115 protein-coding genes, 1 pseudogene and 1 riboswitch (2 of these 117 running past the window's edge) are annotated in these 110,412 nt (G+C 71.0%); of the genes and pseudogenes, 59 read left to right on the forward strand and 57 right to left on the reverse strand.

What is annotated here, in order from left to right:
* Positions 1–562 carry the end of an FHA domain-containing protein gene (locus O5O46_RS21915; protein WP_269857227.1) on the forward strand. The gene continues 1,778 nt to the left of window position 1, outside the view, so the window shows 562 of its 2,340 coding nt (coding positions 1,779–2,340); the start codon falls outside the window, past its left edge; the stop codon is at positions 560–562.
* 330 nt (positions 563–892) lie between these two features.
* Here O5O46_RS21915 and O5O46_RS21920 read toward each other — a convergent pair whose 3' ends face one another.
* The 3 genes from O5O46_RS21920 to O5O46_RS21930 form a co-directional block, all read right to left on the reverse strand.
* Positions 893–2,368 carry a glutamate decarboxylase gene (locus O5O46_RS21920; protein WP_443072592.1) on the reverse strand — a complete coding sequence of 492 codons (1,476 nt, stop codon included), beginning with the start codon at positions 2,366–2,368 and terminating at the stop codon, positions 893–895.
* A gap of 246 nt (positions 2,369–2,614) precedes the next feature.
* Positions 2,615–4,012, reverse strand: coding sequence for an MFS transporter (locus O5O46_RS21925; protein WP_269857229.1), 1,398 nt, complete (start codon positions 4,010–4,012; stop codon positions 2,615–2,617).
* Positions 4,013–4,321: 309 nt separating this feature from the next.
* The gene (locus O5O46_RS21930; protein WP_269857230.1) at positions 4,322–4,870 is read right to left on the reverse strand and encodes a hypothetical protein; all 549 of its coding nucleotides are present in this window, start codon (positions 4,868–4,870) and stop codon (positions 4,322–4,324) included.
* Positions 4,871–5,046: 176 nt separating this feature from the next.
* Between O5O46_RS21930 and O5O46_RS21935 the strand changes: the two genes are divergently transcribed.
* The 3 genes from O5O46_RS21935 (at position 5,047) to efeB (ending at position 8,682) form a co-directional block, all read left to right on the forward strand.
* Positions 5,047–5,925, forward strand: coding sequence for an alkaline phosphatase family protein (locus O5O46_RS21935; RefSeq protein WP_269857231.1), 879 nt, complete (start codon positions 5,047–5,049; stop codon positions 5,923–5,925).
* An 84-nt stretch (positions 5,926–6,009) separates the two neighbouring features.
* A complete protein-coding gene (locus O5O46_RS21940) occupies positions 6,010–7,221 on the forward strand; it encodes an EfeM/EfeO family lipoprotein (protein WP_269857232.1) in 1,212 nt (403 codons plus the stop codon).
* Between the two features lie 168 nt (positions 7,222–7,389).
* The gene (efeB, locus tag O5O46_RS21945) at positions 7,390–8,682 is read left to right on the forward strand and encodes an iron uptake transporter deferrochelatase/peroxidase subunit (protein WP_269857233.1); all 1,293 of its coding nucleotides are present in this window, start codon (positions 7,390–7,392) and stop codon (positions 8,680–8,682) included.
* A gap of 288 nt (positions 8,683–8,970) precedes the next feature.
* Here the strand turns inward: efeB and O5O46_RS35625 are convergent, their stop codons facing one another.
* From O5O46_RS35625 to O5O46_RS21955, 3 genes are all read right to left on the reverse strand, one after another.
* The gene (locus O5O46_RS35625) at positions 8,971–9,135 is read right to left on the reverse strand and encodes a DUF317 domain-containing protein (protein ID WP_443072593.1); all 165 of its coding nucleotides are present in this window, start codon (positions 9,133–9,135) and stop codon (positions 8,971–8,973) included.
* Positions 9,136–9,240: 105 nt separating this feature from the next.
* The gene (locus O5O46_RS21950; protein WP_269857234.1) at positions 9,241–9,489 is read right to left on the reverse strand and encodes a DUF3761 domain-containing protein; all 249 of its coding nucleotides are present in this window, start codon (positions 9,487–9,489) and stop codon (positions 9,241–9,243) included.
* A 348-nt stretch (positions 9,490–9,837) separates the two neighbouring features.
* Positions 9,838–10,923, reverse strand: a complete 1,086-nt coding sequence (locus O5O46_RS21955; RefSeq protein WP_269857235.1) for a sulfite oxidase — start codon at positions 10,921–10,923, stop codon at positions 9,838–9,840.
* Positions 10,924–11,687: 764 nt separating this feature from the next.
* On the opposite strand from O5O46_RS21955, the gene O5O46_RS21960 reads away from it, so the two are divergent.
* From O5O46_RS21960 to O5O46_RS21990, 7 genes are all read left to right on the forward strand, one after another.
* Positions 11,688–12,392 carry a response regulator transcription factor gene (locus O5O46_RS21960; protein ID WP_269857236.1) on the forward strand — a complete coding sequence of 235 codons (705 nt, stop codon included), beginning with the start codon at positions 11,688–11,690 and terminating at the stop codon, positions 12,390–12,392.
* Positions 12,389–13,780 carry a sensor histidine kinase gene (locus O5O46_RS21965; protein WP_269857237.1) on the forward strand — a complete coding sequence of 464 codons (1,392 nt, stop codon included), beginning with the start codon at positions 12,389–12,391 and terminating at the stop codon, positions 13,778–13,780. Before O5O46_RS21960 ends, O5O46_RS21965 begins: the two co-directional genes overlap by 4 nt.
* Positions 13,781–14,399: 619 nt before the next feature.
* Positions 14,400–15,344 carry an FAD:protein FMN transferase gene (locus O5O46_RS21970; protein ID WP_269857238.1) on the forward strand — a complete coding sequence of 315 codons (945 nt, stop codon included), beginning with the start codon at positions 14,400–14,402 and terminating at the stop codon, positions 15,342–15,344.
* On the forward strand, positions 15,341–16,072 hold the full coding sequence (locus O5O46_RS21975) for a ferric reductase-like transmembrane domain-containing protein (RefSeq protein WP_269857239.1): 732 nt from the start codon (positions 15,341–15,343) through the stop codon (positions 16,070–16,072). The genes O5O46_RS21970 and O5O46_RS21975 overlap by 4 nt, the downstream gene beginning before the upstream one ends.
* Positions 16,069–17,415 carry an NADH-ubiquinone oxidoreductase-F iron-sulfur binding region domain-containing protein gene (locus O5O46_RS21980; RefSeq protein WP_269857240.1) on the forward strand — a complete coding sequence of 449 codons (1,347 nt, stop codon included), beginning with the start codon at positions 16,069–16,071 and terminating at the stop codon, positions 17,413–17,415. The genes O5O46_RS21975 and O5O46_RS21980 overlap by 4 nt, the downstream gene beginning before the upstream one ends.
* Before the next feature lie 5 nt (positions 17,416–17,420).
* Positions 17,421–17,648, forward strand: coding sequence for a ferredoxin (locus tag O5O46_RS21985; protein ID WP_269857241.1), 228 nt, complete (start codon positions 17,421–17,423; stop codon positions 17,646–17,648).
* Between the two features lie 106 nt (positions 17,649–17,754).
* A complete protein-coding gene (locus O5O46_RS21990; protein ID WP_269857242.1) occupies positions 17,755–18,393 on the forward strand; it encodes a hypothetical protein in 639 nt (212 codons plus the stop codon).
* 102 nt (positions 18,394–18,495) lie between these two features.
* Here the strand turns inward: O5O46_RS21990 and O5O46_RS21995 are convergent, their stop codons facing one another.
* Complete coding sequence (locus O5O46_RS21995; protein ID WP_269857243.1) at positions 18,496–19,938, reverse strand: DUF7405 family protein; 1,443 nt, start codon at positions 19,936–19,938, stop codon at positions 18,496–18,498.
* A gap of 683 nt (positions 19,939–20,621) precedes the next feature.
* Between O5O46_RS21995 and O5O46_RS22000 the strand changes: the two genes are divergently transcribed.
* Both O5O46_RS22000 and O5O46_RS22005 read left to right on the forward strand, forming a co-directional pair.
* Positions 20,622–21,236: a flavin reductase family protein gene (locus tag O5O46_RS22000; protein WP_269857244.1), complete on the forward strand. Its 615-nt coding sequence runs from the start codon at positions 20,622–20,624 to the stop codon at positions 21,234–21,236.
* Positions 21,237–21,270: 34 nt separating this feature from the next.
* Positions 21,271–22,122, forward strand: coding sequence for a spermidine synthase (locus O5O46_RS22005; RefSeq protein ID WP_269857245.1), 852 nt, complete (start codon positions 21,271–21,273; stop codon positions 22,120–22,122).
* Positions 22,123–22,131: 9 nt separating this feature from the next.
* On the opposite strand, the gene O5O46_RS22010 is transcribed toward O5O46_RS22005, so the two are convergent.
* Positions 22,132–23,211 (reverse strand): hypothetical protein, encoded by a 1,080-nt coding sequence (locus tag O5O46_RS22010; protein WP_269857246.1) that lies wholly within the window; start codon positions 23,209–23,211, stop codon positions 22,132–22,134.
* 320 nt (positions 23,212–23,531) lie between these two features.
* Here O5O46_RS22010 and O5O46_RS22015 point away from each other — a divergent pair, with 320 nt between their 5' ends.
* From O5O46_RS22015 to O5O46_RS22025, 3 genes are all read left to right on the forward strand, one after another.
* Positions 23,532–23,984 carry a DUF4442 domain-containing protein gene (locus O5O46_RS22015; RefSeq protein ID WP_269857247.1) on the forward strand — a complete coding sequence of 151 codons (453 nt, stop codon included), beginning with the start codon at positions 23,532–23,534 and terminating at the stop codon, positions 23,982–23,984.
* Positions 23,985–24,708: 724 nt separating this feature from the next.
* Positions 24,709–25,086 carry a WD40 repeat domain-containing protein gene (locus tag O5O46_RS22020; protein WP_269857248.1) on the forward strand — a complete coding sequence of 126 codons (378 nt, stop codon included), beginning with the start codon at positions 24,709–24,711 and terminating at the stop codon, positions 25,084–25,086.
* A gap of 241 nt (positions 25,087–25,327) precedes the next feature.
* Positions 25,328–25,510, forward strand: a complete 183-nt coding sequence (locus O5O46_RS22025) for a hypothetical protein (RefSeq protein ID WP_269857249.1) — start codon at positions 25,328–25,330, stop codon at positions 25,508–25,510.
* A gap of 135 nt (positions 25,511–25,645) precedes the next feature.
* On the opposite strand, the gene O5O46_RS22030 is transcribed toward O5O46_RS22025, so the two are convergent.
* Positions 25,646–25,936 carry a hypothetical protein gene (locus O5O46_RS22030; protein WP_269857250.1) on the reverse strand — a complete coding sequence of 97 codons (291 nt, stop codon included), beginning with the start codon at positions 25,934–25,936 and terminating at the stop codon, positions 25,646–25,648.
* Between the two features lie 218 nt (positions 25,937–26,154).
* Between O5O46_RS22030 and O5O46_RS22035 the strand changes: the two genes are divergently transcribed.
* The gene (locus O5O46_RS22035) at positions 26,155–27,699 is read left to right on the forward strand and encodes a serine/threonine-protein kinase (protein WP_269857251.1); all 1,545 of its coding nucleotides are present in this window, start codon (positions 26,155–26,157) and stop codon (positions 27,697–27,699) included.
* Positions 27,700–27,704: 5 nt separating this feature from the next.
* Here the strand turns inward: O5O46_RS22035 and O5O46_RS22040 are convergent, their stop codons facing one another.
* On the reverse strand, positions 27,705–29,108 hold the full coding sequence (locus O5O46_RS22040) for an MFS transporter (protein WP_269857252.1): 1,404 nt from the start codon (positions 29,106–29,108) through the stop codon (positions 27,705–27,707).
* Between the two features lie 107 nt (positions 29,109–29,215).
* Here O5O46_RS22040 and O5O46_RS22045 point away from each other — a divergent pair, with 107 nt between their 5' ends.
* Both O5O46_RS22045 and O5O46_RS22050 read left to right on the forward strand, forming a co-directional pair.
* Complete coding sequence (locus tag O5O46_RS22045) at positions 29,216–29,998, forward strand: ArsR/SmtB family transcription factor (RefSeq protein WP_269857253.1); 783 nt, start codon at positions 29,216–29,218, stop codon at positions 29,996–29,998.
* A 113-nt stretch (positions 29,999–30,111) separates the two neighbouring features.
* Positions 30,112–30,762, forward strand: a complete 651-nt coding sequence (locus tag O5O46_RS22050; protein WP_269857254.1) for a DedA family protein — start codon at positions 30,112–30,114, stop codon at positions 30,760–30,762.
* 10 nt (positions 30,763–30,772) lie between these two features.
* On the opposite strand, the gene O5O46_RS22055 is transcribed toward O5O46_RS22050, so the two are convergent.
* On the reverse strand, positions 30,773–31,306 hold the full coding sequence (locus O5O46_RS22055; RefSeq protein ID WP_269857255.1) for a gamma carbonic anhydrase family protein: 534 nt from the start codon (positions 31,304–31,306) through the stop codon (positions 30,773–30,775).
* A gap of 62 nt (positions 31,307–31,368) precedes the next feature.
* Here O5O46_RS22055 and O5O46_RS22060 point away from each other — a divergent pair, with 62 nt between their 5' ends.
* A complete protein-coding gene (locus O5O46_RS22060) occupies positions 31,369–32,130 on the forward strand; it encodes an acyltransferase (protein ID WP_269857256.1) in 762 nt (253 codons plus the stop codon).
* 13 nt (positions 32,131–32,143) lie between these two features.
* Here the strand turns inward: O5O46_RS22060 and O5O46_RS22065 are convergent, their stop codons facing one another.
* Positions 32,144–33,007 (reverse strand): EamA family transporter, encoded by an 864-nt coding sequence (locus O5O46_RS22065; protein ID WP_269857257.1) that lies wholly within the window; start codon positions 33,005–33,007, stop codon positions 32,144–32,146.
* A gap of 145 nt (positions 33,008–33,152) precedes the next feature.
* Between O5O46_RS22065 and O5O46_RS22070 the strand changes: the two genes are divergently transcribed.
* Together O5O46_RS22070 and O5O46_RS22075 are read left to right on the forward strand one after the other, a co-directional pair.
* The gene (locus O5O46_RS22070) at positions 33,153–33,725 is read left to right on the forward strand and encodes a helix-turn-helix domain-containing protein (RefSeq protein ID WP_269857258.1); all 573 of its coding nucleotides are present in this window, start codon (positions 33,153–33,155) and stop codon (positions 33,723–33,725) included.
* Positions 33,726–33,753: 28 nt separating this feature from the next.
* Positions 33,754–34,314: a YbaK/EbsC family protein gene (locus O5O46_RS22075; RefSeq protein WP_269857259.1), complete on the forward strand. Its 561-nt coding sequence runs from the start codon at positions 33,754–33,756 to the stop codon at positions 34,312–34,314.
* A 9-nt stretch (positions 34,315–34,323) separates the two neighbouring features.
* Here O5O46_RS22075 and O5O46_RS22080 read toward each other — a convergent pair whose 3' ends face one another.
* Together O5O46_RS22080 and O5O46_RS22085 are read right to left on the reverse strand one after the other, a co-directional pair.
* Positions 34,324–34,800, reverse strand: coding sequence for a GNAT family N-acetyltransferase (locus O5O46_RS22080; protein ID WP_269857260.1), 477 nt, complete (start codon positions 34,798–34,800; stop codon positions 34,324–34,326).
* 103 nt (positions 34,801–34,903) lie between these two features.
* Positions 34,904–35,311 carry a CoA-binding protein gene (locus O5O46_RS22085; protein WP_269857261.1) on the reverse strand — a complete coding sequence of 136 codons (408 nt, stop codon included), beginning with the start codon at positions 35,309–35,311 and terminating at the stop codon, positions 34,904–34,906.
* Between the two features lie 113 nt (positions 35,312–35,424).
* Here O5O46_RS22085 and O5O46_RS22090 point away from each other — a divergent pair, with 113 nt between their 5' ends.
* Together O5O46_RS22090 and O5O46_RS22095 are read left to right on the forward strand one after the other, a co-directional pair.
* On the forward strand, positions 35,425–35,952 hold the full coding sequence (locus O5O46_RS22090; RefSeq protein ID WP_269857262.1) for a hypothetical protein: 528 nt from the start codon (positions 35,425–35,427) through the stop codon (positions 35,950–35,952).
* Positions 35,953–35,962: 10 nt separating this feature from the next.
* The gene (locus O5O46_RS22095) at positions 35,963–36,886 is read left to right on the forward strand and encodes a phosphorothioated DNA-binding restriction endonuclease (protein ID WP_269857263.1); all 924 of its coding nucleotides are present in this window, start codon (positions 35,963–35,965) and stop codon (positions 36,884–36,886) included.
* A gap of 110 nt (positions 36,887–36,996) precedes the next feature.
* Here the strand turns inward: O5O46_RS22095 and O5O46_RS22100 are convergent, their stop codons facing one another.
* Positions 36,997–37,419 (reverse strand): DUF6542 domain-containing protein, encoded by a 423-nt coding sequence (locus O5O46_RS22100; RefSeq protein ID WP_269857264.1) that lies wholly within the window; start codon positions 37,417–37,419, stop codon positions 36,997–36,999.
* Positions 37,420–37,557: 138 nt separating this feature from the next.
* On the opposite strand from O5O46_RS22100, the gene O5O46_RS22105 reads away from it, so the two are divergent.
* Both O5O46_RS22105 and O5O46_RS22110 read left to right on the forward strand, forming a co-directional pair.
* Entirely contained in the window at positions 37,558–38,184 is a 627-nt protein-coding gene (locus O5O46_RS22105; protein ID WP_269857265.1) for a YigZ family protein, read from the forward strand.
* 250 nt (positions 38,185–38,434) lie between these two features.
* On the forward strand, positions 38,435–38,569 hold the full coding sequence (locus tag O5O46_RS22110; RefSeq protein WP_269857266.1) for a hypothetical protein: 135 nt from the start codon (positions 38,435–38,437) through the stop codon (positions 38,567–38,569).
* Positions 38,570–38,710: 141 nt separating this feature from the next.
* Here O5O46_RS22110 and O5O46_RS22115 read toward each other — a convergent pair whose 3' ends face one another.
* The 3 genes from O5O46_RS22115 to O5O46_RS22125 all read right to left on the reverse strand — a co-directional run bounded on the left by O5O46_RS22115 (position 38,711) and on the right by O5O46_RS22125 (position 40,508).
* Positions 38,711–39,211 (reverse strand): nucleoside deaminase, encoded by a 501-nt coding sequence (locus O5O46_RS22115; protein WP_269857267.1) that lies wholly within the window; start codon positions 39,209–39,211, stop codon positions 38,711–38,713.
* Between the two features lie 137 nt (positions 39,212–39,348).
* The gene (gene cynS / locus O5O46_RS22120) at positions 39,349–39,819 is read right to left on the reverse strand and encodes a cyanase (RefSeq protein WP_269857268.1); all 471 of its coding nucleotides are present in this window, start codon (positions 39,817–39,819) and stop codon (positions 39,349–39,351) included.
* A 98-nt stretch (positions 39,820–39,917) separates the two neighbouring features.
* Entirely contained in the window at positions 39,918–40,508 is a 591-nt protein-coding gene (locus O5O46_RS22125) for a carbonic anhydrase (protein ID WP_269857269.1), read from the reverse strand.
* A 124-nt stretch (positions 40,509–40,632) separates the two neighbouring features.
* On the opposite strand from O5O46_RS22125, the gene cynR reads away from it, so the two are divergent.
* From cynR to O5O46_RS22140, 3 genes are all read left to right on the forward strand, one after another.
* A complete protein-coding gene (cynR, locus tag O5O46_RS22130; protein ID WP_269857270.1) occupies positions 40,633–41,541 on the forward strand; it encodes a transcriptional regulator CynR in 909 nt (302 codons plus the stop codon).
* Between the two features lie 507 nt (positions 41,542–42,048).
* Positions 42,049–43,209 (forward strand): exonuclease SbcCD subunit D, encoded by a 1,161-nt coding sequence (locus O5O46_RS22135; RefSeq protein ID WP_269857271.1) that lies wholly within the window; start codon positions 42,049–42,051, stop codon positions 43,207–43,209.
* Positions 43,209–46,217, forward strand: a complete 3,009-nt coding sequence (locus O5O46_RS22140) for an AAA family ATPase (RefSeq protein WP_269857272.1) — start codon at positions 43,209–43,211, stop codon at positions 46,215–46,217. The genes O5O46_RS22135 and O5O46_RS22140 overlap by 1 nt, the downstream gene beginning before the upstream one ends.
* A 20-nt stretch (positions 46,218–46,237) precedes the next feature.
* Here O5O46_RS22140 and O5O46_RS22145 read toward each other — a convergent pair whose 3' ends face one another.
* From O5O46_RS22145 to O5O46_RS22170, 6 genes are all read right to left on the reverse strand, one after another.
* Entirely contained in the window at positions 46,238–46,768 is a 531-nt protein-coding gene (locus O5O46_RS22145; protein WP_269857273.1) for a GNAT family N-acetyltransferase, read from the reverse strand.
* Positions 46,769–46,859: 91 nt separating this feature from the next.
* Complete coding sequence (locus O5O46_RS22150; protein ID WP_269857274.1) at positions 46,860–48,581, reverse strand: DUF885 domain-containing protein; 1,722 nt, start codon at positions 48,579–48,581, stop codon at positions 46,860–46,862.
* 135 nt (positions 48,582–48,716) lie between these two features.
* Positions 48,717–50,087: a GNAT family N-acetyltransferase gene (locus O5O46_RS22155; RefSeq protein ID WP_269857275.1), complete on the reverse strand. Its 1,371-nt coding sequence runs from the start codon at positions 50,085–50,087 to the stop codon at positions 48,717–48,719.
* 77 nt (positions 50,088–50,164) lie between these two features.
* On the reverse strand, positions 50,165–50,761 hold the full coding sequence (locus O5O46_RS22160) for a DUF1990 family protein (protein WP_269857276.1): 597 nt from the start codon (positions 50,759–50,761) through the stop codon (positions 50,165–50,167).
* A gap of 91 nt (positions 50,762–50,852) precedes the next feature.
* Positions 50,853–51,698, reverse strand: coding sequence for an alpha/beta fold hydrolase (locus O5O46_RS22165; protein WP_269857277.1), 846 nt, complete (start codon positions 51,696–51,698; stop codon positions 50,853–50,855).
* 340 nt (positions 51,699–52,038) lie between these two features.
* Positions 52,039–52,785 (reverse strand): SDR family oxidoreductase, encoded by a 747-nt coding sequence (locus O5O46_RS22170; RefSeq protein ID WP_269857278.1) that lies wholly within the window; start codon positions 52,783–52,785, stop codon positions 52,039–52,041.
* Positions 52,786–53,129: 344 nt separating this feature from the next.
* Between O5O46_RS22170 and O5O46_RS22175 the strand changes: the two genes are divergently transcribed.
* On the forward strand, positions 53,130–53,909 hold the full coding sequence (locus O5O46_RS22175; protein WP_269857279.1) for a GntR family transcriptional regulator: 780 nt from the start codon (positions 53,130–53,132) through the stop codon (positions 53,907–53,909).
* 33 nt (positions 53,910–53,942) lie between these two features.
* Here the strand turns inward: O5O46_RS22175 and O5O46_RS22180 are convergent, their stop codons facing one another.
* The 9 genes and pseudogenes from O5O46_RS22180 to O5O46_RS22220 all read right to left on the reverse strand — a co-directional run bounded on the left by O5O46_RS22180 (position 53,943) and on the right by O5O46_RS22220 (position 62,258).
* Complete coding sequence (locus tag O5O46_RS22180; RefSeq protein ID WP_269857280.1) at positions 53,943–55,100, reverse strand: ROK family transcriptional regulator; 1,158 nt, start codon at positions 55,098–55,100, stop codon at positions 53,943–53,945.
* Between the two features lie 217 nt (positions 55,101–55,317).
* A complete protein-coding gene (mug, locus tag O5O46_RS22185; protein ID WP_269857353.1) occupies positions 55,318–55,857 on the reverse strand; it encodes a G/U mismatch-specific DNA glycosylase in 540 nt (179 codons plus the stop codon).
* A complete protein-coding gene (purB, locus tag O5O46_RS22190) occupies positions 55,854–57,287 on the reverse strand; it encodes an adenylosuccinate lyase (RefSeq protein WP_269857281.1) in 1,434 nt (477 codons plus the stop codon). The genes mug and purB overlap by 4 nt, the downstream gene beginning before the upstream one ends.
* 119 nt (positions 57,288–57,406) lie before the next feature.
* Positions 57,407–58,177, reverse strand: a complete 771-nt coding sequence (locus tag O5O46_RS22195) for an SGNH/GDSL hydrolase family protein (RefSeq protein ID WP_269857282.1) — start codon at positions 58,175–58,177, stop codon at positions 57,407–57,409.
* Positions 58,178–58,221: 44 nt separating this feature from the next.
* Complete coding sequence (locus O5O46_RS22200; protein ID WP_269857283.1) at positions 58,222–58,800, reverse strand: methyltransferase family protein; 579 nt, start codon at positions 58,798–58,800, stop codon at positions 58,222–58,224.
* A gap of 190 nt (positions 58,801–58,990) precedes the next feature.
* A complete protein-coding gene (locus O5O46_RS22205) occupies positions 58,991–60,031 on the reverse strand; it encodes a hemolysin family protein (RefSeq protein ID WP_269857284.1) in 1,041 nt (346 codons plus the stop codon).
* Positions 60,028–61,374, reverse strand: coding sequence for a hemolysin family protein (locus O5O46_RS22210; RefSeq protein WP_269857285.1), 1,347 nt, complete (start codon positions 61,372–61,374; stop codon positions 60,028–60,030). Before O5O46_RS22210 ends, O5O46_RS22205 begins: the two co-directional genes overlap by 4 nt.
* Before the next feature lie 211 nt (positions 61,375–61,585).
* Positions 61,586–61,808, reverse strand: a pseudogene (locus tag O5O46_RS22215) (GNAT family N-acetyltransferase); the annotation flags it as partial.
* A 30-nt stretch (positions 61,809–61,838) separates the two neighbouring features.
* Entirely contained in the window at positions 61,839–62,258 is a 420-nt protein-coding gene (locus O5O46_RS22220) for a GNAT family N-acetyltransferase (RefSeq protein WP_269857286.1), read from the reverse strand.
* 810 nt (positions 62,259–63,068) lie between these two features.
* Here O5O46_RS22220 and O5O46_RS35630 point away from each other — a divergent pair.
* A complete protein-coding gene (locus tag O5O46_RS35630; protein WP_443072594.1) occupies positions 63,069–63,356 on the forward strand; it encodes a DUF6328 family protein in 288 nt (95 codons plus the stop codon).
* Here O5O46_RS35630 and O5O46_RS22230 read toward each other — a convergent pair.
* On the reverse strand, positions 63,308–63,784 hold the full coding sequence (locus tag O5O46_RS22230; protein ID WP_269857287.1) for a hypothetical protein: 477 nt from the start codon (positions 63,782–63,784) through the stop codon (positions 63,308–63,310). The genes O5O46_RS35630 and O5O46_RS22230 overlap by 49 nt on opposite strands.
* Before the next feature lie 528 nt (positions 63,785–64,312).
* Between O5O46_RS22230 and O5O46_RS22235 the strand changes: the two genes are divergently transcribed.
* From O5O46_RS22235 to O5O46_RS22245, 3 genes are read left to right on the forward strand one after another with little or no spacing between them, the layout of a single operon-like run.
* A complete protein-coding gene (locus tag O5O46_RS22235) occupies positions 64,313–65,236 on the forward strand; it encodes an aminoglycoside phosphotransferase family protein (protein WP_269857288.1) in 924 nt (307 codons plus the stop codon).
* Between the two features lie 16 nt (positions 65,237–65,252).
* Positions 65,253–65,543 (forward strand): hypothetical protein, encoded by a 291-nt coding sequence (locus O5O46_RS22240; RefSeq protein ID WP_269857289.1) that lies wholly within the window; start codon positions 65,253–65,255, stop codon positions 65,541–65,543.
* A complete protein-coding gene (locus O5O46_RS22245; protein ID WP_269857290.1) occupies positions 65,540–65,923 on the forward strand; it encodes a fic family toxin-antitoxin system, toxin component in 384 nt (127 codons plus the stop codon). The genes O5O46_RS22240 and O5O46_RS22245 overlap by 4 nt, the downstream gene beginning before the upstream one ends.
* A 1-nt stretch (position 65,924) precedes the next feature.
* Here the strand turns inward: O5O46_RS22245 and O5O46_RS22250 are convergent, their stop codons facing one another.
* From O5O46_RS22250 to bioB, 4 genes are read right to left on the reverse strand one after another with little or no spacing between them, the layout of a single operon-like run.
* The gene (locus O5O46_RS22250; protein ID WP_269857291.1) at positions 65,925–66,587 is read right to left on the reverse strand and encodes a class I SAM-dependent methyltransferase; all 663 of its coding nucleotides are present in this window, start codon (positions 66,585–66,587) and stop codon (positions 65,925–65,927) included.
* Positions 66,588–66,636: 49 nt separating this feature from the next.
* Entirely contained in the window at positions 66,637–67,356 is a 720-nt protein-coding gene (gene bioD / locus O5O46_RS22255; RefSeq protein WP_269857292.1) for a dethiobiotin synthase, read from the reverse strand.
* A 9-nt stretch (positions 67,357–67,365) separates the two neighbouring features.
* On the reverse strand, positions 67,366–68,670 hold the full coding sequence (locus tag O5O46_RS22260) for an adenosylmethionine--8-amino-7-oxononanoate transaminase (RefSeq protein ID WP_269857293.1): 1,305 nt from the start codon (positions 68,668–68,670) through the stop codon (positions 67,366–67,368).
* Positions 68,663–69,838 (reverse strand): biotin synthase BioB, encoded by a 1,176-nt coding sequence (bioB, locus tag O5O46_RS22265; RefSeq protein ID WP_269857294.1) that lies wholly within the window; start codon positions 69,836–69,838, stop codon positions 68,663–68,665. The genes O5O46_RS22260 and bioB overlap by 8 nt, the downstream gene beginning before the upstream one ends.
* Positions 69,839–70,011: 173 nt before the next feature.
* Here bioB and O5O46_RS22270 point away from each other — a divergent pair, with 173 nt between their 5' ends.
* Together O5O46_RS22270 and O5O46_RS22275 are read left to right on the forward strand one after the other, a co-directional pair.
* A complete protein-coding gene (locus tag O5O46_RS22270) occupies positions 70,012–71,160 on the forward strand; it encodes an 8-amino-7-oxononanoate synthase (protein ID WP_269857295.1) in 1,149 nt (382 codons plus the stop codon).
* A 222-nt stretch (positions 71,161–71,382) separates the two neighbouring features.
* Entirely contained in the window at positions 71,383–71,853 is a 471-nt protein-coding gene (locus O5O46_RS22275; RefSeq protein WP_269857296.1) for an ATP-binding protein, read from the forward strand.
* 126 nt (positions 71,854–71,979) lie between these two features.
* Here the strand turns inward: O5O46_RS22275 and O5O46_RS22280 are convergent, their stop codons facing one another.
* From O5O46_RS22280 to O5O46_RS22290, 3 genes are all read right to left on the reverse strand, one after another.
* Positions 71,980–72,453, reverse strand: coding sequence for a C40 family peptidase (locus O5O46_RS22280; RefSeq protein ID WP_269857297.1), 474 nt, complete (start codon positions 72,451–72,453; stop codon positions 71,980–71,982).
* A gap of 4 nt (positions 72,454–72,457) precedes the next feature.
* Positions 72,458–72,627: riboswitch (cyclic di-AMP (ydaO/yuaA leader) on the reverse strand.
* Positions 72,628–72,813: 186 nt separating this feature from the next.
* Positions 72,814–73,116: a hypothetical protein gene (locus tag O5O46_RS22285; RefSeq protein WP_269857298.1), complete on the reverse strand. Its 303-nt coding sequence runs from the start codon at positions 73,114–73,116 to the stop codon at positions 72,814–72,816.
* A 6-nt stretch (positions 73,117–73,122) separates the two neighbouring features.
* The gene (locus O5O46_RS22290; RefSeq protein WP_269857299.1) at positions 73,123–73,755 is read right to left on the reverse strand and encodes an ATP-dependent Clp protease proteolytic subunit; all 633 of its coding nucleotides are present in this window, start codon (positions 73,753–73,755) and stop codon (positions 73,123–73,125) included.
* 112 nt (positions 73,756–73,867) lie between these two features.
* Here O5O46_RS22290 and O5O46_RS22295 point away from each other — a divergent pair, with 112 nt between their 5' ends.
* The 9 genes from O5O46_RS22295 (at position 73,868) to O5O46_RS22335 (ending at position 81,619) form a co-directional block, all read left to right on the forward strand.
* Entirely contained in the window at positions 73,868–74,161 is a 294-nt protein-coding gene (locus O5O46_RS22295; RefSeq protein ID WP_269857300.1) for a type II toxin-antitoxin system Phd/YefM family antitoxin, read from the forward strand.
* 201 nt (positions 74,162–74,362) lie between these two features.
* A complete protein-coding gene (locus tag O5O46_RS22300) occupies positions 74,363–74,665 on the forward strand; it encodes an urease subunit gamma (protein WP_269857301.1) in 303 nt (100 codons plus the stop codon).
* A 25-nt stretch (positions 74,666–74,690) separates the two neighbouring features.
* Positions 74,691–75,002 carry an urease subunit beta gene (locus O5O46_RS22305; RefSeq protein ID WP_269857302.1) on the forward strand — a complete coding sequence of 104 codons (312 nt, stop codon included), beginning with the start codon at positions 74,691–74,693 and terminating at the stop codon, positions 75,000–75,002.
* Positions 74,995–76,737, forward strand: coding sequence for an urease subunit alpha (locus tag O5O46_RS22310; protein ID WP_269857303.1), 1,743 nt, complete (start codon positions 74,995–74,997; stop codon positions 76,735–76,737). Before O5O46_RS22305 ends, O5O46_RS22310 begins: the two co-directional genes overlap by 8 nt.
* Positions 76,738–76,753: 16 nt before the next feature.
* Positions 76,754–77,443, forward strand: coding sequence for an urease accessory protein UreF (locus O5O46_RS22315; protein WP_269857304.1), 690 nt, complete (start codon positions 76,754–76,756; stop codon positions 77,441–77,443).
* A gap of 31 nt (positions 77,444–77,474) precedes the next feature.
* Positions 77,475–78,218, forward strand: coding sequence for an urease accessory protein UreG (ureG, locus tag O5O46_RS22320; protein WP_269857305.1), 744 nt, complete (start codon positions 77,475–77,477; stop codon positions 78,216–78,218).
* Positions 78,215–79,024, forward strand: a complete 810-nt coding sequence (locus O5O46_RS22325) for an urease accessory protein UreD (protein WP_269857306.1) — start codon at positions 78,215–78,217, stop codon at positions 79,022–79,024. Before ureG ends, O5O46_RS22325 begins: the two co-directional genes overlap by 4 nt.
* 198 nt (positions 79,025–79,222) lie before the next feature.
* Positions 79,223–80,806, forward strand: a complete 1,584-nt coding sequence (locus O5O46_RS22330; RefSeq protein WP_269857307.1) for an alpha/beta hydrolase — start codon at positions 79,223–79,225, stop codon at positions 80,804–80,806.
* 180 nt (positions 80,807–80,986) lie between these two features.
* Complete coding sequence (locus O5O46_RS22335; RefSeq protein WP_269857308.1) at positions 80,987–81,619, forward strand: DUF1707 SHOCT-like domain-containing protein; 633 nt, start codon at positions 80,987–80,989, stop codon at positions 81,617–81,619.
* Positions 81,620–81,623: 4 nt separating this feature from the next.
* Here O5O46_RS22335 and O5O46_RS22340 read toward each other — a convergent pair whose 3' ends face one another.
* The 7 genes from O5O46_RS22340 to O5O46_RS22370 all read right to left on the reverse strand — a co-directional run bounded on the left by O5O46_RS22340 (position 81,624) and on the right by O5O46_RS22370 (position 87,204).
* Entirely contained in the window at positions 81,624–81,845 is a 222-nt protein-coding gene (locus O5O46_RS22340) for a hypothetical protein (protein ID WP_269857355.1), read from the reverse strand.
* Between the two features lie 96 nt (positions 81,846–81,941).
* A complete protein-coding gene (locus O5O46_RS22345) occupies positions 81,942–82,655 on the reverse strand; it encodes a lysophospholipid acyltransferase family protein (protein ID WP_269857309.1) in 714 nt (237 codons plus the stop codon).
* Between the two features lie 13 nt (positions 82,656–82,668).
* Positions 82,669–82,827 (reverse strand): hypothetical protein, encoded by a 159-nt coding sequence (locus O5O46_RS22350; RefSeq protein WP_269857310.1) that lies wholly within the window; start codon positions 82,825–82,827, stop codon positions 82,669–82,671.
* Between the two features lie 81 nt (positions 82,828–82,908).
* The gene (locus O5O46_RS22355; RefSeq protein ID WP_269857311.1) at positions 82,909–83,883 is read right to left on the reverse strand and encodes a cytochrome c oxidase assembly protein; all 975 of its coding nucleotides are present in this window, start codon (positions 83,881–83,883) and stop codon (positions 82,909–82,911) included.
* Positions 83,884–84,022: 139 nt separating this feature from the next.
* Positions 84,023–85,048, reverse strand: coding sequence for a 6-phosphofructokinase (locus tag O5O46_RS22360; protein ID WP_269857312.1), 1,026 nt, complete (start codon positions 85,046–85,048; stop codon positions 84,023–84,025).
* A gap of 149 nt (positions 85,049–85,197) precedes the next feature.
* Entirely contained in the window at positions 85,198–85,929 is a 732-nt protein-coding gene (locus O5O46_RS22365) for a type 1 glutamine amidotransferase (RefSeq protein WP_269857313.1), read from the reverse strand.
* 36 nt (positions 85,930–85,965) lie between these two features.
* A complete protein-coding gene (locus tag O5O46_RS22370; RefSeq protein WP_269857314.1) occupies positions 85,966–87,204 on the reverse strand; it encodes a Mur ligase family protein in 1,239 nt (412 codons plus the stop codon).
* Positions 87,205–87,661: 457 nt separating this feature from the next.
* Here O5O46_RS22370 and def point away from each other — a divergent pair, with 457 nt between their 5' ends.
* A complete protein-coding gene (gene def, locus O5O46_RS22375; protein WP_269857315.1) occupies positions 87,662–88,237 on the forward strand; it encodes a peptide deformylase in 576 nt (191 codons plus the stop codon).
* 6 nt (positions 88,238–88,243) lie between these two features.
* Here def and O5O46_RS22380 read toward each other — a convergent pair whose 3' ends face one another.
* Positions 88,244–88,885: a TetR family transcriptional regulator gene (locus O5O46_RS22380; protein WP_269857316.1), complete on the reverse strand. Its 642-nt coding sequence runs from the start codon at positions 88,883–88,885 to the stop codon at positions 88,244–88,246.
* 191 nt (positions 88,886–89,076) lie between these two features.
* Between O5O46_RS22380 and O5O46_RS22385 the strand changes: the two genes are divergently transcribed.
* Positions 89,077–90,303 (forward strand): acyl-CoA dehydrogenase family protein, encoded by a 1,227-nt coding sequence (locus O5O46_RS22385; protein WP_269857317.1) that lies wholly within the window; start codon positions 89,077–89,079, stop codon positions 90,301–90,303.
* A 399-nt stretch (positions 90,304–90,702) separates the two neighbouring features.
* A complete protein-coding gene (locus O5O46_RS22390) occupies positions 90,703–90,936 on the forward strand; it encodes a hypothetical protein (protein WP_269857318.1) in 234 nt (77 codons plus the stop codon).
* Here the strand turns inward: O5O46_RS22390 and O5O46_RS22395 are convergent.
* From O5O46_RS22395 to O5O46_RS22410, 3 genes are all read right to left on the reverse strand, one after another.
* Positions 90,933–91,124, reverse strand: a complete 192-nt coding sequence (locus O5O46_RS22395; protein WP_269857319.1) for a hypothetical protein — start codon at positions 91,122–91,124, stop codon at positions 90,933–90,935. The two genes, O5O46_RS22390 and O5O46_RS22395, sit on opposite strands and share 4 nt — an antisense overlap.
* A gap of 63 nt (positions 91,125–91,187) precedes the next feature.
* Positions 91,188–91,463, reverse strand: a complete 276-nt coding sequence (locus O5O46_RS22400) for a hypothetical protein (RefSeq protein ID WP_269857320.1) — start codon at positions 91,461–91,463, stop codon at positions 91,188–91,190.
* A 190-nt stretch (positions 91,464–91,653) separates the two neighbouring features.
* Entirely contained in the window at positions 91,654–93,762 is a 2,109-nt protein-coding gene (locus O5O46_RS22410; protein WP_269857321.1) for an FUSC family protein, read from the reverse strand.
* A 356-nt stretch (positions 93,763–94,118) separates the two neighbouring features.
* Here O5O46_RS22410 and O5O46_RS22415 point away from each other — a divergent pair, with 356 nt between their 5' ends.
* The 3 genes from O5O46_RS22415 (at position 94,119) to fahA (ending at position 96,377) form a co-directional block, all read left to right on the forward strand.
* Entirely contained in the window at positions 94,119–94,655 is a 537-nt protein-coding gene (locus O5O46_RS22415; RefSeq protein WP_269857322.1) for a winged helix-turn-helix domain-containing protein, read from the forward strand.
* A gap of 170 nt (positions 94,656–94,825) precedes the next feature.
* Complete coding sequence (locus tag O5O46_RS22420) at positions 94,826–94,963, forward strand: hypothetical protein (RefSeq protein ID WP_269857323.1); 138 nt, start codon at positions 94,826–94,828, stop codon at positions 94,961–94,963.
* A 187-nt stretch (positions 94,964–95,150) separates the two neighbouring features.
* On the forward strand, positions 95,151–96,377 hold the full coding sequence (gene fahA, locus O5O46_RS22425; RefSeq protein WP_269857324.1) for a fumarylacetoacetase: 1,227 nt from the start codon (positions 95,151–95,153) through the stop codon (positions 96,375–96,377).
* Positions 96,378–96,450: 73 nt separating this feature from the next.
* On the opposite strand, the gene O5O46_RS22430 is transcribed toward fahA, so the two are convergent.
* The gene (locus tag O5O46_RS22430) at positions 96,451–97,215 is read right to left on the reverse strand and encodes a G1 family glutamic endopeptidase (protein ID WP_269857325.1); all 765 of its coding nucleotides are present in this window, start codon (positions 97,213–97,215) and stop codon (positions 96,451–96,453) included.
* Between the two features lie 251 nt (positions 97,216–97,466).
* Between O5O46_RS22430 and O5O46_RS22435 the strand changes: the two genes are divergently transcribed.
* Together O5O46_RS22435 and O5O46_RS22440 are read left to right on the forward strand one after the other, a co-directional pair.
* A complete protein-coding gene (locus O5O46_RS22435) occupies positions 97,467–98,435 on the forward strand; it encodes a helix-turn-helix transcriptional regulator (RefSeq protein WP_269857326.1) in 969 nt (322 codons plus the stop codon).
* Between the two features lie 603 nt (positions 98,436–99,038).
* The gene (locus tag O5O46_RS22440) at positions 99,039–100,280 is read left to right on the forward strand and encodes a S53 family peptidase (RefSeq protein ID WP_443072595.1); all 1,242 of its coding nucleotides are present in this window, start codon (positions 99,039–99,041) and stop codon (positions 100,278–100,280) included.
* A 52-nt stretch (positions 100,281–100,332) separates the two neighbouring features.
* Here the strand turns inward: O5O46_RS22440 and O5O46_RS22445 are convergent, their stop codons facing one another.
* On the reverse strand, positions 100,333–100,842 hold the full coding sequence (locus tag O5O46_RS22445; protein WP_269857327.1) for a hypothetical protein: 510 nt from the start codon (positions 100,840–100,842) through the stop codon (positions 100,333–100,335).
* 434 nt (positions 100,843–101,276) lie between these two features.
* Here O5O46_RS22445 and O5O46_RS22450 point away from each other — a divergent pair, with 434 nt between their 5' ends.
* The gene (locus O5O46_RS22450) at positions 101,277–102,638 is read left to right on the forward strand and encodes a S53 family peptidase (RefSeq protein ID WP_269857328.1); all 1,362 of its coding nucleotides are present in this window, start codon (positions 101,277–101,279) and stop codon (positions 102,636–102,638) included.
* 100 nt (positions 102,639–102,738) lie between these two features.
* On the opposite strand, the gene O5O46_RS22455 is transcribed toward O5O46_RS22450, so the two are convergent.
* Positions 102,739–103,239: a MarR family winged helix-turn-helix transcriptional regulator gene (locus O5O46_RS22455; RefSeq protein WP_269857329.1), complete on the reverse strand. Its 501-nt coding sequence runs from the start codon at positions 103,237–103,239 to the stop codon at positions 102,739–102,741.
* A 188-nt stretch (positions 103,240–103,427) separates the two neighbouring features.
* Here O5O46_RS22455 and O5O46_RS22460 point away from each other — a divergent pair, with 188 nt between their 5' ends.
* Together O5O46_RS22460 and O5O46_RS22465 are read left to right on the forward strand one after the other, a co-directional pair.
* Positions 103,428–103,625, forward strand: a complete 198-nt coding sequence (locus O5O46_RS22460) for a ferredoxin (protein WP_269857330.1) — start codon at positions 103,428–103,430, stop codon at positions 103,623–103,625.
* 72 nt (positions 103,626–103,697) lie between these two features.
* On the forward strand, positions 103,698–104,897 hold the full coding sequence (locus O5O46_RS22465; RefSeq protein WP_269857331.1) for a cytochrome P450: 1,200 nt from the start codon (positions 103,698–103,700) through the stop codon (positions 104,895–104,897).
* 139 nt (positions 104,898–105,036) lie between these two features.
* Here O5O46_RS22465 and O5O46_RS22470 read toward each other — a convergent pair whose 3' ends face one another.
* A complete protein-coding gene (locus tag O5O46_RS22470; protein WP_269857332.1) occupies positions 105,037–105,762 on the reverse strand; it encodes a hypothetical protein in 726 nt (241 codons plus the stop codon).
* Positions 105,763–105,915: 153 nt separating this feature from the next.
* Positions 105,916–106,878, reverse strand: a complete 963-nt coding sequence (locus tag O5O46_RS22475) for a trypsin-like serine peptidase (protein WP_269857333.1) — start codon at positions 106,876–106,878, stop codon at positions 105,916–105,918.
* Positions 106,879–107,063: 185 nt separating this feature from the next.
* Here O5O46_RS22475 and O5O46_RS22480 point away from each other — a divergent pair, with 185 nt between their 5' ends.
* The 3 genes from O5O46_RS22480 to O5O46_RS22490 all read left to right on the forward strand — a co-directional run.
* Positions 107,064–109,094, forward strand: coding sequence for a glycoside hydrolase (locus O5O46_RS22480; protein WP_269857334.1), 2,031 nt, complete (start codon positions 107,064–107,066; stop codon positions 109,092–109,094).
* A gap of 134 nt (positions 109,095–109,228) precedes the next feature.
* Entirely contained in the window at positions 109,229–109,927 is a 699-nt protein-coding gene (locus O5O46_RS22485; RefSeq protein ID WP_269857335.1) for a class I SAM-dependent methyltransferase, read from the forward strand.
* 94 nt (positions 109,928–110,021) lie between these two features.
* Positions 110,022–110,412, forward strand: the 5' portion of a protein-coding gene (locus O5O46_RS22490) for a TIGR03086 family metal-binding protein (protein WP_269857336.1). 185 nt of this gene lie beyond the right edge of the window; 391 of the gene's 576 nt are visible here — the first part of the coding sequence; it begins with the start codon at positions 110,022–110,024; its stop codon lies off the right edge, out of view.

Genomic DNA, 110,412 nt, shown 5'->3' on the forward strand with positions numbered 1-110,412 from the left:
GGAGCGGGCAGTGGGGCTGTCTCGTGCTGCCTACCTGTTCTCCAAGATCGTGGTACTTGGCGCCATCACTGTGGGCCAGGCCGTGGTGCTCACTCTCGTCGGGCTTTCCGGAGTGGGTCTGGGGATCCATGGCCGGGGCGCGGTGTCTCTTCCGCCGCTCCTTGAGATCACCCTCGCCGTGGCGCTGCTCTCCTTCACTTCCATGATGCTGGGACTGCTCGTCTCCGCGCTGGTGCGGAAGGAGGAGGGCACCATGCCGCTGCTGGTCTTTGTCACCCTCGTCCAGGTTGTGTTCTGCGGCGCGCTGCTCAAGCTCAACGGAGTGCTCGGGCTGGAGCAGCTCTCCTGGCTGGTGGCGTCGCGCTGGGCGTTCGGTGCCGTCGCCGGGACGGTCGACCTGCATGCCATCGCGCCCTCGACCAACACCGCGGATCCGCTCTTCACGCACTCGCCGGGCGTTTGGGGGCTGAACATGGGCATGATGCTCGTGCTCTCGGTCATTGAGGGCATCCTCGTGTTGAGAATGCTGCGTCGGCACGAACCCGCCATCATGCGGAAGTAGTGGCACAGACTCGGCGCGGTTCTGGCGTGCGTCCCCATCCGCCCGACTCGGCTCGCCGCTTACCGTTGTCACCCTGTCATGCTTGGTGATGTTGGTTTTGAGTCGATGCCAGCGGACGCCGAGCCGGAGTCGATGGCGTACTGCAACGGCTGCGGTCCCCGGCTGCTGGCGGTGTCCGGCGGCACTCCATCACGCCGCTTCGTGGATGACCTGGACAGAGGCGAGCGTGGAGGAGCCACTCAGCAACCCCACAGGGAGCAGGCGAGCACTGGGCCTGCGGGAGCCCGCGGGCTATGAAGGGAGTCGACCGACGGGCCACCGCCACGCCGTTCAGCCAGCGGTGCCTTTGCCGCCGCTGATCATCGAGGGCGACGGTGCAGGCTTCTGGCTCCCCCCACGCAGTACGACGCGAGGGCCGTACTGTTTGGCCAGTTGGTCCGTGACGCGGCGCAGGTCGTCCAGGAACAGTTGGGCCAGCTCACCGCTGAACCCGTGCCGGACCACCACGCGCAGGACGGCCAGGTCCGCGCGGTTGCGCGGAAGGGTGTACGCGGGGACCTGCCAGCCTCGTTCGCGCAGGGTGCGGGAGACATCGAAGACGGTGAAGTTGCCGGCCTCCGGGGCCAGATGGAAAGCGAGCACCGGAAGTTGGGATCCGTCACTGAGCAGCCGGTAAGGGCCGATCGCGGCGATCTCCTCGGCCAGTGCCCGCGCGATGCTACGGCAGCGTCCTTGAATCCGGCGCAGCCCGCTGCGGCCGTAGCGCAGGAAGCTGTAGTACTGGGCCACCACCTGGGAGGCGGGACGTGAGAAGCTTAGCCCGAGGGTCGGCATATGGCCGCCGAGGTAGTTGACCTGGAAGATCAGCTCCTGCGGGACGGTCTCGGCGTCACGCCAGACCGCCCAGCCGATGCTGGGGTAGACCAGGCCGAACTTGTGGCCGGAGGCGTTGATGGACACCACGCGGTGCAACCGGAAGTCCCAGTCGAGGTCAGGATCCATGAAGGGGGCGACCATGGCCCCGGAGGCCCCGTCCACGTGGACGGGGATGTCGATGCCGGTCCGCTGCTGGAGGGCATCCAGCGCGGCGCAGATCCGGTCGACGGGTTCGTAGGAGCCGTCGAGGGTGGAACCCAGGACGGAGACGACACCGATGGTGTTCTGGTCGCAGTACTGGGCGAGGAGTTCCTGGGTGAGGTGGTAGCGGCCGTTCTCCAGCGGGACGAGTCGTGGCTCCACGTCGAAGTACCGGGCGAACTTCTTCCAGCAGACCTGGACGTTGGCGCCCATCACCAGGTTGGGGCGACCGGAATCGAGGCCACTTGCGCGGCGACGCTCCCGCCAGCGGTGTTTGAGTACCAGTCCGGCGAGCATCGCGGCCTCACTGGAGCCGGTGGTGGAGCAGCCGACACAGGCGTCCGGAAACGGCGCGTTCCACAACCGTGCGAGCATGCGCACGCACCGTTCCTCCATGGCCGCGGTCTGCGGGTACTCCTCGCGGTCGACGGCGTTCTTCGCCAACGACTCGTCCATCAGCGCCCGTGCCTGGGGCTCCATCCAACTGGTCGCGAAAGTGGCCAGGTTGAGCCGCGCGTTGCCGTCCAGCATCAGTTCGTCGTGGACCAACCGGTAGGCGGCCTCCGGCTCCATCTCCTCCTCAGGCAACTCCGTACGGGCAAGACGCAACGGCGCACCGGACGACACGTGATCATCACAGGTACAGCTTGGTGGGCAGGCAGCATGCTGCAATGCCACAACGGGCTCCTTCCAGGAAGTCGGAGGACCTCCCTCCGCAGGTACGGACATGGACGCTACGCCGTCGACCACACCGGTTCTTGACAGTTCTGTCCCGCTTTGCTGGCATATTGCCGAGACGAGAACGTGGCTTTCCGGCGATACGACAACTCGTGCGACATCCGCACGACAGGCCGCCGTAGGCGCCCGACCTCGGCAACTCGGCCACCATCCGTCGAATACGTGCCACCACGCTTACCCCCCACCGCCGAAGTAGAAGTCGCTGGGGCAGAAGGCTGGGCCGCGCCGGGGGGCCGTTCAGCGCGGGGGCTGTCGTTCGGCGTCGTCCACCGCTTGCCGGGCGGGACCGGGCAGGCGGCCGGTGCCCCAGGAGCCCGCCGCCTCCGGCCCGCCGCCGGCCTCCGAACCGGAGGTCGCCGGCAGGCCGGGCGAGATCATGGTGCCCTCCACCCCCGGGGCGCCGGTGCGGTCCGGCAGCTTCCGCATCCGGTACATGAGGGCCACGGCCGTCGCCGAGGAGAGGCCGAAACACGTGCAGCACACCCAGGGCAGCCAGGGCACGGCAAACCGTTTGGCGACGTCCATGGACCAGCCGACCATCGCGTTGCCGCCGGCCGCGGTCAGCCCGGCGAAGACGTAGAACAACCCGAAGTAGGTGCCGGCCAGGGACTCCCGTCCGAACCTGGGGATCATCTCCAGCACCGCGGGGTGGGCGACCATGGTGCCGCCGAACAGGAGCAGTGAGCCGATGCTCAAGATCACCATCCGTGGGACGATCTGCGCCAGGCCGGTGGGCGGTTGCCGATGGCAGATCAGCAGCGGTGGCAGGAAGGACAGTGCCATCACCACCAGGCCCGGGGCGACCCAGCGCGGGCCGCCGCCATGCCGTTCCAACGCCCTGGTGATGGGCAGTTGGAAGCAGTTGGCGACCGCGCCCAGGCCCAGCAGCACGCCGGCCGCGCCTTCCCAGCCGGAGGCGTTGCGGGCGCCTTCCGGTAGCAGCAGGCAGAGTTGGTTCTCCACGATGAACATGCCGGTGGTGGCGAAGGAGAACAGCAGGAACCTGCGGTTTCCGAAGACCTCCAGCCAGTCGCCGAGGACGCTGCCCCGGCTGGCGGCGACGGGCGGGCTGTTCGGCAGCACCATCGCCTGGCCCACGGTCAGCAGGGCGAAGACGCAGGCGCCGACCACCGCCCAGCCCCGGAAGTCGGTGCCGCACACCACGCTGCCAAGGACCAGTCCGATCAGTGAGCCGATGGTGGCGTAGACGTTGAGCAGGGCGAAGGCCTCCGCCTTGCGTACGCAGGGGGCCAGGGCGACATAGGCGCGGGTGGACGGATAGAACAGCCCGGCCGCCAGCCCGTTGAGCACCGAGGCAGCGCACACCACCGGCAGGGTGCTACCGAAGGCGAAGAGCGAGAAGCCCAGGGTGCGCAGGGCGCACCCGGCGATGATCACGGTGTGGGGCCCCAGCCGGTCGGTGGCCGAGCCGCCGAGCAGAAACAGCCCCTGCTGGCCCAGGTTGCGGATCCCCAGTACGAGACCGACAGAGGCGGCGGAGAGGCCGAGATCTCGCCGCAGATAAACCGCCAGAAGCGGCACCAGGATGTAGAACCCGATGTCGACCCCGAATTGGTTGATCAACAGCAACCGCAATGCGAGGGGGAACTCCCGAGTTGCACGAAAAGCTTTCATGCGCATCCCTGAATTCATGTCGATCGGGGGAAACGTCGCGCTTCGAGCAAGCGCGAAAGGCCCGGCAAAGGTGCGAAAAATGCACGAAGCGAGGGGAGCGTTACGGACTGACCTCGCATTTACCCTGATCACCCCATGATCAGGGAGCTGGACGGGTCGTCGTCCGGCTCATCGGTTCCCTCTTCCCGGGACAGGGGACAGCCAGCACTCAATGGCGTTGAGCGGGTGGCCGATCATATGCTTTTGCGGTGCATCCCCATCGACTCCCGACGGTGCTCGGAAGAATACGCAACAGACACGTTAGCAAAGCTAAGAGGTTTTCGATAGAGCGAGCTTCCTGGCAATTACATCCGGATCGCCGAGGCGGTACGGAATTTCACCGCTCTTTTCTTCGATCCGGGAACCCGCGTCCGGCGAACAGAGCTCCGAGGCCGCCATCGAAGGTACCGGCCTGGGTATGCCTGACCGGCTGCCCCGACTGATCAATGATCTGGCCTGGTATGTCCGCGTTTCCGTCTTACCTGACAGGGCGTCAGCAACTCGGCCGGTCTCGTTGGAGTGGTGTGCGTAGAGCGGGATCAGCCGCGCGAAGACCCGCGAGGCGATCAGGTGGAACATCCCGATGATCCTGTCATGGCTGACCGCGAGTGCGTCGTGCCAGGTCAGTCCGGCGAAGTCATCCTGAAGCCTGATCAGGATCGGCCGCGCGGCGTTACGGTGCCTGCTCGCCCGCCGCGGAACCACCTTGCGGCGCACCACTACCCGGCGGTGCGTCAGCGTCGCGGTGATCAGGGCTGCGGCCCCGGCTGATGGGCTGTCACCCATGAGTTCACGAAATTGACAGTTCATCGACAACATGGCGGTGCCTTCGCCGGGAATACTCCCCGACGGCACCGAAGCCGGGACGCGCGATGCCCGGCCCCGCCCCGAACCGGTTCGCGGCTCACACCACGGACCGGGGCCGCGGGTTTCAGCACCTCCCCTGTGGGCCGGCTACCGAACGCCGGCCGCTTCTCCTTGGAGTGTCAGTGTCCATGCGTTCGAGGTCGCGTCTTGCCGTGTTGTCCGCGGTCGCCCTGACGACCGCCGCCGCCACGTGCTTCGCCCTGTTCCCGCAGAGCCCGGCCGCCGCCCGCACCCAGCTGGCGTCGAGCACCGCCTCCGCTCCCTCGCACATCGTGGTCGTGATGGAGGAGAACCACTCCTACGACGACATCATCGGCGACACCAATGACGCCCCCTACATCAACTCCCTGGCGTCACAGGGCGCGTTGATGACCCAGTCGTTCGCCGTCACACACCCCAGCGAGCCGAACTACATGGCGCTGTTCGGCGGCAGTGACTTCGGGCTCACTTCCGACGCCTGTCCGACCAACGAGGGCGACACGCCCAACCTCGGCTCCGAACTGCTGGGCGCCGGCTACACGTTCAAGGGCTACTCGGAGGACCTGCCCAGAACCGGCTCGACCGTTTGCAGGAGCGGCAGTTACGCGCGCAAGCACTCGCCGTGGGTCAACTTCAGCAACGTACCGGGCGCCGACTCACTGCCGTTCAGCTCCTTCCCCACTGACTACAGCACACTGCCCACCGTGTCGTTCGTGATCCCGAACCTGGACGACGACATGCACGACGGAACCATCAACCAGGCGGACAGCTGGCTGCAGAGCAACATCTCCTCCTACGCGACCTGGGCGCAGCAGAACAACAGCCTGCTCGTCGTCACCTGGGACGAGGACGACTACACCGAGAGCAACCAGATCCCCACGATCATCGTCGGTGCCGGCGTGAAGCCCGGCCAGTACAGCGAGGCGATCAACCACTACAACGTGCTCGCCACTCTGGAGCGGTTCTACGGCCTGTCGCCGGTCGGCGAGAGCGCCAACGCCACGCCGATCACTGACATCTTCGGCTGACAGCCGTCCCTCGCATCCGTCCCCCGGACTCCCCGGGGGACGCCTCCTCCCGGCCCCGACGACCGAAGGGACCATCCCGCCGCCATGCCGGACCCTGTGCTGTCCGAACCCCGCAAATCACCCGCGCGTCAAGGACGTTGGCGTGGTGCCGGGCTGGCCGTCCTACTCTTGCTGGGGGCGGCCGCGCTGACCGGCTCCACGCAGGCGCCCGGCGAAGCCCTGCCCGGCGGATCGCTGCGGGTGGACGCCGCCGGTTGCGGCACGCCTCCCGCGCATCTGCCCGCCGGCCGGCTCTCCTTCGCCGTCACCAACGGCGACAAAGTCTTCGCCAGCATCTACGTGGTCTCGCCCGATGGCAGTCTGGCCTACGCGGAGATCCCCTGGCTCGGCCCGAACAAGACCTTGCCGCTGGCGACCACACTGACCGGCGGTGACTACGCCATCCGCTGCGTCTTCTCGAACGGGACGGTGAGAACCTCCCGCACGGTGCGGGTCTCCGGCACCGCCACCGGCGCGGTGGCCGGCTACCGTCCGCTGTCCGACCTGGAGATGACCGGACCGGTCAAGGCCTACCGCGCGTACGTCACTGCCGCGTTCCCCGGGCTGCTGGCGGCCACCCGTACCCTGGAAGCCGATCTCACCCGCGGCGACCTGGCCGCCGCCAAGACCGACTGGCTCACCGCGCACCTTGAGTATGAGCGCCTGGGTGCGGCCTACCACTCCTTCGGCGAGTACGACGACGCGATCAACGGGATGGCGAACGGTCTGCCGCAGGGCATGGACAGTCCGCAGTGGACCGGCTTCTTCGCCCTGGAGCACGGCCTCTGGCACGGTGCGCCCGTCAGCCGACTTCAACAGCTCGGCCGGCGGCTGGTAGCCGACATCGTCAACCTGCGGCAGGACTTCCCGAGCGAGGACACCGACCCGGGCGATCTGTCACTACGCGCGCACGAAATACTGGAGAACGCCCTGCAGTTCCAGTTGGGCGGCATCGCCGACTACGGCAGCGGCACCACGCTGGCCACCCTGAGCGCCAACATCCAAGGCACACAAGAGGATTTGAGCGTGCTGGCCCCGGTACTCAGCCCGCGCGACCCCGAGTTGCTCAGCCAGCTGAACCAGCAGTTGGCGGCATATTCGACTGAGGTGACGTCCCATCGGAGCGCCTCCGGCGTCTGGACGCCGGTGACCCGGCTCGACGCCTCCCAGCGTCGAAGGCTCGACGGCGACCTCGGCCACCTCCTGGAGGAACTGGCCGCCGTACCCAACCTGCTCACTCCAAGGAACCACGCATGACCTCCTCAGCCGGCCGGAAACGGAGTGACACAAGACAGGCAAGGCGCCTGCGTGCGGTCGATGGTGGACGGAGGTCCGAATGACGGTTGGACGCCTGTCCCCGACCCGCTCCGCACGAGTTCCGATTCCTTCTCCGGCCACAGCCGGGGGTCTCTTCGGAGGCAACAGATGAACGCCCCCCACACTCCCGCTCCCGGCGGCTGCCCGATGGCCGCAGGTCAGGCCGAACCGCTGCGCCGACGCTCCTTCCTGCGCGGCGCCACCTTGGGGGCCACCGTCGGCGCCGCGGTCGGCGCGGGGGCACTGGCCGGGGCGGTGACGGCGGCCGCCGAGCCCGGCCCGGGGCCGTCCGGTCGGCTGATCCCCTTCCACGGACCGCACCAGGCGGGCATCACCACCCCGCAGCAGGCCGCGGCGTCGTTCGTCGCCTTCACCGTCATCGGGCGCGACCGGGGCGGCCTGTTGGGGCTCTTCCAGACCCTGACCGACCGGATCCGCGCGCTGACCGCCGGTGGCCCGGTGCCCGCCACCGACCTCGCCTCCCCACCCAGTGACAGTGCCACACTCGGCCCGGTACTGCCCGCCGACGGCCTGACCGTCACGGTCGCCGTCGGCGCCTCGCTCTTCGACGGGCGTTACGGGTTGGCCACGCGCAAGCCCGCGAAGCTGGTGCCGATGCCGGTCTTTCCGGACGACGACCTGGTGGGTTCCAGGGAACTGCACGGTGACATCATGCTGCAGATCTGCGCTGATTCCCGGGACACCGTGATGCACGCACTGCGCGACATCACCAGGCACACCCGCGGTGCGATGCAGGCGAGTTGGAAGGTCGACGGATTCCACGCGGCACCGCGACCGAGCGGTACCCCACGCAACCAACTCGGCTTCAAGGACGGCATCGCCAACCCCGACGTCGGTGACGGCTCGGTAGCGGACGCGGTGCTGTGGACACACGGTGGCTCCTCCGGCGAACCCGCCTGGGTCGAGGGCGGCTCGTACCAGGTGGTGCGGATCATCCGGATGCTGGTCGAGTTCTGGGACCGGGTCTCGCTGCACGAGCAGGAGAACATGATCGGACGGCGGCGCGACAGCGGAGCGCCGCTGGACGGAACCCGGGAGTCCGACCCGCCCGACTACCACGCCGATCCCCTGGGGCTGCTGACCCCGATGAACGCCCACATCAGGCTCGCCAACCCGCGCACCCAGGCCACCGCGAACCAGCAGATCCTGCGCCGGGCCTACAACTACGAGCGCGGGCTCGACCTCGACGGCAACCTCGACGTCGGCCTGGTCTTCTGCTGCTACCAGCAGGACGTGGCCCGCCAGTTCCAGGCCGTCCAGCACCGCCTGGCCGGCGAGCCGCTGGTCGACTACATCTCCCCGACCGGTGGCGGCTACTTCTTCGCCCTGCCCGGCGTCACCGGACCTGACGACCACCTCGGCTCGGCCCTACTGGCCTGACGCCCCTGGACGCCGAGGGCGAGCGGCGTGAAGACGCAATCGCCCCGTTGGGCGTGAAGGGTGCAACCCTGGACGCACCGCTCGACCGGGGGCCCGCACTGCGGCCATCCGAAGTGGGCGACCTCGCTGCGGTACCGGCAGGCATGGGGGTGTGCCGGAGCGTCGGCAGTGGCTGGAGGGAATCGGTCAAGGCGGTGATGGTTTCGTTCCTGTTGGTGAAGTGGTGTGGCGGAAGACGAGCCGCCCGAGGCGGGAGGCGGCTCGGGCGGCTTGAGTTGGGGATCGGGGTCAGGATGTGGCGAGCAGGGCGGCGGTGAACGCCCGGATCGCGTCGGTCGGTACGGAGGGCGTGAAGCGGGCGCGCCAGGTCGGATCGGCCTCGCGAGCCTTGACCCCGAGCTGATCCGTCCGCAGGGGTACACCGCACCTGGCCGCCGGGTGCCCTTGGCTCAAGCGCTGGGCCGGGTCAGCAGTGCAGGCAACCGAACGCCCGCACCCTGCGGAGTGGTGCGCACGCGGCTGGTGGCTCAGCCGCGTCCCGCGCCTTCCGGGAGTGGCCTACTTGAACCAGTAGCGAACGCCCCGGTGGTGTGAGCAGGTGCCAGAGAAGTGGGCGGAGTAGCTGAACGTGCCGTCCTTGCACTGGGCGGTGGCTCCACGCGGATGCCTGACCCAGGGGGGCAGGTGCCCGTCGTGTGGTGTGCGCAGTGGGCGGTCGGGCGGGCCGTTGCCGCCTGTGCTTCGCCCACTGGGACAAGGAGGGCCGCGGCGACCATGACGGCCGCTGCGGCCCTCCGGAACTTCCACGTGCCAGGAGCGGCGCCAGTGGATATGGCACCGCGGTGCGGGGCTAGGGCGGACGATGTGGTGGTGCGGCTCATGGCCATCCCCCTTTGAACGGTCTGACGAATCACCAATCCTCGTGGCGTCAACAGGCCGGGGATGGCGAATACTTCAGCTGTGATGGTTCGGTGATGGCGCCGCGACCGTGCTGTGTTCCTGCGGCGGTGGAGCGCGGCGTCTCGCGCTCGGGCACCCTGTCGGCGCCGGGACCCGGTGTGGGAAATCGACTCGCCCCCCAGCGAAGCTGGCTGTACATGCTTGTGTTGCCCGCCGCCACCGCACCGTCCTTGAACCGCCTCCGCCGGAGCGGGGTTAGTGGCTGCATGTGACGCGCACGCGGGCCCAGGAGTTGTTGGAGTACCCCCGGGGGTTCCAGACGGTCGCCAGTGATTCGGGCTGCACGGCCGCGGTGGAGTCCCAGGCCCGGGCGAGCAGTTCCGTCGCCCCTGCAGGCAGGGCGAGCGTGATGCGCCAGTGCTGCCACGTCCACGGATTCTCCGGGGCGTCCAGATCCGCGTGCACCCAGCTGCTCCCACCGTCGGGGGATACGTCGACGCGTGCCACGGTCCGGTCGTCCCCAGCGAAGGCGAATCCGGTGATCTCAGTTGCCCCGGGATGCAGCCGTGCGCCCTCGCCGGGCCGCACGATGGTGCAGTGGATCGCTATCGGGCCGAGGGTGATGCCGTCGGTCGCCTCGGTCTGCTCAGGTTCGGCTTCGGCTGGCAGGACGCTGTATTCGGTCTGGAAGTAGTTCTCGGACGGTACGGTCTGCACGGTGATGCGCTGGACCCATTTGACGCTGCGGGCCCCGATCCAGCCAGGGACGACCACGCGCAGTGGTGCGCCGTGCGCGGCAGGCAGCGCCTGGTCGTTCATCGCCCAGGCTAGGAGCACCTCGCTGGAGGTCGCCTTCGCCGCCGGTATGGAGCCGCCGAAAGGCTGCGGCGGCTCGGCGCCCTGGGACACGTCGGTGCCGATGAAGGCTACGTGGGCGGCTTCCGCCTGCAGTCCGGCCTCAGCCAGCACGTCCGCCAGGCTCGCGCCGCTCCAGCGTGCCGTGGAGACGGCCCCCGGCCCCCACGGGACCTGGCCTGGTATGTCGCGGAACCGCATGAGCTCAGCACGGCGATTGCCCGCGCACTGCAGTGTCGCCACCACCGTTCGCTCGCGGAAGCGGCCCTGCAAGTCCTCCATCGAAAGCTCCAGTGGGCGATCGACCAGGCCGTCCACCCGCAGCCGCCAAAGCGCCGCGTCAATGTGAGGGATCGGCCCGTGATTGCGGCCGTAGAAGGTGTCGAGGGGCGTGACCTGGTGCATGAGCGCCTCACCAGGTGGTTCAGCGTTGTACGGCTCGCTCTGGTGAACGATCATGTCGTCCCGCTTGCCCCATAGGCCCATATAGCCACTATGGGCGAAAATTTCTTCGACGGCAGCATCGCTGCGACGAGCAGGGATCGGCTCGTCCGGAACCCGCTACTGCCCCACCCCCGCGGCGGCCGACCGCTGCTGCCTGGCACCGCCTCGCCAGCTACCACCGGCCACCATGTCGCTGCGCCCAGCCGCGCAGGGCGTCTCGAGTCCGCTTTGCGCTTGAAGTTCGTGAGGACCCGAGGCGCTCAAGGTGCAAGGACGTCGAATCCGGATGCCGCCACGCAACGTTCCACAGGGAGTGTCAGGAGGCGCCTGACGTGGTCTGTGGCGGTTGAGAAGTGGGCGTGGGGGCTTGGGCCGGTGGTTGCGGGCGGTCGGCGCGGGGCGAGTGTTGTGCGGTGCCGGTTGGCGTGTCCGCGGTTCCGGGGAGAGCTTGGGCGTAGCCGACGCCCAGTGTGAACGTCCCAGCCAGAGCGGCGGTGGCGGTCCAGCGGGTGGCGGTGCTCACCCGCCGTAGTCCGCGCTCGCGTCGTTGTACGGAGGCTGGGTCGGTGTGCGGCGTGGAGCTTGGCATGGCTGTCCCTCTTTCGTGTGAAAGCGATGACCTTTGGCGTGACGCGCTCCGGTTCGCTTGTCGCTGGGGGCCGTGTCTTTAGGATGCGCGGTGGCTCGTTGCCATCGCGTTCGGGAAATCTTCAGATGCGACAAAGGTGCTCGGGCGGTCCGCGTCCGCCGGGGTGCTCGCCGACCGGTGGTCAGGAGCGGCGTGGTGGCGGCCTAGGCTGAGTGCCATGGCGCAAGGCATCGGTTCCGGGTCGGGCACTGAGGTGCTCAAGGTGCTGGTCGTTGAGGACGACCCGGGCATCGCGGGGTCGTTGGTTCGGGGCCTAAATCGGGCGGGTTACGACGCGCGCAGCGTGGACACCGGTCGGGCGGCGCTGGTGTGCGACCCGGTGCCGGACGTGGTGCTGCTCGATCTGGGACTGCCAGATGTGGACGGTTTCGAGATCTGCCGTCTGCTGCGTCGCCGGTCCGACGTGGTGATCATCGTGGTGACCGCACGGGGTGAGGAGGGTGACCGGGTGGCCGCGCTCGACGAGGGGGCGGACGACTACCTGGTCAAGCCTTTCGGCCTGGCCGAGCTGCTCGCGCGGATCCGGGCGGTGCTCAGGCGCACCCGCCCGTCCGCACCCGAGGTTCTGGCCCACGGTCCGCTGGTTGTCGATCCGCGTACCCGCAAGGTCACGGTCAACGGGCAGGAGGTCAGCCTGACGCCCAAGGAGTTCGACATCCTGCACTGTCTGGCTGCCGACCCGGGCAGGGTGGTGACCCGGCAGGAGATCCTGGAGCGGGCCTGGGACGCCCACTGGTACGGCCCGACGAAGGTGCTGGATGTGCACATGGCGGCGCTGCGCCGCAAGTTGGGTGTGCAGGGGCTGGTAGAGACGGTCTACGGGCGCGGTTTCCGCCTTGCTGACGTTGGCCGGTCGACATGACCCGTCGCATCGCACTGTCCGTACTCGCGCTGATCACCGTGCTCCTGGTGCTGGCAGTGGTGCCGTTGGGCCTGTTGATGACAGAACGCGAACAGACTTCGTTCCGGGAGCAGTCGGCGGCGATGGCCCGGTCGATCGCCTCCGCCGCCGAGGAGCACCTGTCCGACCACAAGTCCGAGGCACCCGCGCGGCACCTGCTGGAAGAGGCCCGGCGCAGAGGGGACTGCGCCACCGTCTACGACTCCTTCGGCACAGCGATTCTGTCCACTCCGTGCACCACCGTCGCCGGGGGCGATGCCTCCCAACTGGTGAACTCGGCGCTGGCGCATCCACAGACGCGAACGATCGAGGACGGCCAGCGGCTGACCACCGTGGTGCCCATCGGTGACGACTCCGACGCCACGGGGGTGGCCGTCCTCAGTCGCTCCACCGATGCGCTGAACGACCACATCATGGTGCTGTGGGGCTGGTCCGCTCTGATCGGCGTCGGTGGTCTGGGTGCCGCAGTGGCGGTGTCGGTATGGCTGGCTCGGTGGGTGAGCCGTCCGTTGCGGGTGGTCGACGTGGCGGCCCGACGGCTTGGGGAGGGGGCGCTCGACGCGCGGGTTCCGGACGCGGGCGGGCCGCCGGAGGTGCGGCGGCTGGCGGCCACGTTCAACACCATGGCCGGTCGCACCGAAGCCCTGGTGCACGGTCACCGCGCTGTCGTCGCCGACGTGTCGCATCAGCTGCGTACCCCGCTCACCGCGCTGCGGTTGCGCCTCGACCTGCTCACCGCCGACGCGGATGACGAGATGGGAGCCGAACTGTCCAGCGCACAGGAGGAGATCGCCCGGCTGTCCCGGCTGGTGGACGGACTCCTCGCGGTGGCCCGGGCAGAGCACTCCATTCCGCAGCCGGTGGCCGTCCGGGTTGACGAAGTCGTGGCGGAGCGGGTGGCCGCCTGGGAACCGGTGGCCGACGAACGCCGCATTGAACTGATCGCCGACTGCCGACCGGGGCTCAGCGCCTTCGCCGGGGTGGGTGACTTGGAGCAGGTACTCGACAACCTCATCGCCAACGCGCTCGGCGCGGTCCCCGAAGGCAGTGAGGTACGAATCAATGGCACGACGCACGGCGACACGGTCCGGCTGGCCGTGGTCGACAACGGTCCCGGCATGAGCGCGACGGCCCGGGCGACCGCCTTCCGCCGCTTCGGCAACCCGGAAGGGCGCGGCACCGGCCTCGGCCTGGCCATCGTGCACCGGCTGGTCACCGCCAACGGCGGCACCGCCGAGCTGGCTGAGACGCCCGGCGGCGGCCTGACGGTGCTGCTGACCCTGCCAGCGGCCAGCCGCGGGCGCGATCGCGGCACGGACAGCGGCGGCACCCGCCCCGGCGAGCGCTGAGTCACCCCACTGCACGCCTCCGCACCCCTGCCTACCAGGGGATCCGCCGATCTTTGCCGGTTCTGAAGACTTCCTGAACCAGAACCCGACGCCTTTCTCCGCAATCTGGTGCATGGGCATCCACCTGGGATGCCCGCATCGTGACCGACACGTGCGGCACATGCCCCCAGTCAAGGGGCGAGGAGGAAACCATGTCCCACCCCGATCGCTTCCCGGACTCCGATCACGCCGCGGGCGCCGCCGTACGCCGACGAGACCGGGGCCTGCGGCGCGTCGGGACCACCACGCGCTGGGTGGCCGCTGCCGCCGCCGCGGGCTCCGTCGCCCTCGGCACCGGATACGCCCAAGCCCTCCCAGGGAAGTCCCCCGCACCTCCGGGCACCCCATCGCCCGGCGCGTCCACCCCCGCCGCCCAGCCACCCTCCGTGCCGGCCGCATCGCATTCGGCGCCACCCCCAAACCCGACCCGGACCTCCCACTGGCCTTCGGCGCCGACCCCTCACGCAACCGTCGCCCGGCCACACACCAACCCAGCCGAGCCGCCAGCGGCGAACCCGCCCACCCCGGCACCGCCCCCCGCGCCGACGCCGCACCCGTCGCACACCACTTCGGGGGCGTCATGACCGTCACCACGAGCGAACCAGTGAAGGTCTGCTTCCCGGCGCTGGGCACGACCGCGACATTGCTCGTCACGGATCCGAACGCGCTGGCAGCGGCCCGCGCCGTCCTCGACGAGGAACTGGCCGCCGTCGCCGCCGCGTGTAGTCGTTTCCGGCCCGACTCGGAGCTTTCCCGGGCCAACGCGGTCGCGGGATCCACTGTGCGAATTGGCGCCGTGTTCGCCGAAGCCCTCGAAGTGGCGCTGCGGGCAGCCGAGTTCACCGACGGTGCCGTCGATCCCACCGTGGGGGCCTCGGTGGTCGCGCTTGGCTACGACCGTACGTTCACTGCGCTGCGGCCACAGGACGTCGGCTCGGTGCGGCCCGTGCGGCCCGCCGCCGACTGGCGCGCTGTCCAGTGGGATGGCGAATCGCGGCTGCTGCGGGTGCCGCAGGGCACGGCCCTGGATCTGGGTGCGACGGCCAAGGCGTGGGTGGCCGACCGGGCGGCGCGGCGGGCGGCCGCGACGCTGGGCTGCGGTGTGCTGGTCAACCTCGGCGGGGACGTGGCCACAGGCGGTCAGGCGCCGCCGGGAGGTTGGCGGATCGCGATCGCCGACGATCACGCCGAGCCCGCCCCGGCGGGCCCGACGGTCAGCATCACCGGCGGTGGACTGGCCACTTCCGGTACCACAGCGCGCACCTGGCGCCGTGGCGGGCGGGTACTCCATCACATCGTCGACCCGGCGACCGGCGACCTGCCGACCGCGGTGTGGCGGACGGTGAGCGTCGCCGCCGGCACCTGTACCGACGCCAACACCGCCAGCACCGCGGCGATTGTCCTCGGCGAGCGCGCGGTCAGTTGGCTGCGCGGGACGGGGCTGCCCGCCCGGCTGGTGACCGTGGACGGCACCGTCGTCCACCTCGGCGGTTGGTCCGACGACGGTACGGGAGGTGACCGATGACCGGAATCGTCCAGCTCGCCGCGAGCGGCCCCAGCCCGCTGTGGTACGCCACCCGCGCCGGCGGCACCGTCGCCCTGCTGTTGCTCACCGCGACCGTCGCGCTCGGCATCGCCGTCGGCGGGCGATACGAGCCCAGGCGGGGAGCCCGGTTCGAGATCGGCGCGCTGCACCGCAATCTGTCGGTGCTGACCCTGGTCTTCCTGGCACTGCACATCGTGACCGCGATCGCCGACACCTTCGTCAACCTCGGTTGGTTGGTGGCGGTGGTGCCGTTCGCCGCCTCCTACCGGACGTTCTGGCTTGGTCTGGGGACCGTGGCGTTCGACCTGATGCTCGCCGTCGCGGCCACCAGCGCCGTGCGGCTGCGCCTGGGGCAGCGGCGGTGGAAGGCGGTGCACTGGCTGGGCTACGCCGCCTGGCCGGTGGCGCTCTTCCACGCCGCCGGGACGGGCACCGACACACGGCTGTCCGTGCAACTGGCCCTGTACGCCGGGTGCGTGGCGGTTGTCGTCGCCGCCGTGTGGTGGCGGCTGTACCGGGCCGGTCCTGGCCGTCTCGCCGCCCGCCTGTGGGCTGGCGTCGCCGCCGCGGTGGTTCCCGTGGTGCTGGCCATGTTCCTGAACTGGGGTCCCACACAGTCCGGTTGGGCGCAACGCGCCGACGGTACGGGTAGCGCGTCTGCGACATCGGCGGCTTCGACCTTCGACAACGGAAGGAGCGTCGCATGACCAGCTCCCCAACCACTCCGGCTTCTCACGTACTTGAACAACCGACCGGTCCTTACGGCACCCGGCTGTTGCAGGGCTGGTTCACCACCGGTGGCGCCGCGGACCTGGACGAGCACCTGAACCGGTACGGCCCCCCGCCGCTGTCGCGCGCTACGGGGCGCGGCTCAGTCGCCCCCGTGATCCGCGCGGTGGAGGACGCGGGGCTCACCGGCCGCGGCGGCGCCGCGTTCCCCACCGGCCGCAAGTTGCGCACCGTCGCCGAAGGCCGCGGCCCCGCCGTGGTCATCGCCAACGGCATGGAGAGTGAACCGGCCAGCCACAAGGACGAGACGCTGCTGGATCTCGCCCCGCACCTGGTGCTCGACGGCGCGGCGCTGGCCGCCGTCGCGGTCGGTGCCGAAGCCGTGCACCTGTGCCTGCCCCGCACCCGCCATCACCAGATACGCGCTCTCGGCGAGGCGGTCGAGCACCGCCGCCAACGCCGGCTCGATCCGGTGCCGGTGCACGTCCACGGTCTGCCGCACTACTACGTCTCGAGTGAGGAGACCTCGCTGGTGCGCTGGCTGAACGGCGGTGACGCCCGTCCGTCGGCCACCCCGCCGCGCCCCTTCGAGAAGGGCGTGGACCGGCGTCCCACCCTGGTGGACAACGTCGAAACGCTCGCCCACCTCGCCCTGATCGCCCGCTACGGCCCTGCATGGTTCCGCGGCGCCGGTCGCCCCGACGCACCGGGCACCACCCTGGTGACGCTCTCCGGCGCCGTCCGCACACCTGGCGTGTACGAGGTGCCTATGGGCCTGCCGCTGGGCGAGATGCTGGGTACCGCGGGTGGCTCGTCCCAGCCGCTCGGCGCGGTGCTGCTCGGCGGCTTCTTCGGCAGCTGGCTGCCGACGGACCAGGTGATGTCCGTGCCGTTCACCAAGAACGACCTGGCCGCGCTCGGCGCGGGCCCGGGAGCGGGCGTGCTCGTCGTCCTGCCCCGAAGCGCCTGTGGACTGGCGGAAACCGCACGGGTGTTGGCCTACCTCGCCGCGAACAGCGCCCGGCAGTGCGGCCCGTGCCGGTTCGGACTCCCCGCGGTCGCCGAGGACTTCGCGGCGCTGGCACGGGGCCAGGCCGACGCGGACCTGTCGCATCGCCTGGAGCGCCGGGTCGGCCTGCTTGCCGGGCGCGGCGCCTGCCGCCACCCGGACGGTGCGTCACGGCTGGCCGCCACCGCGCTGCGCGCCTTCGCCGACGACGTGCGCCACCACCTGTTGTCAGGACCGTGTGCGGCGGCTGGAGGCGAGCCCGTGCTCCCCGTGCCCGACGCGTCGGTGCCTCAAGACCACGAATGGCGGTGATCGGTGTGTCTGGCCACTCCCTGCGGATCGACCGCATCGAGTGTGGGGGCCACGGGGTGTGCGCTGAACTGCTCCCGGAGCTCATCGAACTCGACGAGTGGGGCTACCCCATCCTGCGCGACACGCATGTCACGGCCGAGCTCCTCGGCCATGCCCGACGCGCCGTCGCCGCCTGCCCCGTCCTCGCCATGCGACTGGACCGCGTGGTCCGGCAGAAGTCCGGCCGGACGTGAACCATTTCTTAACCATCGCTCCGGCACACTGCTGCGCACCCATGGCGGAACCCATGCGATCTGACGCTTCGACGCCTCGGAGCCGGACCACTGGAAGGACGGTCGAGTGACCTCGATCAGCAGCACGGCAACAGTCGATAGGCAGCCCCAACCACCAACGACACGGCATGGCGGTCCCGAAGGGAACGCGCGACTGACCGCAGCCGTCGGTGCGGTACTGCTGATCCTGTTCGCCGTCCAGGGCGTCACGATCCTCTCCCTGCACCAACTCCTCACCGTCCACTTCTTCGTCGGCCTGCTGCTGATAGGCCCGGTGGGACTGAAACTCGCGGCCACCGGCTACCGGTTCTTCCGCTACTACACCGGCTCCCCGGCCTACCGGCGCCAAGGCCCTCCCGCGCCGCTGCTGCGCGTGCTCGGCCCGCTGGTCGTCGCCACCACCGTCGCCGTCCTGACGACGGGTGTCCTGATGGCCCTGCTCGGCAGGCACGCCGGCCCCGTGCCCTTGCTCCTGCTCCACAAGGCCAGCTTCTTCTGCTGGCTGGCAGTGACCGGCCTCCACGTACTGGCCCACATCTGGCGGTTGCCCCGCCTCATCGGCGCCGACCTGCGCAACCGCCCCGCGCAGCACGGGGCTTCGGCTCCCGGACGGGGCCGCCGCTGGTCTCTTCTGGCTCTCGCCCTCGGCGCCGGGCTGGCCATCGCACTCGCCGGAACGCACCTGGCGTCGGGGTGGCGACGTTAGTGTCAGCCGACGCGCACCCGTGTTGTCGGCACCGCGGTCAACGAGACAGAAACCGGCCAACCGGGCCCTTGCCGCAGTACGGGCGCCTGCGCGCGGCTCGTGTCAGACAAGGAACTCGGCGAGCGGGAATGAGCGATGGCGACGTGGTGGAACCAGGTAGTTCTGCCGGTGGGTCGTATGCAGGACCGAGTTGATGCCAGCGTGGGGGCTGCGCGGTGCGATGGGTAGTGTCCTATCGGGATAGTAGCCGTCCATCGAGAGCCGAACGCGGTTGAAGATAGCAATCGTCGGCTGGAACTGAATGAAGTGCAACCCGGCCGCTGGCTTCTTGCTGTAGTGATCTGCCGTCGGATCAGATGTGTAGTGGAATGGGTTGTCCAGCGTGTCGAAATCGCCGCGCACGGGGATGGTCGTCCCAGTTGGGTAGGCCTTCCCGTAGTTGCTGGTTGTCGGCGATGTGGTGCTGTCCACCTCCGACATGCTCCCACTGTGGCCGTAGGCGTGGTACTTACGGACCCCTTGCGCCACTTGGGCCTCACTTTGGCCTGGCGGCTGGAGGGCGTACGTACCCGGTGCGGGCGCGGGTGAGAGACCGGGTTGGAGCATCGCCTGGACGCGATCCGCGTACTTGGGGTAGTTCTGTTCGTACCAGGTCACCAGATCTTGGAACAGGTGCGAGAGACCCATGGTGGTCCCCTGTTTGAAGTAACCGTGGGGCCACTGATCGGTGAGGCCGGGCAGGGTCTCCAGACTGCCGATGTTGCCAGGTCCCATGTTCGAATCCAGGGTGGTGGCGAAGCCGAGGAAGCCCTGCGCCTGTCGAGGAATCCACTGCGCACCGGGGATATTAGCTGCCAGCGCCAGCTTGCTCGGCAGGCCCTGTTGCCCGTAGAAACCGCCCCCGGAGAAGCCCTGGCGGATGCTCGTCACCTTGAACAGGCTGCCCCCCTGGTTGCTTCCAGACCCGAAGAGGGCGTTTTGGGCTGCCTTGATGTTGGCGATCGAGTCACTGCGGAGTAGCACGGCCATGTCGTTCTGCTCCAAGCGGACCGCACCGAAGCCAGGCGGGGGCTGGTCACTGGGAAACGTCCTGGCCTCCTGCAGTGCATATACGGTATGGCCCTCCGTCTTGGAGGTCTGCAAATCGACCGGCAGATACGCTGGGTAACGTGTTCCCGCCTTGAAGAAGTCCGAGGTTTTGCCCAGGGCCGGGATGTAGTGGTGGAAGTAGGGAAGTCCCCAGGCTACCGTGGTAGCCACTCCTGTGGGAGTGGGCGGAAATTGGCGTTCCAGATCCAGGAGGGCAGCCTCGAAATGGTGCTGCGCCTCCTGCAACGCTTTAGCATTCGCTGGCACATTCAGCCTTGCGGTAATGATGTGATCATGCAGGGCCGGCACTCGGACCGCAATCGATCCTTTGCTGCTCTTCACGCCTGTGCCATCCACCATGACCACCTGCTCGTTCTGCAGGATGTATTGTTCCTGGATGGGTGGGCTGTCGGCGGCAGCGGGCCGGTTCGGTGGTTTTGCCATGGTGTCGATCATCTTGTAGATGCCGGCGGATGCCAGAGCGGCACCGAGAGCGCCCCCCGTCCCCTGAAGAAGGCGTCGCCTACTCAAGCTTCCGAGGGCTCGTGCTGCACGCACATTTTCGTTGTTATCTGTCATGAAACTTATTCTCCGTTGTGGAGTGCATCGCCGCCGTCACCTGGCATCGATGGTCTGCCCTAGCGAATGACCGTGATTGACTAGCCGATGATGGCGGGTGTGCTGGCTAATTGCCATGGTCATCATCTTCACTGCCGCGAGATAACCACACGCGGCCCGGGTCGTTGAAGCCAACACGCGGCCTGAGTCATTGAGTAGTGTGCATCGCGAAAAATGCACGTCAGATGGTCAGATGTGCGTAGGCGTCGGAAAGCTCGGCCAGGACCGGGCGGTAGTCCAGCGACAAGATCACCGGTCAGCGGGCGACTTCCAGGTTTGTCAGCACCAGCAGGGCCCGCACCAGCGCGGTCGCCCACCTTGGATCCGCGCGGACCTTGCCCAGGACGCGCCAGTTCCTCAAGTGCGCGGAGCCGTGCTCTACCGGGGCGCGGAGGCCGGCCGCGCGGAGATGGGCGGTGAGTTCGTCGTGACGGCAGGCAACTCTCGGCGAATATCGCGACGAGGGGGCGGCCGTCGATCCGCGGCTATGGTGCGGGGCGTCGTCCTGGATACTGGGCGGTATGCGCATCGACTTCGACCCCGCCGAGCTGGACCGGAACACCTTCTACCGGCTGCTGACCGCCACTGTCGTGCCCAGGCCGATCGCCTGGGTGTCGACCATGTCGGCGGACGGAACGGCCAACCTCGCCCCGCACTCGTTCTACACGATCGCCAGTGTGCAGCCGCCCATCGTGCAGTTCACGTCGGTGGGGCGGAAGGACTCGCTGCGCAACGTCGAGGAGACGGGGGAGTTCGTGGTGAACTTCGCCCCGGAGCAGATGTTCGAGCAGATCAACGCGACCGCGACGGATTTTCCTCGTGGGGTCAGTGAGTTTGATGAGGTCGGTGTGGCACGTGAGCCCAGTGTGCGGGTGAAGCCGCCGCGGGTCGCCGCGTCTCCGGTGGCGCTGGAGTGCGAGCTGCACAGCACGCTGCGGTTCGGTGACTCCACCGTGGTGTTCGGACGCGTGGTGCACGCCGCGGTGTCGGAGGCGGTGCTCAGCGACAGGCACCCCGAGGTGCGGGAGATGCGGCCGCTCAGCCGGCTCGGCAAGGACGAGTGGGGGACGCTCGGCGACGTCCTGGAGATCTCGCGGATCCGCTACGCGGACTGGCCGGGCCGTATCGACGGCTGAGTAAGGGGGTCGCCGGACCGGCGACAATGGTGTGATGGACGAGGACGAGCGGGCACCGGTGTACCGGCAGGTGGACTTCGGCGCCGCCCGGCTGCTGCCGGATGTGGACCGGCCACGGGCGTGGCTGCTCACGGTGGACGGCGCACCGCAGTCGTATGTCGACCTGGACGACCCGGAGTACCTGGAGTTCGAGTACGTCCGGCGGCTCGGTCACGCGCTGGACGCCGCCGCGGCGCCGGGGCGTGCGCTGGATGTGGTGCATCTGGGCGGCGGCGCGTTGACGCTGCCGCGGTACGTGGCCGCGACCCGGCCGGGCTCCCGGCAACAGGTCGTGGAGGCCGACCACCGCCTCGTCCAACTCGTCGCGGACGTGCTGCCGTTGGCGGCGGATTCCGGTATCGAGGTGCACACCCGCGACGCCCGCGGCTGGCTGGAGCAGGCTCCGAGCGGGTCGGTGGACGTGCTGGTGGCCGATGTGTTCGGCGGCTCGCGGGTGCCGGCGCACCTGACGTCGGTGGAGTACGTACGCGCCGCGGCCCGGGTGCTGCGGCCGGACGGACTGTATCTGGCCAACCTCGCCGACGGGGCGCCGTTCGACTTCCTGCGGTCGCAGATCGCCACCGCGGCGGCGGTCTTCCCGCAGACATGCCTGGTGGCCGAACCCTCGGTGCTGCGTGGGCGGCGGTTCGGCAACGCCGTACTGGTGGCGGGCGCGCGGGATCTGCCGATCCCGTACCTCGCACGGCGGGTGGCCGCCGACGTCTTCCCCGCCAGGGTCGAACACGGTGCCGCGCTAAGGGAGTTGGCGGGCGACGCGCGTCCGGTGGGAGACACCGACGCGGTGCCCTCGCCGCGTCCACCGGACGGCGCCTTCAGCCTGGGGTGAGCCTCCGGCTCACGGGATCTGCCGGATGCTGCCTTCGATCGTCTTGATGGTCTGCGAAGGGACCTCTGAGGGCACACCGGTGCTGGTGTACAGCACGAACACCGTGAGCTGACTGTTGTGGCCGACCCAGGCGATGGCGTAGGCAGCGCCGTCGGTGGCGCACTGGTTGGTCTTGGGGACGTTGGTCTCCGTGGCGGAGGCCAGGTAGCCGTTGATGCCGTGCGAGTTGGAGAACGGTGTGGCAGAAGTGGACTTCAGGGTGCCCTTCTGCTTGCTCTTCATGTCGTTGAAGCCGTAGTACGCCCAGGCCTGGGCCTGGTTCTCGGCCGCGTCCTGCACGCTCTTGGCGCCCTCGGCTCCCTTGGTGCCCGCGGCGGCCGCGTTGGTGTTGCCGCCGCAGTAGTTCTCCTTGTAGATGGCGGGGGCGCCCATGCCGACCGCCGGATTGCCCTTCTCGTCCTCGAAGCCGATGAGCACGTCCTGCTGCTTCACCGTCCAGCCCTGCGGCACGTCGAAGGCGACCTTGCGGTCGGCGCGCACCACGGCCTGCCAACCCGGTACCACCGGCTGGACGTTGGAGCCGTCGCCGCGCGGTCCCGCCTCCGGCGGCGCGCTGGGCGCCGCGTTCGAGGGCGCTGCGCTGACTGCGGCGGACGGCGTGGGCGAGGCCGCGTTCGTCGTCGTATCGCCTCCGCCGTCGCGCAGCCCCATGGCGACGCCCACGCCCGCGGCGATCAGCACGACCGCGGCGGCGACCGCTATGCCGATCGTGGTGCGCCGCCGGTTGGGCGGCTGCGGCGGAAGGGTTGGCGGCCCGGGCTGCTGCCACTGCGGCGGCACCTGCCCGAAGCCGGGCGGCTGTTGCTCGTACCCGAACGCCTGCGGCGGAGGGTACGGAGGCTGGCCGGGCCCCGCGGCGGTGGGCTGGCCGAACGCCGGGGGCTGGCCGCCGGGCGGGGGTCCGAAGCCGCTCGGAGGCCCGAAGGCGCCCGCTTGCCCATGACCGGGCTGCTGCCCACCGGACCGGGCGTCGGCGGGTGCTCCCTGCGGATCCGGCTGTCCGCCGGGCTGTTGTTCTCCAGGCCACATGGCCAGCAACGATACGGGTCGGGTCGACCGTGGACCATGCCAGGCCCGGTTTCGCACCACCGTGCGCCGGGGGAGCGCGAATCGGGGGCGTTGGAGGCTGTGGCGCAGGGCACGGTCGGGCGGTGCTACCGGCTGGTAGCGTCCGGGCGCGTCTTAGGCATTGCCGAAGCGGCGACATGCTGAGCGTCGCCGTTCCCGTGCTCTGCACCCTTAACTTGGGGCTCGCGCCTCCCACGTTCGAGCTCGACGGCTCCATGGGGCTGGCCGCGTGCCGCGAACAGGTATGGCCAGTGATGCTACTGATGGGTAACATTGCGGCCATGACCGTTGAGAACACGTCGATTGGCGAGATGCTCGCCGCCACGGTGCCGATGGTGCGCACCCTGAACCTGGAGTTCCTGGAGGTCACTCCGGAACGTGCCGTGCTCCGGCTCCCCGACCAGCCGGAGTACCACAACCACATCGCTGGGCCGCATGCGGGCGCCATGTTCACGTTGGCTGAGTCCGCCAGCGGCGCCATCGTCCTCGCCGCCTTCGGAGACCAGCTCTCGCGCGCCGTTCCGCTGGCGGTGCGGGCCGAGATCGGCTACAAGAAGCTCGCCATGGGGCCGGTCACAGCCACGGCCACGCTGGGACGCCCGATCGCCGAGGTCATCGCGGAACTCGACGCGGGCCAGCGCCCGGAGTTCCCGGTGAGCATCGCCATCCAGCGCGAGGACGAGGCGGTCACGGGGGAGATGACGGTGGTGTGGACTCTCCGTCCCAACAGCTGAGTTGAGGTAGCGAAGCCGAGAGGATCGCGGGCTCCAGGCTTTCGGACGGCAACGGCGAGGGGCGTCCGAGCGTCGGATGCCCCGTCGCCCTAGGCGAAGGGGCCGATGCCGACGCTGCGCCTCAGATTCGCGAACTCACCACGCGCCCAGGCGCCTGGGTTGTGTGACGAGTGTGGCGCTGCCAACTTCGCGCATACGGCACTTGTGACCGCCGCAGGCAGCGGCAGCCGTAGCAGTGTGTGCGGTCGGTGCGTCGGGAGACGAACACTGCCAGGGCGGATGATGCACGTGTGCTGGCGCGGTCGGCTAACTCCCGTATCACCGCCCTGAGTTGTGAGGTCAAGCGGTGCGTGCGGCGCTCGCTCGTCTGGCAGTTTCAGCATCTGGGCCACATCACCCCGCGCACCCGGCGACCGAAGCCACAGCCGAGCCCTGCCCCGGTTTCCGCCCCCGTCGCAGCCGTTGCCCGGTAAGAACGCGCGCCCGCGCCGACGACGATCACGCTGCTGGCGCGGTGAGCAGTCGGTCGGGTGACAACACCCCCGCTCGCGGGCTGCTGTGGAGCCGCCTGCTCCGTATGTGACGGTTTCCGGGGAGGGAGCGAACCTCGGGTTCAATGGGACTGTTTCCTGCTGGAGGAGGTGGAGGACGCACCGGGGTTCGATGGGCCGGTGAAGGCCGGTCGGGTCGGTGACGCGGTACGGGAACTGCCCCGGACCTTGTGATGACCTGCGCACCGGAAATATCTCCGCCGCTCAGCGGCCAGGACAGTGCCACCGCCGTCTCACCCGACGGTCGGCTGTTCGCCACGGTGCACCAATCCGGCACCGGCTACCAGGTCAAGGTGTGGGACAGGTGCACCGGGTCCGAGCTGGGCGTCCCGCTCACGACGCCCGATCACGACACTTTCGACGAGATCCTCGCGCTCACGTTCAGCCCGGACGGCTCGACGTTGACCGGTGTGGACAAGGACGGCCGGTTCTTCACCTACACCATGGCACCTGCGCGGCTGATCCGAGAGCCTTGCACCGAGTCGGGCGGCCTGACAAAGCAGGAATGGCAGGCCCACATCCCGGACGGCCCCTACCTCAAAACATGCTGAGCGAGTATCACGCCCTTCGTACTCGCTCCGGAATCGGCATGGGCTTCGCCCTGAAGGCGGGCGCCACGCGGCCAGCTCACCCGCGAAGGCGGCGCCCCCACCGGCGAGGTGGCCGCACGGCGCCGTACCCGTAGTGCCCCGCACGCCGGGGCGGATGGGCGTGTTCCTGACAGGGATACGATCGTGTCGCCGGTGCGTCCTCAGGGATGTACGGCACCGTTTCACGATTCCGAGGAGCAACGTGTACCGCCTGAAGACCGCGCTGTCCGTCACCGTGCTGGCCGCCACGGCCCTGCTCGCGACCGGATGCGGTACCCACCACCGCACGGTCGTCCACCATGTCGTGGTGCACCAACCGGTCGTCCACCACACCGTCGTTCACCACACGGTGGTGCACCACACCACCGTGGTGCACCACCACTGAGTCCGGCGGTGGCAGCACGGCGAGGCCCCGCGCCCTCACCTGGGCGCGGGGCCTCGCCGTGCTGTTTCCGGTCACTCGGCCCCTGAGGGGCCGCTGCTGAGCCAGGGGTGGAACGTGGGCCGTGGCGGCCGGTCGTCAGGAGGCGGGGCCGTAGTAGTTGCCCGGCCCGGTCACGCCGTTGCCCAGCTCCGCACCGCCCTTCTTGTAGGCGTCGGCCACGTGCTCGTCGTCGACGTAGTCGAGGCCCTTGTTCCAGTACTTGGCGGCGTCGTGCAGGTAGGCCCCGTTGGACCAGGCGTGGTGGTGGTCGCCGTGCTGGTTGTCGTGGTCGTGCTGGTTGTGGGCGCTGGCGAGCCCGGCGGCGCCCAGCACGAGCATGGCGGCGGCGCCGACGGTGGCGGCGAGACGGGGCAGGGTTCGGGACACGAATGCCTCCAGAGCTGTGGACGTCCGCCACTTGCCAGTGGCGGTGAGTGTCGTACGCCCGTGTCTGTGACCACTACGGAGAAGGCATATGCCGGGATTCGTGCGCATTCATTCTGATGGCGGTCTTCGATTGGCCCGGTCGGAGTGCCGGACGTATGGTGCCCCTCCTCTAGGCTGTTGCCCGCCAGGGGACGGGTGAGCGAGGGGACGGTGGATCCGTGGCTACGGCGGGGGAGACGGGTGGTGACCTCACCGGCGCACTGCTGGGCGGTCGCTACCGGGTGACCGGCGAGATCGGCCGGGGCGGCATGGGCGTCGTCTGCCGTGCCAGGGACGAGGTCCTGGGCCGCGAGGTCGCGGTGAAGGTACTGCGGGCCTACACGGACGCCTCGGCACCGGAGTTGGACGATCTGCGGGTACGCATGCAGCGCGAGGCGCGGGCCGCCGCCCGCATCCGGCACTCAGGTGTGATCACCGTGCACGACGTGATCGAGCAGGACGGCCGCCCGGTCATCGTTATGGAACTGGTCGACGGACCGTCACTTGACGATGTGCTGGGCGAGCGCGGCCCGATGGACCCGCGGGAGGCGGCGGGCATCGGCGCCAAGGTGCTGGACGCGCTGGACGCGGCGCACCGGGCCGGGGTGCTGCACCGGGACGTCAAGCCCGGCAACGTGCTGCTGGAGCGCGGCGGCCGGGTGGTGCTCACCGACTTCGGCATCGCCAGCATGGAGGCGCCGGGCGACGAGGCGGCCACCAAGCTGACCCGCGGCGGCGAACTGGTCGGCTCGCTGGACTTCATGGCACCGGAGCGGGCCCAGGGGCAGCAGCCGGGGCCGGCGTCGGACATCTGGTCGCTGGGCATGACGTTGTACGCGGCCGTGGAGGGCGCGTCGCCGTTCCGCCGCTCATCCGTGTACTCGACGCTGACCGCCATCGTCACCGAGGAGTTGCCGGAGCCGCGCCGAGCCGGTCCGCTGGCCCCCGTGCTGCGGGCGCTGATGCACAAGGACCCGGCGGTCCGGCCCTCCGCCGCGCAGGCCCGGGAGATGCTCCAGGCCGTGGCGGCCGGAACCGAAACGCTGGTCACGCGGGCGCAACCGCCACTGACGCAGCAGCCGGAACCGCTGGTGAGCCCGCAGGGCGGCCGGCCCACGGAGCGGCGGCACGGACGGGCGCTGCTGGCCGCGGCAGCGGCCGTCGTCGTACTGGCCGCGGGCGGCGTCGCCTACGCGCTCACCTCCGGCGACAGCGGCAACGGCACCGCCGCCGCTCCCCAACAGGGCGCCGCCGCGCCCTCGTTGGACACCTCGACCGACGGCACGACGCGGCCGGGACAGGGCGGCCACCGAGTACGGGGCGAGGAGCCACCCGGCTCGTCCCACAAGCCGGGCCACGGCAAGCACGAGGGCGGCCGTCCGACCAACGGCACCGGGTCGGCCACGCCCCCGGGTTCGTACAAGGGCGACGGCCCGCCGCCCCCGCCGTGTACGCCCGCCGGTGCCGGCAGGTACAACTGCACGACCTGGCACGGCGCGGCGACGTACAACCAGGGCGGGGCGCGGGTGGGCACGCTGCACGCGGGCACCAACTCCTTCTACTGCCAGGCCGATCTGGGCCGCCGGGAGACCAGCGGCCGGTGGACGAACACATGGTGGGCGAGGACCGACGACGACAGCGGCAACACGAATGTGTACGTGAGCGACGTCTACCTCAAGGGCGGCGCCAACGACCAGCCGGTACCCGGACTGCCCACCTGCTGACGGCACTACGCGCGGCGGCCGGGCGCCGTCACCGCCGCCGTGGCCGCGGCCAGCACGAACCCGGTGGCGGCCAGCAGCGCCGACAGATGGATCCCCGGGATCAGGTGGGCCGCCGACAGGCTGCCGAAGAGGGCCACCCCGAGCGCGCTGCCGAGTTGCCGGGCGGCGTTGAGTAGCGCGGCGGCCGTACCGCCGCGTTCGCTGGGCGCCGACTCCATCACGGCGGTCGTGGCGGCGGGCATGGCGAAGGAGGTGCCCAGCCCCGCCAGGGCCATCGGCGCCACCAGCACCGGGTACGGGGTGTCCGGCGCGGCCAGCAGCCAACCGGCCAGGCCCACCGCGCCCGCCAGCAGACCCGCCACCATGGGGGCCCGCGGTCCGGTACGGGCGGCCAGCCGTCCGGAGGCGAACGACGACACGGTCATCACCACGAACATCGGCAGCAGCGCCAGCCCGGCGGTCAACGGGCCGTAGCCGCGCTGCCGTTGGAAGTAGAGCGTGGCGAGGAACAGCAGCCCGTAGAAGCCGAGGTTCAGCAGCAGGCCGACGGTCGCGCCACCGGCCAGACCCCGCCGCTGTGCCCGGCTCGACCGAACCGCGGCATCCACCGGGCGGCGCAGCAGCACCGTGCAGGCCGCGCCCGCCGCGACGGCACCGCCGAGGCAGCCGACGATCAGCGGATCGGCCCAACCCCGGGTGCCGCCCTCGTTCAGTGCCGTGGTCAGCGCGGCCAGCGCCGCGACGCCCAGCAGTTGTGCGGGCAGCCGCAGCCGCGCGCCCCGGTGCGGCCGCGGCGCCGGAACGCAGCGCACGGTGAGCGCGGTCGCCAGCAACCCGAAGGGGAGGTTGACCAGGAAGACCGCGCGCCAGTTGATCGCCCACACGGCCAGGCCGCCGATCACCGGGCCCGCCGCCGCGCCGAGGCCGGACACCGCGCCCCACACCCCGAACGCCCTTGCGCGGGCTGCCGGTTCGGGATACGCCGCCCGTAGCAGTGCCAGCGACGCCGGGACCATCAGCGCCGCGCCGGCGCCCTGGAGCAGGCGCGCCATGATCAGCTGTCCGCCGGTGGTCGCCGCGCCGCACGCTACCGAGGCCACCGTGAACACCGCGAGCCCGGCGAGGAAGGCACGGCGGTGGCCGAACCTGTCGCCCAGCGCACCGCACAGCAGCAGCAGGCAGGCGAACACCAGGGTGTAGCCGTCCACCACCCACTGCAGCGCCGAGGCACTGGTGTGCAGCGCGCCGCCGAGGACCGGGACGGCCACGGTGACCACGGTGACATCGAGGATGACCATGAAGAAGCCGAGGGACACCGCGAGCAGCGGCAGCCAGGAGCGCCCAGGTGCGGCCCGTGCGGCGCGGGCCGACTGGTCGGAGGCGGTGGTGAGTTGGTCGGTGGAGGCCATGTGTCCACCCTCGTGCCGAAACCCTTCGGCGGTCGGCGAAGCATGGACGCCCGGCTTCCCGGCACGCTTCGGTGCGGGGCGAAATGTGTGCCGCCTACGCTGGAGGCATGCAGATGGACACCGCCCCGCAGGAACACGAGGCTGATGTGGCCAGTGCGGCAGCCGTGTTCGGTGATGCTTCCCGGGTGCGGGTGCTGCTGGCGCTCGGTGACGGGCGGCGACTGCCCGCGAGCGTGCTGGCCGCGGAGGCCGGGATCAGTCCCTCGACCACCAGCGCCCACCTGGCCAGGCTGCTGGAGGCCGGACTGGTCACCGTCGAGTGCCACGGCCGCCATCGTTACTACCGGCTCAGCGGTCCCGAGGTCTCCGACGTACTGGAGGCGCTCGCCAGGGTCGCGCCGCCCAAGGCGGTGCGCTCGCTGCGCGAGGGCACCCGGGCCGCGCAGCTGCGGCGCTGCCGTACCTGTTACGACCACCTCGCCGGACGGCTCGGGGTGGCGTTGATGGACGCCCTGCTGGCCAACGGCGTCCTCGCGGGCGGCGACGGACGGTACCGGGAGGAGGCGGCGGACCACGACCGGCCCTCGGCGTACGGACGCGACATGGCGTACGAACTCACCGGCCACGGGCGGCGGGTCCTCACCGAGTTCGGGGTCGACCCGGACGAGTTGCCGCGCCGCAGGCCCGCGGTCCGCTACTGCGTGGACTGGAGCGAGCAGCGCCACCACCTGTCCGGCGCGCTCGGCGCGGCGCTGACCGGGCGGCTGTTCGCGCTGGGCTGGATCCGCCGGGGTGACGCCCGGCGTGTCGTGCGGATCACCGACGAGGGCCGGACGGGCATGGTGCGCACCTTCGGCATCCCGGAGGACTGGGACGCGCCCGCGGCCTGAGGTGTGCGCCCGGTAAAGGCGCTGTTTCCCCATCACACCTGCGTTCGCTTAGGCTTCCCGTCAACGGTTTCGGCCCGGCAGGCGGTCACGGGGGTCAACGGAGGGAAGCGGCGTTGCACGTATCGGAGTGGCTTCAGACCATCCCGCCCATCGCGGTCTATCTGATGGTCGCCGGGGTGATCGGGGTGGAGAGCCTGGGCGTTCCGCTGCCGGGTGAGGTCGTGCTGGTCAGTGCCGCGCTGCTCGCCTCGCACGGCACCGTCGACCCGCTGTTCGTCGGGGTGTTCGCGGTCACCGGCGCGGTGGTCGGCGACTCCATCGGCTACGCGATCGGGCGCAAGGGCGGCCGGGCGCTGTTCGAACGGCTGGGCCGGAAGTTCCCCAAGCACTTCGGCCCCGAGCATCTGGCCAACGCGGAGCGGTCCTTCCGTCGCTGGGGCATGTGGGCGGTGTTCTTCGGCCGGTTCGTCGCGCTGCTGCGCATCTTCGCCGGTCCGATCGCGGGCATGCTGCACATGCGGTACTGGAAGTTCCTCACCGCCAACCTGCTCGGCGGTATCGCCTGGGCCGGGGGCACCACGGCGGCGGTCTACTACGTCGGGGTCGTCGCCGAGGCGTGGCTGAAGAAGTTCTCGTACTTCGGGCTCGCGGCGGCGGTGCTGATCGGCATCGGTTCGTTCGTGGTGGTGCGGCGCCGGGCCAAGTCGCACGCGGCGCGACAGGAGACGGCGGCGGAGCCGGTGTCCGCCCCGGTCGGGGAGTGACCGGCGCGGCTCACCGCGGGGCGAACGCCTTGCGGTGGGCCGCCGCCAGCTGTACGTAGTGCGCCGCGTTGGCCCGCACCAACTCCCGTTCCTCATCGGTGAGTCGGCGCTTGACCCGGGCGGGGACACCGGCCACCAGCGAACCGGGCGGCACCTGTAGGCCCTGCGGCACCAGGGCGGCTGCCGCGACCAGCGAACCGGCGCCTATACGCGCCCCGTTGAGGACGGTGGCGCCCATGCCCACCAGTACGTCGTCCTCGATGACGCAGCCGTGGAGCACCGCGTTGTGCCCGACCGAGACCCGCTCACCGACGACCGCCGGGTAGCCCGGGTCGGCGTGCACGGTGCAGTTGTCCTGGATGTTGCTGTCGGCGCCGATCGTGATCCGTTCACAGTCGCCGCGCAGCACCGTGTGGTACCAGACGCTGGAGCCCGCAGCCAGTCGAACCTCGCCCAGTACCACGGCCGTTGGCGCGACGAACGCCTCGGCGGCCACCTCGGGTTCGCGTCCCGCCACGCCGGTGACCAACGCCCGCCGCTCCATGCAGACTCCTCCGTCCCTGTCCCGGTACCGCGATGATCGCACGTGGTCGCTACTGTGTGCGAGTGCCGAAGAACAGCAACGTGTTCTCATCCCTGCCGCCGCTGGCGGCTCTGACGGCCTGGCGCCGCCGCGTCGCCTCTGGCTTGATACACCGCGGTGCCCGCTGGATACGGGAGACCGCCGCGGTCAGTGCGGAGCGCCCCGGCCCGTTCCGTTTCGGCCGGATCGGCCCCGGCACGCGGCTGGCGTACCCACAGGGGACGATCTTCGGCGAGCGGTGGATCGAGTTGGGCGACTACTGCATCATCGGCGAGCAGGTCACCCTGACCGTTGGCATGGTGCCGGGCATGGAGTTCGGGCCGGATCCGGTGCTGCGGCTCGGAGACGGCGTCGTGCTGGGGCGCGGCAGCCATGTGGTGGCCTCCCAGCCGGTGGTCTTCGGACGGGAGGTGTACTGCGGCCCGTACGTGTACGTGACCAGTGACAACCACTCGTACGACGACCCCGGCCAGCCGATCGGCAAGCAGTGGCCGCGCACCGCGCCGGTCGAGATCGGCACCGGAAGCTGGCTGGGCGCGGGCGCGGTGGTCCTGCCGGGCGCCCGGCTCGGCCGCAACGTGGTGGTCGCGGCGGGCTCGGTGGTACGCGGCGAGGTGCCCGACCACTCGGTGGTGGCCGGGGCGCCCGCGCGGATCGTACGGCGTTGGGACGCCGAGCAGGGCTGGCAGCCGCCGTTGCGCACCCCCGCGCCGGTGCCGCTGCCGCCGGGGCTGACCCCTGAACAGGTGCTGGCCCTGGCGCGACTGGACCCGGAGGCGCAGTAGCGTTCGGCCGCCGCTACCCGGCGGCCAGCAGCACCGACCCGGCGAGCGCGAGCCCGGCGCCCGCGGCCTGCACCATGCGCAGCCGCTCCTTGAGCACGAACCGGGCGGCGAGCGCCGTGACCACCGGGTACAGCGAGGCGAGCACGGCGGCGACGGCCACCGAGCCATGCCGTGCCGCCAGCGCGTACGAGCCGTTGGCGGCCACATCGGCGAGTCCGACGAAGACCAGCGCTGGCAGACTGCGCCGCACCAGTGCCGCTCCGCCCTCCGGAAGCGCCGGGGCACCCCGGCGCACCGAGACCGCCAGCGCCGTGCCGCCGACCACGACGTTGCACAGGCGCTGGACGAACAGCGCGAGGAAAAGGCCGGTCACATTGACCGAGGCAGCGGCTATCAGTGCCATCACGGCGCCGAAACCCATCGCCGCGACCAGGGTCAGCATGATCGCCTGCCGCCGCACCGCCGCACCGCGGAACTCCGGGCCGCCGGCGAGCATCACCCCGACGACGGCCACCACGATGCCCGCGATCCGCAGCGGTCCCGGGCGCTCGCCGAGCGCCAGCCCGACGCCCACCGGCACCACCACGCCGATCGTGGCCAGCGGTGAGACCACGCCCATCGGGCCGAGCGCCAGCGCCCGGTAGAAGCACAGCATCGCGGCGGGGCCGACCACTCCCGCGGCCACCGCGAACCACAGCCGCGGCCCCGCTTCACTCCATCCGCCGGTGCCGACCACGATGCCGCCCAGCACCAGGGCGGCGGCGGTCTGCGACACCACGACCACGGTCAGGGCGGGGAACCGGCGGGTCAGCAGCCCGCCGCCGAAGTCGGCGAGCCCCCAGAGCAGACTGGTGGCCAGGGCGAAAACCGCTGTCACGGCACTACCTCGCAGTACAGTGGGATGGACGTTTTAGTGCAGTCCAGCGTAGTGCACTGTATTGCATTACGTCATTCAAAATACTTAACGGTGCGGTCGCCTCTGGTGCCGTGCCCGGACACACCACCAAGGGGGCGGTAGGTCGGTGCCGGATCTCGAACACGTCGCGCAGTCGCTGGCGCGCAACCTCAAACGCCTGCGCCAGGAGCGCGGCTACTCCCTCGACGCGCTGGCGGCACGCTCCGGAGTCAGCCGCGGCATGATCATCCAGATCGAGCAGGCCCGTACCAATCCCAGCATCGGCACGGTGGTCCGCCTCGGCGACGCGCTCGGGGTGAGCATCGCCGGACTGGTCGACCAGGCGGAGGGGCCCGCCGTCCGCATGGTCCCGCCGGAACAGGCGGTCAGGCTGTGGGAGACCCCGGCGGGCAGCCACGGCACGCTGCTGGTCGGCACCGAGGCACCCGGGCCACTGGAGCTGTGGTCCTGGCGGCTGATGCCGGGCGAGGGCCACGACTCCGACCCGCACCCGGTCGGCACCGCGGAGTTGATCAGGGTCGAGACGGGCCGGCTGACTCTCGTGCTGGACGGCGCGGAGTTCCACATCCCCGCCGGCGCGACCGCCAGCTTCGAGGCGGCGGCGCCGCACGGCTACCACAACTCCGGCCCGGAACCGGTGGAGATGACGCTGGCGATCTCCGTACCGCCGCCGCGCTGAGCCTCGTCGGCGCGCTAGCGTGCGGAGTATGCACGCTCCCATCGGAAACTTCGCGGAAGTACTCCAGGCCTCCGACCACCTCGACCTGCTGGCCCCACCGGTCGCCGAAGCGCTGCGCGCCTGGCGCGGACCGGTCCCGGTGGACCAGGTGCTCTACGTGGACTCCGACCCGGCCGACGCCGACACCGCCGTCTTCGGCGAGATCCACGGCATTCCGCCCGAGCGGTCGGCCAACTGCGTGGTCGTGGCGGGTAGGCGCGGGCAGGACGTCACGCTCGCCGGATGCGTGGTCCTGGCCCATACCCGGGCCGATGTCAACGGCCTGGTCCGCCGCCATCTCGGCGTCCGCAAGGCGTCGTTCGCGCCGATGGACACCGCGGTGGGGGAGAGCGGCATGGAGTACGGCGGCATCTCACCGATCGGACTGCCGCGCGAATGGCCGCTGTTGGTGGACGCGGCCGTGGCCGACACCCCGTATGTCGTCATCGGCAGCGGGCGGCGGCGCGGCAAGCTGCTGGTGCCCGGCAAGGCGCTGGCCGGTCTGCCGGACGCGGTGGTGCTCGAAGGGCTCGGCCGGGCCGCTGGGTGAGGCGGCGGCTCAGCCGTTGGGACGCGACAGGTCGAGGGAGAGCGCGGTGGAGTGTTCGGCGAAGCCGAAGTCGCGGTACATCTCCTCCGCTTCCGGGGTGGCGTGCAGATCAACCCGGGTCACCCCGTGCTCGGCGAACCAGCCGAGCAGCGCCTCGGTCGTCGCCCGCGCGTAGCCGCGACGGCGGTGGGCCGGGTCGGTGCACACGTTGAAGACGAACCCGAACCGGCCGGTGGGGTGCCCAGGAGCGGGCAGCCGCTGCTCTACCGTGCCCACGGCGCAGGCGGCGAGCCCGCCGTCCGGCGCGTCCACCACGAACGCGCCGAGCGTTCCGCCCGGGTCGGCCAACTGCCGTCGTATGAGCCTGCGCGCCGTCTCCTCCCAACCTCCTGGTTCGTCACGGCCGTTCATCGAACGGAACATCAGACGGCGCAGCCGCACCAGTTCGGCGGCGTCCTCGGGACCGGCGGCTCGTACGGTGATCACGCCAGGACGCTAGCGCAACCGGTGGGGCCTCGTTGAACCGTCCACGGAATTAGATCGTCCGCTTCTCGCCGGGGAGAGCGCTGTGCTTCCTCCACCGCCGCTGTCAGCGCAGCCTCGGCAGTTCGATCGCCGGGCAGCGGTCCATCACCATCTCCAGACCCGCCTCGCGCGCCCGGTGGTACGCCTCCTCGTCCACCACGCCGAGCTGGAACCACACCGCCTTGGCCCCGATCGCCACCGCCTCGTCCGCCACCGGGCCGGCCAGCTCGGAGTTGACGAACACGTCAACCACGTCAACCGGGAACGGGATCTCGGACAGCGAGGAATACCCCTTCTCCCCGTGCACCGTCTCGGCCCTCGGATGGACGGGCACGATCCGCTTGCCGTACCGCTGGAGCACCTGCGCGACGCCGTACGCGGCCCGCTGCTCGTTGGTGGACAGCCCCACCACGGCCCAGGTGTCACCAAGCCCAGTCAGGATCCTGCGGATCGATGCCGGGTCGCCGTACACGCCTGCCTCCTGCGGGTCGCGAAATGCGTTCTGCCTCGTAACGAGCGTCGTCGGCTGGGGATTCCCGGCGACCCGGGTTTGTTCCGTGATCCGCGTCGCCGAGACTGTGGGCTGTGACAAGAGAACAGACAGGCTGGTTGACAGGCGGCGCCTTCGGGCTCGCCTTCGTCGAGGTGAACGCCGGTGCCCTGCCGTCGCCGGTGGGCAGCAGCCTGCGGGTGCTCGCCGTCGCCGCGTTCCTCGGGCTGGTTGCCGTGCTGCGGCGGCGCGGCCGGGCCGCCGAGTCCAGCGGTGTGCGCTTCGGACGCCGGTACTGGCTCGTGGTGGGCCTTGAGGCGGTGGTCGGGGCGGCCGGGATCGTGGTCGTCAACGCCGTGCTGCACGCGCCCCAGGCGGCGGTGGCCTGGATCGCGCTCGTCGTCGGCGTGCACTTCTTCGGGCTCGCGGTCGTCTGGCGGCGGCCCCAACTGCACTGGCTCGCAGCGGCGATGACGGCCTGCGGCGCCGCGGGCCTCGCGCTGGCCGGCTACGGCGCTTCGGCGGCGGCCATCGCCACGACCGCCGGAGTCGTCCCGGGGGCGCTGCTGCTCGGATCGGTGTGGTGGGGCGCCAACGGGAAGGCGGACGCACGGCCTTCGTAAGGTTTGACACGTGACGCGTGAGGAACTGTTCGAGCGGCTCGCCCGGTTGAAGACCGCGCCGGTCGGTGGGCGGCGGGCGCCGCACAAACCCCTGTTGCTGCTCTGGCTGTTCGGGCGGTACGCGGAGACCGGAAGCACCGCCGTCACGTACGCCGACGCGGAGGAGCCGGTCAGCCGGCTGATCAACGACTTCGGCCCGTCCGTCGTCAGCGTCACGGCCCAACGGCAGCGCGCCGCCATGCCGTTCGTGCACCTTGAACGCACCCTGTGGCAGCTGCTCGACGGAAGCGAGCAGCCGATCGGTTCCGGCGCGCCGGAACGCGGCAACTGGCTGCGGTCCCATGGCGCGGTCGGCCGGCTGCGCCCCGAAGTGGAACTGCTGCTCTCGGATCCCGGCACGCTGGCCGCCGCCGTACGGGTCCTGCTCGACCGGCACTTCACCCCGGCGCTGGAACCGCTCGTCTGCGAAGGCGCCGGACTGGACCTGACCAGCCTTGAGGAGGCGGCCTACGCGCTGGCCCCCAGGACCCCGCGGCGGCGGACCCGACGCTCGGGCTTCGCCGAAGAGGCGCTGCGCGCCTACGCGTTCGCCTGCGCGATGTGCGGCTACGACGGGGCACTCGGCCGCAACCCCGTCGGCCTCCAGGCGGCGCACATACGGTGGCACAGCCAGGACGGCCCCGACGAGGTGCGCAACGCCCTGGCCCTGTGCGCCCTGCACCACGCCCTGCTCGACCTCGGGGTGCTCGGGCTGACGCTGGACATGCGGATACGGGTCTCCGGGCTGTACGTGGCCCGCAACGAGGCGGGCCGGGCGGTGGACGCGCTGGCCGGGCAGCTTCTGGCCGCGCCACGGCCGGGGAACCCGCCGGTCGACCCCGCGTTCATCACGTGGCACGACCGGCAGGTGTTCAAGCATCCCGCTGCCGCCTAGGGGACGCCCTGGGCCGCGGTTGCCGTGTGACTTCCGCTCCACGGTGTTGTGGCGGCCCACCGCCCTCGTCGCCCCCGCGGATCGCGAGGTCGCCCGCGGCCCGGCCCCGGCTACCCCCGCCTACGGCGCGCCCTGAGCGCCCGAACGGTCAGTACCGCGAGCACCGTGGCCTCCGCCGCCGCCATGGCGGGAAAGGCGTCAACCGCCCAGTGCGCGGCGGCGGTTGACAGGCTCTTGCCGTGGTGGCCCGTACCGCCGGACACCAGCTCGGCCGCCACGGTGACCACCGCGACCACCAGGGGTGGGGCCGGTACCACCCACCAGGCGCCCGCCCGGGAACAGCGCGCGGCGGACACCGCCGCGGCGAGCACCGCGCCGACCGTGAGGCCCCAGCCCGGTGCCGAGGTGGCCAGCTCGTCGGCGGCGGCACCGGCCACCGGCAGGCACCACGCCAGCCCTGCCCCGCTTGGTGCCGCTCGTCGGGCGGGCACGGCCGGATTCCGGACCGCCCGCTCCGCGCGCTGAACTGTCATTCACATTCCTTCGGTGGCGGCGAGCCGTATGCTCCCGATCACAGGACGTTCCACACCCGTCCCGGGTCGCCCTTCTTTCCCCACGCCGCACGCCGACCGCCCGCCGACGGCGGCGGGGCATGCGCATACGCTGGACGGATGCAGGAGCAGTACCGGACGATCGCCCGCGCGGGCGTGCACGAGACCGAGATCAACAAGTCCCGCTTCATCTGCTCGCTCGCGCCCGCCGCGACCGAGCAGGAGGCCCAGGACTTCATCCGTCGCGTCCGGGCCGAGCACCCGTCCGCCAACCACAACTGCTTCGCATACGTCATAGGTGCCGACGCCGCGCTGCAGAAGGCGAGCGATGACGGCGAGCCCGGCGGCACCGCGGGCGTGCCGATGCTGCAGATGCTGACGCGGCGCGACGTGCGCTACGCCGTGGCCGTGGTCACCCGCTACTTCGGCGGGGTCAAGCTGGGCGCAGGCGGGCTGATCCGGGCGTACGGCGGATCGGTCGGCGAGGCGCTGGACGCCCTGGGCACGGTGATCCGCCGCCGGTACCGGCTGGCCACCATCACCGTCGACCACCAGCGGGCCGGAAAGCTGGAGAACGACCTACGGTCCACCGGCCGCGCGGTGCGCGAGGTCCGGTACGGGACGGCGGTGAGCATCGAGGTCGGACTGCCGGAGGCCGAGCTGGGCGCCTTCCGTGACTGGCTGGCCGACGCCAGTGCGGGCAGCGCGGTACTGGAACTGGGTGGTGAGATGTACGGCACGCCCTGACCCGGCGAGCGCGCCGGTCGGTTGACGGACTTCGGCTGCTCGTCGGCGGTGCCGCTGCCGGTTCGGTGCTGACGTGGGTGGGCGCCGCCCGTCATCCCTGGCCGGCGGCATTCGATCGCCTCGACAGGCCGGTTGGTCATGGTGACCCTCGCCAACCGAACCCTTCGCCGCCGAATCGGCGGATCAGCCGCCCCCGGCCGAACGGCGGCCAGCCGGGGTCGCCGGCCCGGGCGAACGCGACCCACGCCGCGTGCATCTGGTCGGCCAGCGACGCGGGCGGTTCGGCCGTGCCCAGCAGGCCCCGCTGCCCGCGCAGCGCCGGAAGACCGAGGCGGTCGAACACGAAGGGGACACGCTCAGGCTGCTGCGCGAATACGCCTCCTGACGCCGTGACTCGTTGAACTCGGCGGTGGTCGCCACCGGTTGCTGTGGGATGGGGAACAAGGGGGTGGTGCACCGCCCGGCGTGCGGCCGGGGCGGTGCACCTGGGTGGCCGGCGCGGGCGGCGGGCGGTCGCGGCGCGGCGTCAGACGGTGGTCGGGGCCCCGGTCACCCGGCGCTCGCCGCCGTTGCGCTGCTGCCAGAACCGGTAGACGCCGACGGCCTCATCGCGCGCTTCGTAGCGCATGGGAAGGCGGCGCTCGGTGTAGTCCTTGGCGAACTCGTCGTAGAAGGTGGCGAGTTCGAAGTACTTGCGGTCGTCGACGTAGTGGGGTTCGTAGGCGTCGCGGGTGGTGAGGAAGACGACCTCGTCCGGCGAGCAGTAGTACAGCGATCCCAGGCACATCGGGCAGGGGTGGGCGAGGACGTGGATGGTGGTGCCGGTCAGGTGCTCGGTGCCCAGCTTGGTGCACGCTTCGCGGATGGCGAGGATCTCGGCGTGCGCGGTGGGGTCGTTGGTCTGGGCGACCTTGTTGGGGCTCTCGGCCAGGATTTCGCCGTCCTTGACGATGACGGTGGCGAACGGGCGGCCGCCCTCGGCGACGTTCTGGCGGGCGATGTCGATGGTGCGCTGGATGAAGTCCACGAAGGTCCTCCGGGCGGGACGAAGAAGGGGGCGGGCCGCCCCGCGGGGGCGGCGTTCGGGGGAGGGCCGGGGCGGGCCGGAAGGAAGGGTGTCCGGCCCGCCCCGGTCACCGATCGGGCGGTGACTCAGACCGTGGTTCAGAAGGGCTTGGTCGGCAGGTACTTGCCGTCCATGGTGATCACCGCGCGCTCGCCGCCGTCGGGGTCGGCGACCTTCTTCACGTCCAGCTTGAAGTTGATGGCGGAGATGATGCCGTCTCCGAACTGCTCGTGGACCAGGGCCTTGAGGGTGGTGCCGTAGACCTGGAGCATCTCGTAGAAGCGGTAGATGGTCGGGTCGGTGGGGACACCGCCGGGGATCGAGCCGCGGGTGGGGATGGTTCGCAGCAGCATCACCGCGTCCTCGTCGAGGCCGAGGAGCTCTGCGACGGCCCTGGCGGACTTGTCCGGCAGGGCGTGCTGGCCCAGCACGGCGGCGGTGGTGAACGCGACCGACAGTCCGGAGGCGTCGGCGATCTGCTGCCACGAGAGGTTCTTGCGGGTCTTGGCCTCGACCGCGGCGTTGGCCAGGGCCTGGCGGGCGGCGGGGTCGAACTGGGCGTGCACCATCAGATGGGTTCCTTTCGACGGGTACCGCTGAGCGCACAGTGCGCGAAGCGGTGGTTTCCGGGTGGTGGCCCCGGACCGGATAGGTCGCGAGGGCGGGGTCAGGCCGTGAGCGCGGCGGTGGCGACGGTGGCGTTGAGGTCGTCGACGCGGCCGGTGGCGATGTCGAAGACCCAGCCGTGCAGGGACACCCGCTGCCGCGCCAGGGCGCGGGCGACCGACGGATGGGTGGCCAGGTTCGTCAACTGGGCCAGTACGTTCTGCCGCACCAGGGCGTCCACTTCGCTGGTGGCGGCGCGGGCGACGGAGGCGTCCGCGTGCCGCAGCCAGTCGGCGACCGCCGGGGCGGCGCTCAGGTCGTGCTCCTGGGCGAGGGCGGTCATCGCGCCGCAGGCCGAGTGCCCGCACACCACGATGTCGGCCACCCCCAGCACGGCGACGGCGTACTCGATGCTCGCCGCCACCCCGTCGGCGCCGGGGGAGTAGCAGGGGACCAGGTTCCCGGCGGTACGGATGACGAACAGCTCGCCCGGCTCGCAACCGGTGATCAACTCGGGCACGACGCGGGCGTCGGAGCAGCTGATGAACAGCGTGTGCGGCGTGTGGTGGTCGGCCAGGTGGGCGAACAGGTCGGCCTTGACCGGGAACACCTCCCGCTGAAAACGCGCGACGCCCTCGGCGAGGTCTCGCATGGGTCACTCCCTTCGGTGGCTCCCGCCTGCGGCGGCTGGCGAAAACCACCCTGCATGACCTCGGTCTATAGTGTCCAAGACTTGCTAGCCCTAGAAGCTATTGGTTGCATCTATAGTTACGGACATGGCTCTGGAACTGCGCCACCTGCGCTATCTGCTCGCCGTGGCCGAGCACGGCAACTTCACCCGCGCCGCCGAGGACCTGCACATCTCCCAGCCCACGCTCTCCCAGCAGATCAAGCAGCTGGAACGCGCCCTCGACGTGCAGCTACTGGACCGCACCGGCCGTGCCGTACGGCTCACCGACGCCGGCCAGGCATACGCCCACCACGCCCGCCGCGCCCTGCGCGACCTGGCCGCCGCCGAACGCGCCGTCCATGACGTGCGGGACCTCTCCCGCGGTCACCTGCGGCTGGCGGTCACCCCCACCTTCACCGCCTACCTGGTCGGCCCGCTCGCCGCCGAACTCCACGCCCGGCACCCCGGCATCACCCTGACCGTTCAGGAGATGACCCAGGACCGCATCGAGACCAGCCTGCTCACCGACGACCTCGACCTCGGCATCGCCTTCACCGGCCACCACCTGCCGGGCATCACCGCCACCCCGCTGTTCATCGAAACCCTCAGCCTTGTCGCCGGCGCCAACCACGCCGACACCAGCCCAGGCGTGCCGCTGCCGGTGAGCACCCTGGCAGGGCGCCAACTCGCTCTGCTCACCGGGGACTTCGCCACCCGCGCGCACATCGACGCCTACTTCAACCAACACGCGGTCAGCCCACGCATCACCGTGGAGGCCAACTCGATCCAGGCCCTCACCGAGATCATCCAGCGCACCCCACTCGCCACGGTGCTTCCCGACGCCATCACCCACGACCACCCCCGACTGCGCCCTCTCCCACTCGACCCCGCCCTCCCCGCCCGCACCGTCACCCTCCTCCACCGCACCGACGCCTACCAAAGCGCCGCCGCCCGCGTCTTCACCCACCTCACCCACGAACACATCCGCACCCGCCCCTACGCCCCCGCCCCCTGAGCCACCGAGAGCGGGTCGGCGACGCGGGCCACCCCCTGCACGGCCGGGGCTTGTACGGAGTACCGCGCCGCGTTGTCCCCGCGGCCGGTGCCGCCTTCATGGGACGGAAGTTTTCGGGCATTTCGGCACAGCCGTTTGCTCGTCATCCTCCCAACCGCGCGAGGACGTCCCTGAGTTCGCGCACGAGAGGATGAGGTTCCGTCCTGATCGACGGTCCGGGCTCCATGCGCCCACGGCCCGGGCACCCACCCGGTTCCTGGTGCCGTCGGTCGCGCTGGTGTGGTTGCCACAGCGGGCGCTGGGGGGCCATGCGGCCTGCGCACACGTGCGCCGTTTCCGCGCACATCTACTGCCACCTCACGCCGGACGCCGGTGGCAGACTGAGGTCCGTGAGGGACCAGGTGCTGACAGGCGTTAGCGTGGTCGGTGCCGACAGCGAGGACCGTGCTGGTTCGGTGCCGGGCCCAGGGGCGGAGTAAGGGGAGACATGCAGGTCGGAGCGGCGTCTTGAGAATTCTGCACACTTCCGACTGGCACCTGGGACGGTCGTTCCACCGGGTCAACCTCCTGTCCGCCCAGGAGGCCTTCGTCGACCACCTGGTGGAGACGGTGCGTGCCGAGCGGGTCGACGCGGTCCTGGTCGCGGGCGACATATACGACCGTGCGGTGCCGCCGCTGCCCGCGGTCGAACTCTTCGACTCCGCGCTGCACCGGCTCGGCGAGCTCGGTGTTCCCACGGTGATGATCTCCGGCAACCATGACTCGGCGCGTCGCCTCGGCGTCGGCGCAGGGCTGATGTCCCGCGCCGGTATCCATCTGCGCACCGCGCCGGGGGAGTGCGGCACCCCCGTGCTGCTGGGCGACGAGCACGGCGAGGTGGCGATGTACGGGCTGCCGTACCTCGAACCCGCCCTGGTACGCGCCGAGTTCGCCGCCGAACGGGCCGATCACACCACCGTGCTCCGCGCCGCCATGAACCGGGTCCGCGCCGATCTCGCCGCCCGCCCGGCCGGTACTCGCTCGGTCGTCCTCGCCCATGCCTTCGTCGCGGGCGGCGTCGGCTGCCGCAGCGAACGCGACATCACCGCGGGCGGAGTCGCCGCGGTGCCCGCCGAGGTGTTCGACGGCGTCGACTATGTGGCCCTGGGACATCTGCACGGCGCGCAGACCATCACCGACCGGATCCGCTACTCCGGCTCCCCGCTGGCGTACTCCTTCTCAGAGCATCTGCACCGCAAGAGCATGTGGCTGGTCGACCTCGGCCCGGGCGGTGAGGTCTCGGCGGAGCGGGTGGACTGCCCGGTGCCGCGCCGACTGGCCCGGCTCCGGGGAACGCTGGCGGAGCTGCTGTCCGACCCGGCGCTGGAGGCCGACGAGGACGCCTGGGTGGAGGCAACGTTGACCGACGCCCAGCGCCCGTACGATCCGATGGCCCGGCTGGCCCGTCGCTTCCCCCATGTACTGGCGCTCGACTTCGACCCGCAGGGCGCCGAGGTGGATCCGCTGGTGTCGTACGCGAAGCGGTTGCGTGACCGCACCGACCAGCAGATCGCCGAGGACTTCGTGGCCCACGTACGCGGCCACGGCCCGGATCCGCGGGAGAGCGCGGTGCTGCGGGACGCGCTGGACGCGGCGCGGGTGCGCGCGGCGGTGGGGGAGTCGGTCTGATGCGGCTGCACCGTTTGAAGGTGACCGCCTTCGGGCCCTACCGCCGCACCGAGGAGATCGACTTCGACGAACTGTCCTCCGGCGGGATATTCCTGCTGCACGGCGCCACGGGCGCGGGCAAGACCTCGGTGCTCGACGCGGTGTGCTTCGCGCTGTACGGGGAGGTGCCGGGCGTTCGGCCGCGCAACCGGCTGCGCAGCGACCACGCGACCCCGGACCAGTTGACCGAGGTGGTTCTGGAACTCACCGTCGGCGGGCGCCGATTGGAGCTGACCCGGCGACCTGAACAGGAGCGTCCCAAGCGGCGCGGCACCGGAACCACCGTTGATAAGCACTTCAGCGCGCTGCGGGAACTGTCGCCCAGCACCGGCGAGTGGACCGCGCTCAGCCGCTCGCACCAGGAGATCGGCGAGGAGATCAGGCAACTGCTCGGCATGAGCAGGGAGCAGTTCTGCCAGGTGGTGCTGCTGCCGCAGGGCCAGTTCGCCACGTTCCTGCGGGCCGACGCCACCGAGCGCGGCAAGCTGCTGGGCAGGCTGTTCGGCACCGACCGGTTCGTCGGCGCGGAGCGCTGGCTGTTCGAGCGGCGCGGTGCCGTGGAGGACCGGGTGCGGGCCCAGGACCAGCGCCTGATCGCGCTGGCCCACCAGATGCGGCAGGCCGCGGGCCGGGCCGCCGCTGAACAGCCGCCGCCGGAAACGGCGCCGGGGGAGCCGGAGTTGGCCGAGCGGGTGCTGGGCTGGGCCGCCTTCGCGCGTACCGCCGCCAGGGAGCACGCCGACGTCGCGGAACTCGCCCTGAGCGCCGCGGAGTCGGCGCTGAAGGAAGCCGAGAGCGACCTGGAGGCGGCCCGCGAGACCGCCGAGCTCCAGCAGCGGTACACCGACGCACAGGCCCGCTCGGCGCAGCTGGCCGCCGAGCGCACACGGTACGAGGCGGACACCGAGCGCTGGGAGCGCGCCAGCGCCGCCCAACAGGTCACCCCCGCCCTCGACGCGCGTGACACCGCGCAGCGCGAACACGAGGCGGCCGAGTCCGCCAGGCAGCGCACCGCCGCCGCGCTTCCCGACGGCCCCGCCGACGCCGACCAACTGGCCCAGCGGGCGGGCCGACTACGCGAGGACCTCGGTCGGCTCGACGCGGCCCGCCGAGCCGAGAACCGGGTCAACGAACTGGTCGCGGCCCGCGACGGCCTCGACCGCGAGGCCGCCGCCGACGAACAGGCAGAACGTGACACCGCGGCATGGCTGGCCGACTGGGACCAGGTACGCGCCGCCCACCAGCGCCGTATCGACACCGCACACGAGGCAGGACAACGCGCGATACAACTCGCCGGCCAACTGGACGCCGCGCGCACGGCACTGGCGGCCGCGCGCCGTCGCGACGAGCTGATCGACCTGGAGCGCGCCGCGGACGAACGGCTGTTGCGCGCCCGTGAGACCGCGGCCGCCGCACGGGAGCGGTGGCTGGAGCTGAAGGAACGACGGCTGCGCGGCATAGCCGCCGAACTGGCCGGGGAGTTGGCCGACGGAGAGCCGTGCCCGGTGTGCGGCTCGGCGGCCCATCCCGCTCCGGCCGAACCCGGCACCGGGCATGTCGACCGGGACACTGAGGAGCGGGCCCAGGCCGACTCTCTGAGGGCCGACGAGACCCGCGGTGCGGCCGAGATCGAACTGCACACCGTACGGGAGCGCCTTGCCGCCGCCCGCGAGACCGTGGCCGACCGGCCGGTGGCCGAACTGGCCGCGCGACTTGCCGAGTTGGCGGACGCGCACGACCAGGCGGCCCGCGCGGCGGCCGATGTGCACCCCGCCCGTGAGGCATGGGAACTCGCCGAACGGGAGCACCAGCGGCGCGTCGACGCCCAGCAGCGGGCCAGCGCCCGCGCCGCCGACCTGCTCGCCCGCCGGGAGACCCTGGACGCCGAACTCGCCGCGCTCCGCGAGCAGTTGACGGGGCTGCTGGACGGCGAGGGCAGCGCCGCCGAGCACGCCTCGCGCCTGGAGCGGCTCGCGGCGGCGTACACCGCGGCCGCGGACGCCGCGAAGGCCGCGTCCGGTACGGCGGAGCGCCTGGCGCAGGCCGAGACCCGGCTCACGGCAGCCGCCCGTGGCGCGGGGTTCGACACCGTGTCACAGGCCGCCGACGCCCGCCTGGACGCGGCCGGGCTGCGCGCACTGAGGGAGCGGATCGAGGAGCACCAGACGCGGCAGGCCGCCGTCACCCGTGAACTGGCGGACCCCGAGGTGCTGGCCGCCGCGGCGCTACCGCCAGCCGACCCGCGACGGCGGCGAGACGAGTTCGACGCCGCCAGCGACCGGCTGCGCGACGCGTTCGCCGCACGGCAGGCGGCACGGTCCCGGTGCGCGGAACTCGACCGCCTCTCGGCCGAAGCGGAACGGCAGACCGCCGAACTCGCCCCGCTGCGCGAGGAGTACACCCGGCTCAGGCGGCTCGCGGAACTGGTGTCCGGCAGCTCGACGGAGAACCAGTACCGGATGCGCCTGGAGTCCTACGTCCTCGCGGCCCGACTGGAGCAGGTCGCCAACGCGGCCAGCCTGCGGCTGCGGCGGATGTCCTCCGGCCGCTACACCCTGGTGCACACCGACGCCAGGATCTCCGGTCGTGGCCGCTGGGGCCTGGGGCTACGGGTGGTCGACGCCTGGACCGGGACCGAGCGGGACACCACGACACTGTCCGGCGGCGAGACCTTCTTCGCATCGCTCGCCCTCGCGCTCGGCCTCGCCGATGTGGTGACCGAGGAGGCCGGAGGGGTGCGGCTGGACACGCTGTTCATCGACGAGGGCTTCGGCAGCCTGGACGAGCAGACGCTGGACGAGGTCCTCGATGTGCTGGACGGGCTGCGGGAACGCGACCGGGCGGTGGGCATCGTCAGCCATGTCGCCGATCTGCGCCAGCGAATCCCGGCCCAACTGGAGGTCGTCAAGGGCCGCTACGGCTCGGTGGTGCGGCAGCGGTCGAGTGCCGAGGCGCGGGTCGGCGGGTGAGGCGGCGCGTTCGGGCAGGGTCAGCGGGGCGTGCCCGGTTCGGTCAGTTCGTAGGCCCGAAGGCCCTCGCGGTCCTCGACCCGGCGGAAACCGACGCGTCCCAGCACCCGCTGGGACGCCCGGTTGTCCGGCTCGGTCGTGGCCAGCACGGTGCGCACCTCGGGCTGTCGCAGCGTCCAGCCGGTGAGCAGCCGTAGCGCGTCGGTGGCCCAGCCCGCGCCCCGGCCGGACACCGACAGGTCGTAGCCGACCTCCACCACGCCGTCCACCGGCGGCCCATGGAAGCCCATGCCGCCGACGGCCATGGCGTCCTCGGCGCGCAGGATCGCGAACAGGCCCCAGTGCGGCCGGTGCTGACCGGCTACGGCGGCATTCGCCACCATCCTGGCCGCCACCACCGTGCCCTCACCGGGGGCGCCGTCGATCCAGCGCAGGCCGTCGGGGGCGCCGTCGGCCATCCGCGCCGCCTCCTCGGGCGTGACCTCGCGCAGCGCGACCCGCCCGTCGCGCAACTCCAGCCGCGCGCTGTCGTGGGAAGCGTCCGGCGCCATCAGCGACTCCTAGCGGGTCCTTGCGGGTCTTAGCGGGTCCTTGCGGCGGCCGGGCCCGTCGACCCGGCCGCCGCCGTCGGCTCGGGCGGTGTCAGAGCTGGGACAGCTCGTCCACCAGGTCGTCCAGGCCCAGCGAACCCTGGGAGAGGGCCGCCATGTGCCAGGACTTGGCGTCGAAGTCGGCGCCGTGCGCCTGCCGGGCGGCCTCGCGGCCGGTCAACCAGGCGCGCTCGCCCAGCTTGTAGCCGATCGCCTGGCCCGGCATGCCCAGGTACCGAACGAGTTCACTGTCCAGGAACTTCGCCGGCCGCCCGCTGTGCAGTCCGAAGAACTCCCGGGCCAGCGCGGGTGTCCAGCGTTGGCCGTCGCCGTGCGACCAGCCGATCCGCCGGGCCGAGTCCGCGGGGATCGGCAGCTCCAGGTGCATTCCGATGTCGATGATCACCCGGACCGCGCGCATCATCTGCGCGTCCAGGTAGCCCAGTCGGCGGCCCGGATCCGTGAGGAAGCCCAACTCGTCCATCAGACGCTCCGCGTACAGCGCCCAGCCCTCGACGTTGGCGCTCACCAGGCCCACCGAGGCCTGGTAGCGGGAGAGCCGCGGCGCCACGTGCACCCACTGGGCCAGTTGCAGATGGTGGCCGGGCACGCCCTCGTGGTACCAGGTACTGACCAGGTCGTAGACCGGGAAGCGCTCGCGGCCCAGCGTCGGCAGCCAGGTCCGGCCCGGACGGGAGAAGTCCAGCGCCGGGCTGGTGTAGTACGGCGCCGCCGCGCTGCCCGGTGGGGCGATCATCGCCTCGACCTTGCGCACCGGCTCCGCGAGGTCGAAGTGCGTCCCGTCCAGCGCGGCGATCGCCTCGTCCATCAGCCCCTGGAGCCATTCGCGTACCGCTTCGACCCCCTCGACGGCCTCGCCCGCCGTCTCCAGATGGGCCAGCGCCTCGCGTGGCGTCGAGTCGGGCAGCACCTTCTCCGCCTCGGCGCGCATCTCGTCGTGGATGCGGTGGAACTCCTGCCAGCCCCAGGCGTACGCCTCGTCCAGGTCGAGGTCGGCGCCGGTCCACTCGCGTACCCACAGCGCGTAGCGGTCACGGCCCACTGGGTCGGCGGTGCCCTGGACCGCGGGGGCGTAGCTGTCGCGCAGCCAGTCGCGCAGTTCGGCGACGGCGGCGGTGGCCTTGGCGGCGGACGTGTCGAGTTCGCCGCGCAGTGCCTGCGGTCCGGTGGCGACGAGTTCGGCGAACCAGCTGCGCTCGTCACCGGTCCACTCGGTCAACTGCTCGATGACGGTGGCGACTTGGCGCGGCCCACCAGGCAGGCCCTGCGCCAGGCCCGCCTCCAGCGAGGCACGGTAACCGCTGAGTGCCTCGGGCACGTTGCGCAGCCGCCCGGCGACCGCGGTCCAGTCCGCTTCGGTCTTGGTCGGCATGAGCGTGAACGCCTCCCGCACCGAGTGCACGGGAGAGCTGAGGTTGCTGATCCACCGCAGCCGTTCCCCCGCGTCGTGCACGGCGAGCCCGGCAGTGAGCCGTTCGCGCAGCAGCCGTGCGCAGCGGCGTTCGGCCTCGTCCCGGGAGCCGCCCGCCTCCTCGGCGGCGTCCAGTTCGGCGAGGGTGCGCCGGGACAGGTCGGCAAGGGCGTCGAAGCCCGCCGGGGAGAAGTCGGGCAGCCGGTCGTCGCCCGGGTTCAGACCGAGGTAGAGGCCGGTCAGCGGGTCGAGTTCGGCCAGCGCGTCAACGTAGGCGTCGGCGATCGCCCGCGGGAGCCGATGGTCCGGTCGGCTCTTGGCAGCGTCAGGTGTATCGGACATGCGGCCATCCTGGTACGGGAGCCGGTCCCGCGTCGATCACTTTGCGCTTGTGCTCTGCGCGACGGCCGCCTCCCACCGCCCCGTGGCGGGGGCGACGGGAGGCGGCCACGGGACCACTCGGCGGCGGGCGGTCAGTCACAACTCCCTTGTGTGCTGGTGCCCGTGCGGCTGCCGTTGTACTCGGGGACTGTTCTCGGCGGAGTGGTTCAGGGTCGCGGTGATGACCAGGGTGGCGTCCTCCACCAGGTAGTCCAACGGCAGGCCGAGGTTGCGCATGGCCGCCACCATCGGGGTGTTCGCGGACTTGGTGACCGCGTACACCGCGCCGCAGCCCGCCTCCTGGGCGAGTGCGACCAGCCGCCGCAGCAGCTCCGCGCCGACGCCACGGCCCTGCCACTCGTCCTCCACCAGCAGCGCGACCTCGGTCTCGTCACCGTCCCAGAGCAGATGGCCGAGGGCGACCAGCCTGCCGGACGCCGTCTCGACCGCGAGGGTGCGACCGTGGCGCGGGCTGAGTAGATGGCCGAGGTAGCGGGTGGCGTCGCCTATCGGGCCGTGGTAGCGGCGGCTGAGCGTGGTGGGCGAGCAGCGGTCGTGCATCGCCTGGGCGGCCGGAAGGTCGGCGGGACCGGCGCGGCGCACGGTGATCTCGTTGCCCTCCGGCAACGTCAGCACATCGCGGCGATGCGGCACCCTGGTGCCCAGCTGGGCGTCCAGCTCGACCAGCGCCCGGGCCCGGGCGAACTCCGTCGGGGTGAACGGCAGATAGGGCCGCTCGATGACGAGCGTGCCGCCGGACGGGTCCCGCAGCCGCAGCGCGAACTCCTCCAGCACACCGTCCGCAGGCGGGAGTTCACCGCTCCCGGCGGGCAGTGACCGTATCCGGCAGCGGCCCAGCAACTGGCGCAGCGCGAGGGGGAGTTCCGCGGTGTCCAGGGCGGTGCGGGTGGCCAGGGTCAGGACCCGGGTGGGGGTGTCCACCAGGTCGTGGGTGTCGGCCCGCTCCAGCCAGGTGTCCCGGCCGCCCGCGGTGGACACCGTGCGGATCAGCTCCTGCGACTGCGCGGTGCTCGGCGCGCGGACCAGGAACTCGTCCACGGTGCCGTCGGAGAGCGGATGGGTTTGCAGGGTGAGGATGTCCACGCCCTCGGCGGCGAGCGCACCGCACAGCGCGGCAAGGCTGCCCGGTGTGTCACACACGGTGGTGCGCAGCCGCCACAGCACGGACTCACCGGCCACCGGGGACGTGGCGGTATCCGGCGCCGGTGGGCCGGGAGGTGAGTGACCGTGGCGGCGAGACCACCATGTGTGGAACCCGGTGACCGCCAACAGCAGTACGGCCGAGCCGGTGAGTAGTACGGGGCCGCCGGGACCGTGCGCCATCAGGTTCGCGGCCAGGTCGGCCGCGGCCACGGCGACGAAGACGGCCGCGAGTTCCACCGCCTCGCGGCGCCAGTGGTGATGGCTGCGGCGGGATACAGCTGGTGACTGTGACGATTGATTCATGGTTCCCACCCTGTCGAACGCGTGTTGCGTGATCACGAACGCTTCGTGACGGATGGGTAAAGGAGGCCCGGTGTGGGTTAGTTGTCCCCTTTACTACCGTCCACCCGGTATCCCGGGGAAGCGGGGGCGAGGCTGGCGCCGGATGCCGCGGATCGGGTCATGTCGGCTCGGGTCAAGCGGCGCAGCGTCACTCCGCACCACCGCGCGTAGGCGCGTTGCAGCGCACGTCCCAGCGGTCCCGCGGCGCGCATGTACCAGCTCGCCGCACGGCTGAACGCGGTGACGCTCAGCCAGACCGCTCCGTCGGCCTCCCGCTCCACGACGAACGACTCCTCGCCGCGCTCGGGGTGACCCGGAAGTGTGCCGTAGGCGAAACCGATCCGGTGCGGCTCGCGCACCGTCCACACCACCTCGCAGGGCGCGTGTATTCGGCAACGCCCGATGCCGAGGCCCACCACGACCCGCACCCCCGGCGCGGCCCGTTCGGCGGTGGCGTCCATCCGCACCCCCATCGCGCGGTGCATGCGCCAGCCGAGCACCGCCTCGCCGGCGGCGGACAGTACCGACGGCCCGTCACCGATCCGGGTGCGGACGCGGAAGAGGTGGTATCCGGGCGGCGGCAGTTCTTCGATCCGCCCTACCGCCCCCACCTCGTCATAGGTGAACCCGCCCACCGTTCCACCCCCTTGTCTTCGTGGTTCCCACACTAGACCGGGGCACTGACATCCGGGCCGGGCAGGGGCGGGGGGCCGGGGGAACGGTGGATCAGCGGCTGCCGTCCAGGATCACCCGGGCGACCAGCCGCGGGTCGTCGTTCATCGGCACATGGCCGCATCCCGGCAGCCGGACCAGCCGGGCGTGCGGCACCACCCGCTTGGCGCGTACGCCCTGGCGCCGCACCAGCACATGGTCGCGGGTCCCCCAGCCGATGGTCACCGGGACGTCCCGGGAGATGCCGCCCTCGAACAGCACGCCCCTTCGGCCCGCCGACAAGGTGGCCTCGAAGCCGGGCGCCTCGCGCAGCGCCCTGGTCTCGGCGGTCACCGCCTCCGGCGACCGCCGCCCGGGGCGGTTGTAGATGCTGCCGGTCAGCGCCGCCCGTCCGGCGGCGCTGCGGGCCATCTTCTCGACGGTGGCGGGCGGCAGCAGGCGTGCGCCGCGCCGCATGGTGCTGAGCACCGTGAAGGCGTAGATCCGCTCGGGTTCGGTCCAGAACCCGGCGGGGGACAGGGCGGTCACGCTGCGCACGTGACCGGCGCGCGCGAGGTGCAGGGCGATCAGCCCGCCCAGGGAGTTGCCGACGATGTGGGGGCGTTCGACGTCCAGTGCGCTGAACATTGCGGCGAACACCTCCACCGCGGAGTCCAGCGAGTACGGGATGGACGGCGGTTGCGCGGGCGACTCGCCGAACCCGGGCAGGTCGATGGCGATGACCTCGCGGTGGGCGGCCAGCGCGTCGGCGACCGGGTCCCATGCCTGGCGGTGGTGCCCGATGCCGTGCAGCAGGACGAGCGGCTCACCGATGCCGTGCCGCTCGTACGCCGCCGTCACCGTGGGCCGCCCGGCCGGGGCGACATGGACGAAGGAGGTCATAGCCGTGGTGGTGGTCATGTGTCGCTCCGGTCCCTACTCAGTGGTAACCCCTGGGTAACACTGTCCGGCCGACAGGTGGTCACGGCAAGGGTCTTGCCAGTCACAAAAGTGTTGAGGCCAACCAGCCCTCCGTACCTCGGTGTTGGTGCCCACCGCGCTGTCGCCACGACCAAGACACGTCCGGCGCGGTGGCCTGCGAAGTGTCGCCGCCGCGGTGACGCGCAGGGCCATTCTGAGCCGCCCCGAGCCCTTGCGCCCGGGCAGCCGCGCCGGATGGCGGTACGCCCGGCGCCGCCCACCCCGGCGGGAGCGGGCGGCGCCCATCCGGAACGCGTTCGGCCGTTCGGGTCAGGGCCGGTTACAGGCCGCCCGCCACCCGTAGGACGGCGCCGGTGGTGTACGAGGCGTCCGGCGACAGCAGCCACTCGACGGCCGCCGCGATCTCGTCCGGCTCGCCGGGCCGTCCCATCGGCACCCGCTCGGGGTTGCGCCAGGGCCGCTCCGGATCGCCCATCGCCGCGTGGATGTCGGTCACCGTCATGCCGGGCTGTACGGAGTTGACCCGCACCCCGTCCAGGGCCAGTTCCTTGGCGAGGCCGATGGTGAGCGCGTCGACCGCCGCCTTGCTCGCGGCGTAGTGCACGTACTCGCCCGGGCTGCCGAGCGTCGCGCCGCCGGAGGAGATGTTGACGATGGCGCCGCCGTCGCCGCCGTGCCGGGTGGACATCTCCAGCGCTGCCCGCCGGGCGCACGTCATCGCGCCCAGCACGTTGACGTCCACCACCCGGCGCATAACCTCGACCGGGGTCTCGGTGAACCTGCCCAACGGGCCGGTGATTCCCGCGTTGTTGACGAGTCCGGTGATCGGCCCGAGGCGCTCCTTGACGGCGTCGAACAGCGCGTCGACCCGCTCCTCGACGCTGGTGTCCACCTGGACCACGACACATTCGCCGCCCATGTCGCGAACGCGTTCGGCGACGTCGAGTGCGGCGTTGGCGGCGCGCTCGTACCCGATGCCGATGCGGTGCCCCTGCTTGGCCAGTCGTAGGACGACGGCCGCTCCGATTCCCCTGCTGCCGCCGGTGACCACCGTGACTGGACTCATCCGCTCCGCTCCCACTGTCGCGTCTTGTACGGCGAACGCGTTCGCCGGTGATCTAGAACGCTAGCGCACCACCGGTTCCGGCCCGCTGCCCCGTTTTCTCCCGATAGGGGAGTGGGAAACGGCGTGTGCGAACTTGGCGTGAACGCTGCGCGTAGTGTCGTGCGCACAGGGGGTAGGGAAGCGAGGATTGGTCTTGACCAAGGGGTGGCCCGGTCCTATGGTCGCGGTGAGAGTACTGAAACAACCCTTAATAAATAAGGGTGAGAAACCCCCGGGGTGGTCAACATCCGGGGCGCGCAAGCCCGTAGGGCACATGCCGACACACGCCGGATGCGGAGGACAGGGTGGGGACCACGCAGCTAGGGGCGCCGCAAGAACCGAAGTACTGGCATCTGAAGACCGTTCTGGGTGATGCGCTCGACTCCGAGTTCGCGGTGGGTGAAGTGCTGCCCAACGAGCGGGAGTTGGCGGCGCGCTTCGGTGTCGCCAGGGCCACGCTCCGCCAGGCCCTGGAGCAGTTGGAGCTGGAGGGGCGGTTGCAACGGCGCCGTGGCGTCGGCACCACCGTCGCGCCGCCGCGCATCGGCATCTCCGTCGGCCCGGCACAAGGCAGTTGGCCGGGTGAGGGCAACGACGCCTGGCGGTCCATCGGCTGCGCCGAGACCGCCGCACCCGCCAACGTGGCGCGACTGCTCGGGGCGTCGGCGCAGGGTGACCGCCCGGTGCACACCATCCGGCGGGTGCGGATGACGCACGCTCAGCCGGTCGCCACCGAGTTGCTGTACATACCCCCGGCTTCCGTTCCGGGACTGCCGGAAATGCTGACTCCGGGGGCGCACGCGCATGCCGTGCTGCGCGAGCTGCACCGGCTTGAACTGGAGGGCGAGGACCGTGCCGTGGAACTCGGCTCGGCTCGCGCGGAGGACGCCAAGCAGTTGGAGCGCCTGCCCGGCGCCCCGGTGCTGCTCGTCACCACCCGCTACTTCGCCGCCGGACGGGTCGCCGCGGCCTCCGTCGCGACATACCGGGCCGACACCTGCCGACTGACCTTCGGCGACGCCGGAACCATGCAGATCACCCACCACGGCCATGGCGGCAACCCGGAACGCAGGCAGGCTTCCTGACAGAGCGTCACGGAGTGCCCGGCGCAGGGTCTCTCAACGGCGTACCGAGGCGGCCCGGTCCACCGCGAACAGCTGCTCCTCGACATGGTCGAGTGCCAGTCGCAGCGCACCGGTGGCCACCGCCTCCTCGCCCAGCGAGGACAACGCCACCTTCGGCGGGCGCAGGCAGTAGCGGGCCAACTCGTCGCGCAGCGGCTCCAGTACGCCGTCGAGACCTGCCGCCCAGCCGCCCAGGACGACGAGTTCCGGATCGAGCGCGAGCACCAGCGCCGCCACATCGTGCACCAGCCGCCGTAGGAAGCGGTCCACCGCCTCACGGGCCAGTGGGTCGCCGTCCCGGGCGAGCGTGAAGACCCGAGCCACCGCGGGCTCGTCCAACGGGTCCAGCGGTGTGCCCGTGGTCGACAGCAAGCGTTCAGGGGTCGCCTCCCGGCCCAGCAGGTGCAGCGCGCCGATCTCACCGGCCGCGCCGCCGAAGCCGCGGTGCAGCCGCCCGCCGATCAGCGAACCGGCGCCCGGACTCAGCCCGGCCATCACGAAGACGATGTCCTCGCTGCCCTGCGCCGCGCCCGTCCAGTGCTCGGCGACGGCAGCCGCGTTGGCGTCGTTCTCCACCAGTACCGGGCAGCGGAACGAGCGGCGCAACCGGTCGCCCAGCGGCAGCCCGGTCCACCCCGGCATCGCCGTACCCAGCCGGACGGTGCCGTCCGCCTCCACGATGCCCGGACTGCCCACTCCCACCGCCCACAGAGTGCTGCGCGCCACCCCGGAGGTCCGCAGCGACTCGGCGACGGCGCCGCGTACCCGCTCCAGCCGCTCCTCGGCGGGGATCAGCTCGTCGAGGTCATGCCCCAGCCAGTTCAGCACCCGGCCGCTGAGGTCGGCGAGCACCACCCGCACCTGGTGCACTCCGATCTCGATGCCCAGCAGATGGCCCGCCTCGGCATGGAACCGGAACCGGCGCGCGGGACGCCCCTGCTTACGGGCGTCACCGGGGTCGGCGGCCGCCTCCACCACCAGGCCGGCCTGCGTCAGACCGTCGATCACACCCTCGACGGTCGGCCTGGACAGGCCGGTGGCGCGGACAAGTTCGGTGAGGGTGCGGGGTCGTTCACCACGCAGTGTGTGGAGTACCACCGCTGAATTGATTCTGCGCAGCAGGGACGGGTCCCCGCCGGTCAGCCGCCCCAACGTCCGCCTCCCTGACTGTACGCATGACCCCACCGCGAGCGCGCCGGCGTCTCCGTCCCGCCCGGCTGGATATCCGCCGGGTCGGGCACCTGGTGGTGATGCGTGTTTGCGGGATCGTACCCGGCCCGACCCAATGCGGCGAATAGTGCCAACTTGGTCCGGACCAGTACTGATCCGGCCTTGACCGGAACGTGTTCGCCGAATGCCCGCGCGGCCCTCAGGCCTGGTCCGCCGCCGCACGGAGCCGTGCGAACTCCTCGGCCATGGTGCGCGGTGTCCAATGGGCGTTCAGACCGCTGGGGTTGGGCAGCGCCCATATCCGGGTGCCGCCGATGACGCGTTCCTGCGGGCCGATCCTGGCCGTACGCTCGCCGAAGGCCGTGCGGTACGCGGTGATGCCCGCCACGGCCAGCCAGCGCGGCCGGTACCGCCGCACCTTGGCGACGAGCACCCGGCCGCCCTCGCGCAGTTCCTCGTCGCTCAGCTCATCGGCCTTGGCGGTCGCACGAGGAGCGACATTGGTGATGCCGAGGCCGTAGCCGAGCAGCTCCTCCTGCTCTGCCGGGGCGAGTTGGCGCGGCGTGAAACCGGAGGCGTGCAGCGCGGGCCAGAACCGGTTGCCGGGGCGGGCGAAGTGATGGCCGGTGTGGGCCGTCAGCAGTCCGGGGTTGATTCCACAGAACAGCACGCGCAGGCCGTCAGCGACCACATCCGGCACAATGCGGTCGCGGGCAGCAGCCAGTTCCTCGGGGGTCAGAGGATCGCCCCGGGGGTGTACGCGGCGGCCTGCGGGTAGCGCCCGGCGATCTCCTCGACGCGCCGTACGACCTCGGCGACCTGGTTGGCGGCGGCGCCGGTGAACGACAGCCGGTCGGCCATCAGCGCCTCAAGTCCGGCCCGATCCAGCGGAATTCGCTCGTCCGCGGCCAGCCGGTCCAGCAGTTCGTTGCGCTCGGCGCCCTTCTCCCGCATCGCCAGGGCGGTCGCCACCGCGTGCTCCTTGATCGCCTCGTGGGCGACCTCGCGGCCCACCCCGGCGCGTACCGCGGCCATCAGTACCTTGGTGGTGGCCAGGAACGGCAGGTAGCGGTCCAACTCGCGGGCGATGACCGCCGGGAAGGCTCCGAACTCGTCCAGCACCGTCAGGAACGTCTCCAGCAGGCCGTCGAAGGCGAAGAACGCGTCCGGCAACGCCACCCGGCGCACCACGGAACAGGACACATCGCCCTCGTTCCACTGGTCGCCCGCCAACTCGGCGGTCATCGAGGCATATCCGCGCAGGATCACCGCGAGCCCGTTGACCCGCTCGCAGGAGCGGGTGTTCATCTTGTGCGGCATCGCCGAGGAGCCCACCTGGCCCGGCTTGAAGCCCTCGGTCACCAGCTCGTGCCCGGCCATCAGCCGGATCGTCTTGGCCAGCGAGGACGGCGCGGCGGCCAGCTGCACCAGCGCGGAGACCACCTCGTAGTCCAGCGAGCGCGGGTAGACCTGGCCCACCGAGGTGAAGGCCCGGGAGAAGCCCAGGTGCTCGGCGATCCGGGTCTCCAGCTCGGCGAGCTTGGCGGCGTCTCCGCCCAGCAGGTCGAGCATGTCCTGGGCCGTACCGACCGGGCCCTTGATACCGCGCAGCGGGTAGCGGTCCAGCAGCTCCTCGACCCGCCCGAAGGCGACCAGCAACTCGTCGGCGGCGGTCGCGAAGCGCTTGCCGAGCGTGGTGGTCTGCGCCGCGACGTTGTGCGAACGGCCCGCCATCACCAGTTCGGCGTGCTCGGCGGCCAACCCGCCCAGCCGGGCGAGCACGGCGACGGTACGGTCGCGCACCAGCTCCAGAGACAGCCGGATCTGCAACTGCTCGACGTTCTCGGTCAGATCACGCGAGGTCATGCCCTTGTGCACATGCTCATGGCCGGCGAGGGCGTTGAACTCCTCGATGCGGGCCTTCACATCGTGCCGGGTGACCTTCTCCCGCTCCGCGATGGAGTCCAGGTCAACCTGCTCCAGCACCCGCTCGTAGTCCGCCAGTGCCTGCTCCGGCACCTCGATCCCGAGGTCACGCTGAGCCCGGAGCACGGCGAGCCACAGTCGGCGCTCAAGGATCACCTTCTGCTGCGGGGACCACAGGGTGGCCAGCTCCGCCGAGGCATAGCGGCTGGCCAGGACGTTCGGGATGCGCGGCTTAACGGTCACGTGACCAGAGTCTACTGGCGGTTTACGCAGGCCAGCGCGGTGGTCCGGTTTGTAGGTTGCTACCAGTACCGGCCGGGAGGCGGTACGGTGCCGCGGTTCGCGGTGTGCTCGCGTCGCGGTCAGCCCTCGTACGGCAGCAGTTCGGGGCGCTTGGCGGGCCGGCCGTCGCCCGAGGACCGGTTGGTCAGCCGCCTGCCTATCCAGGGGAGCAGATGCTCACGGGCGAACCGGAGGTCCGCCGTGCGGCGCGCCAGCCACCCTGGTGGCAGATACGCCGGCAGCGGCGCGTTCCACTCGGACTCCGCCTCGTGACCGAGCGCCTGCCACACCGCTTCGGCCACCCGCCGATGACCCTCGGCGTTCAGATGCAGCCGGTCATCCGCCCACATCCGGGGGTCGCCCAGCGTCTCCGAGGAGAACAGGTCCACCACCAGCGCGCCATGCCTGACCGCCAGCTCGTCGACGAAGTCGAACAGCTGCTCCATGCGCGGCCGCATCCGTTCCATCACCGGTCCGCGGCGGGCGGGGCTGCGCATCAGCACCAGTTGCCGACAGGTCGGGGCGAGGCTGGCCACCGCTTCTTCGAGGTGCGCGCAGACCGCTTCGACATCGCACTTGGGCCGCAGCACATCGTTGAGCCCGCCGACCAGCGTCACCAGGTCCGCGCCCATCGCCGCGGCGGGCCGGGTCTGCTCCGCCACGATCTGGCCGATGAGCTTTCCACGCACCGCCAGGTTCGCGTAGCGGAAGCCGGGCGAGCGGGCGGCCAGCCGAGCCGCCAGCAGATCCGCCCAACCGCGGTAGGCGCCGTTCGGAAGGCCGTCGGACATGCCCTCGGTGAAGGAGTCACCCACGGCGGCGAAACTGGTGTACCGGACATCGATCTCCATGGCGCCGGCGATCCTATCCGGTCGCCGCCGCGGCCCCGCGGGCGCTACCAGGCGCCGGGTATCAGCCTGCGGGTCCGGGCGGCGTACGACCGGTACTCCTCGCCGAGCGCGTCGAGAAGCATCCGCTCCTCCACCCGTATGCGATAGCCCAGGGCGACCAGGCAGCAGACGGTGAACACCAGCCAGGACGCCGCGTTGTCCATCAGCAGGGCCAGGTCCAGCGCCGCCAGCAGCATGCCGCTGTAGGCCGGGTGCCGTACGAAGCGGTAGGGACCGGTGGTGACGACCCGGTGGTCGTGCTGGATGTGCACCGTGCCGCGGAAGAAGCGGCCGAGGGCGATGATCGCCCACAACCTGACCACTATCCCGATCCAGGCCACCACCAGGATCACCATCCGCACCCCCAGGGCGTGCGGGGAGTACGACAGCGCGGGCACGGCGTGCCGGATCGGTCCCGCCAGCATGATGCCGCAGCTGATCAGCACAGGAATGAGCAGCAGGCTGAGCCACTCCGTCCGCTCGGTGGCGTCGCTGCGTAGTCGTTGCCGTATCTGGAGCACCCCCTCGGCTGCCACCCACACCCAGATGGTGAGGGTGAGCGCGACGTTCACAGCGTGATGCATGACGGGCACCTCCGACCGGTCCAGGATCCGCCCCCGCGACGGGATCTTTGACTTTCACGATCGCACCCGGGGTGGGTGGAGCGGCTCCACCCACGGGTGGACCCGTGGGTGGAGATCCGCGACCAGCCAGTCCCGCCGCCCCGCCGGGCGCGCGGGCCCGTTCGCCCCGCCGCCATGCCCCCACCCAGCGCTACGCCTCCGGCGCGGTCTGAAGACCGTGCGGCGCCTGTCCGACCAGTTCCCGCAGCACGTCCTCCATGGTCACCAGGCCGACGGTGCGCCCGGCGTCGTCCACCACCGCCGCCAGATGCGCCCGGCGGGCGCGCATCGCTGTCAGCGCGTCGTCCAACGGCGTGTTGGCCCGCACCCGGGTGATCGGGCGCAGCGCGGACACCGGGAACGGGGCGTCCCGGGGCTCGGCGTCCAGCGCGTCCTTGACGTGCAGATAGCCGAGCACCCGGCCGGAGTCGTCCGCGACCGGGAAGCGGGAGAAACCGGTCGAGGCGGCGAGCCGCTCCAGGTCCTCCGGGGTGGTGCGCGGCGGCGCGTGGACCACGCGCTCGGCCGGAAGCACCACCTCTCCCACCGGCCGGCGTCCCAGTTCCAGGGCGTCCTGGAGCCGCTCGGCCGCGCGCTGGTCCAGCAACCCGGCCTGACCGGCGTCGGTGACCATGCGCGCCAGTTCCGCGTCGGAGAAGGCCGCCGCCACCTCGTTCCTAGGCTCCACCCGCAGCAGCCGCAGCCCGGCGTTGGCCAGGGCGTTGACGCCGAGGACCACCGGGCGCAGCGCGTGGGTGAGGGCGACCAGCGGCGGACCCAGGGCGAGTGCCGCGCGGGCCGGGTCGGCGAGCGCGACGTTCTTCGGCACCATCTCACCGAGGAGCATGTGCAGATATGTCGCGGCGGCCAGCGCGATCACGAACGAGACGGGGTGCACCAGAGTCGTCGACACGTGCGCCGCGTGGAAGACGGGCTCCAGCAGGTGGGCGAAGGCTGGTTCGGCGACCGCGCCCAGCACCAGGGTGCAGACGGTGATGCCGAGTTGGGCCGTCGCCATCAGCGCGGAGACATGCTCAAGGCCCCACAGCACGCCGCGCGCACGGCGGTTGCCGCTCTCGGCGAGCGGCTCGATCTGGCTGCGGCGCACCGAGACCAGTGCGAACTCGGCGCCGACGAAGAACGCGTTCGCCACCAACGTCAGCGCGCCGAGCAGCAGTTGGAGCGCGGTCATCGCGTGGCCTCCCCGCTCTCGCCGGTGCCCTCGTCGGTGTCGGCCGGAGGCGCCGTCAGCCGCAACCGGGCGGCGCGGTGTCCGGCCGCCTCGGTGACCTCCAGCAGCCAGCCCGACTCCTCGACGGTGTCGCCCGCGCGCGGGATCCGACCGAGCCGATGGGCGACCAGGCCCGCCAGGGTCTCGTACGGGCCTTCCGGCGCGTTGAGCCCGATCTGCTGCAACTGGTCGATGCGGGTGGCGCCGTCGGCGTCGTACAGCGGGTGGCCTGAGGGATCCGCACCGACCAGAGCCAGGTCGGGGGTCTCGTGCGGATCGTGTTCGTCGCGGACCTCGCCCACCACCTCCTCGACGATGTCCTCCAGGGTCACGACGCCCGCGGTGCCGCCGTACTCGTCGATGACCACGGCCATGGTGTCCTCGCCGGAGAGCCGGTCCAGCAGCCGGTCGACCGGCAGCGACTCGGGGACCAGCAGCGGCTCCTTCATCAGCGCGGTCACCGGGTGCAGATGGCGCTGTTCGGCCGGGACCGCCAGCGCGTCCTTGATGTGCACCACGCCCACCACGGAGTCCAGGCTGTCCCGGTAGACCGGGAAGCGGGACAGTCCGGTGGCACGGGTGGCGTTGGCGACATCCGCAGCGGTGGCGCGGGCGTCGAGCGCGGTCACCTGTACCCGGGGCGTCATGACGTTCTCCGCGGTCAGGTCCGACAGGCCCAGAGTGCGGACGAACAGTTCGGCGGTGTCCGCCTCCAGGGCGCCCTGTTTGGCGGAGTGCTTGGCGAGCGCCTCGAGTTCCTGGCGACTGCGGGTGGAGACCAGTTCCTCCGCCGGTTCGATGCCGAAGCGCCGCAGTACGCGGTTGGCCGTGCTGTTCAGGTGCCGGATCAGCGGGCGGAAGGTGGCGCTGAAGGCGCGCTGCGGTGTGGCGACGGCCTTGGCCACCTGGAGCGGACGGGAGATCGCCCAGTTCTTGGGGATCAGCTCGCCCACCACCATCAGGACGACGGTGGACAGCGCGGTGCCCAGCACGAGGGCCACCGTGTCGGCCGCGCCGCCGAGGCCCGTCGACCGCAGCGGCCCGGCCAGCAGCCGGGCGACGGACGGCTCCGCGATCATGCCGATGACCAGCCCGGTGACCGTGATCCCGAGCTGCGCGCCGGACAGCTGGAACGTCAAGGCGCGGGCGGCCTTGCGAGCGCTCTCGGCGCCGCGCTCACCCCGTTCCACCGCCCGGTCCAACTCCGCGCGATCGACCGTGGTGAGTGAGAACTCGGCGGCCACGAAGACGCCGCAGGCCAGCACCAGGGCCAGGGCCAGGAACAGCAGGAGCACTTCGGTCATCGCGACACCTCCGTTCCATGATCGGTCCGTGCCGCGCGGAACGCGCGGTGTTGACCATGCGAGGGAAACTCAATGCGACGGCGGCGGGGCTCGCCCATGGGGGGCGTTCACACCTTTCGGTCGGGCCGCGGCGAGCTCGGGCGCTCCAGCGGCGTGCGGACCTTCATGGTAAAGGGAGGGCAAAGCGGGGTTATGGGGTGAGCGGCTGGGTTCAGCGACTCCTCTGGGGCTCCGGCACGTATCCCGTGGCCCGCCAGGCGTGCTGCCTGCGCTCGTTCGCGCTCGTTGCGGTCCAGCACCATGGTGTCCCCGCGCCGCCCGCCGAGTGCGGTGAAGCGGCACTCCGCCGCGTCGAGCAGCGCGCTGACGACGCCCTGGCGCCGGGCGTCCGGATGTACGGCTATGCGGTACAGATGGCATCGCCAGCCGTCGAATCTTCGCCCCTCACAACCGCGTGCCCGTGCCTACAGTGGCTTGACCCAGCGTCGCCAGTGGTCCTCGCGCTGGTAGCCGGTCGCGGTCCACGTGTGGTGTGCCCGCTCGTTGGCCTCCAGGACCATGGCGTCGACGCGTCGGCCACCCAGGGTGGCGAATCGTTGTTCCGCTGCTTGTAGTAGGGCGGTGGCGATGCCTTGGCGGCGGAAGTCCGGGTGTACGGCGAGTCGGTAGGCGGAGCACCGCCATCCATCGAAGCCGGCTATGACGGTTCCCGTGAGGGTGCCGTCCTGCTCTGCCAGAAGCAGGGCTTCGGGGTCTCGTGTAACAAGGCGTGCCACTCCGTCGTGGTCGTCGCTGATGCTCGTTCCTTCTGCGGCTTCGCGCCAGAACCGCAGGACGGTGTCGATGTCCGAGATGGTGGCGTGGCGGATGCGGAGATCGTTCATGGGATCGAGCCAAGCAGACTGTCAGAGCGTCCGGCGAACGGGTTTCCACGCCAAGGGGCCGGGGAGGGGGCTTCGTTCCCGGAGTCGCACAAGCGGCGAGCCCGTTGGTCGAATCTCGTGCTTCACGGGTGCAGGTGGTGATGACCGGGCGTCTGGCCGCGCGCCCCCGTGCTGTTTCCGATGACCCATCACGTGGAGTGCGTGGCGATCTTCACCGACCCCGCCGCCAGGGCTACGCGCAGTTGTGGAGGGTCCCTGCTGACTTCACCAGTTGTCCTGTTGGCGCGAGTGCCACCAAGAACGCCCGCAGCTACGACTCCCCGGGAACGGACAGTTCAGGGCACTGTTCACTGGAGCATTAGCCTCGGCGGTCAGGGCTTCGGGACTATCAGAAACGGTCTCGACGAACTCCGGGTCACCGCCCGGCTGTTGGCCCGCGCCAAACCGCCAAACGGCCTCTGTGTCGTCGTGGCTTGGACCTTGACGTGAAACGTGTCGGACACGGGCGCCCCCTCGGCGTTCTGTAGTGCGCCAGTACCTCCAGGGAACGCCGATGCCGGCCGTGGTGTCCACCCAGGTCGGCAGGCGGCTGCGCGGGCCGGACGGAGCCCAGCCATGGCCAGCCGGTCCGGCAGGCTCGTGGCCGATCGGGTGTCGAGACTGCCGGCCGGGGCAGCGCGGGGCGGCGGAGGGACGTGACCGCACCACGCGCGGTTCAACGCACGGGTGGGAGCGAGGTCACCCTCCGCCGAACCCACCCGCCTTGGCTGCCTGGAGGCCAAGTAATAGTCCGAACTCTTCCAGGGCGATATGCGCTGCACGTCAAGGGGGCGGCGACTGCTCGCCGGTGCGGCGGGCGCGGGCGTGCGAGCCGACCGCCATCTGGTGCAGTTCCTTCAGGAACTCCGTGTGGTGCAGACCGGTGTGCAGACCCTCTTTGCCTTCATGCGGGAGCCGGCCTTCACCGGCTGCTTCTGCGGCTGGACGGCTTCCAGTTGTGCACTTGTATATCTCTCCGAAGCCCTCGTGGGGGCAGGTGGCTGCCGATCTCAGCTGTGTTTCATTGCCAGACAGCGGATTCCGAATACGTCGCCGTAGCTGTTGAAGTAGGAGACCAGGCTGTATCCCTGGGTGACGAGCGTCGGGTTGAGCCAGCGGCAGGCGGCGTGCAAGTCGATGGCGTAGTGGACACCGTTGTATCCGACGCATCGCCATCCCGCGACATTGTGTACGTCGAGGGCCGGGGTGTTGTACCCGAGGGCCTTGCAGTAGCCGCCCAGCGGCATGTCGCTGGGGGATGAATAGTCGATCGCGTTGATCGCCCAACAGCGCCCGTTACCCACGTACCGGACGTTGAAGCCGACTCGCACCAGGTCGCTGAACTGCCAGTCGCAGGCGGCGAACAGGTTCAGCGGCGTCCAGTACGCGCCGTTGCCGTAGTAACAGACCCAGGGGTTGGAATTGCCATTGTCGATCGTCTCGGCGCCCTGGTAGTGCATCGCCTGGCAGTACTCATTGAGTTCCATGCCACCGAGGTCTCCCGTGGTGGCACTGGCCATGGGGGCCGCGGCGAAGAGGCACAGAACGGCGCCAAGCAGGGTAGCGAGTAATCGTCTACGAGTGCGGGACATGTGTCCTCTGTTGAGGTCGGGGCGGCTACTTTGGAAGAAAGCAGGTGTGCTCAGGCGCTCAATAGGCTCCCGCCCCGCATGCCACTTGTCAACGCCGTCAAATTGATCAGAAACTCAAAGGGTTCTATTCGACGGTGTAGCGGACGTGTGGGCCGCGGAAGTAGCCGCGGTTGATGTGCGGTTGACATTGAAGTCGGTGGAGGAAGCGGCGTGTTTCGTGGGCGAGGCCGTCCGTGGAGTGGGCAGTTGGTCGGCCGCGAGCGTGGCCAGGGCGGCGGTGCCGCGTCGATTCGGCAGCGAGGGCCAGGAGCGGTTGGGGCAAGGCGAGTCGCCCCGCGACCGGTGCCAACTCGCCCTCCGGCGGCTCTTGTCAGTGCCCTGCGGTACACAGGTGGGGCAGTGGCGATCCGAGGAGGGGGACCCATGGACATCGTGGTGCCGCGGGCGGCGCGTGAGGGGTTGGCGGTGCGGTTCGGGGCGGGGGCCGAAGCCTGGTGCGACGGGCTGCCCGCGCGGGTGACGGCGCTGGCGGAGCGCTGGACGCTGCGGCCCGTCCAGCAGATGGGCGGCGGCACCTCGCGCGTGATCGTCTGCGCCCGGCCGGACGGCAGCCGGGCGTACCTCAAGCTCACCCCGGATCCGACGGTCGCCGTGCAGGAGGCGGAGGCGCTGCGGCTCTGGCAGGACGGGGGCCGTACGCCACGGCTGCTCGCGGCGGCACCGGACGAGGGCGCCCTGCTGCTCGCGGCGGTCGAGTGTCCCGACGGCCGTCCCGCGCCGACGCTGCGGGCGGCGGCGGATTTCCGACTGGCCGAGGTGGCGGGGCTGTTGACGGCGATCCGCGGGTACCGTCCCGGTCCGGACAGCGCTCTGCCCACGCTCGCGGAGCGGGTCGAGTTCCTCTTCGACCTCACCCTCAGACGGCTGGCCGCCGCACCGTCGGAGCCCGCCGTCGGTCGCGGGCTGGTCGAGCGCTGCCGACGCGCCGCCCTCCGGCTGGCGGACGGCGGCCCGAACGCCGTCGTGCACGGTGATCTGCACCCGGGCAACGTCCTGGACGCCGGAGCGGGGCGCGCTCTGGTGGCGATCGATCCGCGCCCGGCGGTCGGCGATCCCGACTTCGACGCCGTCGACTGGGCGCTGTCCGGTGCCACCACGCCGGGCGTGGTCGAGGAGCGAACGCTGCGGCTCGCGGATCTGGTCCCGGGGCTCGCCGCGGACCGGGTGCGGCGCTGGTGCCAGGTTTCCGCCGTCCTCATGGCGGTACCGCGGGTGATACGCGGCCGTGACGATCCGTACACGCGGCTGCTGGTCGACATGGCGAGTCTTGCCGATGCTAGCGGATGAGCGCTAGCTTTGGATTATGGCCAAGACGCAGCTGAACGTGCGGGTCGACGAGACCACCGCGGAGACCGCCAAGACCCGCGCCTCGCAGCGCGGCATCAGCGTCAACCGCTACATCGAGGAACTGGTCCGCGCCGACCAGGCGGAGAACGGCCGGGCCTTCGTGGAGGCCGCCGCCGACTTCATGAAGCAGTACGAAGCAGTGTTCGCCGAGGAGTTCGGGCGGGATCGCGAAGGGAGCCGGGCCAACGCCCTGCCCGTGGACGACGAGTCGAACGGCGGCTCCGGCTCGGGGCGCACGCCGGCGTGACCCTGCGCATCGACCTTGCCTGGCTGTTGATGGTCGCCGAACGCAACACCCCCGGTGATCCACAGGTCACCGACTGGGGATCGCTGCTGGCCGCGGTCGCCCGCCACCAGGCGGAGATATTCGGCACGCCCGTCTACCCCGACCCACGGCAACGCGCCGCCGCGCTGCTCCAGTTGCTGGTGCACGTGCCCGCCCTGGAGCGGTCCAACGTGATGTTCGCCTGCGCCGTCGCCTACGCGTACCTGGTCGCCTGCGGCATGAAAGTGGTCACCTCGCCGGAGCAGGTACGTGATCTGGCACGGCTGGTGAAGGACGGTACGGCGGACCTGGAGCGCATCACCGACGAACTGCGGGGCTGGACCGGGGGCTCGGAGCACTGACTCAGGCGCGGCGCGCCACGCACAGGACATGTGGCGTGCTGGGGAACGGAATTGGGCCATCCGGCACCTTGAGGCGACGTACCGTGCCGAGTTCGAAGCCCGCGGCCGTCACCTGCGCCAGCGTGTCGCGGCCCGTGTGGCAGCCGCCGAACAGCAGCGGCCAGAACGTGTGGTCCACCGCCCACTGGGCGGCCGCCATGCCCCGGCCGGTGGACCGTACATGCTCCAGCAGCCGCAGCTCGCCGCCCGGTCTCACCACCCGTCTCAACTCCGCCAGCGCACGCCGCTGATCACGTACCGAGCACAGCACCAGGCAGGCCACCGCCGCGTCGAACGCCTCGCTCTTGACCGGCAGCGCCTCCGCCGCGGCGGGGACGACATCCACCGGCACCTCCACCCGCGATGCCGCGTCGGCCGCCGCGCGCCGCAGCAGCCGCTCCGGCTCGGTCGCCACCACCTCGCAGACCGCCGCCGGATAGTGCCGGAAGTTCGCCCCCGACCCGGCGCCGATCTCGATGACCCGGCCGGAGAGCCCGGCCAACAGCTCTCGGCGGTGCCGTGCCAACTCCAGCCGCTCTTCGGCGACCGCCGCCCAACGGACGTAGAACCGGGCGAAGACCGGGTGGTGTACCGCCTCCCGCGGAGCCCGCGTCAGTGCGCTCATGGCGTTGCCTCTCCTCGCGCGGGGCCGACGCCATCCAGTGTGCCGCCGGTCAGGCCTCCACGCGAGCGCGGAACGCGTTCGCATCCCAGTAACCGCCGAGGGCGGGCGCCAGCCAACCCGCCGCCGACCGGCGGAAGTCGGCGGGCGGCAGGGCTCCGGCCCCCTGCGGCACCGCACCCAGCAGCGGGACGTCCGCCACCCGGGGCAGATCGGCCAGATTGCACCGGGCGGCCAGATCCGGCTCCCGAGGCCAACTGCCCACCACCACACCGAGGCAGTCCAGCCCCCGGTGGCGCAGTTCCCGCGCGGTCAGCTCGGTCGTGTTCAGCGTGCCGAGGCCCGCCGCCGCGACCAAGAGCACCCCGGCGCCCAGCAGTTCGGCGGCGTGCGCCAGCGTCGTGCCCCGATCGTCGAAGCGCACCAGCAGCCCGCCCGCGCCCTCCACCAGTACCAGGTCGTGGTCGATGGCCAACTTGCGCGCCGCGTCCGCGATCTGCTCGGGATCCACCGTGGGCAGCCCGGCGCGCCGGGCCGCGGTGCCCGGCGCCAACGGCTCGGGGTAGCGGGCGAGTTCGGCGGTCGTCACCTCACCGGCCAGCCGCGCCACCTCGGCGACATCGCCGGCCTCGTGCGCCGCCACACCGGTCTGGGCCGGTTTCAGCACGGCGACGGTGCGGCCGAGCGCCACGGCGGTGGCGGCCACGGCCGCGGTCACCACCGTCTTGCCGATCTCCGTGCCCGTCCCCGTGACGACGATCACCGTACCCATATCGCTTCCTCAACCCTCCCGCGCCGCGGCCAGTACCGCCGCGCAGATCCGTGCCACGTCCTCGTCCCCGGTGACGTACGGCGGCATCGTGTACACCAGATCGCGGAACGGCCGCAACCATACGCCGCTGCCGACCGCGGCCCGGGTCGCCGCCGCGATGTCCACCTCGTGGTCGAGCTGCACCACACCGATCGCGCCGAGCACGCGTACGTCCCGTACTCCCGCGATCGCCGAGGCGTCCGCCAGGCCCTCGCGCAGACCCGCCTCGATCCGCTTGACCTCCAGCGCCCAGTCCTGGCCGAGGAGCAGGTCGATCGAGGCGCCTGCGACGGCCGCCGCCAGCGGATTGCCCATGAACGTGGGGCCGTGCGCGAGTACCGGCACCTTGCCCCGCGAGATCCCCTCGGCGACCCGCGAGGTGCACAGCGTCGCGGCCATCGTCAGATAGCCACCGGTCAACGCCTTGCCCAGGCACATCACATCGGGTGCGATCCCCGCGTGGTCGGCCGCGAACAACGCGCCGGTGCGCCCGAAGCCGGTGGCGATCTCGTCCAGCACCAGCAGCACGTCGTGCTCGTCGCACAACTCGCGCAGCACCCGCAGGTAGTCGGGGGAGTGGAAGCGCATCCCGCCCGCCCCCTGCACGACCGGTTCGACGATCACCGCGGCCAGCTCGTCGGCGTGCCGCGCGACCAACTCCCGCAGGTGCGCGGCGTACCGCGGGTCCGCCGGGTCGTCGAAGCCGCCCGGTGGCGGGTCGGCGAAGACCTGCCGGGACAGCACACCGGACCACAGGTGGTGCATGCCGCCGTCCGGATCGCACACCGACATCGGCTGCCAGGTGTCGCCGTGGTACCCGCCGCGCCAGGTCAACAGCCGCCGCTTGTCCGGCCGTCCGCGTGACCGCCAGTACTGCAGGCACATCTTGACCGCGACCTCGACCGACACCGAGCCGGAGTCGGCGAGGAAGACATGGCGCAGCGGCTCCGGGGTGATCTCCACCAGCCGGGCGGCCAGCCGGACGGCGGGCTCATGGGTGAGCCCGCCGAACATCACATGGCTCATCCGGTCCAGTTGGCTGCGCACCGCCTCGTTGAGTACCGGGTGGTTGTAGCCGTGGACGGCCGACCACCACGAGGACATCCCGTCCACCAGTTCGAAGGTGCCGCCCGCCGGATCGCTGACCCGTAGCCGTACCCCGCTGGCCGACTCGACCAGGAGCGGTTCCGCACGGCCGGGCATCGGCCCGTACGGGTGCCATACGTGTTCCCGGTCGAGGTCCAGCAGTGAGCGTACGGCGAGCGGCTCAGGCATTGGGCGGCAGGTCCGTGCCCGCGCCACGGCGGCGCACCGCGACAAGGTCGGTACGGGCCGCTGCGGGCGCCGCCACCGGCTCCGGCTCGGGTTCCGCACCGCACGGCCCGCAGGCGCTCTCGTGCGGACCGCAGCCGTCGTGCGGGCCGCAGACCGAGGCGCCGCGCCGGTGCTCGGGCAGCGTGGTGGTCTCCGAGCCCTCCACTTCGAAGCCCGCGTCCGCGATCATCTCCAGGTCGGCCTGGCCCGCCTGGCCCTCACTGGTCAGGTAGTCACCCAGGAAGATGGAGTTGACCAGGTGCAGCGCCAGCGGCTGGAGCGTGCGCAGATGGATCTCCCGGCCGCCCGCCAGCCGTACCTCCACGTCCGGGCAGACGAATCGGGCCATCGCCAGGATGCGCAGGCAGCGCTGCGGGGTCAGCGACCACTTCTCCGCCAGCGGAGTGCCCTCGAACGGGATGAGGAAGTTCACCGGCACCGAGTCCGGGTCCATTTCGCGCAGGGCGAAGACCACGTCCACCAGATCGGTGTCCGATTCGCCCATTCCGGCGATCAGTCCGGAGCACGCCGACAGGCCCGCCGCCTGCGCCTGGCGGACGGTGTCCACCCGGTCGGAGAAGTCGTGCGTGGTGCAGATGTCGCCGTACGTCGCCTCGGAGGTGTTGAGGTTGTGGTTGTAGGCGTCCGCTCCGGCCGCCCGCAGCCGCTCGGCCTGGCCCTCGGACAGCAGACCGAGGCAGGCGCACACCTCCACGCCCTCGTGCTCGCCCTTGATGGCCTCGATGGTCCTGGAGACCCGCTCCACGTCCCGGTCGGTCGGGCCGCGTCCGCTGGCCACCAGGCAGACCCGCTTGGCGCCGCCGGCGATCCCGGCGCCCGCCGCGTCCGCCGCCTCGTCCGGCTTCAGCCAGGTGTACTTCAGGATCTCGGCCTTGGAGCCGAGCCGCTGGGAGCAGTACGAGCAGTCCTCGGGACACAGCCCGGACTTCAGGTTGACCAGGTAGTTGAGCTTCACCCGGCGTCCGAACCAGTGGCGGCGGACCTTTCCGGCCGCGGCCACCACGTCGAGCAGTTCATCGTCGGAGGTGGCCAGTACGGCCAGCGCTTCCTCGCGGGTCGGCAGTTCTCGCCGCAGCCCCTTGTCCACCAGCGTGTTCAGCAGGTCCATGGCGATGATCCTGGCCCAGTAAGCCACCAAGGGCCAATGGCGAACCACACAACACCAACCGAACAACATGTGTGTATCGCCACACCCCGATCCGCGCCGTACGCCCGTTAGGTTGCAGGCAAACCCGGTGTGACCCCCTACGCCCGCCCGAGCATTTGGACGACTGGACGAACATGACCCGTGACCCGTTCGACTGGATCGACGCCCGCGCCGAGGCGCGCCGGCGCGCCGGGCTGGTCCGTACGCTGCGCCCCCGGCCCGCCGACTCGGAGCTGCTCGACCTGGCCAGCAACGACTATCTGGGGCTGGCCAGGCACCCCGAGGTCACGGATGCCGCGGCGCGGGCCGCGGTGCGGTGGGGCGCGGGCTCGACCGGGTCGCGGCTGGTCACCGGAACCACCGAGCTGCATGCCGAACTGGAGGCGGAGCTCGCCGCGTTCTGCGGTTTCGAGGCGGCCCTGGTCTTCGCCACCGGATACGCCGCCAACCTCGCCGCGGTCACCGCGCTCGCCCCGCCGGGGTCGCTGATCGTCTCCGACGCCGCCAACCACGCCTCGCTGATCGACGGCTGCCGTCTGGCCCGCGCCGAGACCGTCGTCGTACCGCACCGCGAGCCGGAGGGGTTCCGCAAGGCGCTCGACGGGTACGCGGGTTGCGCGCTGGCCATCACCGACTCGGTCTTCTCGGTCGACGGCGATGCCGCGCCGCTGCCCCAACTGGCCGCGCTCTGCGCCGAGTCGGGCGCGGCACTGCTGGTCGACGACGCGCACGGACTCGGGGTGCTGGGCGACGGCGGCCGGGGCACGGTGGCCGCGGCGGGACTTTCCGGCGCGCCCGGCGTGGTGTGCACGGTCACCCTCTCCAAGTCGCTGGGCAGCCAGGGGGGCGCCGTGCTCGGCCCGGCGCGGGTCATCGAACACCTGGTCAACTCCGCGCGGACGTTCATCTTCGACACCGGGCTCGCCCCGGCCGCCGCGGCCGGGGCGCTGGCCGCGCTGCGCCTGCTGCGCGGGGAGCCGGGCCGGGCGGCGCGCGCCCGTGCCGTCGCCCGTGAAGTGCACCGCCGGTTGACCTCGGCCGGGCTTGACTCGGCCGCGCCGGACGCCTGTGTGCTGTCGGTGCGGGCGCCGGGGCCGGACGCCGCGGTGCGCTGGGCCGCCGACTGCCGGTCGGCGGGGGTCGCGGTCGGCTGCTTCCGTCCGCCGTCCGTGCCGGACGGGATCTCGCGGCTACGGCTTTCCGCTCGCGCTGATATGACGGTGAGTGACATCTCGAAAGCCTGCGAGGTGATCATCCGCACTGCTCCCGCCGGCTCCCGCTGAGTGTGCCCACAACCCTCTACTGCGCTATTACCCAGCAGAGTTCACTGCTTTGAGGGACAGAGCAAAGCAGTGCTTGGCGGATCACCCGGGTCGACGGCAGCATGGATCGCACTCTGAGAAAAGCAACTGTCCGTAGTCGTGCCACTGACATATCCACGGTCGGCACCGCTGCGAACGGTCCGCGAGCGGAGTCCGAGCCGGCGGAAGAGGGACAGCGTCGCCATGGCAGATCACCAGGAAGCATCCGTCACCCTGCCGAGCGATCCAGCCTCGGTGACGGTGGCGCGCAGATACGTAACCGGGGTCCTTGGCGAGTGGGGGCTGCCGGACACCGCGCCCGCCGCCGACACGGTGCGGCTGATCGTCTCGGAGTTGGCGACCAACGCCGTACAGCACACCCTCGGCCAGTCGCCGACCTTCACCGTCGATCTGCTGCTCGACCGGGACGAGCGGTTGCGGATCGGCGTCAGTGACAGCCATCCGCGCTGGCCGCAACGGCTGCCCGCGGCGGTGCAGCAGGACAATGGACGGGGGATGTCCATTATCCGCTACCTCACGGCGGAGTCCGGCGGCCGGATGTCCGTGGCGCCGCGGCCGGAGGGCGGCAAGACCGTCTGGATCGCACTGCCTTGGCCCGTACTGTCAGGCGAGCGGGGCGAGTTATGGGATCGGGAGTGCGAACCCATGCCGTAGCGCGATGCGTTGGGGCCCGCGGTTCCACCGGATTCCTGCTCCTGCGGCCGGTTGAGGGCCTGGAGTACGGCTCGGCCCGGGGCGCCGCGACGGTGGCTGCCGTCGGGGCCCCGGGCCGAGCCGGGGTCAGCGCACCCGGCCGTACCAGACGTGGCGGGTCCAGATCCTTTCCAGGCGTACTCGGGTTCCGGTCCTGGGGGCGTGCCAGATCCTGTTGTGCCCCGCGTAGACACCGACGTGGTAGACGTAACCTCCGTGGTGGAAGAAGACCAGGTCACCCGGGCGGCGGGCGCTGGCGGAGACGTGGCGGGTCCGGTAGTACTGGGCAGCCGCGGTTCTCGGTAGTCTGCGGCCCGCCTTGCGGAAGGCGTAGGAGGTCAGTCCCGAGCAGTCGAAGCTGTATGGGCCTGTGGCGCCCCACCGGTAGGGGGAGCCCTGCTTGGACGCGGCGATCTTCAGGGCCCGGATGGATACGGGGTTGGCGCTCGCCTGTTGCGCGAGACCCGGGGCCACGAGGGTTCCGGCCAGGGCGGCGGTGACCAGTGCCACGGTCGCTGCGGCGCGGGAGAGCAGAACGGACGGCATTATCGGCGCACTCATGGGGCACCCCTTCGTCGTCCGCCTACGAAGGATGGCCTGTCGGGTTCGGGCTGGCGAAGTTGCCCGGCCGCCGTGGCGGCTTCACCCCTAGGGGCCGTCACCTTCCGGAACGACCCCGCACTGCTTGGGTCCTCCGCTCCTGCCGTTGTGGTGTCGACTCGGCATCCAGGCGGCGGCAGGACTCGGCGTCCGCCCGGACCGCCCCGTCGCTGTGGCGGGGGCTTGTCGTCGCAGGGATCATTACCCATGAAACGCATCAAATCCGACCGGAAGATGCTCCGTTCGGGAACCCCGACGACCGGAAGAGGCCGAAACGAAGCCGTTGTCGGCCCTTTTGGGATGCCGGTCAGGAATAGCCCGTCAGAGTGGTGGGGCGGGGATCGCCGGTAGCCGGGAGCGCCGTTCGCCGTCCAGTACCTGTAGCGCCCGCACCAGGGCCGGGCCGTGCACTTCGTGCTCGCCGCGCTCGTGCATCAGCTCCAGCGCCTCGCGCAGCCCGTTCGCCGTGCCCACCAGGGCCTGGGCGGCGCGCAGCGCGGAGTACGTGTCGGTGCAGCGGGCCGGGTTGATCCTGCCCAGCAGGTCGACCGTCTCCAGGTAGCGGTCCACCAGGGCGCCCTCCGCACGGGTGAGCGCGGGCAGTCGCGGTAGTTCGGGGAGCACCGGCGGTCACCGCTCCCTGAGCGACAGGGCGGCCTTGCGGTCGCGGGCCAGGTGGTCCACCAGTCCGTACGCCACGGCGCCGGGGCCGTCCAGGACCGTGACGCGTTCCAGATCGTCGTGGATCCGTTCCAACCGCTGGCCGGTGTGCTCGGCGAGCAGTCGCTCCGTCAGCTCCCGTTGCCGACGGATCTCGTCGGCCTGGATCTCCAGGTCGGAGGGCTGGCCGCGGACCGGCTCCGGGATGCCCGGCTGCTCCAGGAACACCCGCGAGCTGGGCAGCGCCAGCCGCTTGCCCGCGGTGCCCGCCGCCAGGAGTACGGCCGCGGCGGAGCCCGCCTGGCCCAGGCAGACCGTCTGGATGTCGCAGGTGATGAACCGCATGGTGTCGTAGACCGCCGACATCGCGGTGAACGATCCGCCAGGCGAGTTGATGTAGAGCTGGATGTCCTGTTCCGGAGCGGCGTGTTCCAGGTGCAGTAGCTGCGCCATCACATCGTTCGCCGAGGTGTCGTCGATGGGCGCGCCGAGGAAGACCACCCGCTCGGAGAGCAGCTTGGAGTACGGATCCATCGTGCGCAGGCCGTGGGTGGTGCGTTCGGTGAACTCCGGAAGGACAAATCGGGCGGTTGGCCGGATCATGCTCCACACCTCCATGGCGCAGGCGCGCCGCTGGGAACCATCCCGCCGTGAGGCCAGGAAGTGGCTCGTCTGTAAAAAATGTACAGGACGTACATCCCGTTATGATGGGAGCATGGCGCACGAAGTTCCGGTGACACAAGCCCGAGCCGAACTCGCGGAACTGATCAACCGCGTGGTCTACGGCGGTGAACGGGTCGTCGTGACACGGCACGGCAAGCCCCTCGTCGCCCTGGTGTCCGCCGCTGACCTGCGGCGACTCGAAGAGGGCGACGAGCAGAGCCAGGAGCCGGTGATCAGCACCGTCTCCACCCAGGTCCCCGGCGCGTCCGCCACCGGCGAACGCCGCCGCTTCGGCATCGCCGCCCAGCACATCGAACCGGGGACGCCCCGCCGCGACACCACCTGACCGCCCGAAACCCCCTACGCGGGGCGTCCTTTACGCGGTGGAAACAGCGCCGAACCCATGGCGTAACCACCCTGCAAAATCCTGGGAAGCGGCAGGTCAAGTGCGGTTTCGCCGGGGGTACAGTGCGGGCGGTGCCGTCCCGGGAGGGGCGATCGCGCCAAGTGCTCCGGTCGGTCACCAGGTCAACTGTGAGGTGTGCGCATGCAACTGACTCCGCATGAGCAGGAGCGCCTGCTGATCCATGTCGCGGCCGATGTGGCGGAGAAGCGACGGGCCCGGGGGCTGAAGCTCAACCACCCGGAGGCCGTGGCGCTGATCACCTCGCACGTACTGGAAGGCGCCAGGGACGGCAACACGGTCGCCGAACTGATGGCCTCCGGCCGCAAGGTGCTCACCCGGGGCGAGGTGATGGACGGCATCCCGGAGATGCTGCACTCGGTACAGGTCGAGGCCACCTTCCCGGACGGCACCAAGCTGGTCACCGTCCATGACCCGATCGTCTGAACCGGCTGACAGGACAGGGCACTTCATGATCCCCGGAGAGATCCTCCTCGCCGACGCGCCGGTAACCCTCAACGAGGGCAGGCCGATCACCCGGCTCACCGTGCTCAATACCGGCGACCGACCGGTACAGGTCGGCTCGCACTACCACTTCGCCGAGGCCAACCCCGCACTGGGCTTCGACCGGGCCGCCGCCCACGGGCTGCGCCTGGGGATCGCCGCGGGCACCGCCGTACGCTTCGAGCCCGGCATCCCGGTCGAGGTCGCACTGGTGCCCATCGCGGGCGCCCGGATCGTCGCGGGACTGCGCGGCCAGACGGCGGGGGCACTGGATGACTGAGTCCGTTCACCCGCCGGTCCGGCTCGACCGCGCCGGGTACGCCGACCTGTTCGGCCCCACCACCGGCGACCGGATCCGGCTCGCCGACACCAGCCTGCTGATCGAGATCGAGCGGGACCTGTCCGGCGGGCCCGGCAACTGCGGCGACGAGGCGGTCTTCGGCGGCGGCAAGGTGATCCGCGAGTCGATGGGACAGTCCAGGGTCACCCGGGCGCAGGGTGCACCGGACACCGTGATCACCGGCGCGGTGATCCTCGACCACTGGGGGATCATCAAGGCCGATATTGGTATCCGCGATGGACGTATATCCGCCATCGGCAAGGCGGGTAATCCCGAGACCATGGACGGCGTCCATCCGGGACTGGTCATCGGGCCGGAGACGGAGATCATCGCCGGAAACGGCAGGATCGTCACCGCGGGCGCCATCGACGCGCATGTCCACTTCATCTGCCCGCAGTTGGTCGACGAGGCGCTGTCCTCCGGGGTGACCACCCTGGTCGGCGGCGGTACCGGCCCGGCCGAGGGCAGCAAGGCCACCACCATCACCCCGGGGGCCTGGCACCTTGAGCGGATGTTCCAGGCGCTGGACTGCTCGCCGGTCAACATCGGCCTGCTGGGCAAGGGCAACACGGTCAGCGCCGAGTCGATGTACGACCAGCTGCGCGCCGGAGTCATCGGCTTCAAGGTGCACGAGGACTGGGGCGCCACCCCGGCCGCCATCGACGCCTGTCTGACGGTCTGCGAGGCCAGCGGGGCGCAACTCGCCATCCACACGGACACCTTGAACGAGGCCGGGTTCGTGGAGGACACCCTGGCCGCGATCGCCGGACGCGGTATTCACGCCTACCACACGGAAGGTGCGGGCGGTGGACACGCGCCGGACATCATCACGGTGGTCTCCCGGCCGAACGTACTGCCGTCCTCGACCAATCCGACCCGACCGCACACCATCAACACCGTTGAGGAGCACCTCGACATGCTGATGGTCTGCCACCACCTCAACCCGACGGTGCCCGAGGACCTGGCCTTCGCCGAGTCCCGTATCCGGCCGTCCACCATCGCCGCCGAGGATGTACTGCACGACCTCGGCGCGATATCCATCATCTCCTCGGACTCACAGGCGATGGGCCGGATCGGTGAGGTCGTGCTCCGCACCTGGCAGACCGCCCATGTGATGAAGGAGCGCCGGGGCGCCCTGCCGGGCGACGGCCGGGCGGACAACCAGCGTGCTCGTCGATATGTCGCCAAATACACCATCAACCCCGCGGTAGCCCAGGGCCTCGACCGCGAGATCGGCTCGGTCGAGGAGGGAAAGCTCGCCGACCTCGTGCTGTGGGAGCCCGCGTTCTTCGGCGTAAAACCACAACTGGTCATCAAAGGCGGGCAGATCGCGTACGCGCAGATGGGCGACGCCAACGCCTCCATCCCGACCCCGCAACCGCTGCTGCCCCGGCCGATGTTCGGCGCGACGGGCCGGGCGCCGGGCGGCAACTCGGTCAACTTCGTGACCTCGTCAGCGCTCGACGCCGGACTCGCCGACCGGCTGGACCTCGGCAAGCGGTTCACCGCCATCGGCAGCACCCGCGCCGTCACCAAGGCGGACATGCGGCAGAACGACGCCCTGCCGCGGGTGGAGGTCGACCCGGACTCGTTCACGGTGCGCATCGACGGGGAGGTCATCGATCCGGCGCCGGCCGCCCAACTGCCCATGGCCCAGCGCTACTTCCTGTTCTGAGGCGCGAGGACACGGCATGACGACCACCACGACCGGCCGCGCCGCGCTGCTGGTCCTCGCCGACGGCCGCTTTCCGGCGGGCGGGCACGCCCACTCCGGTGGCGCCGAGGCCGCGGTGGCGGCCGGACGGGTGCACGACGCGGTGTCCCTGGAGGCGTTCTGCCGGGGACGGCTGGGCACCGCCGGGCTGGTCGCCGCCGCACTCGCCGCCGCCGCGGCGGCCGGCGTGGATCCGCTGCTGCTGGACGAGGCAGCCGACGCCCGTACCCCCTCGCCCGCGCTGCGGGCGACCGGCCGCAAGCTCGGCCGCCAGTTGATGCGGGCGGCGCGCGCCTGCTGGCCGTCGCCCGCCCTCGACGCACTGGCGGCGGCCCGACCGCGCGGCGTCCACCAGCCGGTGGTCCTCGGACTGGCCGCCGCCGCGGCCGGACTCGGGCCGCTGGACGCGGCGTACGCGGCGGCGTACGAGGCGGTCAGCGGACCGGCGACGGCGGCAGTGCGGCTGCTCAGCCTCGATCCGTTCGACGCCACCGCCGTGCTCGCCCGGCTCGCCCCCGAACTGGACCATGTCGCCCAACGGGCCGTGCTGGCCGCCGAGTCGGCGCTCGACAGCGATGTCGACGCGCTACCGGCCGCCTCCGCGCCACTGCTGGAGATCGCCGCGGAACAGCACGCCGCCTGGCCCGTCCGCCTCTTCGCCTCCTAGCCCACCCGTACCCCACCGCCCGGAGCCGACCATGCACCTGGACCACCCCGAGACCTACCCCCAGCGGCACGCCCACGCATCGCCCGCCAGCGCCCTTTCAGGGAAGCGCGGCGCGCCCACGTCTTCGGGCGCCCCGGCCGAGCGGCCCGACGGCACCCGCCGGGCACTGCGGATCGGGCTGGGCGGACCGGTCGGTTCCGGGAAGACCGCGACGGTCGCCGCGATCTGCCGCCAACTGCGCGACGAACTGTCCATCGCCGTGGTCACCAACGACATCTACACCCGGGAGGACGCCGAGTTCCTGCTCCGTAACGCCGTTCTTCCGCCCGAGCGGATCACCGCGGTGGAGACCGGCGCCTGCCCGCACACCGCCATCCGGGACGACATCTCCGCCAACCTCGAAGCCGTGGAGGACCTGGAGGAGAGCGTCGGTCCGCTGGACCTGGTGCTCGTGGAGTCCGGCGGCGACAACCTCACCGCCACCTTCTCCAAGGGGCTGGTCGACGCGCAGATCTTCGTGATCGACGTGGCGGGCGGCGACAAGATCCCGCGCAAGGGCGGCCCGGGGGTCTCGACCGCCGACCTCCTCGTGGTCAACAAGACCGACCTGGCGCCGCTGGTCGGCGCCGACCTGGGGGTGATGGCAAGGGACGCCAAGGCGCAGCGGGGCGAACTGCCGGTCGCCTTCACCGCGTTGACCGAACCGGACGGCATCGCTCCGGTGATCGGCTGGGTCCGTGAGCGGCTCGCCGGGTGGACCGCGGCGGCGGTATGACCACCGTCGCGCTGCCCTGCGCCGCTCCCAGCGGGGTGCGCGCCACCGCGCGGATCGTGGCCACTCCGGACGGCCGTGGCGGCACGGCGCTGCCGGTGCTCGACGGGGCGGGACCGCTGGCGCTGCGCCGCACCCGGTCGGCCCGGCCGGGTGCCGCCCAGGTCACGGTGGTCGGGGCGATGAGCGCGCCGCTGGGCGGCGACCACCTCTCGCTCCGGGCGCGGGTGCTGCCCGGGGCACGGCTGACGGTGGGCTCGGCGGCGGCCACGGTCTCACTGCCGGGGCGGAACGGGGCGCGCGCCGGGTACGACGTGCGGCTGACCGTGGGAGCGGGCGCGGAGCTGCGCTGGTTGCCGGAGCCGTTGATCGCGGCGGCCGGCAGCGATCTGGCGATGACCACCCGGGTGGAGCTGGCCGAAGGGGCCCGGCTCGTGCTGCGTGAGGAGTTGGTGCTGGGCCGGGCGGGGGAGCAGCCGGGACGGCTGGCGAGCAGGCTGACCGTACGCGGGGGCGGCCGGACGCTGCTCGACCAGGAGATCGCCGTCGGTCCCGGGGCGCCGGGATGGTCGGGGCCCGCGGTGCTCGACCGGTACCGGGCGATGGGCCAACTCCTCGTCGTGGAGCCGCGTTTCGAGGAGCACGCCCCGCCCGCGGCGGCGCTGCCGTCGGACCCGGCCGAGGGGGAGGCGTTGCTCACCCCGCTCGCCGGACCGGCCGTCCTGGTAACCGCGCTGGCCCGGGACGCCTTGACGGCTCGTCGACTGCTGGACGCCGGCCACGCGGCGGTGGCGCCCTCGGCGGGGTAGCCGCCGCCGCTGGTCGGCTGCTCTACGCCAAGCGGCGGCACTGGGATGGCGGTGGGTCAACCCGCGGGCGAGTCTTACGAAATGGTAAAGAATCCTTGGGAACGCCTGTGCCGATCCTGTGGCCGAACGCCAAGATCCTCTTGCACCTGCTTGATCGATGCCGCTGTCAGCGGCACTCCAGCAGAGAGGGGAAATTCTTTGAGACGCATTGCCGTGCTCGGCGCCACCGGGGCCCTGCTCGCGGGTACCATCGCCGCGGCTCCCGTGGCCACCGCCGGGGACCTTACGCCGGGCGGTGCCGCACAGGGGGTGAGTGCCGAGGCGCGCGGGGTGGGCGTCGCGGCAGCACGTGCCGCGAAGGCCGGTGTCCACTGGACCGACTGCCCGACCGCGTGGGGGCTCAAGTCCCCCGTCCAGTGCGGGTATGTGACGGTTCCCATCGACTACGCGCACCCCGACGGGCCGTCCATCAGGCTCGCCGTGGACCGGGTCCGCAGTACCGGCACCCCGGCTCAGCGCCAGGGTTCGCTGGTGTACAACCCGGGTGGACCGGGCGGCTCCGGGATGAAGTTCCCGACCCGGGTCACCACCAAGAACCCGTTGTGGACCAAGATCGCCCAGGCCTACGACTTCGTGGGCTTCGATCCGCGCGGCGTCGGGCGCTCCGCCCCGATCAGCTGCGAGGACCCGCGCGAGTTCGCCAAGGCCCCCAAGGCCGACCCGGTACCCGCGGACGCGGCCGACAAGCTGGCGCAGCGCAAGCTGGCCAAGGAGTACGCGGACGGGTGCGCGCAGCGCAGCGGGGCGCTGCTGCGCTACATGACCACGCCCAACACCGCCCGCGACATGGACGTCATCCGCGCCGCGCTCGGTGACAGGAAGCTCAACTACCTCGGCGTCTCGTACGGCACGTATCTGGGCGCGGTCTACGCGACGCTGTTCCCGACCCATGTGCGCCGCCTGCTGGTGGACAGCGTGGTCAATCCCGACCCGAAGGACATCTGGTACCAGAACAACCTCAGCCAGGATGTGGCCTTCGAGGGCCGGTGGAAGGACTTCGAGAACTGGGTCGCCCGGTACGACAGCGTGTACCACCTCGGCGGCACCCGGGCCAAGGTCCAGCAGCAGTGGCTGAGGCTGCGTGTCACCGCCAAGCGCCAGCCGATCGGCGGCGTGGTCGGCCCGGCCGAGCTGATCTCCTTCTTCCAGAACGCGCCCTACTACGACCAGTACTGGCCGATCATCGCCGACGCATGGGGCAAGTACGTCGCGGGTGACGCCCGGCCGCTGGTCAAGGCGGCGGGGCCGGACTACACGAACGCGGCGGCGGCGGAGAACTCGAACGCCGTCTACACGGCCGTGGAGTGCAACGACGCGCACTGGCCCACCAGTTGGAGGCGGTGGGACCGGGACAACACCGCGCTGAACGCCAAGTACCCGTTCATGACGTGGTCCAACGCGTGGATGAACCTGCCGTGCGCCACCTGGACCCAGCCGCAGCACACCCCGGTCGACGTCCGCTCGCACCAGGGGCTGCCGAGCGTGCTGATCGTGCAGAGCACGCGTGACGCGGCGACCCCGTACTCCGGCGGGGTGGAGCTGCACCGCAGGCTGGCCGGCTCGGAGATGATCACTGAGCGGGGCGCGGGCTCGCACGGTGTGACGGGCCTGGTGAACCCGTGCATCAACGACCGGGTGACCGCCTACTTCGTGGACGGGCGGCTCGACGGCCACGACGTGACCTGCGGCCCGCACGCCGGGCCGGTGCCCAACGCCAAGTGACTCCTGTTTGAACGCGGTTGATGTGGTGCCGTGCTCCTGAACGGGAGCGCGGCACCGTCGTCTTCGGGGCGGAGGGCGGCGTGGTGGCAGGGCATGGCGACGCGTATTGCCAGTCGCGGGTATCGCGATATAACGTGAGTCTCGTCGTAGTCCGCGCACGCCGTGGAAGAGGAAGACCTGATGTCCGCATCGGCCCCCGTACCCGACCCGGAACCCGCCCGACTGGCCAAGCTGCCCGGTGCCGCACCCGATCTGCGCGCCTCCGACGAGGAGCGGGACCGGGTGGCCGCCGTTCTCGCGGACGCGCTGGCCACCGGACGGCTGGCACCCGAGGAGCACGCCGAGCGGCTTGAGGCGGTCTACGCCTCCCGTACCGTCGGTGACCTCGTCCCGATCACCCGGGACCTGCCCGTGCCCGCCGCCGAACCGGCGCCCGCGGCGCACCTCGACGCCGCGCCGGTCACGGCAGTGTTCAGCAAGATCCGCCGCGGTGGCCAGTGGCCGGTACCGCCGCTCACCGAGGTCCGCTCCACCTTCGGCGCCGCGGTGATCGACCTGCGGCACGCCGTCTTCACCCGGCGGGAGGTGGTCATCGACGCGAACTCGTTCGGCGGCAAGATCGAGATCCTGGTGCCGGACAACGCGCGGGTCTACGACACCGGCACCGCCCTGTTCGGTAAGCGTTCACTGCCCGGCGGCAAGGGGCCGCAGGGCGAGGACGGTCCCGTCGTCCGGATCACCGGGCGGTCGGTGTTCGGCCACGTACGGGTGATGCGTGGCGGATTCAAGTGGCCCTGGCGCGACTTGAGTTGACCGGTCAGCCGCGGAGGAAGTCGCGCAACCAGCGGTCCTTGGACGGGTAGTCGAACAACTCGTGGCCCCTGGGGAAGATCTCGGTCGGCCCGCCGGAGACGACGCGCCAGTCCCGGCCGCCCGGTGCGCCCCGGTCCACTCGGCGGTGGCTGGGAGCGACTCGAAGTACCCCGATTACCGGGCGGTAGCCCAACTCCCGTTCGGCCTCGGACAGATCGAGCACCATCGGATGTGGGGGCGACCACGGCGTACCGCCCACCGCCCGCGGGACCACGGGACCGGACGCGGCAACCGCTGTTCTCGACGGGCGGACCCGTGGCCGCTAGGCGGGCCTGCGCAGGTGGTGGGTGGAACCGCCGTGTTCCGACTCGGCCTTGACGTCGGGGGCGTAGCGGTCGACGTACTCCTGACCGGACAGCTCCATGATCGCGTACATGATCTCGTCGACGATCGAGCGCAGCACGTACCGGTCGTGTTCCATCCCCTCGAAGCGGGAGAAGTCCAGCGGCCTGCCGAACCGTATCGTCACCCGGCGGACCTTCGGCACCAGCCGCCCCGGCGGCTGGATCTCGAAGGTGCCGATCATCGCGCACGGCACCACGGGTGCGCGCGCCTGGAGCGCCATCACCGCCACTCCGGTGCGGCCCTTGTAGAGCCGTCCGTCGTGCGATCGGGTGCCCTCGGGGTAGACGCCCATCAGCTCACCGCGCTCCAGCACCCCGAGCGCCTCCGCGACGGCCGGGTGCGCCGCCTTCCCGCCGGTACGGTCCACGGGGATCTGGCCCGCGCTGCGGAAGAACGAGGCGATCAGCGCGCCCTTCAGGCCCGGACCGGTGAAGTACTCCTGCTTGGCGAGGAAGGTGATCCGGCGCGGCAGCACGGCGGGCATCAGGAAGTGGTCGGAGAAGGAGAGGTGATTGCCCGCGATGATCGCCGGACCCTCCTCCGGTATGTTCTCCAGCCCTTCGATACGCGGGCGGAACAGCAGCTTCAGCAGCGGCCCGAGCACCACGTACTTCAGAACGTAATAGAACACTGCGGACGCCTCCTCAGGTCCGCCGGGTCAGCGCGGTGCCCGTGGTCAGCAGCCCCAGCACCACCCAGCCGAACCACAGCCACCCGTTGCTGCCCAGCGCCACGGTGTACGCGGTGACCACCACCAGGACCACCAACGTGCACACCGTCATCGCCTTCGCGGATCCCGGCATCGCCCCAGCCACCTCCGAAACCATCGTCGCCCCGCAGCGGTGCCTACCGCTACGGGGCGACGACGGATAACGCGCGCCGGGTCAGCGACCGCGTCCCTGGAGCGAGGCCAGATAGGCGTTGTACGCCACCAGCTCCTGGTCGCCGTCGCGGTCCGCCGCCCGGTCCTTGCGCCGGGACTGCCGCTGCTCGGAGAAGTACCACTGCATGACCAACGCGATCAGTACCAGCACCGACGGGATCTCACTGAACGCCCAGGCGATCGCACCGCCCGCGTGCATGTCCGACAGCGGGTCCACCCCGAGCGAGGCGGGCGGATGCTCGAACGTCTTGATCATCGGCTGGCTGGCCATCATCAGCGCGATGCCGAAGAACGCGTGGAACGGCATCCCCATGAACAGCTCCAGGATGCGCATCACGTACCCCGGCCGGTGCGGTCCCGGGTCGACGCCCATGATCGGCCAGAAGAAGACCAGGCCCACCGCCAGGAAGTGCACCATCATCGCGATGTGCCCGACCTTGCTGCCCATCAGGAGGTCGAACAGCGGGGTGAAGTACAGCGCGTACAGGCTCGCGATGAACAGCGGGATGGTGAACGCGGGGTGCGTGATGACCCGCATGTAGCGGCTGTGCAGCAGGGCCACCAGCAGTTCGCGCGGCCCCTTGCGGCCACGGCCCGCGGTGGGCAGCGCCCGCAGTGTCAGCGTCACCGGCGCGCCGAGCAGCAGCAGGATGGGGGAGAGCATGCTGATGATCATGTGCTGCACCATGTGCACGCTGAACATGACCATGCCGTAGTCGTTCAGTTTGGTGCACATCGTCACGCCCACGGTCAGCACACCCGCCGCGAACGCCACCGTGCGGACCACCGGCCACTGGTCGCCGCGTCTGCGCAGTCGGACCACGCCCCAGCCGTACAGGCCGAGGGCCAGCAGACAGCCGATCAGGAAGAACGGGTCCCCGCTGAACTGCAGGCCCCGCGCCAGCGTGAACGGCGGCATATCCATGTCCATGTGCATGCCGTGCATGCCCGACATGCCGTGCCCGCTGTGATCCATCCGCAACTCTCCTGTCGCACCTAGCGCGGGGCGCCCCTTTGCAACCGATTCGACCGATGCGCCCGCACCAGACTAGAGCCGCCCCCTCCCGAGGCTTCGGGCGGGGGCGGCTCGTTGAACGCTCATCCGAATCGCACTGCTACAGCACACACTCCGCCTCGACGTACCGCTCGGCGGGCACCGTCTTCAGATGGTCGACCGCCTCGGCAAGAGGCACCAGCACGATGTCGGTGCCGCGCAGCGCCGTCATCATGCCGAAGTCGCCGTTGTGCGCGGCCTCCACCGCGTGCCAGCCGAACCGGGTGGCCAGCACCCGGTCGTAGGCGGTGGGCGTACCGCCGCGCTGTACATGGCCGAGGATCACCGGACGCGCCTCCTTGCCGAGCCGCTGCTCCAGCTCGACCGACAACTGCCGGGCCACTCCGGCGAACCGCTCGTGCCCGTAGATGTCGGTGCCGCCGGTCTCGAACGCCATCGAGCCCTCGCGCGGCTTGGCGCCCTCGGAGACCACCACGATCGCGAACTTCTTGCCCGCCGCGAACCGCTTGCCGACCAGCTCGGTCAACTCCTCGATGTCGAACGGCCGCTCCGGAACCACGATCGCGTGCGCACCGGCCGCCATGCCCGAGTGCAGCGCGATCCAGCCGGTGTGGCGGCCCATCACCTCGACGATCAGCACTCGTTGGTGCGACTCGGCGGTGGTCTTCAGACGGTCCAGCGCCTCGGTCGCCACCATCACCGCGGTGTCGAAGCCGAAGGTGACATCGGTCGAGGAGATGTCGTTGTCGATGGTCTTCGGCACGCCCACGATCGGCAGCCCCGCGTCCGACAGCAGCCGGGCCGCCTTCAGCGTGCCCTCACCGCCGATGGGGATGATCGCGTCCAGGCCGAGGTCCTTGACGTGGCCCTTGGCCCGCTCGACACCGTCACGCAGATGCGCGGGCTGCACCCGGGACGAGCCGAGGATGGTGCCGCCGCGAGCGAGAATGCCACTGACCGCGTCCAGGTCCAGCTTGCGGTAGTCGCACTCCAGAAGACCCTTCCACCCGTCGTGGAAGCCGATGACCTCGTCACCGTGGTCGGCCACGGCGCGGTGCACCACCGACCGGATGACGGCGTTCAGTCCGGGGCAGTCTCCGCCGCTGGTCAGCACACCAATACGCATTGCTCTCGCTACTCCTGCACCTGCAAGTCAACCGGCGACCGGACCCCGTCGTCCGGAAGGACCCCGACAGCCTATCCATACGGGGGAAACAACGGTCCGTCGTGCCGGTTTCGTCCGGATGACGGAACCGGCACGCTCCGTTCGGCGGCTCAGGCCGACGCCTGCGTCGCGGCGGCGATCCGCTCCGCGCGCAGCGCCTCGTACCACTGCTCGTCGACCGGCGGCAGCGCGTGCACGTCCAGCGCCAACTTCAGCAGCATGTCGGCGATCTGCGGGTTGCGGGCCATCACCGGGCCGTGCGCGTAGGTGCCGAAGACCGTGTCGCACCAGGCGCCCTCGGTGCCGTCGCCGGTGCCGTTGCCGCTGCCGAAGCGGAGCCGGGCGAACGGGCGGGCGCTGGGGCCGATGACGGTGTTGCCCTGGTGGTTCTCGAAGCCGGTCAGCGGCGGCAGGCCGAGCCGCTCGTCGATGTCGCCCATGATGTCGCCGACGTGCCGGGCGCCCTCGTTGCGGACGCTGCGCACATCGAGGATGCCCAGGCCCGGCTCGGGGCGGCCGAGGTCGTTGATGAACTCGGTGCCCAGGATCTGGTAGCCGGCGCAGACCGAGAAGACGATGGCGCCGTTGCCCACCGCCCGGTTCAGTCCGCCGTCCCGGCGCAGCCGTTCGGCGGCGAGCCGCTGCGGGCGGTCCTCACCGCCACCGATCAGGTAGATGTCGCCCGAGGTGGGGATCGGCTGGTCGGAGCGTACGTCGATACGGGTGACGGGGATGTGCCGCTGCTGGGCGCGGCGCTCCACCACCAGGACGTTGCCCTGGTCGCCGTAGGTGCTCAGCAGGTCGGGGTAGACCCACACCAGGCGCAGGCTGGTGTCGCTCATGCTCGCAATCCTTCTGTAGGAGTCCTGGTAGGTGGGTCAGTTGCCCACTGTACGGCGCAGGTCCTGGAACGCCGTGTAGTTGGCGATGACCTCGATCTTGCCGGGGGGAGCCGAGCGCACCGCCTCGTCCACGTCGGCGCAGACCCGGAACTGGAGTCCGGCCACCTCAAGGCGGACCGCGAGGTCCAGCTTGCGGTCGCCGATCACGAAGATCGGGTGCCCGGCGAGGCGGGTGTAGTCGACGTCCCACAGCCACGAGGTGTCGGTGCCGTCCGCGCTGCGCGCGTTCACCGACAGCAGGACCGGGGCGGGCGGGCCGTCGATCAGCGAGAAGGTCTCCAACCATCCCGCCGGGTTCTTCGCCAGCAGCAGCCGCAGGTCACGGCCGAGGTAGGAGACCACGTCGTACCGTCCGGCGACCGCCTGCACGGCGTACATCCGCTCCAGTGCGATCTTGGGGGCCACGCCGAAGACCGCGGCGACGGCGGCGGAGGTGGCCGCGTTCGCCTTGTTGGCCCGGCCGGGCAGCTGCAGCTGGATCGGCCAGGCGACCCCGTCCGGGGCGACCACGTAGTCGCCGGACAACGCCCAGGTGGGCTGCGGGCGGCGGAAGCCGCACTCGGCACAGAACCAGTCGTCGCTGGGGCGCTGGAGCACACCGCCGCAGGACGGGCAGGACCAAGCGTCGTCCTTCCACTCCTGGCCCGCGGCCACCCACACCACGGTCGGGCAGGAGGACGCGGCCCAGGCGACCAGCGGGTCGTCGGCGTTGGCGATCACGATCGCCTCGATACCGGCCAGGCCCTCGCGCCACTTCTCGGCGAGCATCCGGGTCTCGCCCGCGCGGTCGAGCTGGTCGCGGGAGAGGTTGAGCAGCGCGATGGCCTTCGGGGACACGTCGCGGGCCACGCCCGCCAGGTACTTCTCGTCGACCTCGATCACGCCGTACCGGGCCTCCGAGCCGCCCGCCAGGGCGGAGGTGATACCGGCTGGCATGTTGGCCCCGAGCGCGTTGGAGACGACGGGACCGGCCGCCCGCAGCGCCTCGGCGATCAGGCGGGTGGTGGTGGTCTTGCCGTTGGTGGCCGACACCAGGACCACGTCCAGGTGCCCGGCGAGCCGACCCAGCAGCTCGGGGTCGAGCTTGAGGGCCACCCGGCCGCCGATCACCGATCCGCTGCCGCGGCCCGCGGCGCGCGACACCGCCGCCGCGGCCTTGCCTGCCGTCACGGCCAGCTTCGCCCGCGGCGACAGCGGCTCCGAGTTGCCTGCCATCGTCTTTCGATCCTCCTCGCGTTCGACACCGGGCCTCCGGGTGCGTCCTCCACCACCGCCTGGATGGGGGTGGCGCAGCGCGTCCGCCGGTGCCGCACCGCGGCTGGGATGCCCGCGCGGGCCGCGCCGGTCCGCCGGGGCGGGAGGCTTCGGTCTCGGATCAGCCTATCGAGTCCTCGGCCCGGCCCCGCACCGCGCCACCGGGCGCCTGCCCCGGTACCGGGGCAGGCGGGGGTCGGAGTGAGGTGTGCGACCGGCCGCCAGGAGGGTGAAACGCCCTGTTTCGGGCGGGCGTTGGGGGTTGACCTTCGATGGGTCGCGGGCGGTTGGGCCCGGCCGGTTCGCTCGCCGTCGCGGCGGACAGTCACACCTCGGGTTCTCGCATCGTGGACGTGGGCTCACGACGGCGAGCCCCGGTCGGCCGGGGGGCCGGGCGCGGCGACGTAACCTTGCGCTCATGCACCATTCCTCCGGGGCGGGTCCCGGACCCTCAGGCCGGGCGATCCCCGGCAGCTCGGGAGCCGTACGGCCGATGCGGCTGCTCGGCGACCCGGTGCTGCGGTCGGCGGCGGCCGAGGTGACCGACTTCGACGCCGAACTGGCGCGGCTGGTCGAGGACATGTACGCCACGATGTACGCCGCCGACGGGGTGGGGCTGGCCGCGCCCCAAATCGGCGTGCCGGCGCGGGTGTTCGTCTACGACTGCCCGGACGACGAGGACCGCCGACACCTGGGCGCGGTGGTCAATCCGCGGCTGACGGAGGCGAACGGTGTGGTGGTCCCCGGGACGGAGGGCTGCCTGTCGCTGCCCGGTGTCACCGCGACCACCCCGCGCTTCGACCACGCGGTCGTGGAGGGGTACGACCTGGGCGGTGCGCCGGTACGGGTGGAGGGCACCGGGTTCTTCGCCCGCTGCCTGCAACACGAATGCGACCACCTGGGCGGCGGGTTGTTCACCGACCGGCTCACCGGCCTGCGCCGCCGCCGTGCCCTGCGCGCCGCCCGCCGCGCACCGTGGGCACGCGGCGGATAGGACGCCTCAGAAGCCGGGCCCGCCCGGGATGTCGCCCGCGGCGGCCAGGCGGCCCCAGAGCAGATCGGCGAGATGGGCCACCAACTGGGCGCGCTCGCAGGGTCGTTCGGCGAGCCACCAGTCTCCGGCCCCGTGCATCATGCCGACGATGCCATGGCCCCACACCCTGGCCAGTTCCTCGCTGTTGGGGCCGAGGTCGAGCCGCTCGGCGATGATCTTCGCCAACTCCTCGCCGAGTCGGCGCAGTAGGGGCGCGGAGTAGCGCCTGGTGTCGAAGTCCTTCTCGGCGTCCGCGTCCTCGGTGGGATGCATCAGAAAGCGGTACACCTGGGGACGCGCCTCGATTGCCGCCAGGTACGCGTCCAGGGTGGCCTCGACCCTGTCACGACGGGCGGTGCGGGAGTCCAGCGCGGTGCGCAGGGTGTCCAGCAGCGCGTCGGTGTGGCGCTTGGCGAGGGCGCGGTACAGGCCGCTCTTGTCGCCGAAGTGCCGGTACAGGATGGGCTTGGTGATCCCCGCCTCGGCGGCGATGGCGTTCATGGACGCCTCGGGTCCGTCGCGCAGCACCACCCGGTCCGCGGCTTCGAGCAGCTCCCGGCGCCGGTTCTCCGTCGCTTGCTGCTGGTCCAGTCGCTGGCTGGTCTGCATCGAGCCTCCCCGCCCGTTCGATTCCGCACGCTGTGCGCAACGTACTGCATTTTCCACCGAACGCCGCAACGCCCGGCGTCCGTGCCAGGGGCGGAGGCGGGCGCGGCGGTGCGCGGATCGGCGGTTGACATCCCTACCGGCTGGTAACACACTGCGTGTTACCGTAAGTAACAAGCAGGTGGAGGGGAACCATGGGCGACTTCGCGCTGGAGCTCAACGACGACCAGAAAAGCGTCCGCGACTGGGTGCACGGATTCGCCGCGGACGTGATGCGCCCGGCCGCCGCGGAGTGGGACGAGCGCGAGGAGACGCCCTGGCCGGTGATCCAGGAGGCCGCCAAGATCGGCCTGTACTCCATGGACTTCTACGCCCAGGCGTTCTTCGACCCCACCGGCCTCGGCATCCCGGTCGCCATGGAGGAGTTGTTCTGGGGTGACGCGGGGATCGGCCTGTCCATCGTCGGCACCACGCTGGCCGCGGTCGGCGTGCTCGCCAACGGCACCGAGGAGCAGATCGGCACCTGGGTGCCGCAGATGTTCGGCACCGCCGACGACGTGAAGGTCGCCGCCTTCTGCTCCTCCGAGCCGGACGCCGGGTCGGACGTCTCCGCCATGCGCACCCGCGCGGTCTACGACCAGGCCAGGGACGAGTGGGTGCTGAACGGCACCAAGACCTGGGCCACCAACGGCGGCATCGCCAACGTCCATGTGGTCGTCGCCGTCGTGGACAGCGAACTCGGTGCCCGCGGGCAGGCCTCGTTCATCGTTCCGCCGGGCACGCCGGGACTTTCCCAGGGGCAGAAGTTCAAGAAGCACGGCATCCGCGCCTCGCACACCGCCGAGGTCGTACTGGACGACGTACGGATCCCCGGCTCCTGCCTGCTCGGCGGCAAGGAGAAGCTCGACGAGCGGCTGGCGCGCGCCAGGGAGCGGCAGCGCGCCGGCGGCGAGCGGATCAAGAACGCGGCGATGGCCACCTTCGAGGCCTCCCGGCCGGCGGTCGGCGCCCAGGCGGTCGGCATCGCCCGCGCCGCGTACGAGGTCGCGCTCGACTACGCCAAGACCCGGGTCCAGTTCGGTCGCCCCATCATCGACAACCAGGGCGTCGCCTTCGCCCTCGCCGACATGCGCACCCGGATCGACGCCGCCCGCCTGCTGGTCTGGCGCGCCTCCTGGATGGCCACCGCGGGCAAGCCGTTCACCGCCGCCGAGGGCTCGATGTCCAAGCTCTACGCGGGCGAGACCGCGAAGTGGGTCACCGCCCAGGCCATGCAGGTCCTCGGCGGCAACGGCTTCACCCGCGAGTACCCGGTGGAACGCATGCACCGCGACGCGGCCATCTACACGATCTTCGAGGGCACCAGTGAGATCCAACGACTGGTGATCGCCCGGACGATCTCGGGGCTGCCGATCCGGTGAGACATCCGCGCAGGTCATGAGGCGACTTCCGGCCCGCTGCCGGTCGAACGGCGAGTGCCCTTCCGGTGGTCCCGGAAGGGCACTCGCACATGGTCGAAAACTGAATGGCAGAAATCTGGGCGGCCGGGCACCGGCGGGATTCCCGCCCGCGCCTTCGCTCCCCGCACCACCGGCCTTGACGCCCGGCCGGGCAGCCGTCGGGCGGTGCGCCGGGGCAACGGGAGAACAGGTCTGCCACACTGTACTTGCGGCCCCGCTGTCTCCCCCGTCGGCGGGGCCGCACTCATGCCGCCCGCCGCCGTCATGCCCCGCTGGAATTCCCGCAGTTGACCGCTCGGGGCGCTTCGCCACCGGATACGCGACGGGGCAGGCAGCCCGCGACCGCGAGATGATGACCCCATGATTCAGCCCAGTCAACCGATCCAGCTCACCCCCGAGCAGTTCGACATCTTCCGTGCCGAGATGGAAGAACACAACCGTCAGTCCGCGCCCAACAACTCGCAGCCGCACTGTCCGAGGTGCGTCCAGCGTGCGGAATCGATCTCGGCGACCAACGCCCCGCACTACATACTCTTCTTCGAGCCCTGCGGCCACCAGTTCACGCTGCCGAACACCGCGGAGTGGAAGCCCTAGGCGGCGATGGCGTACTGCTGGCTGTCCCGGTACGCGGCGACCCATTCCCGCTGCCACTCGGCGAGTTCCAGCCGCTGCTCCCGCGTCAGGCGCCCGCGCCGGGTGAGTGCCCGGATCGCCGTCTGAGCCCGTGCAAGACGCTGCCCCGCAGGCACACGCGTCGTAGGCGGCTCAGGGGTGCGGGGCATGGCGATCAGTCTACGGGCAGGCACTGACAAACTGGCCCCGTCGAGCGGGACGGCATATGCCGGTCAGCCCTGTCGGCTGGCCGCCACCGCATCCGTACACCCCTCCGCCGTCAGGGCCTTCTCCTCGATCCCCAACTCGCCTGGCACCGCCCGCACATCACCCGACGCCACCTGCGACTCGTGCTCGTCGACCAGCGTCCGGACCTCGGTGAACGTGCAGCCGATCTTCGGTACCCGCACCAGCGTCGCGAGCATCGACCGGCCGCCCGTCGAGCACCGATAGTTCCGGCAGTGCTTCTCGAACGCGACCACCGGGGTATAGCCCAATCCCTTGAGCATGGCGTGTACCGCGCCCGGATGTGATCCCGTCCCGGCTGCGGCGATCCCGGCATCGGATCGAGCAGCACCGCGCATATCACCTCGACGGCCAGCCCGATGTGGCCCTGGCGACGCTGGAGCACGCGCACGATGCGGCCCCTGACCCCCGACTCCCCTTCACGCGAGGGTAGATGTAAGGGCCATCGGTCCGCTATGCTTCTGGTGTCGGGCGCCGCTTCCCCCGTGCGGCGCCCGAACCTCTCTCTTCGCGTACGGCGGTTGTGGACGGCCGTACCGCGTTCGCCAGGTCCTCCAGCGCTTCCGCGATGAGTTCAGTGGCCCGTGCCAGAGCCGGATCAGCGGTCCGTTGCCGCAGGGTGCTCAACGACGGTTGGAACGGGCTGCGTTGGCGGATCGCGGCCGACCCGGACGCGGTCGCCGCGCGTACCGCCTGGGCGAACCCCTCGGCTTCCGGGATCGGGGGCGCGTCGCGGGGCGGCAGATGGGCCTCCAGGAGCATTCCACCGCGGGCCATCAACGTCAGTGCGTCCTTGGCGAGTTCGCTCGCCCGGGGCGACAGTCCACGATGGCGCACCGGCTCGGCGCGGGCCCGGCCGACGGCCTGGTCCCAGGCCAGCCGGGCCGAGCGGAACTCCAGCAGCGCCTCGCGCACCCGGCGGTGGCGGCGGCGGTCCGCCGGGTGGGCGTAGCAGGCGACCACCTCCGCCGCGTACCGCCCGGTCGCCTCAAGCCAGTCGGCCAGCCGCTCACGCAACCGCGTCGTCTCCCAGGTCGGGAAGACCGCGTACGCCGCCATCGCCAGAGCACCGCCGAGCAGCGTCAGCAACACCCGGTCGGTGACCGCTTCGTGCCAGCCGACGCCGGCCATGCCGAGCAGGAAGACCACGTACGCCGTGAGGCAGGCGGAGGCCACCGCGTACCCGGTGCGCAGCAGCAGGTTCATCAACCCCACGCAGAACACGGCGAGTCCGGCGCAGACCAGCGGCCCCGGAGCCGCGAACCGCATCACCGCACCGGCCACCAGCAGACCGGCCAGGGTGCCGGCGAACCGCGCCACCCCGCGCGCGTACGTCTGCGAGAAGTCCGGCCGCAGCACCACCGTCGAGGTCACCGGTGCCCAGTAGCCGTGGCCCAACGGCAGTACCCAGCCCAGGACATAACCCAGCGGCGTCACCACGGCCAGCCGTACCGCGTGCCTGAGCACCGGAGAGTCCCAGCGCAGCTCGCGCCGTACCGCCCGCAGCGCGAGCGGCATGAGCTTCGGCACGGTCGGGCGCAGCAGCGCGCCCTGCACGGCCGCCTGGTCGGCGGCGCTCGGGCCGTTCGCCTCCTCGACGGCCTCTTCGAGCAGCGCGGCCAGCCGTCCGGCCGCCCGCCGCGCCGGACCCCGAAGTGGCGAGCCGCCCTCCGGTTCCTCCAGCACCGCGGCGACCTGGCCGGGCAGCCGCACCGGGCGGCCGGTACGGATCGCGTGCGCCACCGCGTCCAGTACCTCGGCGGCGACGGCGAGCAACTGGCGCGCCCGTTCCCGCTCCGGCCCGTCGGCCGCCGCGCCCAGGGCCGGATCCGCCAACGAGGCCAGCACCGGCCGGATCCGCTCCGCCACCGCGCGCACGCCGCGCAACTGGGCCGGGCGCCGCCGGGCCTGCCGCGGGCTCAGGGTGGCAGCGCTGCGTGCCGTCATCATCGGCTCCGGGTCGAACGGCGCCATCGGGTCGTGCCGCAGCCGACGCGCGTAGTCCGCCACCGCGGCGAACGCCTCGGCGAGCGCGTCGCGTTGAGCGCCCCAGCGGCGGATCGGGAAGGCCACGATCAGGGCGGCCTGCACCAGACCGCCGAAGGCGATCACCCCGGCGTGCCCGAGCGCCCCCGGCAAGCTGGTGGGCAGCGTCACCACGACCAGCATCACCGTGACGGTCAGTGAGGCGACCACGCCGCTGGTCGGCCCGAGCGCCCAGGCCATTCCGGCGCCCAGCGACCAGACCGCCAGCAGGGCGACGAACGCGGCGGTGTGGCCCGCCGCCAGGTATCCGAGGAAGGTGCTGAACGCCAGTCCGCCGCCGGCGGCGAGCGCCAGCACCGGGCGCGGCCGCCAACTGCGCTGGAAGGTGGCCATTCCGGCGGCGAAGGCCCCGAACGCGGAGGACGCGGCGAACGCCGGGGTGGTCAGCCACAGTGCCGGCGCGACGACGACAGCCACTCCGGCGGCACCGCGCAGTGCCGCCAGCGGCTCCAGCCGGGTCCGCTCGACGGCCAGACCGGAACGGACCGCCTCGCGGAGCGAGCGCTGCCAGGTCATGCCCGGATCATAGGGACGAATCCCGGCGGAACGGATGTGCGTCCCCGGTTGCGCACGGCGTGTATCGGCCGGATTTCCGGCCGGAAACATGTGCCCTACAACAACTGACGCGACGGGTACAGGCTTTCTGGTTCAATGGGCCCATGGCCAGCTTGATTGAGACCGCGACGGGTCGCAGTGACCTTGAGCCGTTCTGGCCGTCTCGGCAGGCGCACCACTTCGACCGCCTGTGTTGCCGCGCGACCCCCGCGCGGGCCCGCGTCCACGGCTGATCGCCAACGGCCATCGCCGTCGGTACGGCCCGGCCCCGCGCACGACGTCCCACACGTCCCTTCGCGCGAAAGAGCCGAGACTCCATGCCGAACATCTCCAACACCCAGACCCTGCACGCTCCCGTCCCGGCCCGCCAGCGGCTGCGCGCCGTACGGCCCGACGAGGTCATCCCGGCGCCGGACTTCCTGCCACCGGGCGCCACCTGGATGCCCGCCCCTGGGCACTCCCTGCCCGCGGTCGCCGGGCAGCCGCCGATGGTCGGCTACCTGGTCCTGGTCCCCGCCGACCAGGCCCCGCCCGTGGTCACGGCCGAGCCCGCCGGTTCCGACGACCCGATCCACATCGACCACGAACGGCGTACGGCGAGCATCGACGGGCGCCAGCTGGACCTGACCTACCTCGAATTCGAACTGCTGGCGCACCTGGTGGCCCATCCGCACCGGGTGCACACCCGCGACCAGCTGGTGAACACCGTCTGGGGATACGGCCACGTCGGTGACGGGCGCACGGTGGACGTGCACGTCGCCCGGCTGCGCCGCAAGCTCGGCCCCGAGCACCGGGCGGGCATCGTCACCGTCCGCCGGGTCGGGTACAAGTACGCGCCTGTCGCCGGCGACTGACCAGGTGCCGTGCCGCGGTGCCCGTTCCGGCGGGCGTCGCGGCGCGGGCCGTGACCACGGTGGCCCTCGCGGCGTTGTTGGTGCTGGGCCGCCCGGGCGGGGAACCATAGCCGTGGGGTGGGCGTCCTGATGTCCATCACCTGCTCCGACCGGCTTAAGGATGCGCAGCGATGAACGCGAGCCAGGACGCCGAACGCTCTGCCCCCGACACCGATCCGTCCCCCGAGACTCCGCGGGAGCGCCAGCCGCGGCTCCAGCAGCAACGTGTGGACGTTCGGCGCCGGTTGATGGCCTTGCGCCGCTGGTAGCCCGTCCGGCGGAACATTCCCCCGCACGGCGTCGAGCCGTCGCCCGTCGCGGCGGACACCACCCGGGTGGCCGAGACCCGCCTGCCAGGGCACCGTGAGATGCTCAACCCCGCACCCCCGCCGAAGGCGTTCAGGCCGTAGCCTTACCTCCGCGTTCACCCGCGACGTGGAAGGCGAGGCACCACAGATGCCCGAAGTCAGCCCGCTGGATGCGGCCGTAAACGGCCCGTTCGGCCCGCACAATCTCCCGTACGGGGTCTTCACCACCGCCGATGCCCCCGGCTCCGCGCGGATCGGCGTGCGGATCGGCGACCATGTGCTCGACGCGGGCGCCGCCGCCCGCGCGCTCGGCTCCGAGGACGCGGAACTCCTCTCCCAGCCCGTGCTCAACCCGCTGATGGCCGCGGGTCGGCCGGTGTGGCGGCGGGTGCGCGGCGCGCTGACCGCCTGGCTGACCGAGCCCGAGCACCGGCGCACCGTCGAACCGCTGCTGCACCCGCTCCACTCGGTCGTACTCCGGTTGCCGTTCGAGGTCGCCGACTACGTCGACTTCTACGCCAGTGAGCACCACGCCACCACCGTCGGCCGGATCTTCCGCCCGGACGGCGACGCCCTCACGCCGAACTGGAAGCACCTGCCGATCGGTTACCACGGACGGGCCGGAACGGTCGTCGTCTCGGGTACCGATGTGGTCCGTCCCACCGGTCAGCGCAAGACGCCGCACGATCCGCAGCCGGTCTTCGGCCCGTCGACGCGGCTGGACTACGAGGCCGAGGTCGGCTTCGTAGTCGGCACGCCGTCGCGGCAGGGGGAGCGGGTGGAACTGGACGCGCTGGCCGACCATGTCTTCGGTGTCTGCCTGGTCAACGACTGGTCGGCGCGCGACATCCAGGCGTGGGAGTACGTGCCGCTGGGTCCGTTCCTCGGCAAGTCCTTCGCGACGTCGGTCTCGCCGTGGATCGTGCCGCTGGACGCGCTGGAGGCGGCACGGGTCGCACCACCGGCCAGGGACACTCCGCTGCTGCCGTATCTGGACGACGCCAAGTCCGAGGGGTGGGGCCTGGACCTGCGGCTTGAGGTGGCGCTGAACACAGAGGTGGTGTCCCGCCCGCCGTTCGCCACGATGTACTGGACGGCGGCGCAGCAACTAACCCATATGACGGTCAACGGCGCATCCCTGCGCACCGGTGACCTGTTCGCGTCCGGCACGGTCAGCGGTCCGGGTGACGACGAGCGCGGCTGCCTGCTGGAGCAGACCTGGAACGGCCGTGATCCGCTGCGGCTCAGCGGCGGCGCCTCGCGGACCTTCCTGGAGGACGGCGACGAGGTGGCCATCACCGCCTGGGCGCCGGGTCCGGACGGCAGGCGGGTGGGCTTCGGCGAGGTCACCGGCCGGGTGTCGCCCGCCGTATGACCGAGCGGGGGCGCCCGGACCGGTCGCGCGGTCCGGGCGCCCCTTGTGGTTCCACGCTAACGCGGGTCGGCCGTCAGTAGCGGATGACGCTCGGCCGTTTGGCGGGCGCGTGCGGCGTACGGGCGAGACCGCCGCCCGGTGTCATGGAGAACGAGCCGCCGGACAGCGGGCCCGGCGAGTAGCCGCCGCTGGTGAACGACTGCGGGTTCGTCGCGTCGAACGACTGGCCGTCCACGGTCACACCGGAGAAGTCCAGTTGGCTGAAGGACGGATAGCTCTGGGTGGGGGACTCGATGACCGCTTCGGCGCTGACGTTCTCCGCGCCGAGGTTCTGGTCGACGTGTTCGGTCCAGCCCTTGGTGTTGTCGGTGAGCGTCAGGGTGTAGCTGCCGCCGCCGTTGGAGACCACGGAGGCGGTGATGCTGTCGCCTTCGGAGACCGGGTCGTTCCAGTACACCGGCGCGGCGGGGTACATCTCGTACCAGGCGGAGAGCACGGGCGAGCCGCTGGAGCAGTCGGTCTGCACACCGGTCTGTTCCACGGTCTGCGAGCCGTAACCGTCCAGGCCGACCCAGGGGGCGAACAGGTCGTTGCTGCTGTTGCAGGTGACGTGCGGTTCGGTCCAGGAGCCGCTTATGGTGCTGAAGCTTCCGGTGGCGACGTAGCCGCCCCAGTTGCTGTCCTGGAAGCGGCCGGCGTGCGGGCCGAAGCCCGTGGAGGCGACGGCCGCTGACGTCCCGGCGCCCGCCGGGACGAGAGCCGCGGCGGCGAGCAGCAGACCCGCGGCTGCCGCTCTGCCGGTGAAACGCTTGCGTCTGGTTCCTGCATTCGTGCCCATGTACCGGTCTCCTGTGGGGGATGGAGTCGATGTTCGGGGGCCTGTCAGACCGGGGTTCATCGTGGGTGTGGCCTGCGTGAACCCTCAAGAGTCAGGCGCCAACCGGAACCCGCCATGGCGAGAACATGACACAATAGCGGGTGGTGGCGGGTACCGCTCGTCGAGCTTCGCCCGCCCGGAACCGAAGGGCGGTCAGGGTGTTCCCAGCCGGTTTCCACACGGTGTCAGGCGGAACCCACTGGTCGGCGCCCATGCGCTCGGCCTCGGGCGGTCTGCTCGAAGGCCTTGGCATCCCAGAAGCGGAACAGAACACCTATCTACGTGTCCTCGCCTCTCCGCACTGTACGGCAGCCGGTCTTGCCGCGGAGTTGGGCATCACGGCCGACCGAGCCGAGCGGCTGCTGGCCGCGCTCGCCCAACACGGCCTGGTCGCCCGGCATGACGGTGCTCCGGCCCGCTGGTCGGCCGCGGCGCCCGACGTCGCCATCGAGGCGCTGCTGCTACGCCGGGAGGAGGAACTGCTGCGCACCCGCGGCCGGGTGGGCGAACTGATGCGGGCCTACCGGCGGGCGCAGCAGCCGCAGGCGGCCGATCTGGTCGAGGTGGTCACCGGCCAGGCCGCCATCGCCGACCGCTGGCGGCAGATGCAGGACGGCGCACGGCGGCATCTGCTGCTGTTCGACAAGCCCCCGCACATCTCGCGCACCGACACCGAGCTGGAGCGCTCCCTGCTGGCCCGCGGCGTGCGCATCCGCGCGGTGTACGAGGCGGGCTCGGTGAGCGCCCCCGGCCGACTGGCCGAGATTCGCGAGGTGGTCGCGGCGGGGGAGGAGGCCCGGATGCTGCCGGAACTCCCGTGCAAGCTGGCCATGGTGGATGACCGCTGGGCGATGCTGCCGGTGGCCACCGGCTCCGAGTCGCAGGCCGCCGTGCTGGTCCGCGCCTCGTCCCTGCTGGACGCGCTGAACGGGATGTTCGAGGCGTACTGGCACCGGGCGGTGAGGGTGCCGGACGCGAGCGGTCCGCCGCTCGGCTCGGGGGACCGCAAGGGTGAACTTCTGACGCTGCTGTCGGCCGGGTTCACCGACGACAGCATCGCCCGCCAGTTGGGCGTCTCACCGCGCACCGTCCAGCGGTGGGTGCGCGAGGTGATGGACGCCCTCGGTGCGCGGACCCGGTTTCAGGCGGGCATCCAGGCGGCTCGCGCCGGACTGCTGTAGTACCTCGTGGTTTGTGATGCTCTGCCGTGGATCCGCGGTATGGGACAGGTGTCCGTTCGGCGGGCTGCGGGCGAAATTATTTCTTGAGGAATCCTGCGTAATTCCGCGGTGAGGGCGGCGGGCCGTCCGCCAGAGGTGATGGCGCGTCAGGTGGGACTCCCCGGTCGAGCCGTTGCCTGCCCTTGGTGAACGCATTACCGCAGGTAGTCGCAGTTGGGGCAAGGCCTCATGGGTGGTGGGCGGTTGGCTGAGGGTGCGGCGGGCGAAGTGTTACGGATCTCGAACACCCCTTCCGTGACGCCCTCGTGGCCTGGTTACATGGGTGTTTCGCGGGCCGGATGGGGCCATTGCGGCCTTGTCGCGAGGCGGGTAGGTCGGCTAGCTTCCTGAACGCCAGACACCACTCGCCGGGGTGGCAGTTTTCCTGCATGTCATGGGCATGCCTGTTCCTGCCATCCGTGTGCTACCCCCACCCCTGTCGTGCCCCAATCACGTCAGGGAGCGGCACAGGCGCGAGTGGCGATTCCCGGGACCGCGTCCGGTTCGGTCCACCCGGCCGGGTGGCCTGCGCGCAGTCCCCATCCCCCCAGGGAGGGCCGTTCATTGCCTATATCGTCTCCCTCCGCGCACAGGCGTAAGCGCGGATTCCGCAAGGGTGCCATCGCGGCGGCGTCGCTGGGCGCGTTGGTCGCCGGTACGTACGCGATCGTCGCTCCGGCGGGCGCGGCGTCGACCACCGCCGACCAGCCGCACGTCAAGCGGATGTGTTCGCAGCCCAGTCAGCCGGGCATGATGGCCTGCCTCGGGCTGGTGCGCACTGACATCGTCAAGCACCAGGTGGCGGGCGCCAACGACACCCCGCAGGGCTTCGGCCCCGATGACCTGCGCAAGGCGTACAACCTCACCGGGGACGGCGCGGGCCAGACCGTGGCCATCGTCGACGCCCAGGACGACCCCAACGCCGCCCAGGACCTGGCCGCCTACCGCAAGCAGTACGGGCTGCCGGACTGCGGCGACGGCTGCTTCAAGAAGATCGACCAGAACGGCGGAACCAACTACCCGACGGCGGACGCCGGTTGGGCCGGTGAGATCTCGCTCGACCTGGACATGGTCTCGGCCATCGCGCCCAAGGCCAACATCCTGCTGGTCGAGGCGAACTCGGCGAACATGAGCGACCTCGGCGCGGCGGTCAACCAGGCCGTCAAGTCCGGCGCCAAGTTCGTCTCCAACAGCTACGGCGGTGGCGAGGACGCCTCGGACGCCCAGGCGGACACCCAGTACTTCAACCACCCGGGTGTGGTCATCACCGCCTCGGCGGGTGACTCCGGTTTCGGCGTGGAGTACCCGGCGGCCTCGCCGAACGTCACCTCGGTCGGCGGCACCTCGCTCACCAAGGACTCCAGCTCGCGCGGCTGGAGCGAGAAGGTCTGGGGCACCAGCGCGGGCGGTGAGGGCACCGGCTCCGGCTGCTCCACCGTAGAGACCAAGCCGAGCTGGCAGAAGGACACCGGTTGCTCCAAGCGCACGGTGGCCGACGTCTCCGCGGTCGCCGACCCGGCGACCGGTGTGGCGGTCTACGACACCTACCAGTCGAACGGCTGGCAGGTCGTCGGCGGCACCAGCGCCTCGTCGCCGATCATCGCCAGCGTGTACGCGCTGGCCGGTGCGCCGTCCTCGGGCAGCAACCCGGCGTCGTTCCCCTACAAGAACGCGTCGGCGCTGAACAACGTGACCTCGGGCTCCAACGGCTCGTGCAACCCGTCGTACCTGTGCAACGGCGGCCAGGGCTACAACGGCCCGACCGGCCTCGGCACCCCGAACGGGCTCAAGGCGTTCACCGGCTGACGCCGCCCACGGTGTGACACTGAGCCCCGACCGCGAGCCACGCGGTCGGGGCTCAGTGGTCCGGCGCGTCGTCGATGTCGCTGATCCGCATCGTCGACAGCGTGGTGCGCACCCTCAGATAGGTGTACGTGGGGTGCGCCGTGCTGCCCCAGGCCAGCCGCACGGTGGCGATGCTCTGCCCGTCGCCGGCGCCCGCGTAGCTAACGCGCCAGCCGCGCGGGGCGTTCTGCGCCCGAAGTACGCCGTCGGCACGGTTCTCCTCCTCCCAGGTGGCCAGCCGGTCCCGTAGCGCCTGGCTGAGGTAGTGGCGGCGCAGCGCGCCCGTCAGCGAGGTGTCGTTGTCGCCGTTGCGGGCGTCGACGTACGCCCCGTAGAAGTCCGCCACCCGGTCCAGGGCCGAGGACGGCTTGCCGGACGTGTGGCCGTCCGGGCTCTGCGCCACCGTGGCGGTCTCGCCGCCCACCGGGTCGGGCGCGGCGCCGGCCGGGGCCGCCAGTCCGAGCGGAAGCAGGAAGGCCGCCACGGTGGCGGCGGCGCGCCGCGGCGCACGGGTGATGGGCATGTGGTCCTCGTCTCCTGGGAGTTGGGGGTGGGCGGCGAAGGTAACCGCACGCCCGCACCGTCCCGGGTACGCCGCGCTGCGCGTGCCACCGAAGAGGTGACGCCCCGTCGGCCCGCTGTCCGCCGGCGGTGTGCCGAACGACACACCGTGCTGATTGCCGATCATGCCCATGCGGGTAGTGGCGTGTTGGTGCGAGGGCGCGGAACTGCCCCTCGGCGTCTTGAAGTACGGACAGGGGGTGGTGGTCCGTGGGGACGAATGTCCCGCTTCGTAGGTGAATTCCGGTCAAGGTGTGGTCATTGGAGGGCAAAGAATTACGCAGGGAGGTAAAGCATTTGATAGTAAAAACAAAACACTCTTGTCCTGGTCATGACCTGCCAGGTGGGATCGCCGCAGTCGTCTGAGTACGACTTCCCTCCATACAAGGAGAGTTCATGCGAAGAGTTCGTCCCCGGCCGCGCGCCGTGGCCGCAGCCGCCGGGGTCACCGCCCTGGTCGCCGCTGCGGCGCTTTCCCCGCTGAGCGGGTCGGCGGCCGCCGCGCCGCAGGTCAAGGCTGTTCCGGCGATCACTGGTCACACCCTGATCAAGGGCGTCGGCAGCCCGCTGACCACGGAGCAGTGCCAGGCGAAGTGGAAGCTCGCCTGCTACACACCGCTGCAGTACCGTCAGGCGTACAACCTGAACCCGCTGTACAAGAAGGGCGTCACCGGCAAGGGGCGCACGATCGTGATAGTCGACTCGTTCGGCTCGCCGACGGTCCAGCACGATCTGGACGTGTACAGCAAGCAGTTCGGCCTGCCGCACACCAAGGTCGAGGTCAAGAAGTGGGGCAACGTCCCGCCGTGGGACCCCAAGAACGCCGACATGACCGGCTGGGCGGGGGAGACCACCCTCGACGTCGAGATGGCGCACGCCATCGCGCCTGACGCCAAGATCGTCCTGATCGAGACCGCGGTCGCCGAGACCGAGGGTGTCACCGGTCTGCCGGAGATGATGGACGCCGAGAAGTGGGCGATCGACCACAACATCGGCGATGTCATCACCCAGAGCTTCGGGGCCACCGAGAACACCTTCCCGGGCTTCGACAAGGGCGACTTCTCCAGCATCAACAACCTGCGCTACGCGTTCAAGGACGCGGCCAAGCACAAGGTGACGGTGCTGGCGTCCTCCGGTGACGGCGGCGCGACCGACAACACCGCGGACGGCAAGGGCTACTACAAGTACCGGGTGAACTCCTGGCCGTCCTCCGACCCGCTGGTGACCTCGGTCGGTGGTACGCAGCTGCACCTGAACGACAAGGGCGACCGCATCAAGCCCGAGAGCGTGTACAACGACCACGGCGCCGGTGGCGGCGGTCAGTCGCACGTCTTCACCCGCCCGGCGTTCCAGGACAGCGTGAAGAACGTGGTCGGCGCTCGCCGCGGCACCCCGGACATCTCCATGGCCGCCGCCGTCGACGGTGGCGCCTGGGTCTACTCCAGCTACGACCCCACCTCGGTCGGTTGGGACGTCTCGGGCGGCACCAGCGAGGCCAGCCCGCTGTTCTCCGGCATCATCGCCCTGGCCGACCAGGTGGCCGGCCACCGGGTGGGCGACATCCACAAGGCGCTGTACAAGCTGAACAGCCTGTCGGCGCACAACCCCTTCACCGGGATCGTGGACGTCAAGGACGGCACCAACAACAGCTACGCGGGCGTCACCGGCTACACCGCGGTGAAGGGCTACGACATGGCGACCGGCGTCGGCACCGTCGACGCGGCCCGCTTCGTCCCGGCGCTCGCGCGCCTGAGCTGACCCTCTTCCCGGGAGCGCTGAGCGCCTCGAAGCGGAAGGCCCGGATCCGTGCAACCACGGATCCGGGCCTTCCGGCGTTCGCGCACCGTCCGCACGGTCCTCACTGGTGCCAGGGCCCGCCGGCCCGCACCTCGCGCACATACCGCTCGATGAGCCTTCGCAGTACCAGAACGGTGGCGTCGATGTCCCGCTCGTCGATGTCGTGCAGCGCCTCGCGCAGGCGCTCGTGGTTCGAGCGGCGCAGCCGCACCAGCACCGAGGTGCCCTTTGGCGTGATCGTGATGTTGCGCGCGCGGCGGTCGGTCGGGTCGGGGGTGCGCTCCACCAGCCCCTGGAGCTGGAGTTGGGCCACCTGGCGGGTCACATGGGACGGCTCCACCAGCAGCCGGGCGGCCAGGTCGCCGACCCGGCAGGAACCGCCGTCGTTCTCCAACGCCATCAGCAGGTGCACATCCGACCTGCCGATCTGGACTTCCGCCCGGCTCACCGAGCGGTCATGCGCCTGCGGACGGGTGAGCAGGTAGGACAGGGTGAGCAGAACACGGTCGAGTGCCGCGGTGGCGTCGGCGGCATCAGGGGCGTCGGCGGCGGCGTCGGACATGGCGGAACTCTAGTCCCGCGGGGCACCCCGGACGCCAGATCACCTGGAATCGGCCAACTTCTGTCCGGCCCCGCCGACCCCTTGTTTCCGTGCCGGGCGCGGGAGTTAGCGTGGCAACAGCATTAATTGCCTTTGTTAGGTATCTAGTTGCCCAGGTATACGGGTCGACCCGATGGAGGACAGGGCCCATGCGAGTCAGCGTCGACACCCACCGCTGTTGCGGCTCCGGCCAGTGCGTGCTGGCCGTCCCCGACGTCTTCGACCAGCGCGAGGAGGACGGCATCGTCCGGCTCCTCGAACAGCGGCCGCCCGCCGAACTCCACGCCGAGGTCCGTACCGCCGCCACCGTCTGTCCGTCCGGAGCCATCGAAGTGCACGAGGCGTAACCGCGCCGGCGCACCCGCCCCAGGGGGCGCGCCGTACGCGTTCCGCACCTGACCGTGAAGGAGAGATCCGCGATGACGACCGCGCACCCCATAGCACCGCCGAACTTCCCCGCACCCCGCGGCGCCTGCCCCTTCGCCCCGCCACCGGCCTACGAGCAGGCGCGCCGGGAGCAGCCGGTGAGCCGGGTCACGCTGTGGGACGGTTCGCAGTGCTGGCTGGTCACCCGGCACGCCGATGTCCGCAGCGTACTGCGTGACCAGCGGTTCAGCGCCGACGCCCGGCACCCCGGCTTCCCGTTCGTCACCGACGGCCGTCGGGCGCTGGCCAACGAGAGCACCAGCTTCATCCGCCTTGACGACCCCGAGCACGCCCGGCTGCGCCGCATGCTCACCGCCGACTTCATGATCAAGAAGACCGAGGCGCTACGGCCGCGCATACAGCGCATCGTGGACGACTTCCTCGACCGGATGGTCGCACACGGCGCGCCCGCCGACCTGGTCTCCGAATTCGCCCTGCCCATACCGTCGTTGGTGATCTGTCTACTGCTCGGAGTCGACTACGGCGACCACGGGTACTTCCAGGAACGCAGCCGGGTCCTGCTGCACAACCACTCGACTGCCGATGAGGTCCGGCAGGCCCGCGAGGAACTGACCGAATACCTCGGCCGGCTGGCGGAGGCCAAGCGGCGCGAGCCGGATGACGGCATCATCAGCCGACTGGTGGCGCGCGGTGAGCTGACCGACGAGGAAGTGGCCGCCACCTGCCTGCTCCTGCTGGTCGCGGGCCATGAGACCACCGCCAACATGACCTCGCTGTCCACCCTGGCGCTGCTGCGCGACCCGGCCCAACTGGCCAGGCTGCGGGCCGAACCGGCGCTGATCAAGCCCGCGGTCGAGGAGATGCTGCGGTTCCTGAGCATCGTGCACTCCGGGCTGCCCCGGGTCGCGACCGAGGACGTGCAGGTGGGCGGCGAGACCATCCGCGCGGGCGAGGGCGTGCTGTGCATGATCTCCGTCGCCAACCGGGACGAGGAGGTGTTCGAGGGCGCGGACCGACTCGACATCGGCCGCGAGTCCCGCCGCCATGTCGCGTTCGGCTTCGGCGTCCACCAGTGCCTCGGACAGCCGCTGGCGCGGGTGGAGTTGCAGATCGCGGTCGAGACGCTGTTCCGGAGACTGCCCAAGCTGCGGCTGGCGATCCCGTACGAGGACATCCGCTTCCGTACCGAGATGGCGATCTACGGTGTTCACGAACTGCCGGTGACCTGGTGACGGCGGAGTCACGGTGACCGGCGGCCCGTGAGGGCCGATGGCCTGGACCGCTCCCGACCGCTCCGGGACGGTCCAGGCCCATCCGCGTCCGGCGGCCTCGCCCCGAGGCGCGCTCCGCCGAACACGCCGTTGGCGGAGGTCAGTTGGGTGCGGCCGCGCCGGGGGCCGCGGGAGCGCTGCGCTTCGCCTTGGGGGCGCTCGGCGCGCTGGGCTTGGCGGGTACGGCCGTGGAGCCGGGCGCCGCGGGCGTGATGGTGACGGTGCTCGGCAGGCTGGGGCTCTGGCTCAGGCCCGGCACGCTCACCGCGGGCAGACCGCTGGCGGTGAGGACGGCGTTCACGACGTTGAGGGTGGACAGCAGGGCGGCGTTCACCGCGTCGAGGATGTTCGTCGGGTTGTTCGCGTCCACGGCCTGGACCACGGAGTTCAGCCGTGCCTCGAGTTGGTTGACCGCCTTGGCGATCAGGGCGTCGGTGGCGTCGGTGCTGGGCGTCGGGTCCGCGACCTTGCCGGAGGCGCCGTGCTTCCCGGCCTTGCGCGGCTTCGCGTTCATGCCGGCCCTGGTGGTCCTCGACGTGGCGGCGACGTCGTCGAGCTGCCGCTTCGCCTGGTCGACCAGCCGGGTGATCTTGGCCGGATCCCGCTTGTCGGTCATGGCGGCCTGGAGCGACTCGACGGCCTTGCTGACCGCGCCGAGGTTCGCCAGTCGGCCGAGCACCACGGCCGGGTCCGGAGCCGGTGCGTGGGCGACGGGCCGGGCGGGCGGCTCGGCGGTGACGGCGGCCGCGGCACCGACGGTGCCGAGCGTCATCGCGGCGACGGTGGCGGAAGAGATGAGGATGCCGGTCTTCCGGGATATGCGCATGGGGGTCAATCCCTTCACATACGTGGCGGGGTTCAGACTCGACCACCGTGCGAGAGGCCACCACGCAGCGCAACTCGCGGTAAGCCATACGTGACGAAGGGGCGGGTCCGCGCCGCGTACGCCACGGACCCGCCCCACCGCTCACGGACGCCGTCAGGCGGCCGGCTGACCGCCGCCCGCGGGCGGATCGCCGAGCACGGCGTGGACGTACAGCGCGAGCGTGTCCTTGGTGAAGTACGAGCTGTAGGAGATGTCGGGAGTGTCACCGCCGGTGTGGTATCCGCCGATGACGCCGATCAGCGCGTAGCCGAACGGATCCCGCACCAGGAACGGCCCGCCGGAGGTGCCGTCGATGTACGCCGCACAGGCGATCTCCAGGAAGTCACCGGGCGCGCCCGGGTCGGTGCTGGTGTACTTGTGCGTGGACGACCAGCAGTCCAGCGGCTTGGGGTGGCTGGCGTCGCTGAACCCCGGATATCCGATCAGCCGCACATGGGAATGTGCGTACCCGGAGTAGACCGCCAGGTCGAAGCCACCGGCCACATCCTCCACCTCGCGCCCGTCCTGCCGTGGCGCCAACCGCTCCACCGAGTAGTCCCAGCGGGCGCCTTTGCCCGAACCCAGCGCGTAGTACCGGGGGTCGATGTATATCGCCGAGACCGGGAAGATGCCGAACGGCTTCAGCCCGTCGTGGTACTGCGGGACGAACGACAGATGCCTCTTGGGGTCCGGGTGGCTCAGGCAGTGCCCGGCGCTGACCACCAGATCGCGCCGCGGGCTGCGTACGACGGTGCCGCCGCAGAAGCGGCCGATGTTCTTGCCGTCGGTCCAGAAGAACGTGCCCACCTGCGGTATCCCGTTGAACGGGTGGCTCGGCGGCACGGTCGCCTCGGACCGTACGGACGCCTTGGCCGGCTTGCTGTCCTGGACCGGTTGGGCCGCCTCCATGCGCCGCGCCGTCCAGTACGAGTCGTCGCCGCCCGCGGACGTCGGCGCCGAGGCGCCGGGCGCGGGGGGTGGCGGTGCGGCGGCGTACGAAGCGGGGCCGCCGTAGGCGACGGCCAGGGCTGTGAGGAGCAGGAGGGCCAGGGCACGGAGAGCACTCGATCTGCACATGGGCGGTTCCTCCACGGGAAACGAGGTGCGGGACCGGCGGCACGAGCGGCACAACGCTGCCATCGTCGTACGAACTGAGGGTGAGTGACGAGTGGTCAGCGCGCGAATACCCGGGGAGCACGGGAGTCCAGGGGTTGCCGGGCCATTCTCAGGAACCGTTCAGTATCGGTCCCTATCAACTCCGCATGGACTCAACGCGACACACACAAGCACCGACGACGCACCGCAGGCGCGGCCGGGTCCGGCGCGCCGTACCGTTCCTCGCCGCCGCGACCGCGCTGGTGGCAGCGGGCACCGCCGTCGTCGCCAATGCCGGTCCCGTCCGGCCCGCCGCCGCACCGCGGGTCGACGGCAACCGCATCGACGTGCCCGTCCAGGGCGGCACCGCCAGCATCGACACCGCATCGCTGCGGGTCACCGCGCGCACCGACGACGGCCGCACGGTACGGCTGTCCGACGCGCCCGCCACCGCACCCGGCACCCCGGGCCGGATCACCGCCTCCGACGGCGCCGCGCACTGGAGCTACGCCGGATCCGGGCTGGACTTCACCGCCCGCGCCGACCACGGGCGGTTGAGCGTCACCGCCGCCGCCCATCGCGACACCACCTTGAACTGGCCCGTAACCGGCACCGACCCGGCCACCGACGCCGTCCAGTTCCCGCGCGGTGAGGGGCTGTCCGTCCCCGTCGGCGACCGCTTCTGGAACTCCTCGGCCGCCGGGCTCGCGGGCAGTGCCGCCGACATGTCCGCCGACCTGAGCATGCCCATGTGGGGCTACACGCTCCGCGGCACCGGGCGAGGCGTCAGCTACCTGGTGCCCACCGACATCGGCAGCACCCTGAGCTTCAGCTCCGACCAGGGCCGACTGCACACCACGACCAGCCACAAGTTCTCGCACGCCGACGCCACCGACGACTACACGGTCACCTTCGCGCTGACCGACGGCTCCCCGGTCGCCCCGGCGGTCGACTACCGCGGCTGGCTCTCGCAGCACGGCCAGCTCGGCAGCCTGCGCGACAAGATCGCCGCCAATCCGCAGAACGCCAAGCTGCTCGGCGCCTTCCACGCCTACCTGTGGGGCGACGCCCGTACCCCGGACGGCATAGCCAAGCTGAAGAAGCTGGGCGTCTCCCGGATGTGGCTCGGTTACGACGCCGACGGCTCACCGATGAGCGCCGCGGCGGTGACCGCCGCCAAGAAGGCGGGGTACCTGGTCGGGCCGTACGACTCATGGGCCAACGGGCAGGACCCGAAGACCTCGGACAGCCCCACCTCCAGCTGGCCCGGCACCGTGTACCCCGACTTCTGTGTACAGGGCGCCGACGGCAAGCCGGTTCCCGGCTTCCACGACCGCGGCTGCTACCTCAGCTCGCAGGCCTTCGAACAGGCGGAGCCCAGCCAGCACTACCTGGCCGAACGCACCCGGCAGATGACCGCCAACGGCGTCAACAGCTACTTCCTGGACGTGGACGCCGCTGGCGAGCTGTACCAGGACCACAGCGCGGCGCACCCGATGACCCAGGCCCAGGACCGTGCCAACCGGCTGGCCCGGATGAAGCGGCTGTCCGCGGGCGACAAGCTGGTCCTCGGCTCGGAAGCGGCCGGTTCCTGGGCCAACCAGGTGCTGGCCTACGACCACGGCTCCGCGACACCCGTCGCCGACGGCCTGTGGCCGCTGGAGAAGGACCGGCAGACCTGGGGCGGCTACGCTCCGGCGAAGGCGCCCGGCGTCTTCTTCAAGCCGGTCGACCTGCCCGCCGACCTGGCGACCGCGATGTACGACCCGAAGTACCGGGTGCCGCTCTACGAGACCGCCCTGCACGACTCCGTGGTCAACGTGGAGCGCTGGGAGCTGTCGTTCGACAAGCTGCCGCAGCAGAGGAACACCCGCGCGCTGCTGGCCATGCTGTACAACGTGCCGCTCAACTTCGTGCTGGACGGGCCGTCGTTGCAGCAGCACGGCGCCGAACTCGCCTCTCTTCAGAAGTACTTCGCACCGCTGCACGAGGCCGCCGGCACCCAGCCGATGACCTCGTTCCGCTACCTCACCGACGACCACCAGGTGCAGCGCACCGTCTTCGGTGACGGAACGCTGACCGTGACCGCCAACTTCGGCACCACTTCCCACGACGGGCTGGCCGGCGGGTGCGTGGACGCCACGCTGCGCGGACAGCACGGTACGCACCGGCTCTGCCCGGCCAAGGTCACGGGCTGAAAGGCCGGTTGAGGGCCGGGGACGGTCGACGGGCGCGGGCGGCTGACCGTAACGATCCGGCCGCACGAGGGAGGGACATTTCCGCCATGGGCATGGAAGTGTTGTCCCCCCATTGTCCGGAAGACGGGAACACCGTGGTCAGAGCAGGTCTGGAGAAGGATCCGGCGGAGGTCTCCGCCATGTTCGACGAGGTCGCGCAGGGCTATGACCGCACCCGGGCCCGGCTGTGGCTCGGCCGGATGAGCAGTTGGGGCCGGCAGATGGCCGAAACCGTTCAGGCCGGCCCCGGCCGCCGGATCCTCGATGTCGCGGCGGGCACCGGTACCTCTGGGATGGCGTTGACCGCGCGGGGCGCGCGGGTCGTAGCCTGCGACTTCTCGGCGAGCATGCTGGCCATAGGCCGCAGTCGGCATCCGGCGATGGACTTCGTCGTCGGCGACGGCCACCAACTGCCTTTTCCCGACGGGACGTTCGACGCGGTGACCATATCCTTCGGGTTGCGCAACGTCGCCGACTCCTCGCGGGTGCTGGCCGAGATGCTCCGGGTCACCCGGCCCGGTGGGCTGCTGACGGTATGTGAGTTCAGCCTGCCGGAGACACCGTTGCGGCGTGCTCTGTTCCGCGCGTACCTGCGGCATCTCGTGCCGCTGATCGCCCGCAGGGTGAGCAGCAATCCGGAGGCGTACGCCTACCTGGGTGAGTCCATCGAGGACTGGCCGGATCCGGCGGTCCTCGGCGCGCGCATCGCCGCCGCCGGATGGGAACGGGTCCACTGGCGCCCGCTGGACGGCGGGGTGGTACACCTGCACAGCGGCACCGCCCCGTTGCGCTGACCGGGGAGTGCGGGGGCGGCGCCGGACCGTGCCGCCCCCGACACGTGCTGACGGCAATGCGCCGCGCGGGCAGCCGGGGGGAAGAATCGGCAGCATGTCTGAGAAAGAGATCCTGCGCCGACACGAAGAGGCGATCGACTTCTTCACCACCACGGTGCACGCGGTACGCGACGACCAGTGGGACGCCCCCACGCCCTGCACCGACTGGTCCGTGCGCGATCTGGTCAACCACCTGACCGTTGAGCAGCTCTGGGTGCCCGACCTGGTGCTCGACGGGGCCAGCGTCGCGGACGTGGGCGACGCGTACGACGGCGACCAGCTCGGCGACGATCCGGTGGCCGCCTGGGACCGCGCGTCGGCCGCCTCCTACGAGGCGTTCCGCATTCCGGGCGCACTCAAGCGCACGGTCCACCTGTCCTACGGTGACAGCCCGGCGAGCGCCTACTGCGCCCAGATGACCACGGACGCCGCGGTCCACGCCTGGG

It is taken from the genome of Streptomyces sp. RPT161, assembly GCF_027533845.1.
Lineage (GTDB): Bacteria > Actinomycetota > Actinomycetes > Streptomycetales > Streptomycetaceae > Streptantibioticus_A > Streptantibioticus_A silvisoli_A.

What these genes read in the sequence shown, in the direction of transcription:
- O5O46_RS21980 (WP_269857240.1), top strand. Translation starts at nt 16,069, where the DNA reads ATGACCAGCTCCCCAACCACTCCGGCTTCTCACGTACTTGAACAACCG.
- cynR (WP_269857270.1), top strand. Translation starts at nt 40,633, where the DNA reads ATGGCTCTGGAACTGCGCCACCTGCGCTATCTGCTCGCCGTGGCCGAG.
- O5O46_RS22430 (WP_269857325.1), bottom strand. Translation starts at nt 97,215, where the DNA reads ATGGGCACGAATGCAGGAACCAGACGCAAGCGTTTCACCGGCAGAGCG.
- O5O46_RS22460 (WP_269857330.1), top strand. Translation starts at nt 103,428, where the DNA reads ATGCGAGTCAGCGTCGACACCCACCGCTGTTGCGGCTCCGGCCAGTGC.
- O5O46_RS22355 (WP_269857311.1), bottom strand. Translation starts at nt 83,883, where the DNA reads ATGGATCACAGCGGGCACGGCATGTCGGGCATGCACGGCATGCACATG.
- O5O46_RS22020 (WP_269857248.1), top strand. Translation starts at nt 24,709, where the DNA reads ATGACCTGCGCACCGGAAATATCTCCGCCGCTCAGCGGCCAGGACAGT.
- O5O46_RS22015 (WP_269857247.1), top strand. Translation starts at nt 23,532, where the DNA reads ATGACCGTTGAGAACACGTCGATTGGCGAGATGCTCGCCGCCACGGTG.
- O5O46_RS22165 (WP_269857277.1), bottom strand. Translation starts at nt 51,698, where the DNA reads ATGACCACCACCACGGCTATGACCTCCTTCGTCCATGTCGCCCCGGCC.
- O5O46_RS22475 (WP_269857333.1), bottom strand. Translation starts at nt 106,878, where the DNA reads ATGTGCAGATCGAGTGCTCTCCGTGCCCTGGCCCTCCTGCTCCTCACA.
- O5O46_RS22450 (WP_269857328.1), top strand. Translation starts at nt 101,277, where the DNA reads ATGCGAAGAGTTCGTCCCCGGCCGCGCGCCGTGGCCGCAGCCGCCGGG.
- O5O46_RS22145 (WP_269857273.1), bottom strand. Translation starts at nt 46,768, where the DNA reads ATGGCGCCGGACGCTTCCCACGACAGCGCGCGGCTGGAGTTGCGCGAC.
- O5O46_RS21955 (WP_269857235.1), bottom strand. Translation starts at nt 10,923, where the DNA reads ATGGGCCTATGGGGCAAGCGGGACGACATGATCGTTCACCAGAGCGAG.
- O5O46_RS22220 (WP_269857286.1), bottom strand. Translation starts at nt 62,258, where the DNA reads ATGAACGATCTCCGCATCCGCCACGCCACCATCTCGGACATCGACACC.
- O5O46_RS22210 (WP_269857285.1), bottom strand. Translation starts at nt 61,374, where the DNA reads ATGACCGAAGTGCTCCTGCTGTTCCTGGCCCTGGCCCTGGTGCTGGCC.
- O5O46_RS22100 (WP_269857264.1), bottom strand. Translation starts at nt 37,419, where the DNA reads ATGACAGTTCAGCGCGCGGAGCGGGCGGTCCGGAATCCGGCCGTGCCC.
- O5O46_RS22195 (WP_269857282.1), bottom strand. Translation starts at nt 58,177, where the DNA reads ATGGAGATCGATGTCCGGTACACCAGTTTCGCCGCCGTGGGTGACTCC.
- fahA (WP_269857324.1), top strand. Translation starts at nt 95,151, where the DNA reads ATGCCCGAAGTCAGCCCGCTGGATGCGGCCGTAAACGGCCCGTTCGGC.
- O5O46_RS22280 (WP_269857297.1), bottom strand. Translation starts at nt 72,453, where the DNA reads ATGAGTGCGCCGATAATGCCGTCCGTTCTGCTCTCCCGCGCCGCAGCG.
- O5O46_RS22200 (WP_269857283.1), bottom strand. Translation starts at nt 58,800, where the DNA reads ATGCATCACGCTGTGAACGTCGCGCTCACCCTCACCATCTGGGTGTGG.
- def (WP_269857315.1), top strand. Translation starts at nt 87,662, where the DNA reads ATGCACCATTCCTCCGGGGCGGGTCCCGGACCCTCAGGCCGGGCGATC.
- O5O46_RS22335 (WP_269857308.1), top strand. Translation starts at nt 80,987, where the DNA reads ATGTCCGCATCGGCCCCCGTACCCGACCCGGAACCCGCCCGACTGGCC.
- O5O46_RS22300 (WP_269857301.1), top strand. Translation starts at nt 74,363, where the DNA reads ATGCAACTGACTCCGCATGAGCAGGAGCGCCTGCTGATCCATGTCGCG.
- O5O46_RS22325 (WP_269857306.1), top strand. Translation starts at nt 78,215, where the DNA reads ATGACCACCGTCGCGCTGCCCTGCGCCGCTCCCAGCGGGGTGCGCGCC.
- O5O46_RS21975 (WP_269857239.1), top strand. Translation starts at nt 15,341, where the DNA reads ATGACCGGAATCGTCCAGCTCGCCGCGAGCGGCCCCAGCCCGCTGTGG.
- bioB (WP_269857294.1), bottom strand. Translation starts at nt 69,838, where the DNA reads ATGGACCTGCTGAACACGCTGGTGGACAAGGGGCTGCGGCGAGAACTG.
- O5O46_RS22455 (WP_269857329.1), bottom strand. Translation starts at nt 103,239, where the DNA reads ATGTCCGACGCCGCCGCCGACGCCCCTGATGCCGCCGACGCCACCGCG.
- O5O46_RS22310 (WP_269857303.1), top strand. Translation starts at nt 74,995, where the DNA reads ATGACTGAGTCCGTTCACCCGCCGGTCCGGCTCGACCGCGCCGGGTAC.
- O5O46_RS22005 (WP_269857245.1), top strand. Translation starts at nt 21,271, where the DNA reads ATGGACGAGGACGAGCGGGCACCGGTGTACCGGCAGGTGGACTTCGGC.
- O5O46_RS22470 (WP_269857332.1), bottom strand. Translation starts at nt 105,762, where the DNA reads ATGCGCATATCCCGGAAGACCGGCATCCTCATCTCTTCCGCCACCGTC.
- O5O46_RS22365 (WP_269857313.1), bottom strand. Translation starts at nt 85,929, where the DNA reads ATGAGCGACACCAGCCTGCGCCTGGTGTGGGTCTACCCCGACCTGCTG.
- ureG (WP_269857305.1), top strand. Translation starts at nt 77,475, where the DNA reads ATGCACCTGGACCACCCCGAGACCTACCCCCAGCGGCACGCCCACGCA.
- O5O46_RS22290 (WP_269857299.1), bottom strand. Translation starts at nt 73,755, where the DNA reads ATGATCCGGCCAACCGCCCGATTTGTCCTTCCGGAGTTCACCGAACGC.
- O5O46_RS22140 (WP_269857272.1), top strand. Translation starts at nt 43,209, where the DNA reads ATGCGGCTGCACCGTTTGAAGGTGACCGCCTTCGGGCCCTACCGCCGC.
- cynS (WP_269857268.1), bottom strand. Translation starts at nt 39,819, where the DNA reads ATGGTGCACGCCCAGTTCGACCCCGCCGCCCGCCAGGCCCTGGCCAAC.
- O5O46_RS22150 (WP_269857274.1), bottom strand. Translation starts at nt 48,581, where the DNA reads ATGTCCGATACACCTGACGCTGCCAAGAGCCGACCGGACCATCGGCTC.
- O5O46_RS22105 (WP_269857265.1), top strand. Translation starts at nt 37,558, where the DNA reads ATGCAGGAGCAGTACCGGACGATCGCCCGCGCGGGCGTGCACGAGACC.
- O5O46_RS21925 (WP_269857229.1), bottom strand. Translation starts at nt 4,012, where the DNA reads ATGAAAGCTTTTCGTGCAACTCGGGAGTTCCCCCTCGCATTGCGGTTG.
- O5O46_RS22000 (WP_269857244.1), top strand. Translation starts at nt 20,622, where the DNA reads ATGCGCATCGACTTCGACCCCGCCGAGCTGGACCGGAACACCTTCTAC.
- O5O46_RS21970 (WP_269857238.1), top strand. Translation starts at nt 14,400, where the DNA reads ATGACCGTCACCACGAGCGAACCAGTGAAGGTCTGCTTCCCGGCGCTG.
- O5O46_RS22270 (WP_269857295.1), top strand. Translation starts at nt 70,012, where the DNA reads ATGACCCGTGACCCGTTCGACTGGATCGACGCCCGCGCCGAGGCGCGC.
- O5O46_RS22305 (WP_269857302.1), top strand. Translation starts at nt 74,691, where the DNA reads ATGATCCCCGGAGAGATCCTCCTCGCCGACGCGCCGGTAACCCTCAAC.
- O5O46_RS22435 (WP_269857326.1), top strand. Translation starts at nt 97,467, where the DNA reads ATGCGCTCGGCCTCGGGCGGTCTGCTCGAAGGCCTTGGCATCCCAGAA.
- O5O46_RS22350 (WP_269857310.1), bottom strand. Translation starts at nt 82,827, where the DNA reads ATGCCGGGATCCGCGAAGGCGATGACGGTGTGCACGTTGGTGGTCCTG.
- O5O46_RS21965 (WP_269857237.1), top strand. Translation starts at nt 12,389, where the DNA reads ATGACCCGTCGCATCGCACTGTCCGTACTCGCGCTGATCACCGTGCTC.
- O5O46_RS21995 (WP_269857243.1), bottom strand. Translation starts at nt 19,938, where the DNA reads ATGATCGACACCATGGCAAAACCACCGAACCGGCCCGCTGCCGCCGAC.
- O5O46_RS22295 (WP_269857300.1), top strand. Translation starts at nt 73,868, where the DNA reads ATGGCGCACGAAGTTCCGGTGACACAAGCCCGAGCCGAACTCGCGGAA.
- O5O46_RS22010 (WP_269857246.1), bottom strand. Translation starts at nt 23,211, where the DNA reads ATGTGGCCTGGAGAACAACAGCCCGGCGGACAGCCGGATCCGCAGGGA.
- efeB (WP_269857233.1), top strand. Translation starts at nt 7,390, where the DNA reads ATGAACGCCCCCCACACTCCCGCTCCCGGCGGCTGCCCGATGGCCGCA.
- O5O46_RS22340 (WP_269857355.1), bottom strand. Translation starts at nt 81,845, where the DNA reads ATGGTGCTCGATCTGTCCGAGGCCGAACGGGAGTTGGGCTACCGCCCG.
- O5O46_RS22370 (WP_269857314.1), bottom strand. Translation starts at nt 87,204, where the DNA reads ATGGCAGGCAACTCGGAGCCGCTGTCGCCGCGGGCGAAGCTGGCCGTG.
- O5O46_RS22240 (WP_269857289.1), top strand. Translation starts at nt 65,253, where the DNA reads ATGGCCAAGACGCAGCTGAACGTGCGGGTCGACGAGACCACCGCGGAG.
- O5O46_RS22385 (WP_269857317.1), top strand. Translation starts at nt 89,077, where the DNA reads ATGGGCGACTTCGCGCTGGAGCTCAACGACGACCAGAAAAGCGTCCGC.
- O5O46_RS22055 (WP_269857255.1), bottom strand. Translation starts at nt 31,306, where the DNA reads ATGGAGCGGCGGGCGTTGGTCACCGGCGTGGCGGGACGCGAACCCGAG.
- O5O46_RS21940 (WP_269857232.1), top strand. Translation starts at nt 6,010, where the DNA reads ATGCCGGACCCTGTGCTGTCCGAACCCCGCAAATCACCCGCGCGTCAA.
- O5O46_RS22250 (WP_269857291.1), bottom strand. Translation starts at nt 66,587, where the DNA reads ATGAGCGCACTGACGCGGGCTCCGCGGGAGGCGGTACACCACCCGGTC.
- O5O46_RS22395 (WP_269857319.1), bottom strand. Translation starts at nt 91,124, where the DNA reads ATGCCCCGCACCCCTGAGCCGCCTACGACGCGTGTGCCTGCGGGGCAG.
- O5O46_RS21920 (WP_443072592.1), bottom strand. Translation starts at nt 2,368, where the DNA reads ATGTCCGTACCTGCGGAGGGAGGTCCTCCGACTTCCTGGAAGGAGCCC.
- O5O46_RS22170 (WP_269857278.1), bottom strand. Translation starts at nt 52,785, where the DNA reads ATGAGTCCAGTCACGGTGGTCACCGGCGGCAGCAGGGGAATCGGAGCG.
- O5O46_RS22125 (WP_269857269.1), bottom strand. Translation starts at nt 40,508, where the DNA reads ATGCGAGACCTCGCCGAGGGCGTCGCGCGTTTTCAGCGGGAGGTGTTC.
- bioD (WP_269857292.1), bottom strand. Translation starts at nt 67,356, where the DNA reads ATGGGTACGGTGATCGTCGTCACGGGGACGGGCACGGAGATCGGCAAG.
- O5O46_RS22465 (WP_269857331.1), top strand. Translation starts at nt 103,698, where the DNA reads ATGACGACCGCGCACCCCATAGCACCGCCGAACTTCCCCGCACCCCGC.
- O5O46_RS22315 (WP_269857304.1), top strand. Translation starts at nt 76,754, where the DNA reads ATGACGACCACCACGACCGGCCGCGCCGCGCTGCTGGTCCTCGCCGAC.
- O5O46_RS22445 (WP_269857327.1), bottom strand. Translation starts at nt 100,842, where the DNA reads ATGCCCATCACCCGTGCGCCGCGGCGCGCCGCCGCCACCGTGGCGGCC.
- O5O46_RS22075 (WP_269857259.1), top strand. Translation starts at nt 33,754, where the DNA reads ATGCACGCTCCCATCGGAAACTTCGCGGAAGTACTCCAGGCCTCCGAC.
- O5O46_RS22230 (WP_269857287.1), bottom strand. Translation starts at nt 63,784, where the DNA reads ATGGAACTCAATGAGTACTGCCAGGCGATGCACTACCAGGGCGCCGAG.
- O5O46_RS22380 (WP_269857316.1), bottom strand. Translation starts at nt 88,885, where the DNA reads ATGCAGACCAGCCAGCGACTGGACCAGCAGCAAGCGACGGAGAACCGG.
- O5O46_RS21935 (WP_269857231.1), top strand. Translation starts at nt 5,047, where the DNA reads ATGCGTTCGAGGTCGCGTCTTGCCGTGTTGTCCGCGGTCGCCCTGACG.
- O5O46_RS22400 (WP_269857320.1), bottom strand. Translation starts at nt 91,463, where the DNA reads ATGCTCAAGGGATTGGGCTATACCCCGGTGGTCGCGTTCGAGAAGCAC.
- O5O46_RS22205 (WP_269857284.1), bottom strand. Translation starts at nt 60,031, where the DNA reads ATGACCGCGCTCCAACTGCTGCTCGGCGCGCTGACGTTGGTGGCGAAC.
- O5O46_RS22040 (WP_269857252.1), bottom strand. Translation starts at nt 29,108, where the DNA reads ATGGCCTCCACCGACCAACTCACCACCGCCTCCGACCAGTCGGCCCGC.
- O5O46_RS22235 (WP_269857288.1), top strand. Translation starts at nt 64,313, where the DNA reads ATGGACATCGTGGTGCCGCGGGCGGCGCGTGAGGGGTTGGCGGTGCGG.
- O5O46_RS22045 (WP_269857253.1), top strand. Translation starts at nt 29,216, where the DNA reads ATGCAGATGGACACCGCCCCGCAGGAACACGAGGCTGATGTGGCCAGT.
- O5O46_RS22480 (WP_269857334.1), top strand. Translation starts at nt 107,064, where the DNA reads ATGGACTCAACGCGACACACACAAGCACCGACGACGCACCGCAGGCGC.
- O5O46_RS21960 (WP_269857236.1), top strand. Translation starts at nt 11,688, where the DNA reads ATGGCGCAAGGCATCGGTTCCGGGTCGGGCACTGAGGTGCTCAAGGTG.
- O5O46_RS22415 (WP_269857322.1), top strand. Translation starts at nt 94,119, where the DNA reads ATGCCGAACATCTCCAACACCCAGACCCTGCACGCTCCCGTCCCGGCC.
- O5O46_RS22275 (WP_269857296.1), top strand. Translation starts at nt 71,383, where the DNA reads ATGGCAGATCACCAGGAAGCATCCGTCACCCTGCCGAGCGATCCAGCC.
- O5O46_RS21930 (WP_269857230.1), bottom strand. Translation starts at nt 4,870, where the DNA reads ATGTTGTCGATGAACTGTCAATTTCGTGAACTCATGGGTGACAGCCCA.
- O5O46_RS22410 (WP_269857321.1), bottom strand. Translation starts at nt 93,762, where the DNA reads ATGACCTGGCAGCGCTCGCTCCGCGAGGCGGTCCGTTCCGGTCTGGCC.
- O5O46_RS22360 (WP_269857312.1), bottom strand. Translation starts at nt 85,048, where the DNA reads ATGCGTATTGGTGTGCTGACCAGCGGCGGAGACTGCCCCGGACTGAAC.
- O5O46_RS35630 (WP_443072594.1), top strand. Translation starts at nt 63,069, where the DNA reads ATGCGCTGCACGTCAAGGGGGCGGCGACTGCTCGCCGGTGCGGCGGGC.
- O5O46_RS22155 (WP_269857275.1), bottom strand. Translation starts at nt 50,087, where the DNA reads ATGAATCAATCGTCACAGTCACCAGCTGTATCCCGCCGCAGCCATCAC.
- O5O46_RS22420 (WP_269857323.1), top strand. Translation starts at nt 94,826, where the DNA reads ATGAACGCGAGCCAGGACGCCGAACGCTCTGCCCCCGACACCGATCCG.
- O5O46_RS22390 (WP_269857318.1), top strand. Translation starts at nt 90,703, where the DNA reads ATGATTCAGCCCAGTCAACCGATCCAGCTCACCCCCGAGCAGTTCGAC.
- O5O46_RS22260 (WP_269857293.1), bottom strand. Translation starts at nt 68,670, where the DNA reads ATGCCTGAGCCGCTCGCCGTACGCTCACTGCTGGACCTCGACCGGGAA.